The 110,698-nt window shown below is 63.9% G+C and carries 113 protein-coding genes and 2 pseudogenes (1 of these 115 only partly in view); 45 read left to right on the forward strand and 70 right to left on the reverse strand.

The features are described 5' to 3' along the window. The 5 genes from waaA to N7E70_RS20715 all read right to left on the reverse strand — a co-directional run. On the reverse strand, positions 1 to 475 hold the beginning of the coding sequence (gene waaA, locus N7E70_RS20695; protein WP_263007476.1) for a lipid IV(A) 3-deoxy-D-manno-octulosonic acid transferase. The gene continues 842 nt to the left of window position 1, outside the view; only the first 475 of its 1,317 coding nucleotides appear in the window; the start codon lies at positions 473 to 475; its stop codon lies beyond the left edge, outside the window. Further along, the gene (locus tag N7E70_RS20700; protein WP_067963341.1) at positions 472 to 1,281 is read right to left on the reverse strand and encodes a lysophospholipid acyltransferase family protein; all 810 of its coding nucleotides are present in this window, start codon (positions 1,279 to 1,281) and stop codon (positions 472 to 474) included. The genes waaA and N7E70_RS20700 overlap by 4 nt, the downstream gene beginning before the upstream one ends. After that, positions 1,281 to 1,532 carry a DUF4170 domain-containing protein gene (locus N7E70_RS20705; RefSeq protein WP_067963345.1) on the reverse strand — a complete coding sequence of 84 codons (252 nt, stop codon included), beginning with the start codon at positions 1,530 to 1,532 and terminating at the stop codon, positions 1,281 to 1,283. Before N7E70_RS20705 ends, N7E70_RS20700 begins: the two co-directional genes overlap by 1 nt. A gap of 78 nt (positions 1,533 to 1,610) precedes the next feature. Continuing rightward, a complete protein-coding gene (locus N7E70_RS20710; protein ID WP_263007477.1) occupies positions 1,611 to 2,417 on the reverse strand; it encodes a 3'(2'),5'-bisphosphate nucleotidase CysQ in 807 nt (268 codons plus the stop codon). Continuing rightward, positions 2,404 to 3,747: a TldD/PmbA family protein gene (locus N7E70_RS20715; RefSeq protein WP_263007478.1), complete on the reverse strand. Its 1,344-nt coding sequence runs from the start codon at positions 3,745 to 3,747 to the stop codon at positions 2,404 to 2,406. Before N7E70_RS20715 ends, N7E70_RS20710 begins: the two co-directional genes overlap by 14 nt. Positions 3,748 to 3,892: 145 nt before the next feature. Between N7E70_RS20715 and N7E70_RS20720 the strand changes: the two genes are divergently transcribed. Then, on the forward strand, positions 3,893 to 5,323 hold the full coding sequence (locus N7E70_RS20720; protein WP_067963352.1) for an MATE family efflux transporter: 1,431 nt from the start codon (positions 3,893 to 3,895) through the stop codon (positions 5,321 to 5,323). Positions 5,324 to 5,346: 23 nt separating this feature from the next. On the opposite strand, the gene N7E70_RS20725 is transcribed toward N7E70_RS20720, so the two are convergent. The 5 genes from N7E70_RS20725 to N7E70_RS20745 form a co-directional block, all read right to left on the reverse strand. Further along, entirely contained in the window at positions 5,347 to 6,168 is an 822-nt protein-coding gene (locus N7E70_RS20725) for a patatin-like phospholipase family protein (RefSeq protein ID WP_154385454.1), read from the reverse strand. Then, positions 6,165 to 7,535 (reverse strand): M16 family metallopeptidase, encoded by a 1,371-nt coding sequence (locus N7E70_RS20730; protein WP_263007479.1) that lies wholly within the window; start codon positions 7,533 to 7,535, stop codon positions 6,165 to 6,167. Before N7E70_RS20730 ends, N7E70_RS20725 begins: the two co-directional genes overlap by 4 nt. Positions 7,536 to 7,539: 4 nt before the next feature. Continuing rightward, on the reverse strand, positions 7,540 to 8,913 hold the full coding sequence (locus N7E70_RS20735; protein WP_154385456.1) for a M16 family metallopeptidase: 1,374 nt from the start codon (positions 8,911 to 8,913) through the stop codon (positions 7,540 to 7,542). 112 nt (positions 8,914 to 9,025) lie between these two features. Beyond that, positions 9,026 to 9,580, reverse strand: coding sequence for a 16S rRNA (guanine(966)-N(2))-methyltransferase RsmD (rsmD, locus tag N7E70_RS20740; protein WP_263007480.1), 555 nt, complete (start codon positions 9,578 to 9,580; stop codon positions 9,026 to 9,028). Further along, positions 9,580 to 11,766: a pseudouridine synthase gene (locus tag N7E70_RS20745; RefSeq protein ID WP_263007481.1), complete on the reverse strand. Its 2,187-nt coding sequence runs from the start codon at positions 11,764 to 11,766 to the stop codon at positions 9,580 to 9,582. The genes rsmD and N7E70_RS20745 overlap by 1 nt, the downstream gene beginning before the upstream one ends. Before the next feature lie 76 nt (positions 11,767 to 11,842). On the opposite strand from N7E70_RS20745, the gene N7E70_RS20750 reads away from it, so the two are divergent. Then, the gene (locus N7E70_RS20750) at positions 11,843 to 12,295 is read left to right on the forward strand and encodes a nucleoside deaminase (protein ID WP_182573670.1); all 453 of its coding nucleotides are present in this window, start codon (positions 11,843 to 11,845) and stop codon (positions 12,293 to 12,295) included. A 232-nt stretch (positions 12,296 to 12,527) separates the two neighbouring features. Here N7E70_RS20750 and N7E70_RS20755 read toward each other — a convergent pair whose 3' ends face one another. From N7E70_RS20755 to N7E70_RS20765, 3 genes are all read right to left on the reverse strand, one after another. Then, the gene (locus tag N7E70_RS20755; RefSeq protein ID WP_263007482.1) at positions 12,528 to 13,145 is read right to left on the reverse strand and encodes a hypothetical protein; all 618 of its coding nucleotides are present in this window, start codon (positions 13,143 to 13,145) and stop codon (positions 12,528 to 12,530) included. A gap of 249 nt (positions 13,146 to 13,394) precedes the next feature. Beyond that, a complete protein-coding gene (ileS, locus tag N7E70_RS20760) occupies positions 13,395 to 16,316 on the reverse strand; it encodes an isoleucine--tRNA ligase (RefSeq protein WP_263007483.1) in 2,922 nt (973 codons plus the stop codon). Positions 16,317 to 16,547: 231 nt separating this feature from the next. Next, complete coding sequence (locus N7E70_RS20765) at positions 16,548 to 17,351, reverse strand: MipA/OmpV family protein (RefSeq protein ID WP_263007484.1); 804 nt, start codon at positions 17,349 to 17,351, stop codon at positions 16,548 to 16,550. A gap of 228 nt (positions 17,352 to 17,579) precedes the next feature. On the opposite strand from N7E70_RS20765, the gene N7E70_RS20770 reads away from it, so the two are divergent. Continuing rightward, a complete protein-coding gene (locus N7E70_RS20770) occupies positions 17,580 to 18,146 on the forward strand; it encodes an HdeD family acid-resistance protein (protein ID WP_246340597.1) in 567 nt (188 codons plus the stop codon). A 13-nt stretch (positions 18,147 to 18,159) separates the two neighbouring features. On the opposite strand, the gene N7E70_RS20775 is transcribed toward N7E70_RS20770, so the two are convergent. Then, on the reverse strand, positions 18,160 to 19,143 hold the full coding sequence (locus tag N7E70_RS20775) for a bifunctional riboflavin kinase/FAD synthetase (RefSeq protein ID WP_263007485.1): 984 nt from the start codon (positions 19,141 to 19,143) through the stop codon (positions 18,160 to 18,162). A gap of 8 nt (positions 19,144 to 19,151) precedes the next feature. Then, a complete protein-coding gene (locus N7E70_RS20780) occupies positions 19,152 to 20,012 on the reverse strand; it encodes a TIGR01459 family HAD-type hydrolase (RefSeq protein ID WP_263007486.1) in 861 nt (286 codons plus the stop codon). Between the two features lie 266 nt (positions 20,013 to 20,278). Here N7E70_RS20780 and N7E70_RS20785 point away from each other — a divergent pair, with 266 nt between their 5' ends. After that, a complete protein-coding gene (locus tag N7E70_RS20785) occupies positions 20,279 to 22,258 on the forward strand; it encodes a pilus assembly protein (protein ID WP_263007487.1) in 1,980 nt (659 codons plus the stop codon). 107 nt (positions 22,259 to 22,365) lie between these two features. Here the strand turns inward: N7E70_RS20785 and N7E70_RS20790 are convergent, their stop codons facing one another. The 3 genes from N7E70_RS20790 to N7E70_RS20800 all read right to left on the reverse strand — a co-directional run bounded on the left by N7E70_RS20790 (position 22,366) and on the right by N7E70_RS20800 (position 25,640). Further along, positions 22,366 to 23,907, reverse strand: a complete 1,542-nt coding sequence (locus N7E70_RS20790) for a DHA2 family efflux MFS transporter permease subunit (RefSeq protein ID WP_263007488.1) — start codon at positions 23,905 to 23,907, stop codon at positions 22,366 to 22,368. A 117-nt stretch (positions 23,908 to 24,024) separates the two neighbouring features. After that, positions 24,025 to 25,173: an HlyD family secretion protein gene (locus N7E70_RS20795; protein ID WP_154385516.1), complete on the reverse strand. Its 1,149-nt coding sequence runs from the start codon at positions 25,171 to 25,173 to the stop codon at positions 24,025 to 24,027. After that, positions 25,170 to 25,640, reverse strand: coding sequence for a MarR family winged helix-turn-helix transcriptional regulator (locus N7E70_RS20800; protein WP_154385466.1), 471 nt, complete (start codon positions 25,638 to 25,640; stop codon positions 25,170 to 25,172). The genes N7E70_RS20795 and N7E70_RS20800 overlap by 4 nt, the downstream gene beginning before the upstream one ends. 286 nt (positions 25,641 to 25,926) lie before the next feature. Between N7E70_RS20800 and N7E70_RS20805 the strand changes: the two genes are divergently transcribed. The 3 genes from N7E70_RS20805 (at position 25,927) to groL (ending at position 28,713) form a co-directional block, all read left to right on the forward strand. Beyond that, a complete protein-coding gene (locus N7E70_RS20805; protein WP_154385467.1) occupies positions 25,927 to 26,541 on the forward strand; it encodes a DsbA family protein in 615 nt (204 codons plus the stop codon). A 158-nt stretch (positions 26,542 to 26,699) separates the two neighbouring features. Beyond that, positions 26,700 to 26,996, forward strand: a complete 297-nt coding sequence (groES, locus tag N7E70_RS20810; protein ID WP_018427182.1) for a co-chaperone GroES — start codon at positions 26,700 to 26,702, stop codon at positions 26,994 to 26,996. A gap of 64 nt (positions 26,997 to 27,060) precedes the next feature. Beyond that, entirely contained in the window at positions 27,061 to 28,713 is a 1,653-nt protein-coding gene (groL, locus tag N7E70_RS20815) for a chaperonin GroEL (RefSeq protein ID WP_154385468.1), read from the forward strand. Between the two features lie 98 nt (positions 28,714 to 28,811). On the opposite strand, the gene N7E70_RS20820 is transcribed toward groL, so the two are convergent. After that, complete coding sequence (locus tag N7E70_RS20820; protein ID WP_263007489.1) at positions 28,812 to 29,570, reverse strand: DeoR/GlpR family DNA-binding transcription regulator; 759 nt, start codon at positions 29,568 to 29,570, stop codon at positions 28,812 to 28,814. A gap of 122 nt (positions 29,571 to 29,692) precedes the next feature. Here N7E70_RS20820 and N7E70_RS20825 point away from each other — a divergent pair, with 122 nt between their 5' ends. Next, entirely contained in the window at positions 29,693 to 30,049 is a 357-nt protein-coding gene (locus N7E70_RS20825; RefSeq protein WP_263007500.1) for a DUF4406 domain-containing protein, read from the forward strand. A gap of 224 nt (positions 30,050 to 30,273) precedes the next feature. Continuing rightward, complete coding sequence (locus N7E70_RS20830; RefSeq protein ID WP_263007490.1) at positions 30,274 to 31,671, forward strand: MATE family efflux transporter; 1,398 nt, start codon at positions 30,274 to 30,276, stop codon at positions 31,669 to 31,671. 200 nt (positions 31,672 to 31,871) lie between these two features. Here N7E70_RS20830 and N7E70_RS20835 read toward each other — a convergent pair whose 3' ends face one another. Continuing rightward, positions 31,872 to 33,323 carry a patatin-like phospholipase family protein gene (locus N7E70_RS20835; protein WP_442866469.1) on the reverse strand — a complete coding sequence of 484 codons (1,452 nt, stop codon included), beginning with the start codon at positions 33,321 to 33,323 and terminating at the stop codon, positions 31,872 to 31,874. Between the two features lie 72 nt (positions 33,324 to 33,395). Further along, positions 33,396 to 33,710 carry an EthD family reductase gene (locus tag N7E70_RS20840; protein WP_067966780.1) on the reverse strand — a complete coding sequence of 105 codons (315 nt, stop codon included), beginning with the start codon at positions 33,708 to 33,710 and terminating at the stop codon, positions 33,396 to 33,398. Between the two features lie 333 nt (positions 33,711 to 34,043). Here N7E70_RS20840 and N7E70_RS20845 point away from each other — a divergent pair, with 333 nt between their 5' ends. Continuing rightward, the gene (locus tag N7E70_RS20845) at positions 34,044 to 34,223 is read left to right on the forward strand and encodes a CsbD family protein (protein WP_067963408.1); all 180 of its coding nucleotides are present in this window, start codon (positions 34,044 to 34,046) and stop codon (positions 34,221 to 34,223) included. A 191-nt stretch (positions 34,224 to 34,414) separates the two neighbouring features. On the opposite strand, the gene N7E70_RS20850 is transcribed toward N7E70_RS20845, so the two are convergent. Beyond that, positions 34,415 to 35,032 (reverse strand): TetR/AcrR family transcriptional regulator, encoded by a 618-nt coding sequence (locus tag N7E70_RS20850; RefSeq protein ID WP_067963411.1) that lies wholly within the window; start codon positions 35,030 to 35,032, stop codon positions 34,415 to 34,417. Between the two features lie 101 nt (positions 35,033 to 35,133). Here N7E70_RS20850 and N7E70_RS20855 point away from each other — a divergent pair, with 101 nt between their 5' ends. The 4 genes from N7E70_RS20855 (at position 35,134) to N7E70_RS20870 (ending at position 38,562) form a co-directional block, all read left to right on the forward strand. Then, positions 35,134 to 35,892, forward strand: coding sequence for an NIPSNAP family protein (locus N7E70_RS20855; RefSeq protein ID WP_331461842.1), 759 nt, complete (start codon positions 35,134 to 35,136; stop codon positions 35,890 to 35,892). Between the two features lie 97 nt (positions 35,893 to 35,989). Next, a complete protein-coding gene (gene fumC, locus N7E70_RS20860; RefSeq protein WP_067966785.1) occupies positions 35,990 to 37,387 on the forward strand; it encodes a class II fumarate hydratase in 1,398 nt (465 codons plus the stop codon). 202 nt (positions 37,388 to 37,589) lie between these two features. After that, the gene (locus N7E70_RS20865) at positions 37,590 to 38,015 is read left to right on the forward strand and encodes a DoxX family protein (RefSeq protein ID WP_067963414.1); all 426 of its coding nucleotides are present in this window, start codon (positions 37,590 to 37,592) and stop codon (positions 38,013 to 38,015) included. 133 nt (positions 38,016 to 38,148) lie between these two features. Beyond that, complete coding sequence (locus N7E70_RS20870) at positions 38,149 to 38,562, forward strand: DoxX family protein (protein WP_067966788.1); 414 nt, start codon at positions 38,149 to 38,151, stop codon at positions 38,560 to 38,562. Between the two features lie 8 nt (positions 38,563 to 38,570). Here the strand turns inward: N7E70_RS20870 and ppx are convergent, their stop codons facing one another. Next, a complete protein-coding gene (ppx, locus tag N7E70_RS20875; protein WP_192317249.1) occupies positions 38,571 to 40,106 on the reverse strand; it encodes an exopolyphosphatase in 1,536 nt (511 codons plus the stop codon). Beyond that, positions 40,106 to 42,313: an RNA degradosome polyphosphate kinase gene (locus tag N7E70_RS20880; protein WP_067963419.1), complete on the reverse strand. Its 2,208-nt coding sequence runs from the start codon at positions 42,311 to 42,313 to the stop codon at positions 40,106 to 40,108. The genes ppx and N7E70_RS20880 overlap by 1 nt, the downstream gene beginning before the upstream one ends. A 154-nt stretch (positions 42,314 to 42,467) precedes the next feature. Between N7E70_RS20880 and N7E70_RS20885 the strand changes: the two genes are divergently transcribed. Then, the gene (locus N7E70_RS20885; RefSeq protein WP_154385476.1) at positions 42,468 to 42,716 is read left to right on the forward strand and encodes a zinc-finger domain-containing protein; all 249 of its coding nucleotides are present in this window, start codon (positions 42,468 to 42,470) and stop codon (positions 42,714 to 42,716) included. A 15-nt stretch (positions 42,717 to 42,731) separates the two neighbouring features. Continuing rightward, positions 42,732 to 43,967, forward strand: coding sequence for an FAD-dependent monooxygenase (locus N7E70_RS20890; RefSeq protein ID WP_263007491.1), 1,236 nt, complete (start codon positions 42,732 to 42,734; stop codon positions 43,965 to 43,967). Here the strand turns inward: N7E70_RS20890 and N7E70_RS20895 are convergent. The 6 genes from N7E70_RS20895 to N7E70_RS20920 all read right to left on the reverse strand — a co-directional run bounded on the left by N7E70_RS20895 (position 43,910) and on the right by N7E70_RS20920 (position 50,078). Continuing rightward, a complete protein-coding gene (locus tag N7E70_RS20895; RefSeq protein ID WP_263007492.1) occupies positions 43,910 to 44,623 on the reverse strand; it encodes a TIGR02117 family protein in 714 nt (237 codons plus the stop codon). The two genes, N7E70_RS20890 and N7E70_RS20895, sit on opposite strands and share 58 nt — an antisense overlap. A gap of 89 nt (positions 44,624 to 44,712) precedes the next feature. Next, positions 44,713 to 45,516 (reverse strand): amino acid ABC transporter ATP-binding protein, encoded by an 804-nt coding sequence (locus tag N7E70_RS20900; RefSeq protein ID WP_067963432.1) that lies wholly within the window; start codon positions 45,514 to 45,516, stop codon positions 44,713 to 44,715. Between the two features lie 23 nt (positions 45,517 to 45,539). Then, positions 45,540 to 46,697: an amino acid ABC transporter permease gene (locus N7E70_RS20905; RefSeq protein WP_067963434.1), complete on the reverse strand. Its 1,158-nt coding sequence runs from the start codon at positions 46,695 to 46,697 to the stop codon at positions 45,540 to 45,542. Between the two features lie 10 nt (positions 46,698 to 46,707). Further along, the gene (locus N7E70_RS20910; protein WP_067963437.1) at positions 46,708 to 47,898 is read right to left on the reverse strand and encodes an amino acid ABC transporter permease; all 1,191 of its coding nucleotides are present in this window, start codon (positions 47,896 to 47,898) and stop codon (positions 46,708 to 46,710) included. Between the two features lie 63 nt (positions 47,899 to 47,961). Further along, complete coding sequence (locus tag N7E70_RS20915; protein ID WP_067963441.1) at positions 47,962 to 48,990, reverse strand: amino acid ABC transporter substrate-binding protein; 1,029 nt, start codon at positions 48,988 to 48,990, stop codon at positions 47,962 to 47,964. Positions 48,991 to 49,250: 260 nt separating this feature from the next. Continuing rightward, complete coding sequence (locus N7E70_RS20920; RefSeq protein ID WP_263007493.1) at positions 49,251 to 50,078, reverse strand: phosphatase PAP2 family protein; 828 nt, start codon at positions 50,076 to 50,078, stop codon at positions 49,251 to 49,253. A 52-nt stretch (positions 50,079 to 50,130) separates the two neighbouring features. Between N7E70_RS20920 and N7E70_RS20925 the strand changes: the two genes are divergently transcribed. The 3 genes from N7E70_RS20925 to N7E70_RS20935 all read left to right on the forward strand — a co-directional run bounded on the left by N7E70_RS20925 (position 50,131) and on the right by N7E70_RS20935 (position 52,981). After that, the gene (locus tag N7E70_RS20925) at positions 50,131 to 51,306 is read left to right on the forward strand and encodes a cystathionine beta-lyase (RefSeq protein WP_263007494.1); all 1,176 of its coding nucleotides are present in this window, start codon (positions 50,131 to 50,133) and stop codon (positions 51,304 to 51,306) included. 135 nt (positions 51,307 to 51,441) lie between these two features. Continuing rightward, positions 51,442 to 51,972 (forward strand): cupin domain-containing protein, encoded by a 531-nt coding sequence (locus tag N7E70_RS20930; protein ID WP_154385481.1) that lies wholly within the window; start codon positions 51,442 to 51,444, stop codon positions 51,970 to 51,972. A 313-nt stretch (positions 51,973 to 52,285) separates the two neighbouring features. Next, a complete protein-coding gene (locus tag N7E70_RS20935) occupies positions 52,286 to 52,981 on the forward strand; it encodes an outer membrane protein (protein ID WP_263007495.1) in 696 nt (231 codons plus the stop codon). A gap of 386 nt (positions 52,982 to 53,367) precedes the next feature. On the opposite strand, the gene N7E70_RS20940 is transcribed toward N7E70_RS20935, so the two are convergent. From N7E70_RS20940 to N7E70_RS20950, 3 genes are read right to left on the reverse strand one after another with little or no spacing between them, the layout of a single operon-like run. Then, positions 53,368 to 54,702 carry a sigma-54-dependent transcriptional regulator gene (locus tag N7E70_RS20940; RefSeq protein ID WP_442866470.1) on the reverse strand — a complete coding sequence of 445 codons (1,335 nt, stop codon included), beginning with the start codon at positions 54,700 to 54,702 and terminating at the stop codon, positions 53,368 to 53,370. Beyond that, complete coding sequence (locus N7E70_RS20945) at positions 54,680 to 56,143, reverse strand: sensor histidine kinase (RefSeq protein WP_263007496.1); 1,464 nt, start codon at positions 56,141 to 56,143, stop codon at positions 54,680 to 54,682. Before N7E70_RS20945 ends, N7E70_RS20940 begins: the two co-directional genes overlap by 23 nt. Further along, entirely contained in the window at positions 56,140 to 57,030 is an 891-nt protein-coding gene (locus tag N7E70_RS20950) for a substrate-binding domain-containing protein (RefSeq protein ID WP_442866471.1), read from the reverse strand. The genes N7E70_RS20945 and N7E70_RS20950 overlap by 4 nt, the downstream gene beginning before the upstream one ends. Before the next feature lie 244 nt (positions 57,031 to 57,274). On the opposite strand from N7E70_RS20950, the gene N7E70_RS20955 reads away from it, so the two are divergent. The 3 genes and pseudogenes from N7E70_RS20955 to N7E70_RS30935 form a co-directional block, all read left to right on the forward strand. Then, positions 57,275 to 57,796: an arsenate reductase (azurin) small subunit gene (locus N7E70_RS20955; protein ID WP_067963465.1), complete on the forward strand. Its 522-nt coding sequence runs from the start codon at positions 57,275 to 57,277 to the stop codon at positions 57,794 to 57,796. Positions 57,797 to 57,807: 11 nt separating this feature from the next. Further along, entirely contained in the window at positions 57,808 to 60,276 is a 2,469-nt protein-coding gene (locus N7E70_RS20960) for an arsenate reductase (azurin) large subunit (RefSeq protein ID WP_067963469.1), read from the forward strand. Between the two features lie 78 nt (positions 60,277 to 60,354). Beyond that, a pseudogene (locus N7E70_RS30935) lies at positions 60,355 to 60,549 on the forward strand (hypothetical protein); the annotation flags it as partial. Positions 60,550 to 60,630: 81 nt separating this feature from the next. Here the strand turns inward: N7E70_RS30935 and N7E70_RS20965 are convergent. Continuing rightward, positions 60,631 to 61,035, reverse strand: a complete 405-nt coding sequence (locus N7E70_RS20965; protein WP_067963472.1) for an OsmC family protein — start codon at positions 61,033 to 61,035, stop codon at positions 60,631 to 60,633. Between the two features lie 98 nt (positions 61,036 to 61,133). On the opposite strand from N7E70_RS20965, the gene N7E70_RS20970 reads away from it, so the two are divergent. Then, positions 61,134 to 61,262, forward strand: a complete 129-nt coding sequence (locus tag N7E70_RS20970) for an outer membrane protein (RefSeq protein WP_157097224.1) — start codon at positions 61,134 to 61,136, stop codon at positions 61,260 to 61,262. Between the two features lie 122 nt (positions 61,263 to 61,384). Here N7E70_RS20970 and N7E70_RS20975 read toward each other — a convergent pair whose 3' ends face one another. Continuing rightward, positions 61,385 to 61,801 carry a hypothetical protein gene (locus N7E70_RS20975; RefSeq protein WP_067963475.1) on the reverse strand — a complete coding sequence of 139 codons (417 nt, stop codon included), beginning with the start codon at positions 61,799 to 61,801 and terminating at the stop codon, positions 61,385 to 61,387. A gap of 150 nt (positions 61,802 to 61,951) precedes the next feature. Beyond that, positions 61,952 to 62,089: a hypothetical protein gene (locus tag N7E70_RS20980; protein ID WP_157097105.1), complete on the reverse strand. Its 138-nt coding sequence runs from the start codon at positions 62,087 to 62,089 to the stop codon at positions 61,952 to 61,954. Positions 62,090 to 62,183: 94 nt separating this feature from the next. Here N7E70_RS20980 and N7E70_RS20985 point away from each other — a divergent pair, with 94 nt between their 5' ends. Next, positions 62,184 to 62,615 carry an outer membrane protein gene (locus tag N7E70_RS20985; protein WP_263007506.1) on the forward strand — a complete coding sequence of 144 codons (432 nt, stop codon included), beginning with the start codon at positions 62,184 to 62,186 and terminating at the stop codon, positions 62,613 to 62,615. A 29-nt stretch (positions 62,616 to 62,644) separates the two neighbouring features. Further along, positions 62,645 to 62,923 carry an outer membrane protein gene (locus tag N7E70_RS20990; protein ID WP_263007507.1) on the forward strand — a complete coding sequence of 93 codons (279 nt, stop codon included), beginning with the start codon at positions 62,645 to 62,647 and terminating at the stop codon, positions 62,921 to 62,923. 172 nt (positions 62,924 to 63,095) lie between these two features. On the opposite strand, the gene N7E70_RS20995 is transcribed toward N7E70_RS20990, so the two are convergent. Then, positions 63,096 to 63,794, reverse strand: a complete 699-nt coding sequence (locus N7E70_RS20995) for an SOS response-associated peptidase (RefSeq protein WP_067963481.1) — start codon at positions 63,792 to 63,794, stop codon at positions 63,096 to 63,098. Between the two features lie 167 nt (positions 63,795 to 63,961). Here N7E70_RS20995 and N7E70_RS21000 point away from each other — a divergent pair, with 167 nt between their 5' ends. The 3 genes from N7E70_RS21000 to N7E70_RS21010 all read left to right on the forward strand — a co-directional run bounded on the left by N7E70_RS21000 (position 63,962) and on the right by N7E70_RS21010 (position 67,629). Continuing rightward, positions 63,962 to 64,687 (forward strand): outer membrane protein, encoded by a 726-nt coding sequence (locus N7E70_RS21000; protein WP_263007508.1) that lies wholly within the window; start codon positions 63,962 to 63,964, stop codon positions 64,685 to 64,687. A gap of 347 nt (positions 64,688 to 65,034) precedes the next feature. Then, positions 65,035 to 65,721 (forward strand): hypothetical protein, encoded by a 687-nt coding sequence (locus N7E70_RS21005; RefSeq protein WP_263007509.1) that lies wholly within the window; start codon positions 65,035 to 65,037, stop codon positions 65,719 to 65,721. Positions 65,722 to 66,063: 342 nt separating this feature from the next. Continuing rightward, positions 66,064 to 67,629 carry an inverse autotransporter beta domain-containing protein gene (locus N7E70_RS21010; RefSeq protein ID WP_269441412.1) on the forward strand — a complete coding sequence of 522 codons (1,566 nt, stop codon included), beginning with the start codon at positions 66,064 to 66,066 and terminating at the stop codon, positions 67,627 to 67,629. 80 nt (positions 67,630 to 67,709) lie between these two features. Here the strand turns inward: N7E70_RS21010 and N7E70_RS21015 are convergent, their stop codons facing one another. From N7E70_RS21015 to N7E70_RS21040, 6 genes are all read right to left on the reverse strand, one after another. Next, positions 67,710 to 68,009, reverse strand: a complete 300-nt coding sequence (locus N7E70_RS21015; RefSeq protein WP_154385492.1) for a hypothetical protein — start codon at positions 68,007 to 68,009, stop codon at positions 67,710 to 67,712. 103 nt (positions 68,010 to 68,112) lie between these two features. Continuing rightward, positions 68,113 to 68,328 carry a hypothetical protein gene (locus N7E70_RS21020; protein ID WP_154385493.1) on the reverse strand — a complete coding sequence of 72 codons (216 nt, stop codon included), beginning with the start codon at positions 68,326 to 68,328 and terminating at the stop codon, positions 68,113 to 68,115. Positions 68,329 to 68,380: 52 nt separating this feature from the next. Further along, the gene (locus N7E70_RS21025) at positions 68,381 to 68,611 is read right to left on the reverse strand and encodes a hypothetical protein (RefSeq protein ID WP_263007511.1); all 231 of its coding nucleotides are present in this window, start codon (positions 68,609 to 68,611) and stop codon (positions 68,381 to 68,383) included. Next, positions 68,608 to 68,739 (reverse strand): hypothetical protein, encoded by a 132-nt coding sequence (locus tag N7E70_RS21030; RefSeq protein WP_263007512.1) that lies wholly within the window; start codon positions 68,737 to 68,739, stop codon positions 68,608 to 68,610. Before N7E70_RS21030 ends, N7E70_RS21025 begins: the two co-directional genes overlap by 4 nt. Continuing rightward, positions 68,736 to 68,936, reverse strand: a complete 201-nt coding sequence (locus N7E70_RS21035) for a hypothetical protein (RefSeq protein WP_154385495.1) — start codon at positions 68,934 to 68,936, stop codon at positions 68,736 to 68,738. The genes N7E70_RS21030 and N7E70_RS21035 overlap by 4 nt, the downstream gene beginning before the upstream one ends. Then, complete coding sequence (locus N7E70_RS21040) at positions 68,924 to 69,628, reverse strand: glycoside hydrolase family 108 protein (protein WP_182573655.1); 705 nt, start codon at positions 69,626 to 69,628, stop codon at positions 68,924 to 68,926. The genes N7E70_RS21035 and N7E70_RS21040 overlap by 13 nt, the downstream gene beginning before the upstream one ends. Positions 69,629 to 69,877: 249 nt before the next feature. On the opposite strand from N7E70_RS21040, the gene N7E70_RS21045 reads away from it, so the two are divergent. The 5 genes from N7E70_RS21045 (at position 69,878) to N7E70_RS21060 (ending at position 72,395) form a co-directional block, all read left to right on the forward strand. Next, positions 69,878 to 70,141 carry an XRE family transcriptional regulator gene (locus N7E70_RS21045; protein WP_067963511.1) on the forward strand — a complete coding sequence of 88 codons (264 nt, stop codon included), beginning with the start codon at positions 69,878 to 69,880 and terminating at the stop codon, positions 70,139 to 70,141. 135 nt (positions 70,142 to 70,276) lie between these two features. Further along, positions 70,277 to 70,483, forward strand: coding sequence for a hypothetical protein (locus N7E70_RS21050; RefSeq protein WP_182573654.1), 207 nt, complete (start codon positions 70,277 to 70,279; stop codon positions 70,481 to 70,483). Between the two features lie 143 nt (positions 70,484 to 70,626). Beyond that, positions 70,627 to 70,863, forward strand: a complete 237-nt coding sequence (locus N7E70_RS21055; RefSeq protein WP_067963513.1) for a hypothetical protein — start codon at positions 70,627 to 70,629, stop codon at positions 70,861 to 70,863. A 442-nt stretch (positions 70,864 to 71,305) separates the two neighbouring features. After that, positions 71,306 to 71,899 (forward strand): methyltransferase domain-containing protein, encoded by a 594-nt coding sequence (locus tag N7E70_RS30940; protein WP_376775601.1) that lies wholly within the window; start codon positions 71,306 to 71,308, stop codon positions 71,897 to 71,899. Positions 71,900 to 71,990: 91 nt separating this feature from the next. Beyond that, the gene (locus tag N7E70_RS21060; protein ID WP_182573653.1) at positions 71,991 to 72,395 is read left to right on the forward strand and encodes a hypothetical protein; all 405 of its coding nucleotides are present in this window, start codon (positions 71,991 to 71,993) and stop codon (positions 72,393 to 72,395) included. A gap of 9 nt (positions 72,396 to 72,404) precedes the next feature. Here N7E70_RS21060 and N7E70_RS21065 read toward each other — a convergent pair whose 3' ends face one another. The 4 genes from N7E70_RS21065 to N7E70_RS21080 are packed head-to-tail and all read right to left on the reverse strand — an operon-like array spanning position 72,405 to position 75,562. Further along, positions 72,405 to 73,328, reverse strand: a complete 924-nt coding sequence (locus N7E70_RS21065) for a hypothetical protein (RefSeq protein WP_182573652.1) — start codon at positions 73,326 to 73,328, stop codon at positions 72,405 to 72,407. Between the two features lie 32 nt (positions 73,329 to 73,360). Beyond that, positions 73,361 to 73,627, reverse strand: coding sequence for a hypothetical protein (locus N7E70_RS21070; RefSeq protein ID WP_182573651.1), 267 nt, complete (start codon positions 73,625 to 73,627; stop codon positions 73,361 to 73,363). Next, positions 73,624 to 73,914 (reverse strand): hypothetical protein, encoded by a 291-nt coding sequence (locus N7E70_RS21075; RefSeq protein WP_182573650.1) that lies wholly within the window; start codon positions 73,912 to 73,914, stop codon positions 73,624 to 73,626. The genes N7E70_RS21070 and N7E70_RS21075 overlap by 4 nt, the downstream gene beginning before the upstream one ends. 1 nt (position 73,915) lies before the next feature. After that, complete coding sequence (locus tag N7E70_RS21080) at positions 73,916 to 75,562, reverse strand: hypothetical protein (protein ID WP_263007513.1); 1,647 nt, start codon at positions 75,560 to 75,562, stop codon at positions 73,916 to 73,918. Between the two features lie 269 nt (positions 75,563 to 75,831). Here N7E70_RS21080 and N7E70_RS21085 point away from each other — a divergent pair, with 269 nt between their 5' ends. After that, the gene (locus N7E70_RS21085) at positions 75,832 to 75,972 is read left to right on the forward strand and encodes a hypothetical protein (protein ID WP_263007514.1); all 141 of its coding nucleotides are present in this window, start codon (positions 75,832 to 75,834) and stop codon (positions 75,970 to 75,972) included. A 60-nt stretch (positions 75,973 to 76,032) separates the two neighbouring features. Beyond that, positions 76,033 to 77,574 carry a hypothetical protein gene (locus tag N7E70_RS21090; protein WP_154385500.1) on the forward strand — a complete coding sequence of 514 codons (1,542 nt, stop codon included), beginning with the start codon at positions 76,033 to 76,035 and terminating at the stop codon, positions 77,572 to 77,574. Positions 77,575 to 77,764: 190 nt separating this feature from the next. Here the strand turns inward: N7E70_RS21090 and N7E70_RS21095 are convergent, their stop codons facing one another. The 15 genes from N7E70_RS21095 to N7E70_RS21165 all read right to left on the reverse strand — a co-directional run bounded on the left by N7E70_RS21095 (position 77,765) and on the right by N7E70_RS21165 (position 96,276). Beyond that, positions 77,765 to 82,357 carry a hypothetical protein gene (locus tag N7E70_RS21095; RefSeq protein WP_182573647.1) on the reverse strand — a complete coding sequence of 1,531 codons (4,593 nt, stop codon included), beginning with the start codon at positions 82,355 to 82,357 and terminating at the stop codon, positions 77,765 to 77,767. Beyond that, entirely contained in the window at positions 82,344 to 85,004 is a 2,661-nt protein-coding gene (locus N7E70_RS21100; RefSeq protein ID WP_263007515.1) for a phage tail tip lysozyme, read from the reverse strand. The genes N7E70_RS21095 and N7E70_RS21100 overlap by 14 nt, the downstream gene beginning before the upstream one ends. Positions 85,005 to 85,011: 7 nt before the next feature. Beyond that, the gene (locus tag N7E70_RS21105) at positions 85,012 to 85,545 is read right to left on the reverse strand and encodes a hypothetical protein (protein ID WP_263007516.1); all 534 of its coding nucleotides are present in this window, start codon (positions 85,543 to 85,545) and stop codon (positions 85,012 to 85,014) included. Beyond that, entirely contained in the window at positions 85,533 to 85,898 is a 366-nt protein-coding gene (locus N7E70_RS21110; protein WP_263007517.1) for a hypothetical protein, read from the reverse strand. Before N7E70_RS21110 ends, N7E70_RS21105 begins: the two co-directional genes overlap by 13 nt. Continuing rightward, positions 85,891 to 88,563, reverse strand: coding sequence for a hypothetical protein (locus N7E70_RS21115; RefSeq protein WP_263007518.1), 2,673 nt, complete (start codon positions 88,561 to 88,563; stop codon positions 85,891 to 85,893). Before N7E70_RS21115 ends, N7E70_RS21110 begins: the two co-directional genes overlap by 8 nt. Then, complete coding sequence (locus tag N7E70_RS21120) at positions 88,563 to 89,228, reverse strand: hypothetical protein (protein WP_263007519.1); 666 nt, start codon at positions 89,226 to 89,228, stop codon at positions 88,563 to 88,565. The genes N7E70_RS21115 and N7E70_RS21120 overlap by 1 nt, the downstream gene beginning before the upstream one ends. 7 nt (positions 89,229 to 89,235) lie before the next feature. Next, positions 89,236 to 89,670 carry a hypothetical protein gene (locus N7E70_RS21125; RefSeq protein ID WP_067963532.1) on the reverse strand — a complete coding sequence of 145 codons (435 nt, stop codon included), beginning with the start codon at positions 89,668 to 89,670 and terminating at the stop codon, positions 89,236 to 89,238. A gap of 72 nt (positions 89,671 to 89,742) precedes the next feature. Next, entirely contained in the window at positions 89,743 to 90,051 is a 309-nt protein-coding gene (locus N7E70_RS21130; protein ID WP_182573642.1) for a hypothetical protein, read from the reverse strand. Between the two features lie 12 nt (positions 90,052 to 90,063). Further along, on the reverse strand, positions 90,064 to 90,897 hold the full coding sequence (locus tag N7E70_RS21135; RefSeq protein WP_067963537.1) for a phage capsid protein: 834 nt from the start codon (positions 90,895 to 90,897) through the stop codon (positions 90,064 to 90,066). 196 nt (positions 90,898 to 91,093) lie between these two features. Next, a complete protein-coding gene (locus tag N7E70_RS21140; RefSeq protein WP_263007520.1) occupies positions 91,094 to 92,023 on the reverse strand; it encodes a hypothetical protein in 930 nt (309 codons plus the stop codon). Beyond that, positions 91,950 to 92,282 carry a hypothetical protein gene (locus N7E70_RS21145; RefSeq protein ID WP_067966794.1) on the reverse strand — a complete coding sequence of 111 codons (333 nt, stop codon included), beginning with the start codon at positions 92,280 to 92,282 and terminating at the stop codon, positions 91,950 to 91,952. Before N7E70_RS21145 ends, N7E70_RS21140 begins: the two co-directional genes overlap by 74 nt. Positions 92,283 to 92,335: 53 nt before the next feature. Further along, on the reverse strand, positions 92,336 to 94,006 hold the full coding sequence (locus tag N7E70_RS21150; protein WP_263007521.1) for a portal protein: 1,671 nt from the start codon (positions 94,004 to 94,006) through the stop codon (positions 92,336 to 92,338). Further along, entirely contained in the window at positions 94,006 to 94,218 is a 213-nt protein-coding gene (locus tag N7E70_RS21155) for a hypothetical protein (RefSeq protein ID WP_067963548.1), read from the reverse strand. Before N7E70_RS21155 ends, N7E70_RS21150 begins: the two co-directional genes overlap by 1 nt. Continuing rightward, positions 94,215 to 95,789 (reverse strand): terminase large subunit domain-containing protein, encoded by a 1,575-nt coding sequence (locus N7E70_RS21160; RefSeq protein WP_263007522.1) that lies wholly within the window; start codon positions 95,787 to 95,789, stop codon positions 94,215 to 94,217. The genes N7E70_RS21155 and N7E70_RS21160 overlap by 4 nt, the downstream gene beginning before the upstream one ends. Further along, on the reverse strand, positions 95,776 to 96,276 hold the full coding sequence (locus tag N7E70_RS21165) for a DNA-packaging protein (RefSeq protein WP_263007523.1): 501 nt from the start codon (positions 96,274 to 96,276) through the stop codon (positions 95,776 to 95,778). The genes N7E70_RS21160 and N7E70_RS21165 overlap by 14 nt, the downstream gene beginning before the upstream one ends. Before the next feature lie 159 nt (positions 96,277 to 96,435). Here N7E70_RS21165 and N7E70_RS21170 point away from each other — a divergent pair, with 159 nt between their 5' ends. Continuing rightward, positions 96,436 to 96,726: a type II toxin-antitoxin system RelE/ParE family toxin gene (locus N7E70_RS21170; RefSeq protein ID WP_182573711.1), complete on the forward strand. Its 291-nt coding sequence runs from the start codon at positions 96,436 to 96,438 to the stop codon at positions 96,724 to 96,726. Next, positions 96,723 to 97,016, forward strand: coding sequence for an addiction module antidote protein (locus tag N7E70_RS21175; RefSeq protein ID WP_182573637.1), 294 nt, complete (start codon positions 96,723 to 96,725; stop codon positions 97,014 to 97,016). Before N7E70_RS21170 ends, N7E70_RS21175 begins: the two co-directional genes overlap by 4 nt. 140 nt (positions 97,017 to 97,156) lie before the next feature. On the opposite strand, the gene N7E70_RS21180 is transcribed toward N7E70_RS21175, so the two are convergent. Continuing rightward, entirely contained in the window at positions 97,157 to 97,381 is a 225-nt protein-coding gene (locus tag N7E70_RS21180; RefSeq protein ID WP_182573636.1) for a hypothetical protein, read from the reverse strand. A gap of 839 nt (positions 97,382 to 98,220) precedes the next feature. Between N7E70_RS21180 and N7E70_RS21185 the strand changes: the two genes are divergently transcribed. After that, positions 98,221 to 98,562, forward strand: coding sequence for a hypothetical protein (locus N7E70_RS21185; protein WP_263007524.1), 342 nt, complete (start codon positions 98,221 to 98,223; stop codon positions 98,560 to 98,562). A gap of 252 nt (positions 98,563 to 98,814) precedes the next feature. On the opposite strand, the gene N7E70_RS21190 is transcribed toward N7E70_RS21185, so the two are convergent. Continuing rightward, positions 98,815 to 98,961: a hypothetical protein gene (locus N7E70_RS21190; RefSeq protein WP_263007525.1), complete on the reverse strand. Its 147-nt coding sequence runs from the start codon at positions 98,959 to 98,961 to the stop codon at positions 98,815 to 98,817. Positions 98,962 to 99,136: 175 nt separating this feature from the next. Here N7E70_RS21190 and N7E70_RS21195 point away from each other — a divergent pair. Next, a pseudogene (locus tag N7E70_RS21195) lies at positions 99,137 to 99,247 on the forward strand (MarR family transcriptional regulator); the annotation flags it as partial. 51 nt (positions 99,248 to 99,298) lie between these two features. On the opposite strand, the gene N7E70_RS21200 reads toward N7E70_RS21195, so the two are convergent. Next, positions 99,299 to 100,078 (reverse strand): SDR family oxidoreductase, encoded by a 780-nt coding sequence (locus tag N7E70_RS21200; RefSeq protein ID WP_263007526.1) that lies wholly within the window; start codon positions 100,076 to 100,078, stop codon positions 99,299 to 99,301. Then, a complete protein-coding gene (locus N7E70_RS21205) occupies positions 100,075 to 100,398 on the reverse strand; it encodes a nuclear transport factor 2 family protein (RefSeq protein ID WP_263007527.1) in 324 nt (107 codons plus the stop codon). Before N7E70_RS21205 ends, N7E70_RS21200 begins: the two co-directional genes overlap by 4 nt. A 101-nt stretch (positions 100,399 to 100,499) precedes the next feature. Between N7E70_RS21205 and N7E70_RS21210 the strand changes: the two genes are divergently transcribed. Further along, the gene (locus N7E70_RS21210) at positions 100,500 to 101,414 is read left to right on the forward strand and encodes a LysR family transcriptional regulator (RefSeq protein ID WP_263007528.1); all 915 of its coding nucleotides are present in this window, start codon (positions 100,500 to 100,502) and stop codon (positions 101,412 to 101,414) included. A gap of 185 nt (positions 101,415 to 101,599) precedes the next feature. Here the strand turns inward: N7E70_RS21210 and N7E70_RS21215 are convergent, their stop codons facing one another. From N7E70_RS21215 to N7E70_RS21230, 4 genes are all read right to left on the reverse strand, one after another. After that, a complete protein-coding gene (locus N7E70_RS21215) occupies positions 101,600 to 101,995 on the reverse strand; it encodes a helix-turn-helix transcriptional regulator (protein WP_263007529.1) in 396 nt (131 codons plus the stop codon). A 165-nt stretch (positions 101,996 to 102,160) separates the two neighbouring features. Beyond that, a complete protein-coding gene (locus N7E70_RS21220; RefSeq protein WP_263007530.1) occupies positions 102,161 to 102,766 on the reverse strand; it encodes a hypothetical protein in 606 nt (201 codons plus the stop codon). A gap of 251 nt (positions 102,767 to 103,017) precedes the next feature. Then, a complete protein-coding gene (locus N7E70_RS21225) occupies positions 103,018 to 103,668 on the reverse strand; it encodes a flavin reductase family protein (protein ID WP_263007531.1) in 651 nt (216 codons plus the stop codon). Positions 103,669 to 103,670: 2 nt separating this feature from the next. Next, positions 103,671 to 104,456: an aspartate/glutamate racemase family protein gene (locus N7E70_RS21230; protein WP_192317331.1), complete on the reverse strand. Its 786-nt coding sequence runs from the start codon at positions 104,454 to 104,456 to the stop codon at positions 103,671 to 103,673. A gap of 384 nt (positions 104,457 to 104,840) precedes the next feature. Between N7E70_RS21230 and N7E70_RS21235 the strand changes: the two genes are divergently transcribed. From N7E70_RS21235 to N7E70_RS21255, 5 genes are read left to right on the forward strand one after another with little or no spacing between them, the layout of a single operon-like run. Continuing rightward, positions 104,841 to 106,418, forward strand: a complete 1,578-nt coding sequence (locus N7E70_RS21235) for a nickel ABC transporter substrate-binding protein (protein WP_263007532.1) — start codon at positions 104,841 to 104,843, stop codon at positions 106,416 to 106,418. An 11-nt stretch (positions 106,419 to 106,429) separates the two neighbouring features. Next, positions 106,430 to 107,365: an ABC transporter permease gene (locus tag N7E70_RS21240; RefSeq protein WP_067963553.1), complete on the forward strand. Its 936-nt coding sequence runs from the start codon at positions 106,430 to 106,432 to the stop codon at positions 107,363 to 107,365. Continuing rightward, a complete protein-coding gene (locus N7E70_RS21245) occupies positions 107,356 to 108,264 on the forward strand; it encodes an ABC transporter permease (protein ID WP_263007533.1) in 909 nt (302 codons plus the stop codon). Before N7E70_RS21240 ends, N7E70_RS21245 begins: the two co-directional genes overlap by 10 nt. After that, entirely contained in the window at positions 108,257 to 109,252 is a 996-nt protein-coding gene (locus tag N7E70_RS21250; protein ID WP_263007534.1) for an ABC transporter ATP-binding protein, read from the forward strand. The genes N7E70_RS21245 and N7E70_RS21250 overlap by 8 nt, the downstream gene beginning before the upstream one ends. Then, the gene (locus N7E70_RS21255) at positions 109,249 to 110,286 is read left to right on the forward strand and encodes an ABC transporter ATP-binding protein (RefSeq protein WP_067963562.1); all 1,038 of its coding nucleotides are present in this window, start codon (positions 109,249 to 109,251) and stop codon (positions 110,284 to 110,286) included. Before N7E70_RS21250 ends, N7E70_RS21255 begins: the two co-directional genes overlap by 4 nt. Positions 110,287 to 110,698: the final 412 nt, after the last annotated feature.

Here is a 110,698-nt window from a genome sequence, read left to right on the forward strand (position 1 = left end):
CATTGACCAGGATCTGCGGCACGCGGCGGACGCCGAGTTCGAGGATGGTCATCGGCCAGATTTCGGATTCGGCAATGATTGCCAGATCCGGGTGCCAGTGGTCGAGGAAGCGGCTGACCGCCGGCTTGAGGTCGAGCGGCACATATTGATGGATGATGCGGCCGCCCAGCCGTTCCTCGGCGACCTGCGCCGAGGTGACCGTGCCGGTGGTCAGCACGATGTTGATGCCATAACCCAGGATGGATTCGATCAGCGGCACGACCGCGATCGTCTCGCCGACGCTTGCGGCATGGAACCAGACCAGCGGCCCGTCAGGCCGCTCCCGGCTCGGCACGCCGTAGCGCTCGCGCCGGCGGTTGCGGTCTTCCTTGCCCTTGGAGGCGCGCCAGGCGACATAGCCGCCGACCATCGGATAGGCAGCGGCACCTGCGTAACGATAGGCTCTGAGGAAGGCGCGAGCCCAGCGTTCGCTCATTTGCCACCGCTCCCTTTGCCACCATCGACCAGGCGGTAGGCCTGCTCGGTGGCATGGTCGATCGCGGCGGTCAGTTCCTGGCGCTTGCGCTCCATCTCGGCATCGTCGGCGTCGGCCGGAACCTCGATCAGCGGCGCGACGAAGATGGCGCAGCGGCCGAACGGCAGATTGATCGTGGTCTTGTCCCAGCTGCCTTCCAGCACCTTGCGGCGGCTGGTGGCAATCGCTGCGGGTGCGATCGGGCGCCCGGACAGCCGGGCCAGGAGGATGATGCCCATGCCGGCGTCGCGCGGCGTGCCATGCGGAATGTCAGCGATCATGCAGACGTTCTTGCCGGCATCGAGCGCCTTTTTCAGGGCGATCAGCGCCACGGCGCCACCTTTTTCGTGCTTGCGCCTGGTTTCGCGGCCGCCCGAGCCGCGCACGGCCTCGATGCCGAACTTGTTGATGACAAGCGCATTGAGCTCGGCATCGGCGCTGCGCGACACCATCGCCACCAGGCCGCGTTGGCTCGGATAGAGCGCCGGCGCCAATAGATGCTGGCCGTGCCACAGGCCGACGATCAGCGGCTCGCTGTCGGCATGGCTGCCGCCGGCCAGCGCATAGGAGCCCTTGACCATCGGGTTGGTCAGCTTGATGAAGCGCATCGCCCCGGCAAACAGGCTCGCCACCGCACCCTTGGCGAAGCGCGACTTGGCAAGCGGCTCGCGGATGCGGCGCCAGAACGTCTTCGACGCCGGCTGCTTGACGCGCTTCTTCTTCGCCGCGGGCCTCACGGCCGGCGACGCCATGCGGGGTTGCTCCATCAGTTCTGACCGGCAGCCTTCGTGTCGGGCTCCAGCAGCCGATGCAGGTGGACGACGAAGTAGCGCATGTGGGCGTTGTCGACGCTTGCCTGCGCCTTTGCCTTCCAGGCCAGCTCGGCCGACTTGTAGTCGGGATAGATGCCAACCATGTCGAGCGCATCGAGGTCGCGGAACTCGGTTCCGCCGAGCTTGGTCAACTCGCCGCCGAACACCAGATGCAGGAGCTGCTTTTTTCCGTTTTCTTCGGACATCTGTTTCCTTGATTCATCATCTCAGGGCTCGCCTGATCTAGACCAAAGCGCGCCGTTTTGGAACAGTCGGTAAAATCATCAACCGTCGTGGCTGGCAAGCACCCCGGCCATGACATCGAGCAGCGAGCCGCTGCCGGCCATCAGCGCGCCGTGAACGATGTCACTGCCGGCAAAGGCGAGCCGGCTGCCATGCCGGTCGAGCAGCTTGCCGCCCGCCTCGGTCAGGATCAGCTCGGCAGCGGCGATGTCCCAATCATGGGCATTGGGCTTGACGAAAGTCGCATCGAGCACCCCGTTGGCGATCATCGCCACGCGATAGGCCAGCGAGGGAATGTAGGTCTCGCGATCGAGCCTGCCCTGCCAGTGCACAGGCATCTTGTCGATCATCGGCTTGGGACCGGCAATACGCATGCGTTCTCCCGGTTCGCGCACCTTCAGGGGCTGGCCGTTGAGAAAGGCGCCACCGCCCTTGACCGCCCAAAAGGTCTCTTGCCGCGCCGGGCATTCGAGCACGCCGGCGAGCGAGCGGCCGGCCTCGACGACGGCAACGCTGACGCACCATGCCGTGCGCCCCTCGACGAAGCCGCGCGTGCCGTCGATCGGGTCGACGACGAAGGTGCGGCGCGCGCCGAGCCGGTCGGGATTGTCGGCGGTTTCCTCCGACAGCCAGCCATAGCCGGGCCGTGCCGCGGTCAGGGTTTCGCGCAGATAGTGGTCGGCGGCGTAATCGGCCTCGCTGACCGGCGAATTGCCGCCCTTGAACCAGACTTCCGGGCTCTGCCGGAAAAAGCCCATGGCGATCCGCCCGGCCTCGGTGGCAGCAGCACGCAGCAGGTCGAGCTCGGCCTTCAGGTCGGAATTGTCGATGTTGTCAGTCGCCTGCAAGGGTCATGCCTTCGATCAGAAGCGTCGGCGCGGCAGTGCCGAAATTGCGGTCGAGGTCGCTTGCCGGCACCATGCGCAGGAACATGTCCTTGAGGTTGGAGGCGATCGTCACCTCCGACACCGCCCAGGTGATCTCGCCATTCTCGATCCAGAAGCCGGAAGCGCCGCGGCTGTATTCGCCCGTCACCATGTCGACGCCCTGGCCGAACACCTCGGTGACATAGAAGCCGCGCTTGAGCGAGCGGATGATGTCCTCGGGCGAGCGCTCGCCCGGCTCGATGCTGAAATTGGTCGAGGACGGCGTGACCGACGAGCCGCCGCGCGCGCCACGGCCATTGGTGACGAGGCCGAGTTCGCGCGCCGCCGATGTCGACAGGAACCAGTGGTTGAGCACGCCCTTGTCGACCATCTTGAGCGTCGCACCTTCGATGCCCTCGCCGTCGAACGGACGCGACGCCTGGCCGCGCCGCTTCAACGGCTCGTCGATGGCGGTGATGGCGGCGGAAGCCACCGGCTTGCCCATCATGTCGCGCAGGAAGCTGGTCTTGCGGGCCACCGAGGCGCCGTTGATGGCGCCGGCGAGGTGGCCGGCAATGCCGCGCGCGACGCGCGGATCGAAGACGACGTCGACGGGTCCGGTTGCCGCCTTGCGGGCGTTGAGCCGCTTGACCGCGCGTTCGCCGGCGCTGCGGCCGATATCGGCCGATGCATCGAGATCGGCAAAGTGGATGCGTGACGAGAAATCATAGTCGCGCTCCATCGCCGTGCCCTCGCCGGCGATGACGCTGGCCGAGCGCGAGAAGCGTGAGCCGACATAATGGCCGACGAAGCCGTGCGAGGTGGCGAGCACCAGCCCGCCAAGACCGGCGGCAGCACCGGCGCCGGACGAATTGGTCACGCCCTTGACGGCGAGCGCTGCCTCTTCGGCGGCGAGCGCGTCTTCCTTCAGGCGTTCGGCCGAGACGATGGTGTCGTCGAACAGGTCGAGGTCGCGCGGCGTTTGCGCCAGCAAGGCGGCATCGGCCAGGCCCTGATAGGGATCCTCCGGCGATACCCTGGCCATCGCCACGGCGCGCTCGGCCAGAACCCTGGGGTCGGAGGCGGCGGTCGCCGAAACGCTGGCGACACGCTGGCCGACGAACACTCTGAGCGACATGTCCTCGCTCTCCGAGGCCTCTGTCGCCTCGACCTTGCCGAGGCGCACCGAAACGCTTGTCGAGCGGCCGCGTACCGCAACCGCGTCGGCGGCGTCAGCGCCGGCCTTCTTTGCCGCCTCGACGAGGCTCGCCACCCGGTCGGCCAGTTTCGCGGCGTCGTTGGTATCGTTCATTTGGCATGTTCCGATTGCTTGCCGCCCGTTGGACGCGGCCCGTACCACCCCATCTATTGTCCCCAACCCGCTTGTGCAATGGGCGGGTGCATGGTCAAACCACCGTGATGCGGTGCTTCGCCGCCGAAATTTCCAGGGAAATCGCATGTCCACACAGGCTCCGGCGGCGGCACCGGCAAAATTCACCACCGGTTCGACCATGCGCCATGTCGTGGTCATGACCGGCACCGGCTCGGTCGGGCTGATCGCCATCTTCATCGTCGACGCGCTCAACCTGTTCTACATTTCCCTGCTCGGCATCGAGGAGCTGGCGGCGGCCATCGGCTTTGCCTCGACGCTTTTGTTCTTCACGCTGTCGATCTCGATCGGCTTCACCATCGCCTGCGGCGCGCTGGTGGCGCGCTGCCTCGGCCGCGGCCAGCGCGAGGAGGCCCGCTCCATGGGCGGCGCCTCGATGGTGTTCATGGGCGTCGCCACGCTTGTGATGACGCTCGCTGCCTTGCCGTTCCTGCGGCCCCTGCTCGCTTTGCTCGGCGCCACCGGTGCGACGCTCGACCTGTCGACCCGGTTCCTGCAGATCGTGCTGCCGTCCTTCCCTGTCATGGCGCTCGGCATGTGCACGACAGGCATATTGCGCGGCGTCGGCGATGCGCGACGGGCAATGTATGTGACGCTCGGCAGCGGCATCGCCGCGGCCATTCTCGACCCGATCCTGATCTTCGGCTTCGACCTCGGCCTCGACGGCGCCGCCATCTCGACGGTGCTGACACGTTTCGTCATGCTGGCCATCGGCCTGCACGGCGCCCATGTTGTGCATCGGCTGATCAAGCTCCCGGATCTGAGCGGTTTGCGCGAGGCCGTCAGGCCCTTCTTCGCCATCGGCGTGCCGGCCATGCTGACCCAGGTCGCGACCCCTGTCGGCAACGCCTATGTCACCATCGAAATGGCTGCCTTCGGCGACCAGGCAGTGGCCGGCTGGGCGATCATCGGCCGTCTGGTGCCGGTCGCCTTCGGCGTCATCTTCGCGCTGTCGGGTGCCGTCGGGCCGATCCTCGGGCAGAACTACGGCGCCCGCAAGTTCGAGCGCCTGACCACGACGATGCGCGACAGCCTGCTGTTCACCATCGTCTATGTGCTGGCTGTGTGGGGGCTGCTGGCGATCTTCGCCAACCCGATCGCCAGCGCCTTCGGCGCTGACGGCATCGCCCGCGAACTGATCGTGTTCTTCTGCCATTTCGCCGCCGGCAGCTTCCTGTTCAACGGCGCGATCTTCGTGTCGAGCGCTGCCTTCAACAATCTGGGCTATCCGACCTATTCGACCGTGTTCAACTGGGGCCGCTCGACGCTCGGCGTCATCCCCTTCGTCTGGATCGGCGCGCATTACTGGGGCGCCATCGGCGTCATCGCCGGCTGGGGCCTGGGCGCTGTGGTGTTCGGTGTCGTCTCGATGTTCGTCTGCTTCCGCGTCGTCAACGCGATCGCGCGCGAACCGCAGCATCAGGACGAGCCGGTGCCGGCGCTGCCGCCGGCGGCACAGTCGCCCTTCTCCACCGGCAAGGCTTCGACGCTGCAATAGCTGGAGAAAGCCGCCCGCCGGGCCTAGCGCAGGATCTCGTCGAGGGCGTGCTTGAGCTCGTCCTTGATCGCCGCCGTCTCGGCCATGACCTGGTCGATCTTGAGGAAGTCGAGCGCCTTGAAGCGCGACACCGGCGGCCTCAGGAAAATGTCTGGCGGGTTCTGGCCGAGCTTGTTGGCGATGATCGACTGCATCATCAGCTGGCTGGCGCCGAACATCAGGTCGATCGAATTGGGCGGCTTGCGGCCGTTCTCGAATGGCGCGCCGACGACGTCGATGGCGATGACGTGGTCGGCCAGGCCCTCGAGCAGGTCGAACGGCACCGGATTGTAGATGCCGCCGTCGATATAGAGCGTGTTGCCGCGCGTCACCGGCTTGAACACCGCCGGGATCGCCGCCGATGCGGCGAGCGCCGAAAACAGCTCGCCCTCCTCGAACACCTTCAGGCAATGGCCGTAATAGTCGGTTGCCGTCACCTTCAAGGGCAGCTTCAGCTCCTCGAAGGTATCAGGCACGCCCTCGGGCAGAAACGACTTGAGGATGCGCTCGACATTGAACTGGGTGACCCTGATGCCGGTCTCGACCATCTCCGACAGCGTGCCCGGCCGGGCCCGCCACATGCGGCTGGCCACCTCGGCCGGCCGGCCGAGCACGGCGCGGGAGTGCTCGTGGATTTCCCTGCCGGTCAGGCCGGCGGCCATGCCGGCGCCCATCACAGCACCTATGGAGGACCCTGCGATCGCCACCGGCCTGATGCCGAGCTCGTCGAGCGCCTCGATGACATGGATATGAGCGAGGCCGCGCGCGCCGCCGCCGCCAAGTGCCAGTGCGAAGGTGGCGCTCATCCCTTGCTCTCTCCGAATTTCGGACCGAGGATCATGATCGCGGGGTCGACCGACAACAGCTTGCGCGCCGCCGCCCTGACGTCGTCGAGCGTGACGGCGTTGATCAGCTCGACGCGCCTCTGCATATAGTCGATGCCGAGCTTGTCGGTCTGCAGGTCGACAAGCGTGCCGGCAATCGCGCCCGAGGAATCGAGATTGTTGATGGCATAGGCGCCGAGCATGTACTTCTTGGCCGCGTCGAGTTCAGCTGCGGTAGGCCCCTCCTCCGCCATCTTGCGGATCACCTCGCGAATGACGCCAAGCGTCTCGGCCGCCCGGTCCGACCGTGTCGCGGTGCCGATGATCAGCGACGACGAATGCTCCTGGTTGATCAGCGCGGAGCTGACACTGTAGGCCAGCCCGCGCTTTTCACGCACCTCGTCGAACAGCCGCGACGAGAATGTGCCGCCGCCCAGGATGTGCTCCATCAGTGCCGCGGCAAGGAAATCGGGCGCTTCGCGCGGCACGCCGGGATAGACCAGCTGCAGCGAGGTCTGCGGCAGGGGATATTCGATATGCATGGCCTGGCCGAGCCTGGGCTCGACGCGTTCGACCGGCCGCAATTCGGCTTTGTCAGGCAATTCGCCGAACACCTGGTCGAGCCGCTTCTTCAGCGTCTCGGCGTCGATGGCGCCGACGACGGCGACATGGATGTTTTCCCTGGCGAAATTGGCCTTGTGGAAGGCGCGCAGGTCATCGGCGGTGATGGTCGCCAGCGACGCCTCGGTGCCCATGTCGGGCCTGGCGTAAGGATGCGTGCCGTAGATCGCCTCGGCCCATTTGCGCGCCGCCTGGGTCTCGGGGTCGCGCGCATTGGCAACGATGCCGTTGACGATCTGCGCGCGGATGCGGTCGAGCGGCGCCTGGTCGAAGCGCGGCGTCTCGACCGCAAGCTTGAGCAGTTCGAAGGCATCGTCCTGTCGCTCGGCGAGCATGCGCATGCCGCCGCCGACGGCGTCATTGCCTTCGTTGAAGCCCATTTCGGCGCCAGCCTTGTCGAGCTTGATCTGGAAGGCGTCGCTGTCGAGATCGCCGGCGCCTTCGTCGAAAAGCCCGGTCATCAGGTTGGCGAGGCCTTCCTTGCCCTGGGGATCCTGGGTGCTGCCGCCATCGAACAGGAATTTTATCGCGATGATCGGCACCGAATAGTCCTCGACCAGCCAGGCGGTGATGCCCTTGTCGGACTTGACCTCCTGGATACGGACCTCGGCGCGCGCGACCATGGCGGGCAGGACCAGGAAAACCAGTGCCAGCATCAGCGTCGCCGCTGATGCACGCGTCGTCGAGAAAGTGGGGGCCTTGAAACGCATTGCCATGAGCCTGGTCATCACATCACTTCTCGACTGATTTCGCCGGCAGCAGATAGCCGGCAACCGAATGGTCGGGATTGAGATATTTGGCGGCAACCGCCTTGATCTGGTCGGTGGTGACAGTGCGGATCCTGTCCGGCCACTGTTCGATGTCGGCAACCGTGCCGCCGGTCGCCAGCGTGCTGCCATAGATGTTGGCCATGCTGGCCTGGTTGTCGCGGGCAAAGATCATCGAGCGGACGAAACGGTCCTTGGCCTTTTCGAGCTCGTCCGATGTCACGCCGTCCTTGATGATGCGGCGGATCTCGACGTCGACGGCGGCTTCCACCTGCTGCAGCCCGGCTTCGCCACGCGGCGCGCCATAGACGGTGAAGCTGGTGTCGTCGACCATCGTGCCCTGGAAGAAGGCGCCGGCGGAGGAGGCAATGCCGTCCTTGACCACCAGGCCCTGGTAGAGCCGGCTGCGGCTGCCGCCGCCAAGGATCTCCGACAGAAGATCGAGCGCTTCGGCTTCGCCCGGCTCGGCCGTCTGGTAGGACGGCACCACCCAGGCCTTGGAGAAGCTCGGCACGCTGACACGCTCGTCGGTCAGTTCGACGGTGCGCTTGGTGTTCTGCTCCGGCTCGACCGGGCGGATGCGCGGCGGCAGTTCCGGCCCGCGCGCCACCTTGCCATAGGTCTTTTCGGCCAGCGCCTTGACCGTATCAGGCTCGACGTCGCCGGCAACGATCAGGATCGCGTTGTTGGGGGCGTAATACTTGACGTAGAAGTCGGTGGCGTCGACGCGGTTGAGCTTTTCGATCTCATGCATCCAGCCGATGACCGGAATGCGGTAGGGCTGGTTCTGATACAGCGTCGCGTCGACTTCCTCGTTGAGCAGCGCGCCAGGATTGTTTTCGACGCGCGAGCGGCGCTCTTCGAGGATGACGTCGCGTTCGGGCTCGATCACCGCATCGGTCAGCACCAGGTTGCGCATCCGGTCGGCCTCGAAGCTCATCATCGTTTCGAGGGCAGCGGGGGTCACCGTCTGGTGGTAGGCGGTGTAGTCATAGGTGGTGAAGGCGTTCTCGCTGCCGCCGATCTCGGCGATCTTCTGGCCGAACTCGCCGGCCTTGTGGTTGCTGGTGCCCTTGAACATCAGATGTTCGAAGAAATGGGCGATGCCCGACTTGCCGGGCATCTCGTCGGCGCTGCCGACCTTGTACCAGACCATGTGGGTGGCGATCGGGGCGCGATGGTCGGGGATGACCACGACCTGCATACCATTGTCGAGCGTGAAGCTGGTGACCTTCCAGTCGCTGCGCGGCGCTTCGGCGAGAGCCGGCGCCGACGAGGCCAGCCCCAGGGCCAACAGGGCTGGCAGCGAGGCTTTCGCCCGCAAGAATCTCAAGATCATCAACTGCCTCTGAATGTGGACGTGCCCGCCTTATAGGCTTCGGCACAAAGCGGCGGGAAGTGAATTGTTCGTAATCTTCCGGTCCGAAAGAGGCCGAAGTCGGGCGCCGCAGCTATTGCGCCTCGATGAAGCGGATCACCGTCTCGCCATAAGAACGTTCGTCGACGACGGCAAAGCCGGGTCCCGGCTCGAACGCAACGGATGCCGCTTCCTCGACGACGCAGAGCGCGCCCGGCGCCAGCCAGGCGCCGGCGCGAGCCGAACGCAAGGCTTTCTCGCCCAGGCCCTTGCCATAGGGCGGATCGGCGAAGACCAGGCCGAACGGCCCGAGCGTGCCGGCGTCTCCGAGAGCGGTTGCGTCGCGGCGGAAGATCTTGGTCCGGCCGGTCAGGCCGAAACTCTCGACATTGGTGCGGACAAGTCCGCGGCCTTCGGCCGATTCCTCGATGAACACGCAATAGGCAGCGCCGCGTGACAGCGCCTCGATGCCGAGCGCGCCGGTGCCGGCGAAGAGGTCGAGCACACGCACGCCGTCGAGCCTGCCGCCGAAGCGATGGGCAAGCATGTTGAACACCGCCTCGCGTGTGCGATCCGTTGTCGGACGAATGGCGTTGTCGCGCGGCGTGGCCAACGGCCTGCCGCGCAAATCACCACCGACTACCCGCATCAGCCGCGATCCCGGCGCGGACCGCCGGGCCGTCCACCGCGCGGGCCGTCGCCGCCCGGTCTGTCAGAATGGGGTCTGTCAGAATGGGGCCTGTCGGAACGAGGCCTGTCGGAACGAGGCTTGTCGGAACGCGACTTGTCGAAGCGCGGCTTCGACGCGGCATCGGCCTTGGCCTTTTCGCTCTGCGGACGCGCGCCCGGAGCCATCCAGACATTTGTCTTGCGCGCACCAGGCGTCTCGAACGGCTTCTTTTCGCGCTCGTCACCCTTCTTGCCGCCGAATTTCGGCTTGTCGCCAAACCTGGGCTTGTCGCCGAACTTGGGCTTGTCCCCGAATTTCGGCCGGTCCCCGGATCTCGGCTTGTCGCCGAACCTTGGCTTGTCACCGAAACTCGGCTTGTCGCCGAAGCCGGCAGGGCGTTCGGTCGACAGGCGGCCCAGCACGTCCTCGCGATGACGCTCGCGATCGCGCTTGCGGTTCTTGATCAGGCCGCCTTCGCCGATGTCGAGGCGGGGCGCACGCGGGGCGCGCGGCGCCTCTTCCTCGCGACGTTCCTCGCGGCGGAAGGTCGGCTTGTTGGAGAACGGCTTGACGATGTCGGCGTCAAAATTGGCCCCCGACTCCTCGATCAGCCGCTCGCCGAGCTGGTCGCGCAGCATCTTGCCCTTGATCTCCTGGACATGGCCCTCCGGCAGCTCGCCGAGCTGGAACGGGCCATAGGAGATGCGGATCAGGCGGTTCACCTCGAGGCCGAGCGCGCCGAGGATGTTCTTGACCTCGCGGTTCTTGCCTTCGCGCAGGCCGATGGTGATCCAGGCATTGCTGCCCTGCTCGCGGTCGAGCGTCGCCTCGATCGAGCCGTAGAACACGCCCTCGACGGCGATGCCGTCCCTGAGACCGTCCAGCGTCTTCTGCTCGACCTTGCCGTGGACGCGCACGCGGTAGCGGCGCAGCCAGCCGGTCGCCGGCAGTTCGAGCACGCGCGACAGGCCGCCATCATTGGTCAGCAACAACAGGCCTTCGGTGTTGATGTCGAGGCGGCCGATCGTCATCAGGCGCGGCAGCTCTTGCGGCAGCACGTCGAAGACGGTCTTGCGGCCCTCGGGATCGCGGTTGGTGGTGACCACGCCGGCCGGCTTGTGGAACAGGAACAGGCGGGTGCGCTCGATCGGCGGGATTTCCATGCCGTCGAGATGGATGATGTCGTCAGGCATGACGTTGACCGCCGGAGACGCCAGCACCTTGTTGTTGACCTTGACGCGGCCGGCAGCAATCAGCTCCTCGGCATCGCGGCGCGAGGCGAGGCCGGCGCGCGCCAGGCGCTTGGCGATGCGCTCGCCCGGCTCCGGTGCATCCTCGGAAGCACGCGGGCGCGGCTTGAAGCCTTCGCCGCGCTTTTCGAAGGGCTTGCCGCCCTCGGGGCGCGCGCGGTACGGGCGATCGCCGCCTGCCGGGCGCGCATCACCGTCGCGCGGGCGGAACTCGCGCTGCGGACGATCGCCGCCTTCGGCAGGACGGGCACGATAAGGCTTGTCACCGCCAAACGAGCGGCCGCCTTCACGCTTTTCATATGGCTTGCCCTCGGGGCGCGGGCCCTTGCGGAACGGACGCTCGCCGCCTTCAGCGCGCGCCTCGCCGTCGCGCGGACGGAATTCACGCTGCGGACGCTCCCCTCCCTCGGCCGGGCGCGCACGGTACGGCTTGTCGCCGCCAAAGGAACGACCGCCTTCGCGCTTTTCATATGGCTTGCCTTCAGGGCGCGGGCCCTTGTGGAACGGACGCTCGGCGCGGGCTTCGCCATCACGCGGCGCGAAATCGCGCCTGGGGCGTTCGCGGCCTTCGGCACCTTCGACGGCGCGCGCACGATAGGGCTTCTTGGCAAAGGGCTTGTCGCCGCCAAACGAGCGGCCGCCTTCGCGCTTTTCATACGGCTTGCCTTCGGGGCGCGGCCCCTTGTTGAACGGCCGCTCGGCGCGCGCCTCGCCGTCGCGCGGGCGGAAATCGCGCTTCGGGCGTTCGCCGCCCTCGGCACCTTCGGCGCGCTTCACGAACGGCTTCTTGGCAAAGGGTTTTGCGCCACCTTCGCTGCGCGGCTTGCCGAATTTCTTGGCACCGCCGTCACGGCCGCCCGCTCCAGCCGGTTTTGACCCGCCCTTGCGGGGGAATTTCTTACGATCGTCGTCCATGGTGGCCTTTGCCCTTTTCGGCGGCTAGATAACAGGAAGCTCGGGGGTTAGCGAGGGGTAACAGGATGGTTGAGGCGTGAAACGGCCCGATTACATGGCATTGGCCTTCGACGAGGCCGAAGCGGCAGCGGCGCGCGGCGAAGTGCCGATCGGCGCGGTCATCGTCCAGGGCAACGAAATCGTCGCCCGGGCCGGCAACCGCACCCGTGAACTCAACGATGCCACGGCACATGCCGAGATACTGGCGATCCGCCAGGCCTGCGTGCGGCTCGGCCAGGAGCGCCTGACCGGGCTCGACCTCTATGTGACGCTCGAACCCTGCACCATGTGCGCCGCGGCCATATCGTTTGCCCGCCTGCGCCGGCTCTATTTCGGCGCCGCCGACGACAAAGGTGGCGCTGTGGTCAGCGGCGTGAGGTTCTACGCCTCCCCCACCTGCCATCACGCACCCGACGTCTATGCCGGCATCGGCGAAACCCGCGCCGCCGAGATGCTCAAGAGCTTCTTCAAGGACAGGCGCGAGGACTAGAGCGTTTCCGCTTTTCTTTGAATCGCGGAATCTCTCCAGCATTTTTGTTGTTGCGCAATTCCCAGGGAAAACCGCTGCACACTTTTCCTGGAATTGCTCCTCTTTTTGTTTTGCGCAATTCCCAGGGAAAACCGCTGCACACTTTTCCTAGAATTGCTGCAGGCAGCCCCGCAAAAACGAAAACGCCCTGAACCAGTCAGGGCGCCCGGTCAGTCTGCAATTGTGGCCAGGATCAGAACGGCCACCAGCTCGTGCTCTTCTTGGCGAGCTTCTTCTTGCGGCGTTCCTTCTTGATCTCGTCTTCGCCGAGCTCATCCTGGGCGGCGGTGGCGGCTGCCTGGCGGTAAGCCAGCGGCGGCTCGCTCAGATATTTGCGGGAAGTGGTGCTGCCCTGCTTGTTCTCGCGCAGGCGGCGTTCGATCTCGGCCTTGCGCTGCGCCGGCGTCCACTTGCTCATGTCGGGGCCGTTCAGCGCAGACATGTCGTTGACGACTTCCGGCTCGAAATTCGGGTTGTCGCGATTCTTGGTGGCGTTGTCGCGGATGCGGGCGCGGCGCGCCTCGGGCGATTCGGGCCAGTCGGCGCTTGCCGTGGTGACGATGTTGTCCTGCGGCGCCGGCAGGGCGGCGACCTGGCCGGTCTTCGGCTTCACCAGCTCCGGACGCGGCTTGTAGTCGATGGTGTTGGTCTTCGGCTTCAACGACATGATGTTGGTCAGGTCGGTCGCGAGCTGGGTCGTCGCCGACTTGTCGGTGCCGTAGGTGGGCGCGCTCATGCAGCCCGTAAGCGCCAGGCCGGAAACGGCGAGCGACGCAAGCAAAGCTCCGCGCGCGCTGATGCGGTCCGTCATGCCAGTAATTTTCACTCGAACGCCTCTCGCTAGATGCCGGCCTTGAGCCGGGTCCCGGTCCGTATGCTCATCCGACGGAATTCCGGCGACAATTTGTCTGCCGGAGTTTCGCGCTTTTACCTTAATGGGCCGTCAAGGGCAACGACCGGCCGGAGATGTCTACCGGTCGTTGCATTTCAGCATCTGTTAGAACCGGCCCATCTCAGAGCCGGCCCATGCCAGAGCCGGCCCATGCCAGCCGGTCGGGTGTCAGAGCCGGCCGAGCGCCTTGAGTTCGTGCAGGGCCGCGGCGTCGCGCGCGGAGACGTCGGCAAAGGCGGCGTCGGAACCGACGTCGCCGGTGTAGCGCCAGGAACGCGCGCATTTGACCAGCCCACGGTCCTCCGCCTTCTCGACGACGACGGCAACGCCGGGAACTTCGCGCAGGACAAAGGCATCGGCCGGCGCCGCATCATGGGAGATGACGAGATCGCTGGTGATGCTGATCTCGGCCAGGTCGATGCCCGACAGCGCGTCTTCCAGCACCGCGTCGCTCATATGGACGACAGGAACCGCCTCCAGCGACGAGCCGATGGTCTTCTTGGCCCGCTCGAGCTCGAGCGCGCCCGTAACCACGCTGCGCACCTGGCGAACCTTGCGCCACTTCTCGGCCAGCGCCTCGTCGCGCCAGGCAGCCGGCACGTCGGGGAACTGTTCGAGATGCACCGACTCGGCGCCCGGGTTGCGTTCGAGCCAGGCCTCTTCGGTGGTGAAGGGCAGCATCGGCGCGAGCCACTTGACGACGCAGTTGAACAGCACGCGCACGACATGGACGGCCGCCTTGCGGCGGATGCTCGACGGCGCATCGCAGTAGAGCACGTCCTTGCGGATGTCGAAGTAGAAGGCCGACAGCTCGACGACCATGAAGTCGATCAACGCACGGGTGATACGCTTGAACTCGAAATCGTCATACCCCTTGCGCACCAGCGCATCGAGCTCCGACAGCCGGTGCAGCATCAGCCGCTCCAGCTCCGGCATCTCGGCCAGCGCCACCTCCTCGCCGTCGTCATGAGCGAGCGTGCCAAGCATCCAGCGGATGGTGTTGCGCAGCTTGCGATAGGCGTCGATGTTGGTCTGCAGCACGTTCTTGCCGAGGCGCTGGTCTTCCCAATAGTCCGTCGTCATCACCCACAGGCGCAAAATGTCGGCGCCCGACTGCTTCATGACGTCCTGAGGCACGACGGTGTTGCCGAGCGACTTCGACATCTTGCGGCCTTCCTCGTCCATGGTGAAACCATGGGTGACGACCGTATTGTAAGGCGCGCGGCCGCGCGTGCCGCAGCTTTCGAGCAGCGACGAGTGGAACCAGCCGCGATGCTGGTCCGAGCCTTCGAGATAGACGTCGGCCGGCCATTTCAGGTCGGGGCGATCCTCCAGCGTGAAGACATGGGTCGAGCCCGAGTCGAACCAGACGTCGAGGATGTCCATCACCTGGGTCCACGCCTCGTTGGCGCGGGAGCCCAGGAAGCGCTCGCGCGCGCCCTCGGCGAACCAGGCGTCGGCGCCCTCGTCCTCGAAGGCCGCGACGATGCGGGCATTGACCGCCTCGTCCTTCAGCACATTGCCGTCGGCGTCGGCAAAGATGGCGATCGGCACGCCCCAGGCGCGCTGGCGCGACAGCACCCAGTCGGGGCGGTCCTCGATCATGGCGCGCAGGCGGTTCTGGCCGGCGGCGGGCACGAAACGCGTGTCGTCGATCGCCTGAAGCGCGCGGCTGCGCAAGGTCGTGCCGTCGCCGAGCTCCTTGTCCATATAGACGAACCACTGCGGCGTGTTGCGGAAGATGATCGGCTTCTTCGAACGCCAGCTGTGCGGATAGCTGTGCTTGAGCCGGCCGCGCGCAAACAGCGCCGCGTGCCTGATCAGCTCGTCGATGACCGCCTTGTTGGCGTCGCCCTTCTTGCCGTTGTCGTCGATGACGCGCGCCGCACCACCTTCGCGGCCAGGACCGAAGCCCGGCGCGTCCTTGGTGAAGAAGCCGCCATCGTCGACGGTAAACGGGATCGCCGGGTCGATGCCGCGCGCGTGCAGATCCTTCGCCGCATCCATCCAGGCGTCAAAGTCCTCGCGGCCATGGCCGGGTGCCGTGTGGACGAAGCCGGTGCCGGCATCGTCGGTGACATGGTCGCCGGCAATCATCGGCACGCCGAACAGATAGCCGCCGCCGAAGCCCTTGAGCGGATGCGAAAGCACAGCCTTTCCAAGCTCTTCGCCGGAAACGCTGGCGATCTGATTCAACGTCACCTTGGCCTTGGCCGCGGCCTCGTCGGCAAGGGCTGCGGCAAAGATCAGCTTTTCGCCCGGCTGCGGGCCGAAATCGTTTTCGGCAGCGGTGACCTCATAGAGGCCGTAGGCGATGCGCGGCGAATAGCTGACGGCGCGGTTGCCGGGGATGGTCCAGGGCGTCGTCGTCCAGATGACGACATGGGCGCCGGCCAGGGCTTCGGAGCCGGAAGCGACCGGGAACTTCACCCAGATCGTGTCGCTCTCGTAATCCTGGTATTCGACCTCGGCCTCGGCGAGCGCGGTGCGCTCGACGACCGACCACATCACCGGCTTCGAGCCGCGATAGAGCTGGCCCGACATGGCGAACTTCAACAGCTCGCCGGCGATGCGCGCCTCGGCGTGGAAATTCATCGTCGTGTACGGGTTCTTGAAGTCGCCGATGACGCCGAGACGCTGGAACTCCTCGGCCTGGATGCCGATCCAGCCGGCGGCGAATTCACGGCATTCCTTGCGGAATTCGTTGATCTCGACCTCGTCCTTGTTCTTGCCGGCGGCGCGGTATTTTTCCTCGATCTTCCACTCGATCGGCAGGCCGTGGCAGTCCCAGCCCGGCACGTAGTTGGAATCGTAGCCGCGCATCTGGAACGAGCGGGTGATGACGTCCTTGAGGATCTTGTTCAGCGCATGGCCGATATGGATGTTGCCGTTGGCATAGGGCGGGCCGTCATGCAGGACGTATTTCTCGCGGCCGGCGGCACTTTCGCGCAGGCGCTTGTAGAGGTCCATCTTCTGCCAGCGCGCAACCGTCACCGGCTCCTTCTCGGGCAGGCCGGCGCGCATCGGGAACTCCGTCTGCGGCAGGTAAAGCGTCTTGGAATAGTCGAGCTTTTCGAACGTGTCGGTCATTTGTCTTGCCATCTTGCCCGGCAAAGCTGCCACGGGCGTTCAACTGTCATGATCTGGAAAAGGCGCCGGTAGCGCGCAGGCAAAAAGTCCCGGACTTGCGGACAGCCTCAGGCCACCCGGAAGGCCGGGCCTGTAATTCGTATCGACGTCGCAAAGACGGGCGCGAAAAATCTCATGGCCGCGCTTTTAGCGGAGCCGGAGCGCGGAATAAAGCGCCTAATTCGCCTGATATCAAAGGTTGAAGTCGAAGCGGTAGCTGGTCGACACGCCGATCGTCAGCTGGTCGCGCGAGCCGCGCTCCCTGACGATGGTCGAATCGGCCGCCGGCCCCATCAGGCGCGAATACTCGGTAAACAGGCTGGCGGTGACATTGTCGGTCGCCTTCCAGGTGACCGCGCCGCCGAGACCCGCCGAGCGCATGCCGCTGCCGGGATTGTACTGGCTGATGCCGGAAGCGGCGGCTTCCTGGGCGCTGACGCCGTAATAGGTGTCGAAATAATCGTTGGAGGCAAAGGACACACGCGGGCCACCCGAGACCCGGATTTCGGGGGTGACGTCGTGGAACGCATCGACGGCGATGTCGGCGACGATGCCGCTATGGGCGCGAATGCCATGCCGGACCTCGGCGCGGGCGCGCATCCAGTCGGTCGGGTAGAATTCGAAGAAGCCGCCGACCTCACCGCCCCAGCGCACGTCGTGCAGGCCCTGCAGCTCGTGCTCGGCGTCGCGGCCGAAGATGATCTTGCCGTTCAGGCCGGCGCGGACGCCGCCATCGTCGATCAGCGCCAGGGAGATGTTGTCGTTGCGCGAGGAAAAGCGCACCTCACTGCCGGCCTTCCCCAGCGAAATGATCGGCTGGGCGCTGAACAGATATTTCTTGGAGCCCTCGAAACGGGGCGCGACTATGCCGGTGGCGCCGAGCGTCAGGTACCAGTCGCCGGAGAGAAAGCCGAATGCGCCCTCGCCGGCGGTTGCCGGAACCGTCACCAAGGCAAGCGCGGAGGCTGCCGCCAAAATACGAGCGAAACTAGGCATCACAACCCCGCGTACACGAAACACACCCAACAGGACACCCCCCGGGTTTGGCCCAACTCGGTAAAATTTGATTTAATTTCTAGCCCTGGCACAACATTGGCCCACGCCCCGACGAAACCGGAATGCCGAAACCGGAATGCTGGACGGATACAACCGCCGGTACTAGCGTTGGCGGTGTGGCCGGAGGTCACGCAACTGAAGCAGGCAACTTTTCAGGAGAAGGGACCGATGGCAATTTCCGATCAAATGCCGCAAGGCGACATCGCCGCGTTGCGCTCCAAATGGGGCTGGTTCGTGCTTTTGGGCGCAGCACTCACCGTTCTCGGGATCATCGCGGCCGGCAACCTGTATATCGCGACGGTGACCTCGGTCTACCTCGTGGGCTGGCTGATGATCCTCGCCGGCGTCTTCGAGATCGTCCATGCCTTTGGCGTCAAGAGCTGGGGCGGCCTGCTGCTGTGGCTGCTCGGCGGCGTGCTCTACATCGTCGCCGGCTTCCTCACCTTCAACAATCCGCTGTTGGCATCCTCGATCCTGACGCTGTTCCTGGCGGCCAGCCTCGTCGCCTCGGGCCTGATGCGCATCTGGATGGGCATCAAGGGCAGAGGCCTGCTCGCCAGCTGGGGCTGGATCGTCGCCGCAGGTGTCGTGACATTGCTCGCAGGCATCGTCATCGCCATCGGCTGGCCGGTGAACAGCCTGATCGTGCTGGGCGCCTTCCTGGCGATCGACCTGATCTTCCAGGGCATCGGCTACATCGCCTTCGGCTTCGGCCTGAAAAGCGCCAACGCCTAGCGCTTTCGCATTTCTAGAACGCGATGGCCTGGTCCAGTTCGGAGAGGGGGCGCACGCCCTGGAGCAGCGCCCTCGCCTCGGCCTCGTCCTGTTTCATCTGGACGACGAGGGCGTCGAGGCCTTCGAACTTGACCTCGCCCCTGAGGTAGCCGAACAGCGACACCGAGGCGATCTCGCCATAGAGGTCACCGGCAAAGTCGAAGACGAAGGTTTCGAGCAGCGGCGCCAGATTGTCGCCCACCGTCGGACGGCGGCCGAAGCTGGCGACGCCGTCAAACAGCGTTCCGTCGGCGCGACGGAAACGCACGGCATAGATGCCTTCCTTGAGACCGCTCTCCGAAGACAGCCGCATATTGGCGGTCGGAAAGCCCAGGGTGCGGCCCAGTTGCGCCCCACCGACGACCTCTGCTTCGACCGTGTAGCGATAGCCGAGCAATCCGGCCGCTTCCGCCGCCTCGCCCCTGGACAGGAGTTCGCGGATCCGGCTCGACGAGATGATCTCGGTGCCTTCGTCGCGGAAGGCGTCGACAAGGGTCACGCCGAAGCCGTGCCGCTCGCCCGCCGCCATCAGGAAAGCCGGTCCGCCCTGCCGGTTCTTGCCGAAATGGAAATCGAAGCCGGTGACGACGTGGCTGATGCCGAGGCGCTGCTCCAGGATGGAGGTGACGAAATCCTCGGCCGACAGGCCGGCAAATTCGCGCGTGAACGGCGTTTCGACGACACCGGCAAAGCCGAGCGCCTCGATCAGCCGCGCCTTGACCGGCGGCGGCGTCAGCACGAACAGCGGCACGTCGGGCCGGAACACTTTGCGCGGATGCGGTTCGAAGGTCAGCACCAGTGCCGCCACGCCGCGCCGCTGCGCCTCTTCGAGGGCGCGCTCGAGCACCGCCTGGTGGCCGCGATGGATGCCGTCGAAATTGCCGATGGCAACGACGCTACCGCGCAACCGCTCCGGCACCGGCTCTTCCCCCGAAATGCGAAGAAAGCTCTGTGTCATCTTGGCGCTTACCGCAGCTTCGGAATGGTCGCCACCGGCGAATAGCCATGCTTGTCGAGGAACGCCGCGAGCATGTCAGGATCGGGCGCATGCGCCTCGCCATAGTCGCGGGCATGGATGCCGCCCGAGACGTAGAGCACGTCGATGCCGTTGTCGGCGGCACCCTTGACGTCGGTGAACATGCCGTCGCCGATCGCCAGCGCATCAGCCAGCTTGACCTCGCGGCCGAGCACTTCGCCCGCCGCCGCCAGTGCCGCCTCATAGATCGGCCGGTGCGGCTTGCCCGACACCAGCGTGCGGCCGCCGAGCTGGCCGTAGTCACGCGCCAGCGCGCCGGCGCACCAGATCAGCTCGTGGCCGCGCTCGACGACAATGTCGGGATTGGCGCAGATGAACGGCAGGTTGCGCGCGCGCAGGCGGCGCAGCATCTCGGCATAGTCGTCGGGCGTTTCGGTCTCGTCGTCGAAAAGCCCGGTGCAGACCACGACGGAGGCCTCGAACTCCTCGACAAGATCGACATCGATACCGTCATAGATCGGAAAATCGCGGTCGGGGCCGATGTGGAAGACCCGGCGCGGCCCCGAGCGGATCAATTCGCGGGTGACGTCGCCGGAGGTTACGACACGGTCCCAGGCGCTTTCGGGCACGCCAAGATTGGCGAGCTGGGCGATGACACCGGCGCGCGGACGCGGCGCATTGGTGATCAGCACGACAGCCACGCCCTTGTCGCGTGCCGCCTTGAGTGCTGCCGCAGCTTCGGGGAAGGCGTCGACACCGTTGTGGATGACGCCCCAGACGTCGCAGAGCAGAGCCTGATAGCGGCCGGTGAGCGCTTCGAGCGACGCGATTGATTGCGGCAAGCCTGCCATTTCCTGTCCTTCGATCGATCCCAACGGGAGACTTTGGCTGAACGGCCAAGTAGCCCGGAATTATCCGAACCGGTCCGTCCTGTCACCAGCTTTTGCCCCTGATGCAGCTATGCCAGCGGCGTCGACGACGTCCCGGCCACGACGGACCGGCGTCCGCTTGGTAAACGGGACGCTAATCCGGAGCTGCGACTTCTCGATAGATTAGGAACCTCAAATTTAACGATTGTGTGCGATTTTGTCGGGGTTGAGCTCGGGGACCCCCATCCATGATCCGCAAATTCTTGCGCGACCGGCGCGGTAGCTATGCAATCCTCACAGTCGCAGCAATGGTACCGATCATGGGGGCTCTGGCTCTCGCGATCGACTATTCGGAAATGTCGCGTCAGCGCGAGATCACACGCAACGCCCTTGACGCCGCCGGCATCGCCACGGCCAGGCGCCTCATCGAAGGCGCCACCGACGACCAGCTCAAGACCTATGCGAGCGACTTCTTCAAGGCCAATCTCGGTCCGGTGAACCCGGCGAACACCACACTCGTGGTCACGCTGCCGAGCAACAATTCGGGCGGCGGCACGCTGAAGCTCGAAGCCAATCTCAAATACGATCCCTATTTCGTGCCTGCCGCGGCAGCCCTGCTCGGCAAGGGCAGCGGGTCGAACCGGATGGATTTTGCCGTCAAGTCGGAGATACGCCTCAAGAACACGCTCGAGGTCGCGCTCGTCCTCGATAATTCGGGGTCGATGAGCTATCTCGGCTCCGGTACCGGCCAGAAGCGCATCGACCTGCTCAAGGCAGCCTCCAAGCAGCTGGTCGACAAGATGGCCGAACAGGCCGCCGCGATGAAGCAGATCGACAAGCCGGTGCAGTTCGCACTGGTGCCCTTCGCCGCCTCGGTCAACATCGCGCCCGACAATGACGACCAGTCGTGGATGGACACGAACGGGCTTTCGCCTGTCCATCACGAGAACTTCGACTGGTCGAAGATGACGCAAGCCAACATGACGAGCGCCGACATCGCCCAGATCGGCGAGAAGTTCGCCGAATATTCGGGCGGCATGTGGCGCAAGAAGGGGGCCGGCTGGGGAGCAGAGGCAGGCGAACCGCTCACCCGCTTCAGCCTGTATCAAGACATCATCGCGCAGACGGACCGGGAGGCTCTACCAAACACCGTCAGGCGGGTTTGCAAGCGCTACAGCAGCGGCAGGTGTCGCGAGTATACCAACGAACCAGAATACGAATACACGGTTACCCAATATACGAGCTGGCAAGGCTGCGTCGAAGCACGGCCGGCGCCCTACAACACCAATGACGCGGCAGCAACATCGACACATCCGGAAACGCTGTTCGTCCCGATGTTTGCGCCCGATGAGCCGAGGCATCTGTGGACCGACCTGAATGATGACGGCATTCCCGATCTGAACACCGACAACTGGAGCTACGACAACGACTGGTGGGCGGACTGGGAAAACACCACCACCAAGCCGAGACAGGCGGACATGCGCAAGTATTTCCGCGTCAAGCCTTATGACGCGGCAGCCGCCCCTGACGGCAATGGTCCGAACTATTCCTGCACCACCAATCCGATCACCCCGCTGACCGACATCAGCGTGACCGGCGGAAAAGACGATATCAAGAAGGCCATCGACGACATGGAGCCGTCGGGCAACACCAACGTGCCGGAAGGCACCGCCTGGGGCTGGCGGGTCGTCTCGAGCCCTGCGCCGTTCACCGGCGGCAGGTCTGAATCGGAAAAGGGCAACGACAAGGTCATCATCGTCTTGACCGACGGCGCCAACACCTACAGCTCGTTCGGCGATTCGAGCTATGCCAACAACCGCTCGACCTATGCCGCCTATGGTTATGCCGGCAAGGGCTACAACGGCACCAGCACCTCGCGCATCTTCATGGGCACCAGTTCGTCGGTGAGCAAGTCGACCTACACCAGCGACAACTTCCAGGCGGCGATGGACGAGACGATGCAGACGGTCTGCTCCAACGCCAAGGGTCCCAATGCCCGCAAGATCGACGGCCAGGGCAATGACGCCGTCGTCGTCATGACCGTGTCGCTCGACCTCAGCGAAAGCAAGACCGCCGAGAAGAAGGCCATCGACGCGATGAAGTCCTGCGCCTCCTATTCGCGCACGACCATCGGCAAGAAGCTCTACTGGAATGCCACCGGCGCCAATCTGATGCAGGTGTTCAAGGAGATCGCCGACGAACTGTCGAACCTGCGCATCGTCGGCTAGCCGCCGATACGGACATGAAAAGGCGCCGTCCTCGCGGGCGGCGCCTTTTCTTGTCGGTCCATATGCGCTGCCGGCGCAGCTCAGTCCATATGCGCTGCCGGCGCAGCTCAGTCCATATGCGCTGCCGGCGCAGCGCTGGCCGCCGCCTGCACCTTCGGCTTGCGCAGCAGAAGCGCCAGCGGAATGGCGCAGAGCGAGACGATCATCATCAGCTTGAAGTCGTCGATGTAGGAGATCATCAGCGCCTGGATGTTGACCAGGCCGTCGACCTGCGACAGCGCCGTCGGGTTGCCTGATACCGCCCCCGGCGACAGTGCCATCAGGTTCGGGTTGAACGGCGTGATGTTGGCCGACAGCTCGGCGTGGTTGATCTGGACATTGCGCGTCAGAAGCACCGAGACGATCGAAATGCCGATCGACGAGCCGATGTTGCGGACCAGGCTGAACAGGCTCGCGGCATCGGTACGGTATTGCGGCGAAAGCGTCGCGAAGGCCACCGTCGACAGCGGCACGAAGACGAGGCCGAGGCCCAGGCCCTGCACGACGCCGGTCGAAACGATCAGGAACGCATCCATCTGCGGTGTGAAGCCGGTCATGTAATAGAGCGACAGTGCGGTCAGAAGCAGGCCTGCGACGACCAGGTAGCGGTTGTCGACCATGCGCACCAGGCGTCCGACCAAAAGCATCGAGATCATCGTGCCGACGCCGCGCGGCGCCATGACCAGGCCGGTGGTGATGGTCGGGTAGCCATAGATGCGGGCCAGCATCGGCGGCAGCAATGCCAGGCTCGCCAGCAGGATCACGCCGATGACGAAGATGAACACCAGGCCGGTGACGAAGTTGCGGTCGGTGAAGATCCTGGGGTCGAGGAACGTATTCTTCGACATCGCCATATGAACGGCAAAGACCCAGAAACCTGTGATCGCCAGGCCGAGCTCGATCCAGATCTCGACGGCCGAGAACCAGTCGACCTCACCGCCGCGGTCGAGCATCAGCTGCAGCGCGCCGACGCCGAGCGACAGCATGGCAAAGCCGAAGAAGTCGAAGCCGCGCAGGCGCTTGCCGATGGCCGGCAGATAGGCGGCCGAGCCGAGGAAGGCGACGATGCCGACCGGCAGGTTGATGAAGAACACCCAGCGCCAGTTGAAGCTCTCGGTCAGCCAGCCGCCGAGCGTCGGGCCGATGATCGGGCCGACCATGATGCCGGCGCCCCACAGCGCCATGGCCTGGCCGTGGCGCTCCTTGGGATTGATGTCGAGCAGGAAGGTCTGGCTCAACGGCACGATGGCCGCGCCGAACACGCCCTGGAGGACGCGGAACAGCACCATCGTCTCCAGGCTCCAGGCGACGCCGCAGAGCATCGACATGATGGTGAAGCCGACGACCGAGACGAGGAACAGCTCCTTGCGGCCGAAACGGTCCGACATCCAGCCGGTCAGCGGCGTCATGATGGCGGCGGCGACGATGTAGGAGGTCAGCACCCAGTTGATGGTGTCCTGGGACGCGCCGAGATCGCCGACCATCGAGGGCAGCGCGACATTGGCAATGGTGGTGTCGAGCACCTGCATTACCGTCGCCAGCATGATGGCAACGGTGATCAGGCCGCGATGCGGCACGTCGGTGAGGGATTTTGCTGCTGACTGGCTCATTCGACCAACCCTTGGGACCTGATGGTCGTCAAGCGGCGACCAGAAGCCGGAGTTCCGGCCGCATCAACGCGACCGGATCCACTTCGAAAATTCACTTAGACATTGAGGTGACGGCGCCTATTCAGCCGCCACCGCGTGACCGAAAATGCTGCCGAAGCCGCGCGACACGCCGGTGTCGATCGACACGGTGGCGCTCATGCCGGTGCGCATGGCGAGACCGGCGTCAGTGGCGTCGACCTTGATCCTGACCGGAATGCGCTGCGTGACCTTGACCCAGTTGCCGGTGGCGTTCTGGGCCGGCAGCAGCGAGAACTCGGCGCCGGTGCCGGCGCCGATCGCCTCGACGGTGCCGCGGAAGGTGCGGTCCGGATAGGTGTCGAGCACGATCTCGGCTTCCTGGCCCGCCTTCATGTGGGTCAGCTGCGTTTCCTTGAAATTCGCCTCGATCCAGGTGTCGCCCGTCTCGACGAGGCTGAACAAGGCGGTGCCGGTGCCGACGAACTGGCCGACCTTGAAGGACGCGGCCTGCGAGACCACGCCGTCGGCGGGGGCGCGGACCGTCGTCTGGGCCAGGTTGAAGGCGGCCTTGTCGCGTGCGGCAAGCGCCGACAGAACCGTCGGGTGCTTGTCGGTCTCGATGTCGGGATTGCCGCCAAGCGCCGCCTTGGCGCTGGCGATGCCCTGCACCGCCGCACTGTGCTGCTCCTCAGCCTTGTCGAGGTCCATGCGGGCCTCGTCGAGCGACGACTTGGTGTTGACGCCCTTGGTGACCAGGCCGTTGCTGCGGTCGAACTGCGCCCGGGCATAGTCGAGGCCGCTGGCCGCGACCCGCTCCTGGGCCACCGCCTGGCTGTAGGCGGCGCGCAACTGCTCGACATTGAGCCGGGCTGCGGCAAGGGATGCGTCCGACTGCGCCAGCGCGATCTTGTAGGGCTCGGGATCGACTTCGAACAGGACGTCGCCTGCCTTGACCGTGGTGTTGTCCGACACGTCGACCTTGACGATGCGGCCGGCCGCTTCCGAGGCGATGTTGACCTTGGCCTGGCGCAGATTGGCGTTTTCGGTTTCCTGGTAGCGGCCGCCGGTGACCCAGAAATAGCCGCCGCCGACCACCAGGGCGAGCGGCAAGGCCGCCATCAACAGAACGCGGCCGCGCTTCTTCGGCGCAGGCTGAGGTGCCGCGATCACGGGCTGGAGCTGGGTTGCGGCCGCACCATCCAGTTCGACCTTTGTGCTGTTCTCGTTCACTTTCGCCACCGCGTTCATGTCTTCGTCTCTCTCAAACAATTCGCATCCGTGGGCTCGCCAGCGGAAAGGTTGTCGATAATGGTGCGCAGGCCATGGACCGTGGCGAGGCGCTGTTCGTCGGAAAGGCCCGCCAGCGCCTTCTCGTAGACTTCGCCGGCCACCGCCTTGACCTTGGAAAAGGCCTCCAGCGCCTTGTCGGTCGGAAAGATCATCCGCACCCGTCTGTCGCTGGCGCCCTGGCGGCGCTCGATCCAGCCGCCCTCCTCCATCCGGTCCAGCAGTCGCGAGACGCTGATCGGCTCGATTTCAAGGAGCTCGGCAAGCCGCGCCTGGGCCACGCCCTCTTCCTTGACCAGCCGGACCAGCAGGCGCCATTGCGCCGCCGACAGCCCGAATTCGCTGCCGCGCTGCTCGAAACTGCGCCGCACCAGCCTTGCCGCGTCGTGGATCAGGAAACCCAGCCTGTCGATGCCTTCGTTTTTCATGAGCCGCATATATTATAAGCATGCTTATCATTCAAGCGGCGTTTTTGCATTGCACACTTGCATTCACGTCCGGGCATCCACGTCCCGGCCTTCACATCATCGTGTGCCGGCGCGGCGATTAGGCGGCTGTTAATCATGCGGGCTCATCGTCTAGGACAATTCCAGGAAAAGTGTGCAGCGGTTTTCCGTCCGGAATTGCGCAAAAACAAATAGCTAGAGAGATTCCGCGATTCGAAGAAAAGCGGAAACTCTCTAGGACAACGCCACGACAAACAGGATCGATCGCATGCCCGACCGGTCGCCCAACCGGCGTCATATCCTCAAGGCCGTTGTTGCCCTTGGCGCGCTGACCCCGCTGCCGCTCTGGGCCAATCCGATGCCGAGCGTCGAAGACGTCGCCTTCGACCCCGATATCCCGGTGCTCGGCAATCCCGACGGCGACGTCACGGTGGTCGAGTTCACCGACTATCAGTGTCCCTATTGCAAGCTGAGCTTCCTGCAATTGTCCGAGGTGATGAAGGAAGACACGGGCATTCGCCTGGTGCTGCGCGACTGGCCGATCTTCGGCGAGGTCTCGCGCAATGCCGCCCTGCTCACCCTGGCCGCAAACAGCCAGGGCCGTTATGCCGATGCCGTGCAGACATTGATGACCGCCCGCGAACGACTGACATTCCGCAGCACCGCCAATCTGCTTGGCGAGGCCGGCGTCGATGTCGAGCGCGCCCGCGGCGATCTCCAGGCCAGGCAGGACGTGCTTGTCGGCGTGCTCGCCCGCAACGAGGCCCAGGCCACCGCTTTCCAGCTCCAGGGCACACCCGGCTTCCTGATCGGCAAGGCGCTCTACAAGCGCGGCATGACCTCGGACGACTTCCGCAAGGCCATCGCCCAGGCGCGCGGCTGACACCCCTAAAAACTCGCTGTCGCGAAGCTGTCATTCCCTTGACAGCCGAGGGGTGGCGGACTATCTCAGCGGCACGTTAGCACTCGCCTGAAGTGAGTGCTAACCAAGTCCGGTTCAGCCGGACCGAGGGTTCTCAACAGTTCACCGAGGAAGTTCAAATGGCAAAGTCGAAGTTCCGCCCGCTTCATGACCGCGTGGTCGTTCGCCGGGTCGAATCCGAATCCAAGACCGCCGGCGGGATCATCATCCCCGATACGGCCAAGGAAAAGCCGCAGGAAGGCGAAATCGTCGCCGTCGGCTCTGGCGCTCGCGATGAAGCCGGCAAGCTCGTCCCGCTGGACGTCAAGGCTGGTGACCGCGTGCTGTTCGGCAAGTGGTCGGGCACCGAAGTGAAGCTCAATGGCGAAGACCTTCTGATCATGAAGGAATCCGACATCATGGGCATCATCGGCTGATCGCCTGATATCCGCACCATCCAATCTGAAATTCGGGCCGTAAAGGCCCATCGAGGAGCTTAAAATGGCTGCTAAAGACGTAAAGTTCTCCCGTGACGCCCGCGAGCGCATGCTGCGCGGTGTCAACATCCTCGCCGACGCAGTGAAGGTGACGCTCGGTCCGAAGGGCCGCAACGTCGTCATCGACAAGTCGTTCGGCGCCCCGCGCATCACCAAGGACGGCGTCACCGTCGCCAAGGAAATCGAGCTTGAAGACAAGTTCGAGAACATGGGCGCCCAGATGGTCCGCGAAGTTGCTTCGAAGACCAACGACATCGCCGGCGACGGCACCACGACCGCGACCGTTCTGGCCCAGGCCATCGTTCAGGAAGGCCACAAGGCCGTTGCCGCCGGCATGAACCCGATGGACCTGAAGCGCGGCATCGACCTCGCTGTCGGCGAAGTCGTCACCCACCTCGTCAAGTCGTCGAAGAAGATCAAGACTTCGGAAGAAGTCGCACAGGTCGGCACCATCTCGGCAAACGGCGAGAAGGAAATCGGCTCGATGATCGCGGAAGCGATGCAGAAGGTCGGCAACGAAGGCGTCATCACGGTTGAAGAAGCCAAGACCGCCGAGACCGAGCTGGAAGTCGTCGAAGGCATGCAGTTCGACCGCGGCTACCTCAGCCCCTATTTCGTCACCAACCCCGACAAGATGGTTGCTGATCTCGAAGACGCTTACATCCTCCTCCACGAGAAGAAGCTGTCGAACCTCCAGGCCATGCTGCCGGTCCTCGAAGCCGTCGTGCAGACCTCGAAGCCGCTGCTCATCATCTCGGAAGACGTCGAAGGCGAGGCTCTGGCCACGCTCGTCGTCAACAAGCTGCGTGGCGGCCTGAAGATCGCTGCCGTCAAGGCTCCGGGCTTCGGCGATCGCCGCAAGGCCATGCTGGAAGACATCGCCATCCTGACCGGTGGCCAGGTCATCTCGGAAGACCTCGGCATCAAGCTCGAGAACGTCGGCCTCAACATGCTCGGCCGCGCCAAGAAGGTGTCGATCTCCAAGGAGAACACCACCATCGTCGACGGCGCCGGCAAGAAGGCCGAGATCCAGGGCCGTGTCGCCCAGATCAAGCAGCAGATCGAAGAGACCACGTCGGACTACGACAAGGAGAAGCTGCAGGAACGTCTCGCCAAGCTGGCAGGCGGCGTTGCCGTCATCCGCGTCGGCGGTGCGACCGAGATCGAGGTCAAGGAGCGCAAGGACCGCGTCGACGACGCGCTGAACGCAACCCGCGCCGCTGTCGAAGAAGGCATCGTTCCCGGCGGTGGCGTTGCCCTGCTGCGTTCGTCGCTCGCCATCAAGGCTGTCGGCGAGAACTCCGACCAGGCTGCCGGCATCAACATCGTCCGTCGCGCTCTGCAGGCTCCGGCCCGCCAGATCGCCTCGAACGCAGGTGCCGAAGCTTCGATCGTTGCCGGCAAGATCCTCGAGAACAAGACGGCTACCTTCGGCTACAACGCCCAGACCGGCGAATATGGCGACATGATCGCTTTCGGCATCGTCGACCCGGTCAAGGTCGTTCGTACGGCCCTGCAGGACGCAGCTTCGGTTGCTGGCCTGCTCGTCACCACCGAAGCCATGATCGCTGAAGCCCCGAAGAAGGACTCGGCCGGCGGCATGCCGGGCGGTATGCCCGGCGGCGGCATGGGCGGCATGGGTGGCATGGACTTCTAATCCAGCTACCAGCCTTAGTTACGGAAAGGGCGCCCTCGGGCGCCCTTTTTGTTTTTGAACATTCGTCCGCCAAGGTATTGGCCTGAGTGACGCGATCCCTAACCCGCGCGCAGGATCGAAACCCCGCTGCCGGCAAAAGCGGCGACGCGCTCATCGGCCACGCCGCCCTCGACAACGAGGGTCGAAATCTCGCCGATGCCGCCGATGCGGAACGGCGAGACGGCACCGAGCTTGTCGCTTGTCGCCAGCACTGCCGTCTCGGCCGACGCTGTCATCAGCTGCCTTTTGATCGCCGCCTCTTCCATGTCGCCCGTCGTCAGCCCCTCGCCGGCATGAACGCCGGTGACGCCAAGGAAGAAAAGATCGGCGCGGATGCGCGCGATCGCTTCGGCCGCCAGCGCGCCTGTCGCCACCATCGAGTGACGGAAAAGTTTGCCGCCGATGATGACGACGTCGACATCAGGCCTGTCCTCCAGCGCCACGGCAATCGTCGGGCTGTGGGTGATGGCGGTGAATCGGGCCTGCGCCGGAAGGTGGCGGATGATCTCCAGATTGGAGGTGCCGCCGTCGAAGACGACCGTCATGCCGTCCCGGATCATCGCGGCACCGGCCTTGCCGAGCGCCGACTTGGCGTCCCGGGAGAGGCTGCGCCGCTCGGCGATCGGCACCACCGTCGGCGACACCGGCATCGCCCCGCCATGAACGCGCAATAGCAGGCCTTCCGCCGCAAGCTCCCTGAGGTCGCGCCGGATGGTGTCTTCCGACAAAGCGAGTTCGTGGCTGAGCTGCTTGGCGACGACCTGCCCGTCCTGGGCGAGGCGATCGAGGATCAGACGTTTGCGTTGGCTGGTGAGCACTTCGAACGGCTCCGTCAATTCAATGATGCCACACGATATTGCACGATGATGCATGAAGCGATATTTATTTCGTGCAGATTCGTGCAATATCTGGAGATATCATGAACACCCCTGGAAAACCGCTGCTCATCCTGATCGCCGGCCCCTATCGCTCCGGCACGGGCGACGACCCGGTCAAGATGGCGGAGAATCTGAGCCGCCTCGAACGCGTCGCTGTTCCGCTGTTTCGCGCCGGCCACATCCCTGTCATCGGCGAATGGGTGGCGCTGCCGCTCGGGCGGCAGGTCGGCTCGAAAGGCGCCGGCGACCCGCTCTATGACGAGTTCGCCTATCCGGTCGCCGACCGGCTGCTGCATCATTGCGACGCCGTGCTGCGGCTGCCCGGCACTTCCAAGGGCGCCGACGAGGACGTGCGGCTCGCCCGCGAGCGCGGACTTCCGGTCTATTTCGAGCTGTCCGACGTGCCCGGCATGGCCTGAGGCAACCGCGCCGCGCCAGGCGCCCGTCCTGTCGGGGCGCGCCCGCCGCCGAGATTGACAGCCGCTGTCTGCGGGCCTAGTCAGCGCCCAGGGCACGAAGCGCCCGCCGCCCGCAGCGCAAGCACGGTAAAGCCTTCACTGTGTCAGTCGAAACCGACGCATCAGACCAATGGCAATGCGGGCCCCATTTGATCTCCGTTTGATGCGCTATCGGAGACGACGAGATGACTTCCCCCGACGCTCGAGGCGCGAATGCCTTTCTGCATGCCCCCTTGCCCGGCCTGTTCCTCAGGACGGCGGCACCGATCATCCTGATCATGGCCACCAACGGCCTGCTCGCCATCGTTGATGCCTTTTTCCTCGGCGAATATGTCGGGCCGGACGCGCTCGCCGCCGTGACCCTGATGTTCCCGGCCTTCATGCTGCTTGTGGCGCTTTCGACGCTGGTGGCGAGCGGCATGGCGAGCCAGCTCGCCCGCCTGCTCGGCGCCGGCGAGCGCGACAAGGCGCGCGCGACCTTCCTCGATGCGCACGGCCTTGCCCTGCTCGTCTGCGCACTGGCGATCGCTGCCTTCCTGCTCGGCGGCAAGGAGCTGGCCTTGCGGCTTGCCAACGGGTCGCGCCCGCTCGCCGAGATGGGCTACGGCTACATGTCCATCCTGATCTGGGGTGCGCCTGTGATGTTTGCGCTGTCGCTCAATGGCGACGGGCTGCGCTGCGAAGGCCGCCTCGGCATCGTCGCCGCCGTGAGCCTTCTGACCTCGGTCGCCAATGCCGCGCTGAACTATGTGCTCATCGTCGGCTTCGACTATGGCGTATCAGGCTCGGCGCTGGGCATCGTGCTGGCCCAGGCGTTTGCCCTCGGCTTCATCGTCGTCTACCGGCGGCGCGCCGGCACGGTGCTGCAATACGCAGCCGTGCCCGCGATGCGCTGGACCGGCGCCTGGCGGCAATTGCTGTCGCTCGGGGCACCGCAGAGCCTGAGCTTCATCGGCATCTCGCTGGTTGCTGCGACGGTCATCACCGCGACCCAGCTGTGGGAAGGCGAGGCCTATGCGGCAACCGTTGCCGCCTACGGCATCATCACCCGCATCATGACCTTTGCCTTCCTGCCGATGCTCGGGCTGAACATGGCGATGCAGACAATCGTCGGCAACAATTTCGGCGCTCGCCTGTGGCAACGCTCCGATGCCGGCCTGAAGCTCGGCCTTGGGCTGGCGCTGGCCTATTGCGGATTGTTCGAGGCGGCGATGCTGATGAGCCATGGCAGCCTCGGCGCGATCTTCGTCAACGATGCGGCGACACAAAGCGAGGTCGCCCGCATCCTACCGATGACGGTGTCGCTCTATGTGCTGGCCGGACCCGTGATGATGCTGTCGGGCTATTTCCAGGCCATCGGCGATGCCCGCCGCGCTTTGCTGCTCAGCGTCGTGCGCACCTACCTCTTGGCCATCCCGCTGACCATCGGCCTGCCTTATCTCCTGGGCGAACGCGGCATCTGGCTGGCCTCGCCCATGGCCGAACTGCTTATGGTGCTGGTGGTCTCGGTCCTGCTGGTTCACTCACGGGCACGGACCGGCTTCGCCTGGGGCCTGTTCCGGGCGAGAGTTGCCGCTGCCTGAAACGCCCCCCCCCCGCGAAAAAGTCGGATTTTTTTTCGAAACCGCCGGAACCTTTTTGCAGCTGATGCATTTTGGCTCTGTCGTCGGTCCCTGAAGAAGCAATTCGGATGGATAAAATCGAACGACGAACAGGACGCCTCCAGCACTCTCAAAGGTGCGGGAGGCGTTCTTTTTTGTGCGCCGGACCTCGGGTGCAGGCCTCAGTTCGCGCCGCCGGAGGCGACCTGCTGCTGGTCGAGCACGCCGGCATGGCGCCTGATGTCGGCAACTGCGCGCTGGAAGCTATCATTGACACGAAGCGCCTCACGCCCCGCCGCTATCGTCAGGTCGACCTGTTCGACCGGCAGTTTCAGCCGTGTCGGCACGCGGTTCAGCTTGGCCTGGGCCGCGGCATCGAGGTCCTGGAACGACAGATGCTCGACAACCAGCCGGATGTCGCGGCAGTTCCAGCCGGCAAGCGTTCCGCGATAACGCCTGACGGTTTCATCAGGCAGGCTGCAGCGATAACGGATGAGTTCGCCGCGCCACTCGCTCACCGCAAAGGTCAGCGCGTCGAGCTGATCGCGGACGGCAGCCGAGAAGGTGGTGTTGGTCACCGCCTCGAGCAGGTCGCCGAGGCCCGGACCGTGGATGGTTTCGCCCCAGTCGACATCATCTTCGCGACCGGCGTCCGCAACGATGAACAACAAGGTCCGCAGCTTGACGGCCGCCGCCGGCGACAGCGGACCATAGGGTGTGCCGGCCGACGAACGCTCGATGGTGAAGCCGGTGATGCCGAGATTGTCGGTCAGCCCGCCATCGAGCAGCTTCACATAGTCGAGCCGGTCGGCATGCTGGTAAGCCTTCAAGGCGCCGGCATAGGCCTTGAGCCGCACCGAGGCATCGGGATCGGCAAGCGCGCGGCTCAGCCACGCAGGCTGGCTGTACCCGCATTTCGGCATGATTGCCGACAGGACGACGGGTGCAAAGACCACGGGAACCGCAGCAGATGCTGCAACCGCATCGGACAGCCTGACCTTGTCGAGATCGCTGCACAGGGCAGCGAAGGTGTCATAGGTGAACAGGAACGGCGTGCGGTTGTAGATGTCGGAGGCGTTTATCCAGACGATCGGCGCATCCGGTCGTCTGAAATTGGCATAGGTCGCGCCATTGAAAAGATTGTCCTCGAGCCATCTGGCCAGGCCGTTGCGGTCGTTGACGCCGCCATTGAGCGCCCGCGCCAGGTTGAGCGGCGAGAGCGTCGAGGTCCTGAGATAGGCTTCGGCGTCCTTGATCAGGAAGCGCTCGCGGAAATCGCGATAGTCGTCCCGTCCCCTGTAGCCGAAATAGGACGCCGCGACCGCCCCGCCCGACGCGCCTGAAATCATGCGGATGTCGTCGACGAGGCTGCGCGTCGCCGGATGCTCGTCGATGATGGTGTCGTCGAGTTCGCGCAACACGCCATAAGCGAAGGCCGCAGCCCGCGTGCCGCCGCCGGAAAAACTCAGGCCCACCACCGTCGAGCCGTCATCGCCCATGTCGGGAATGAATTCGGGCGAGGCCTGGCCGACATGCGCGGTCAGCGTGTTGATCGGACCGACGTCGCTGGCGACGCAGCCGGCTGCCGACACTCCCGCCACCACGGCCCAGGCCGCGCGCATTGCCAACCGCATCCCCACCTCCGATGCCCGACAAGATCCGGCCGAGCCTAGCTCACCGTTTCACAAAGCGCATCCAGATTTGCCCTAGCCTTCAACGACTTCGCTGATCTGCACGATGGGGGCGATGTCGGTATAGTTGGCGACATCAGCGGCGATCTCGGCGCGGTGGGGAGCCAATGCTTCCTGGAAGGTCGCCAGGTCAGGCGAGTAGACGTGGCATGCTGCGACGAACTCCGGCGCGCTTCCGGCTTCGCGACCCGCAAGGCCCTTGTCGATCTCGTAGCGCAGGCAGGCATCGCCGAGCCGTTCCTGGAGCAGTGGCATATGACGGGTGCGGTAGTAGTCGTGATCGAAGGTCGAACCGCCATCGGCGCTATAGTAGACACTCATCTTGATCATGGTCATGCTCCTGCCTGAACGCCTCTCCGAGCGTTCGCCGGGCCTTTCTAGCTCGCCGGCTGGTGACGCGCATCCCGATTTGGTTGAGCCAGTTTGGCGAGAGCATGGTGGCTGTGCTCTTCGAAGCGGTGGCCACGGCACGGAAGTTCCTGAGTTTGCCGAGCACGCAGTCGACGATGTTGCGGCACCGACAGAAGCAGGCGCTGAACGGCGGGCGGCGATTGCGGCTGGCCCATCAGCACCTCCCGTCACGACCAGAACCCTGCAACCGGGCGCCGGAACCGTAACGCATGCCGAACGTTGTGCTGCGCCACCCACCACAGGAGATGCGACATGGTGAACAAGGATCAGGTCAAGGGCGTTGCCAAGCAGGTCGCCGGTTCGGTCAAGGAAGCCGCCGGCAAGGCCACCGGCAACAAGACGACCCAGGCCAAGGGCACGGCCGAAAAGATCGCCGGCAAGGTGCAGAAGGCCTATGGCGACACCAAGGAAAAGATCAAAAAGGCGCTCTGACCGTCAGCGAACGCCAATCGCGCAATCCCAGCCATGGGCCCAGCCACGGGCCCAGCCACGGGCCAAGGCACGGCCCCAGCCACGGGCATCCGGCAACTGTTGTCCCAACCACGGCTATTCCAATGGAGGCGGCGCCATGCGCCGCCTTTTTGCTGCGACTACGGCGCCGGCTGACATGAGGTGCCGCCTGGTCAGCCGTCTCGTCCCGTCGGTTCGAAACCGGCCGCACAGGACCGCAGCACAGCTGCATGTTGTGCGGTCTTGGCCATCGACATGGCGCCGGAATATGTCGCGACTGCCAGGGCAGCGAAGCGATCCGGATCCGTCTGCCGATCTTCGACCCCGCTGTGCTGGTCAGCCCTGATCTTGTCGGCAATGGCCGCCTGCCAATCGGCAAAAATCCGCGCCAGTGCGGCGCGAAACTCCGGATCGGCGAGCGACAATTCATGCGCAAGGTTGTTGAGCGGGCAGCCGCGCACGAAACCCTGGCGCTCCAGTTGATCGGCGACCCCGGCAAAAACCTGTCGCACGCCCTGCCGCGCCGAAAGCGCGCCCTCGACCGGCCGGATCCAGGTTTCCGCCACCGCCGCCGCCACCCTTTCGTTGATCACAGCCAGGCCAAGCGCCTTCTTGGTTGGAAAATGATGATGCAGCGCCCCGCCGGTCACACTGGCCGCCTGCATCAGGTCGCCGAGGCTCGTGGCGTGATAGCCCTGTGCCTGAAACTTCTCCTCGGCAACGTCCAGAAGCTTCTGGCGCATGCCTTCTGGGTCGTTGGTGCGGGTCCTTCGATCTGTCGGTTTTGCCATGCGCTGCTCCAGGATTGAGGATGCCGCAAAATACCAGTTTGACAAAACCGGGCAACCGGTCTTTTATTAAAACAGGTCAACCGGTTTGTTATTGAGAGGGAATGATGTCCGAACACCTGACCGTGCCGCCCCGGGCGGCCGCCGAACTCTGCTCGCCTGTTGTCGAACTCAGGCAATACACATTGCATCAGGGCCAACGCGACGTGCTGATCGACATTTTCGATAGCCATCTTGTCGAGAGCCAGGAAGCGTGCGGCATGAAAATCATCGGCCAGTTCCGCGACCTCGACCGATCAGATCATTTCGTCTGGTTGCGTGGCTTCGACGACATGGCTGCCCGAAAGGCCGCACTCGAAGCCTTTTACGGCGGACCGGTCTGGGCTGCCCACAAGGATGCGGCCAACAGGACCATGATCGATTCCGACGACGTCCTGCTGCTGCGCCCGGCCGGCAGTGGTTTCGATCTTTCGCGCAAGGCGCGCGGCATGGCTGGCCAGGTGCAGCCGGGCGCGATGATCGTTGCAACGATGTTCCACCTCCGCCCCGCAGCCGAAGCCGAATTCCTCGCGCTGTTCGAAAGCGACGTCGTTCCGCTGCTTGCCCGCCTCGGCGCGCCGCTGCTTGCGACATTCATCACCGAACATGCCGAAAACACCTTTCCGCGCCTGCCCGTGCGCGACGACGTCAACGTCTTCATCGCCTTTTCCGCGTTCGAAAACGCCGAAGCGCATGGCCGTCACCAGGCCGCTCTTGCCGCCGAGCCGTCATGGGTCGAGGGCGTCCTGCCCCGTCTTCACGGCCACCTCGCGCAACCGATCGAGCGGCTTCGCCTGATGCCGACCTCGCGCTCACTGCTTTGAACCGATTAGGATTTCGGCACGCCCCAATCTCCGCTTGAAGCGATGTTTGCAACGCGATAGGCCGATGCCCGCAACGAGATTTTTCGGAGACCTGATCGTGACAGCCCAGAAGACCAGAACCGAGACAGACACCTTCGGACCGATCGAGGTCGCCTCCGACCGCTATTGGGGTGCGCAGGCGCAGCGCTCGCTGGGCAATTTCAAGATCGGCTGGGAAAAGCAGCCGCTGTCGGTGGTGCGCGCGCTCGGCATCGTCAAGCGCGCCGCCGCCGAAGCCAACATGGCGCTCGGCCGCCTCGACCCCAAGATCGGCAACACCGTCGTCGCCGCCGCCCAGGAAGTCATCGACGGCAAGCTCAACGACCACTTTCCGCTGGTGGTCTGGCAGACCGGCTCAGGCACGCAGTCGAACATGAACGCCAATGAGGTGATCTCCAACCGCGCCATCGAGATGCTGGGCGGCGAGATGGGCTCGAAGAAGCCCGTTCATCCCAACGACCACGTCAATATGAGCCAGTCGTCGAACGACACCTATCCGACGGCCATGCACATCGCCTGCGCCGAGCGCATCGTCCACGACCTGCTGCCGGCGCTGAAGCACCTGCATGCCGCCCTCGACAAGAAGGCGCGCGAATTCGACCACATCATCAAGATCGGCCGCACCCACACCCAGGACGCCACGCCGCTGACCTTGGGCCAGGAATTCGGCGGTTATGCCGCCCAGGTCGCCTCGTCGATCAAGCGCATCGAGCTGACCCTGCCCGGCCTGCAGGAACTGGCCCAGGGCGGCACCGCCGTCGGCACCGGCCTCAACGCGCCGGTCGGCTTCGCCGAAAAGGTTGCCGAAAGCATTGCCGCCATCACCGGCATCGCCTTCGTCACCGCGCCGAACAAGTTCGAGGCGCTTGCCGCCCACGATTCGATGGTCTTCTCGCACGGCGCCATCAATGCGGCGGCCGCTGCCCTGTTCAAGATCGCCAACGACATCCGTTTCCTCGGCTCGGGCCCGCGCTCGGGCCTCGGCGAGCTGGCGCTGCCCGAAAACGAGCCGGGCTCGTCGATCATGCCCGGCAAGGTCAACCCGACCCAGTGCGAGGCGCTGACCCAGGTCTGCGTCCAGGTGTTCGGCAACAATGCCGCGCTGACCTTCGCCGGCAGCCAGGGCCATTTCGAGCTCAACGTCTACAATCCCGTCATGGCCTACAACTTCCTGCAGTCGGTGCAGTTGATGGCCGACGCGGCAATCTCGTTTACCGACAATTGCGTCGTCGGCATCGAGGCGCGCGAGGACAACATCAAGGCGGCGCTCGACCGCTCGCTGATGCTGGTCACCGCGCTGGCGCCGACCATCGGCTACGACAACGCCGCCAAGATCGCCAAGACCGCGCACAAGAACGGCACCACGCTGCGCGACGAAGCGCTGGCGACCGGGCTGGTCAGCGCCGAGGACTATGACCGCATCGTCCGCCCCGAGGACATGACCCGTCCGGGCTGATTTCGGCCCGGGGTCGATCCCCTTGAAACGGCGCGGCAGTCACCTGCCGCGCCGTTTCTTTATGTGCAGCCCAGATCGTTCGGCCGACGGCTTCGAGCAATTCATTCTAACTGTGAACGATCTGTCGACACATCCACACCTTTAGTGAACAGTCGAGATCGACTAGGTGTTGGCCATCGAATTTCAACGGAGCCCCAAGCCCATGTCCAACGCTTCCATCGCCACCGCAAAGTCCGGCCTCAGCACCAACGCCTCGGCCCTCACCCTTGCCGGCCGCGTGCTTTTGTCGATCATCTTCATCCTCGCCGGCTTTGCCAAGCTGACCGCCATTTCAGGCACCGCTGGCTGGTTCGCCAGCATCGGCCTGCCGCTGCCGACCGTCACCACCGTCGTCGTCGGCCTGGTCGAAGTGGTTGGCGGCATCGCCATCCTGGTCGGCTTCCAGACCCGCATCGCCGCGATCGTGCTCGGCCTGTTCACGTTGGCTGCCACCGCGGTTGCCCATCTCGACTTCGCCGACCAGGTCCAGGTGATGTTCCTGCAGAAGAACCTGGCCATTGCAGGCGGCCTGTTCGTGCTCGCCGCCTTCGGCGCCGGCGCCCTGTCGATCGACGGCCGCCGCCGCTAAGCTGCAGAAATTCCTCCCAAGAAATGGCCCGGGCTCGTCCCGGGCTTTTTTGTACCCTGGCCCTGACGCCGGTTCGAGACGGTGATGACATCGAAAGTGAGCCGGTGCATCCTGCGGCGACGAGGACATGCCGATGCTCAACAGCCTGCTTCTTCTTGTCGCCAGAATTCTGATCGCCGCGCTGTTCGTGCCGGCGGGCATCGGCACGCTGTCCAACATCTCGGGCACCGCAGGCTATTTCGCCGGGCTCGGCTTTCCCTTGCCGACGCTCGTCGCATTGGGCGTCGGGCTGTTCGAGCTGGTCGGCGGCCTGCTGGTGCTTACAGGTTTCCAGTCCCGCGTGGTGCCCGTCCTGCTCGCCGCCTTCGCGCTCGCTGCCGGCTTCATCGGCCATTACGGTCAGGGCGGCGACAATGCTGCCATGGCCTTCATGCACCAGCAGGCGCTGATGAAGGACATCGCCACCGCGGGCGGCTTGCTGGCGCTGTCAGTGGCGGGTGCCGGCGCGCTGTCGCTCGACCGGCTGCTCGCCCGCCAGCCTGTTTGACGGCGATGCTATTTGACTGAGATGCTGGGGCCGTCCTCGACCGCCAGCACCAGCTTGCGGCCGGTGACCTTGGCAAGTTGGGCCAAACGTCCCGCCGGCCGCTCGCCATAGAGCTGGCCGAACTCCGACGGGATCACCAGCGCCAACACGCCATTGCCCCTGTCTTCCCAGCGCAGCTTCGGCATCACCCCCGGCATCGAGGCCGAGAGCAGATAAACCACGCGCATCATCGCGCCGAGGATGCGGGCGCGCTCGAGATAACGCGGCGTCGCCAGTTCCTTGAGCTCAGGCGCAAAGCTGTCGTTGAAGACACCGTCATGGCGGAACAGATTGGCGAGCGCCAGGAAGGCACGGCCGGGATGATCGACGCCGATGAACGAGGCATGCGCGATGATGTTGAGCGACTGGCGGCCGCGATATTCCGGGTGCGCCCGCCAGCCGATGTCGGCGAGAAGGCAGGCGGCGTGACGGTAACGCGCCTCCTCTTCGGTTTCCTCGATGCCGAAGGCGGCGAAGGACTGCTTGGTCCACTCGGTCAGTTCATGGGCATGGCGCACCGAACGCGCCCGCAGCACGGCCAGCTCCTCGGCCGCCGAGATCAGCGGATCGGCGCGCTGTTCCTGCTCTTCGAGCAGCGAGAACAGAAAACCCTCGCGCACGCCGAGCGCCGAGACCACGATCTTCTCCGGCTTCATCGCCGTGATGATCTCCTGCAGCACCAGCGCGCCATAAGGCAGAAGCGACCGGCGGTTCTTGGAGACGCCTTCGATGCCCTTGATCTTCTCGACCTCGCCGCGCGCCACCTGGCGCAGGAACGGCACCAGGGTCACCGGGTCCATCTGGTAGTGATGCATCACCTCCAGCGGATAATTCGAGGTGTTCATGTGCAGCCGGGCGAGGTTTCGCCAGGTGCCGCCGACGGCATAGAATGTCCTGCCCTGCCCGCCCTTGAGCAATTTGGCGCGGGCGAGTTCGGCATGCGCGATCTTGGCGGCCGTTACAGGCGAGCCCTTGGCCATGTCCTGCAGCCTGAGGCCACCCAATGGCAAGGTGATGCCGTCGCCGATGGCTTCGCCCCTGACGTCGACAAGCTCGAGGCTGCCGCCGCCAAGGTCGCCGGCGATGCCGTCGGCGGGATGGAAACCCGAGATGACGCCGAGCGCCGAATAATAGGCTTCCTCGCGGCCTGTCAGCACCTGGATCTTGGTGCCCAGCACGTCCTCGGCACGCTGGATGAAGTCGGGGCCGTTGATCGCCTCGCGTGCGGCGGCGGTGGCCAGCACATACATCTTTTCCGCGCCGGCCTGCTCCGACAGCGCACGAAAGCGCCGGAACTCCTCCATCGAGCGGGTCACGCCCTCGGGGTCGAGCTTGCCGGTGGAGACGATGCCGCGGCCGAGGCCGGCGAGCATCTTTTCGTTGAACAGAAGGGTCGGCGAGCGTGCCAACCCTTCATAGACGACGAGACGTATGGAGTTCGAGCCGATATCGATGATCGACAGCGGTCGGCGGTCCTTGAGCCGGCCCTGCGAAAGCTGCGCCATCAGCCGGCCGCCGCCTCCGCCTTCTTGCGACGCTTGAACTGGGCAATGCGTTTGGGCGCGTGAGACTTCAGCGCGTCACCCCGTCCGGAGAGGCTCGGATTGGTCATGAAATATTCCTGCGCATTGAACGGCTCTTCGCCCTCGTCGAGCGTTATCCGCCGCGAGGTTCCATCCGCCAATACTTCGAAACTTTGCTGGTTGTCCATGATATTTCCCAGCATGACCTGGCCCAGCACCTGCTCGTGCACGGTCGAATGTTTGGCGATCGGCACCATGGTTTCGACGCGCCGGTCGAGGTTGCGCGGCATCAGGTCGGCCGAGCTGATATAGACGATCGCCTCGTCCGACGGCAGGCCGTGGCCATTGCCGAAACAATAGATGCGGCTGTGCTCGAGGAAACGGCCGACGATCGACTTGACGCGGATATTCTCCGACAGGCCGGGAACCTGCGGCCTGAGGCAGCAGATGCCGCGCACCACCAGGTCGATCTCGACGCCGCTGCGGCTGGCGTCATAAAGCGCGTCGATGACGTCGGGATCGACGAGCGAATTCATCTTCATCCAGATCTGCGCCGGCCGGCCGGCGCGGGCATGTTCGACCTCGTCGGCGATGTGCTTGAGGATGCGGCTGCGCAGCGTGTAGGGCGACAGTGCGATGCACATCTCGTCGGCCGGCTCGGCATAACCGGTGATGAAGTTGAAGATATGCGCCACATCACGCGCGATCGCCGAATCGGTGGTGAAGAAGGACAGGTCGGTGTAGATGCGCGCGGTGATCGGGTGGTAGTTGCCGGTGCCGAGATGGACGTAGTTGCGCAGGCGGCCGTCCTCGCGGCGCACCACCAGCGACATCTTGGAGTGGGTCTTGAGTTCGAGGAAACCGAACACCACCTGCACGCCGGCACGCTCGAGATCGCGGGCCCAGCGGATATTGGCCTCCTCGTCGAAACGCGCCTTGAGCTCGACGAGTGCGGTCACCGACTTGCCGGCCTCGGCGGCGTCGACAAGGGCGCGCACGATCGGGCTGTCGTTGGAGGTGCGGTAAAGCGTCTGCTTGATCGCCACCACCTCCGGATCGATCGCCGCCTGGCGCAGGAACTGCACCACCACGTCGAACGATTCATAAGGATGGTGGACGACAAAATCCTTCTCGCGGATCGCCGCGAAACAGTCGCCGCGATGGTCGCGGATGCGCTCGGGGAAACGCGGATTGAAGGGCGGGAACTTCAGGTCGTCGCGGGCGATCGAGACGATCTCCGAGATCTGGTTGATCGCCAGCGGCCCGCTCAGCACGCTGACGCGGTTCGAGGCGACACCCAGTTCGCTGGCAACGAACTCGCGCAGCTCGGCCGGCATCAGGCTGTCGAATTCGACGCGGATCACCGAGCCGCGGCGGCGGCGCTTGAGTGCCGTCTCGAACAGCCGGACAAGATCCTCGGACTCTTCCTCGACCTCGATATCGCTGTCGCGGATGATCTGGAAGGTGCCCGAGCCCTTGACCTCATAGCCGGGGAACAGCTTGCCGATGAACAGGTTGACCGTTTCCTCGATCGGGATGAAACGCACCGAGCGCTTGCGGTCGGGCAAGCGGATGTAGCGCTTGAGGGCGACAGGGAGACGCAGCAGCGCCGTCATCTCCTCGCCGCTCTTGCGGTGGCGCAGTTGCAGGGCGATCGAGAAGCCGAGATTGGGGATGAAGGGGAACGGGTGCGCCGGGTCGATCGACAAAGGCGTCAGCACCGGGAAGACCTGCTCCATGAAATGATCTTCGAGCCACTTACGCTCTTCCTTGGTAAGATCCGCCGAGGCGATGGTCTCGATGCCTTCGAGCTTGAGCAGCTCGAGCAGGCTGGCGAGGCTTTTCTGCTGGTCTTCCTGCAGCCGCTCGACCTCATGCAGCAGCTGGTCGAGCTGCTGTTCCGGCGTGCGGCCGTCGGCGCTGCGGATGGTGATGCCTTCGCGCACCTGCCCGGCGAGACCGGCGACGCGGACCATGAAGAACTCGTCGAGATTGCCGGCCGAGATCGACAGGAAGCGGACGCGTTCGAGCAGCGGATGGTTGGGGTTCTGCGACTGCTCGAGCACCCGCCTGTTGAACTGCAGCCAGGAAAACTCGCGGTTGACGAAGCGGTCCGGATTGCCGTCGATCGCGCCGGTCGGCGACTTGTCGTTGACGAAATCGGTATGGACCGGTTTCAGCTGATTCATTTGGACAACCCTTCCCCACTGCCGCGTTCCGCCGCTTATCCGGCTCAACTTATCCTCTGACAGGCAATTGCGACAGTTTCATTTCAGCATCTTGCAAAGCCGCCGCTTATGATACAAACGCTCTGCAATAAGGGTCCTCAGAAGGGAAAATACCATGGCCGGTGGCTCCATCCCCCACTTCCAGAACGACGCTGGACATGCCGTGATCGAGATCGGCGTCAAGGAGTTCATGTGCGTGGGCGCCAAGGCTCCGTTCGACCATCCGCATGTGTTCCTCGACATGGGCGCCGATTCCGAGAAGGTCTGCCCCTACTGCTCGACGCTGTACCGCTACTCCGCCAAGCTGAAGGCCACCGAGACCCTGCCGGCGGGCAGCCTCTACGCCATCGATCGCGCCGCCTGAGGCCCAGGCACGATCATGCGGTCGCCGCCGGTCGTCATTGCAGGCGCCGGCATCGCGGGGCTGACCGCCGCCCTTGCCTTTGCCCGGCACGGCGTCAGTGTCCACGTCCATGAACGTTCACCGGTGCTCGAAGAAGTCGGCGCCGGTCTCCAGCTTTCTCCCAACGCCACCCGCATTCTCGACCGCCTCGGCGTGCTCCATCTGGTCAGCAGGTCTGCCGTGCGGCCCGAGGCGGTGGTGCTGCGCTGCGCGGCAAGCCTTGTCGAGCGCGGCCGCGTGCCGCTGGGTGCTGCGGCCGAACGCCGCTGGAAGGCGCCTTACCTCGTTGCCCACCGCGCCGATCTGCAGTCGGCGCTGCTCAGCCGCGTCAGCGAAAGCCTGCTGATCTCGGTCGCCACCGGATCGACAGTCGACACGGTCGAGCCCAGGGCGGACGGTCTCGGCATATCGATCACCCAGGACGGCATCACGTCACAGCAAGAGGCCGGCCTGTTCGTTGCCGCCGACGGCGTCTGGTCGGCCAGCCGCCGCCTTGTCGGCCCGCATGAAAAGAGCCGGTTCTCGGGCGAGCTGGCCTGGCGCACGACGATCCCGGTCGACAGCGAGCCGGGCCGGCAGTTCGCCGGAGTGACATCGCTGACGACCGTCACGACCTTCCTGCATCCCGGCTTCCATATGGTCGCCTATCCGATCCGCGCCGGCCATGCGGTCAATCTCGTCGCCTTCACCCCCGGCACGGCAATTTCCGAGCAATGGTCCGGTGAAACCGATGCCGGCGCCTTGGCCCGCGCCATGCAGGGCACGGCCCCGGCACTCTCCCGGCTTGTCGAGGAGGCCGGGCCGTGGACGGTGTGGCCGCTGCACACTGTCGATGCCTCCCGTCCCTGGACCTCGGCATCCGGCATCGTGCTGATCGGCGATGCGGCGCACGCCATGACGCCCTTTGCCGCCCAGGGTGCCGCCATGGCGATCGAGGATGCCTGGACGCTGGCCGACGCCGTGCTCGCCGCCCAGAACAAGGCGGATGCGCTGCAACAGTGGGAAGCGGTGCGCAAGGCGCGTGTCGCCAGGGTGGCGCGGCGCGGCGCGCTCAACCATTTCGCCTGGCATGCGAGCGGGCCGGTGGCGCTCGCCCGCAACCTGTTCCTCAGGTTCAAGTCGCCGGCGAGCCTCGCCGCCGACATGGACTGGCTTTATGGCTGGACGCCGCCGGGCTGGTCGCCGCCTGGATCATCCGACGGCCGGTTGTAGAGGCCGAGCGAAAAATTCAAGGTCGCCGGCAGCGGGTTCCACCAGCCTGTCGTCAAGCCGGCTTCCCGGAGTGCCGCCGCCGTCCAGGTGTTGCAGCCGGCGAGTGCGTTGAACTTGCCATGGGCATCGAAGAAGCCGTCATATTCGCCATAGGCTACCCCGAAAATGCGCTGAACGGCCCCTTCGTCGCGCACGAAACTGCGCTCGATGAAGTCGAGCATGGCGGCAAAACCCGCCTCGCCGAGCTCGAAACGCTGGACGGCGGGCTGAGGCAGGTCGACGTCGCCGGCGAGATCGACATGCATGACCGAATTGTCGAGGGTCAGCGCCGCAAACACCGGGCCGGGCTTCAGCTCCGACCAGGTCGGCGTGCCGATATAGAAGGCCTTGCTGCCCCAGCCGAACACCAGGTAACGCGCCGCCGGCAGGTCGGCCTGGATGCCGGCGTCGAGCAGGAAGCCGAATTTCTGCAGCACGGCATCGTCGATCGGCACGGCTATGTCGGTGTGGATCGGGTTGGTGAAGACGAGGATATGGCGGGGACTTGCCCCGTCCGGAGCACCGCCGAACAGCGGCCGTGGTACGAGCGTACCCAACGCGAACGCCGCCACGGCGACAAGCACGATAGCGCCCAGCAGACGTAGAATTCTTCTCACCGCCGCCGTCCCCGCTTCCGCAGCACTTGTTGCAACAAAAAAGCCCGGCCGAAATACGACCGGGCTTTCTGATTTCCGGAATCCGATTCCTAGTGCAGGATCTGGCTCAGGAACAGCTTGGTGCGCTCATGGCGCGGATGGTCGAAGAACTCAGCTGGCGTGTTCTCTTCGACGATCTGGCCCTGATCCATGAAGATGACGCGGTTGGCGACCTTGCGGGCGAAGCCCATTTCGTGGGTCACGCACAGCATGGTCATGCCCTCTTCGGCGAGGCCGACCATGGTCTCCAGCACCTCCTTGATCATTTCCGGATCGAGCGCCGAGGTCGGCTCGTCGAACAGCATGATGCGCGGGTTCATGCACAGCGAGCGGGCGATCGCCACGCGCTGCTGCTGGCCGCCCGACAGCTGGCCCGGATATTTGTTGGCCTGCTCCGGGATCTTGACGCGACGCAGGAAGTGCATCGCCTGCTCCTCGGCCTGCTTCTTCGGCGTCTTGCGCACCCAGATCGGCGCCAGCGTGCAGTTCTCCAGGATGGTCAGATGCGGGAACAGGTTGAAGTGCTGGAACACCATGCCGACTTCGCGGCGGACCTCGTCGATCTTCTTGAGATCGTTGGTCAGCTCCTTGCCGTCGACGATGATCTTGCCCTTCTGGTGCTCTTCCAGCCGGTTGATGCAGCGGATCATTGTCGACTTGCCCGAGCCGGACGGACCGCAGATGACGATGCGCTCGCCGCGCATCACCTTGAGGTTGATGTCCTTGAGCACGTTGAACTCGCCATACCACTTGTGCATGCCGACGATGTCGATGGCGACGTCGGTATCGGAGATGTGCATCTTTGCCCCATCGACCTTGATGTCGTCGGCGCTGACTGCGTTTTCTATGGCCATGGGCCGTTCCCTTTTGTTGTTCGTTATCGCTTGTGCCCGGTGTCGAGGCGATGCTCCATATAAATGGAATATCGCGACATTCCAAAGCAGAACATCCAGAACACCAGCGCCGCAAAGACGAGCCCTGACGCCGGGGTCTGGGGCGACGCCCAGGCCGGATCCGAAAAATTCTGCCTGACGACGCCGAGCAGGTCGAACATCGAGATGATGTAGACCAGGCTGGTGTCCTTGAACAGGCCGATGAAGGTGTTGACGATGCCCGGGATGACCAGCTTCAGCGCCTGCGGCAGGATGATCAGTCCGGTCTTCTGCCAATAGCTGAGGCCGAGCGAATCGGCCCCTTCATACTGGCCCTTGGGGATCGCCTGCAGGCCGCCGCGCACCACCTCCGCCATATAGGCCGAGGCGAACAGCGACACACCGATCAGCGCCCGCAGGAACTTGTCGAAGCTGACGCCGGCCGGCAGGAACAGGGGCAGCATGACGCTGGCCATGAACAGCACCGTGATCAGCGGCACGCCGCGCACAGTCTCGATAAAGATGACGCTGAGCATCTTGACGACAGGCATCTTCGAGCGCCGTCCGAGCGCCAGGAGGATGCCGAGCGGCAGCGACACGACGATGCCGACATAAGACAGGGTCAGCGTCACCAGCAGGCCGCCCCAGAGCGGGGTCTCGACATGCGGCAGGCCGAAGAAGCCACCGATCAGCAGGAAGGCCGCGACGATCGGAAACACCACCAGGAACAGGAATGCGTTCAGCCCCTTGCGCGGCACCCGGGGGATCAGCAGCGGCACCAGCAGCGCCACGAACATGATCGCCACCAGAATGACGCGCCAGCGCTCCTCGATCGGATAGCGGCCGAACATGAACTGGCCGAACTTGGCGTTGACGAAGGCCCAGCAGGCGCCGGACCAGCCTTCCGGCTGGATGCCGCCCTGGGCGACGGTCGAGCAGAAGGTCCGGTCGGTGCCGGTCCATTGCGCCTGGACCAGCGCCCAGTCGACCAATGGCGGCAGGATCATGATCACGATGATCATGCCGATGATGGTCAGCACCGAATCGAACGGGTTGGCGAACAGGTTCTTGCGAATCCAGGCCACCGGCCCGCGCTCGCGAAGCGGCGCTGGTTGCGGCAGCGCCATTTCGGTGCGGACGTAATGAAGGTCGTTTTGCGACATGTCCGCCTCCTTACCTTTCCACCAATGCCATCTTGGCATTGAACCAGTTCATGAAGGCCGAGGTGATCAGGCTGAGGCCGAGATAGACGACCATCCAGATGACCACGATCTCGATCGCCTGTCCGGTCTGGTTGAGCACCGTTCCACCGACGGCGACCAGATCCGGATAGCCGATGGCGATCGCCAGCGACGAGTTCTTGGTCAGGTTGAGAAACTGGCTGGTCAGAGGCGGGATGACGATGCGCATCGCCTGCGGCACCACCACCAGCCTGAGTGCCTGTCCGGAGCGCAGGCCGAGCGCCGACGAGGCCTCGGTCTGACCCTTGTTGACGCCGCGGATGCCCGCCCGCACGATCTCGGCGATGAAGGCTGCGGTGTAGAACGACAGCGCCAGATAGAGCGACAGGAACTCGGGCTTGATCTGCAGGCCGCCGGTCAGGTTGAAGGTCGACTTCTGCGGCAGGTCGAAGCTGACGGGAAAGCCGGTGGCGACAAGCGCCAGAAGCGGCAGGCCGACGATCAGGGCCAGCGAGGTCCAGAACACCGGGAATGTCGCGCCCGTTGCCATCTGCCGCTGCCTTGCCTGCCGGGCGACGAACCACGACATGGCGATGCCGAGCAACAGGGCCACGCCGATCAGCCACGCGCCTTCGCCCCAGACCGCCTTGGGGAAATAGAAGCCACGGCTGTTGAGATAGGAGCCGAAGGGCAGCTCGATGCTCTCCTTCGGCAAGGGCAGCACGGAAAGCACGCCGAAATACCAGAAGAAGATGACCAGGAGCGGCGGGATGTTGCGGAACAGCTCGACATAGACCGTGCAGATCTTGCGGATCAGCCAGTTGTTGGACAGCCGTCCGATGCCGATCAGGAAGCCGAGAATCGACGCCGTGACGATGCCGGCGCCGGCCACGACCACGGTGTTGATCAGGCCGACGAGCAAGGCGCGCTTGTAGGTCGAATCGGAATCGAACTGGATCAGCGTGTCGCTGACGTCGAAACCGGCGCGGCCGTTGAGAAAGGCGAAACCCGAGGCGATGTTGGCGCGCTTGAGGTTTTCGATCGTGTTGCCGATGATCCAGTAGACGAAGGCGGTGAGCGCAACGACCACCAGGATCTGGAAGAAGATGCCGCGCACCTTCGGGTCGTAGAGCAGCGACGCGCGGCCGCCCCCTACGTCTTGGGGAATGTCCTGCGTAGCCATCGGAAGTCCCTTCAAAAGAGGAGCCGGAAGGCGGCAGCGCCGCCCTCCGGGTGAGACTTCGGATCAGCGGATCGGCGGTGCGTACTGCAGGCCGCCCTTGGTCCAGAGCGCATTGATGCCGCGGGCGATCTTCAGCGGGCTGCCCTGGCCGACATTGCGTTCGAAGACTTCGCCGTAGTTGCCCACTGATTTGACGATGTTGACGACCCAGTCGTTGCCGAGGCCGAGATCGGTGCCGATCTTGGTGTCGGCTTCGGTGCCGAGCACGCGCTTGACCTCGGGGTTACCCGACGCCTTCATCTCTTCGACATTGGCCTGGGTGATGCCGAGTTCCTCGGCGGTCAGCAGCGCGAAATAGGTCCACTTGACGATGTGATACCACTTGTCGTCGCCCTGGCGCACGGCAGGTCCGAGCGGCTCCTTGGAGATGATCTCCGGCAGCACGACGTGATCGTCCGGCGCGCCCAGCGTCAGGCGGATGCCGTAGAGGCCCGACTGGTCGGTGGTGTAGACGTCGCAACGGCCGGCGTCATAAGCGGCGTTGACCTCTTCGAGCTTCTCGAAGACGACCGGGTTGTACTCCATCTTGTTCGCCTTGAAGTAGTCGGCGAGATTGAGTTCGGTCGTCGTACCGGTCTGCACGCAGACGGCGGCGCCCGAAAGCTGCAGCGCGGAATTGACGCCCGGCAGCTTCTTGGCGTTGATCATGAAGCCCTGGCCGTCGAAATAGGTGACGCCGACGAAGTTGAGACCAAGTGCGGTGTCGCGATTGATGGTCCAGGTGGTGTTGCGCGACAGCAGGTCGATTTCACCCGACTGCAACGCGGTGAAACGCTCCTTGGCGGAGAGCGGCGTGAACTTGACCTTGGTGCCGTCACCGAACACTGCAGCGGCCACTGCGCGGCAGAAATCGGCGTCCAGACCCTGCCAGTCGCCCTTGTCGTTCGGCGCCGAGAAACCGGCCAGGCCGGTGCTGACGCCGCATTGCAGGAAGCCCTTTGCCTTGACGTCCTCAAGGGTGCCGGCAGATGCGGCCGTCGCCACCATGCCGAGCGTGGCTGCCCCGAGAATGCCTGAAATGATGTACTTCATGACCCACGAACCCTTCTGTTTTTTACAGGCTTTTTTTGCCTGCCTTTTTGAATTGTGAACTCAGCATCCCCTACCCGGCCCAAATCCGGATTGCGCGTCCTGTCCGGCGCACATTGCTGCAGTCCGGTTCACGGATGCATCGAAGGCGATAATTCTTGTGAGGTCAAGCAATAAAGGCCCGCTGCCGCCGGCTGCGCCTTTAGTATTAGAAATCAGCGGCAATGATTGCTGCGGCCGGTGTCCGCTTCACTTCGAAGACGTCAGCGGGCGGCGCGTTTTCGTCTGCCAAAACCGACAGCCGCCGGCAGCAGCTTTCCCGCCACCAGCCTGAAGCCGACCCGCCGCACGGCGAAGAATCGGGCGGCGACGATGGTCACGATCAGGCCGAACAGGAAGCCGGCGGTGATGTCGGAGGGATAATGCGCCGCTGCCGGAATCCTGAGCGCCGACAGCGCCAGACCGACGATGCCGATCGGCAGCCAGTGACGCGGAAACCAGATCATCAGGATCGCCGCCACGGTGCCGATTGTCGTGGCGTGGCCGGAGGGAAAGCTCGAGGAATAACGCGTCACCACGAAGGGGTCGAAATGATAGGCGCCATATTCGCCATAGAAGGCCGGCCGGGCGCGGCCGAAGAACAGCTTGACGATGTTGACGGCAATGCCTGTGAAGGCAACCATGCCGAAGACGAAGGCGGCCTGGCCGAACAGCGTCACCAGCCGCGCCTTCACGCCGTGACCGACGCCGCGCCAGTCGGCGGCGGCGGTGGCGAGATAGACCAGCAAGGCGGGCACGAGATACCATTCCGACTTGCCGATATCGCTCAGCCAGGCGAGCCAGGCGGTGAAGCCGTTTCGGTTGCTGAGCATGAAGTTCATCACCGCCGAATCGATGGTGAACAGAAGCGCGACGCAAACGGCGCCGCAGAACAGCAGCAAGGTCAGCCCGCGCGACCACACCGGCTGCGGCGCGCCAACGGGGCGGCGGCGGATGCGGCGCGAGGAAAACGCCACCGTCTCCCAAAGACGCCCGGCAAAACCCTTGGGCCAGATCTGGCCCAGCCGAACGGGCGCCTGCGGCGGTTGCACGGCTCGGGGCGTCGCTTTATGGCTGGCGTCTTCACTGAAAGGGTGCGGATTCATGACTCGTGACAATGGCAGGATCAAAGGCGTCAACACGCGGCTGACACATTCCGGGCACGATCCACACGGCTTTCATGGCTTTGTCAATCCGCCGGTCGTGCACGCCTCGACGGTTCTGTTCCCCAACGCTGCGACGATGGCCGGGCGTGCTCAAAAATACACATATGGCACGCGCGGAACGCCGACCAGCGACGCGCTGTGCCACGCCATCGACGAGCTCGAAGGCTCGGCCGGCACCATCGCCGTGCCCTCTGGGCTGGCCGCGGTGACGATCCCCCTGCTCGGCTTCCTGTCGTCGGGCGACCACATACTGATCACCGATTCCGTCTACTTTCCGACCCGCCATTTCGCCGACACCATGCTCAGGCGCCTCGGCGTCGAGGTCGATTACTACGATCCGCATGTCGGCGCAGGCATCGCCGCTCTGATCAAGCCCAACACCAAGGTGGTGTTCACCGAATCGCCTGCGTCCAACACCTTCGAGATCCAGGATATTCCGGCGATCTCCAAGGCAGCGCATGAAGCGGGTGCCATCGTCATGATGGACAACACCTGGGCGACGCCGCTCTATTTCAAGGCGCTCGACTTCGGCGTCGACGTCACCATCCATGCGGCGACCAAATATCCGGCCGGCCATTCGGACGTCTTGAGCGGCACGGTGTCGGCCAATGCCGCCTGCTGGCCGAAGCTGCACGACGCCTATGTCACGCTCGGCTGCTGTGCCGGCCCCGACGATGTCTACCAGGTGCTGCGCGGCCTGCGCACCATGGGCGTGCGGCTCGCCCATCACCAGAATAGCACGCTCGAGATCGCGCGCTGGCTCGAAGGCAAGCAAGGTGTCGCCCGCGTGCTGCATCCGGGCCTCGAAAGCCACCCCGACCACAAGCTGTTCAAGCGCGACTTCTCCGGCTCGAGCGGCATCTTCTCGGTGGTGCTCGCGGGCGGCGGCACTGACAAAGCGCATGCCTTCCTCGACGCGCTCGAGATCTTCGGCCTCGGCTATTCCTGGGGCGGCTATGAAAGCCTCGCCGTACAGGTCAGCCTCGCCGACCGCAAAATCGCCAACGGTCCTTATGAAGGCCCGATCATCCGGCTGCAGATCGGCCTCGAAGACGTCGCCGACCTGAAAGAAGACATCGCTGCCGGCCTGGCAGCGGCAAACGCCGTGGGGTGAGACCGGCGGCGGCCGGGCGCAGCTGCACCCGAAAGCTGACCGTGATACCTCTTCCTGCGCACGCGAACCAACAGGCAGCGTCGCCATCACGACGTTCGCCCTTCTGAATGTGGCACGTTCATCGGGAGTATCGAGATGACAACCTCAGGCCGCCCTGCCGAAATCGCCCACTGGAGCGAGGTCGAAAAGCCCGACGGCGAGACCTTCATCGGCACCTCGGAGCTGCGCGGGCTCGGCGCGCCGCTCGCCCAGCATTTCGGCCTCGAACGCCTCGGCATCCACCATGTCCGCCTGCCGCCGGGCCGGCGCACCTCGTTTCCGCATGCCGAAAGCCTGGAGGAAGAATTCGTCCATGTCATCGAGGGCGAGCCCGACGTCTGGCTCGACGGGGTGCTGCACCGCCTCAAGCCGGGGGATTCCGTCGGCTTCCCCGCCGGCACCGGGCTGGCGCACAGCTTCCTCAACAACACCGACGCCGAAGTGCGCCTGCTGGTGGTCGGCGAAACCAACAAGGACGAGAACCGGATCATCTATCCGGTCAATCTCGAGCGCAAGGCGATCCGCGAGGACTGGTGGCACGACGCACCGAAGCGGCCGCTCGGCGACCATGACGGCCTGCCGGACCGGGTGCGTGCTGAGCGGGACACCGGCGAAAGCCGCGACTAGCCCAGGACCAGCTGTCGTCGGATGCCAGCAACGGGCTGGCCGGCGCAGGCGCGTCCACGGCTCAGCGGGCGCGCAAGACCAATGTCGGGCCGCCGATGCTGCCCGATGCTGGCCGGCCTTTCGCCGCCATTCCTCCCAAACGCAGGAAAAGCCACCTGCCTCCAGGCAGCGGGGGCGTTTTGAACGTTCCGATGGGACGCCACGGCGGAAGATCAGCCGTCTTGTCTTGCGTTGCCGCCCGTGATAGTCGCAAAAATGCATCGCGAACGCTGCCCCGTTCGCTCAACTTGAGCTTTAGTCGGGGCTATCAGAGATGGACCACAGTTCCACCTTTCGCCAAAACATCAGAATACGACTGGTCGTACTGCTCTTGGGCGCGGCTTTGCTTGTCACCAACGAAACAGCCGATGCTGGCCAGAACGGCTCCGCGGTTGACTGGTCGGGCGTCTATATGGGCGGCATGGTCGGATACGGAACCGGTGATACGAGCGCATTCGATGGCGTACACTCCGATGACATCGGCTACTCGGGAGCCATCGGCGGCCTAACAGTTGGCTACAACAAGCAATTCGGCAACTTGGTCGTTGGCGTCGAGGGTGACGTTTCGGGGGCGGGCATGTCGGGTAAAGGCGACGGCGGCGACGACTGGGGCTGCGGTGTTGAGGATATCTGCACGTTCCGGGTCGATTGGGCAGCGACACTGCGCGCTCGTCTGGGGTATGCGGTCGGTCCAGTCCTGCCATTTGTTTCAGCCGGTGTCGCCATCGGTCGCGTCAGTGGTGAACTTGATGGCGGGTGTCCTGGCGACGTTTGGTGCGGCAGCGATACCAAGACCGGCTGGACCGCAGGCGGCGGCCTTGAGTGGGCTTTCAACGACAAATGGTCAACCAAGGCCGAGTACTTGTTCGTCGATCTTGGAAGAGCCCGTTTTGGCGAAGGCAACGGCGATGGTTTCCTGGCCGACTTCAAGTTCCATACCGCGCGGCTGGGCGTCAATTATCACTTCTGATCGCCGTTCGACGACAACAAGTTGACGGCACCGGAAGGCTGCTCCCGTAAAGGCTGGAGCTAGCCCACAATGCTGCGCCGGCAAGTTTGCCATGAGGGAGGGTGATGGCCCTGCCATGCTGGATGGCGGCAAGAGCCACTTTCACTATGGCAAGGATGAGGCTTGCTACTATCCGTGAACAACGATCGACCGCGTCCTGCGTGAAGGAGACGTAATTCGCCTGGGCGAAATTGCAGTCACAGCCTTGAATATGGGCGGACACACGCGGGGCAACACGACATTTGTGTTGGATGTCGTCGAAGACGCCAAGTCCCCGTGAAAAGCGATCTCCGTTCAACGCTCGGTTTCGATCTTGCCGACCACGCCACGTGGCGCGATCACGCTGATCAAATACGCACCCCCAGCCGCGTCATCTTCTCCCAAAGCGTCGAACGACCGATGCCGAGCAATTCGGCAGCTTTGATGACCTGTCCGTCGGTCTGTTCCAGCGCGCGTTCGATCTGCCGCCGTTCGGCTGCGTCGCGGACGTCGGCGAGAGGAAGGAAACCAGGTATGGGCCGCCTTCCCGGACTGTCGGGGAATAGATCGCCCGGCATGATCCATTCCGAAGCCGAGAGTGCGACCGCACGGTCGACGCGGTTGCGCAATTCGCGCACGTTGCCCGGCCACAAATAGACGAGTGCTGCCTCCTCCGTTAGTGCGCTGAAGCCGCGGATGCGGGCGTGGGAGCGCGCGACCGCATTCTCGAGAAAGCGGTCAAGCAGCCAGACGATGTCTTCGGGCCGTTGTCTCAATGGCGGAATCTCGACAGGGAGCACGGCGAGCCGGAAATAGAGGTCCTCGCGGAATCCCGACGCCTGACCCGGCGCCAGGTCTCTGTGCGTTGCGGCGACGATGCGGGCGCGGAAGGGAACCGGCGTCTCGCCGCCGAGGCGCGTGAAAGACTCGCTTTCGATCAGCCGGAGCAGCTTGGCTTGCAGCGCGGCCGGCATGTCGCCGATCTCGTCGAGGAAGAGCGTGCCGCCCTTCGCGCGTTCGGCGTATCCGAGGTGGCGCTGGTGGGCGCCGGTGAATGCTCCCTTCTCGTGGCCGAAGATTTCGCTCTCCAGGAGGTCGGCTGGGATTGCGGCGCAGTTCACCGCGACGAAGGGCTGCTCTGCCCGCGCGGAGATCTGGTGCAGGAGCCGCGCCGCGACCTCCTTGCCGGACCCGGTTTCGCCGGTGATCAGCACCGGCAGATCGTGCACGGCATAGCGATGGATGAGATCCTCGGCGTGCTGGATCGTCGGCGACTGGCCAAGCACATATTCCTTCAGCCGCATGCCGGAGCAGGCGCTCCGCCGGCCTGTGGCGATGCGTTTCAGAAAATCGTCCATTGCGAAGGGCTTGGTCATGAAGTCGGCCGCGCCTGAGCGCATGAGGCGAACGGCCTGGTCAATCTCGGCGAAGCCGGTAACGAACAGGAAGGGCGGCGCGTTGGGCTGCCGCGCTGCCTCTTCGAAGACAGCTTCGCCGGACATATCCGGCAGCCTTATGTCGCAGATCACGAGATCGAGCGCGCTGGCAACACGCCCCAGACCTGCGACAGCCTCGCGCCCGGTCTGCCACCAGGTCACCTCCCAGCCCTCAAGTTCCAGCCGCTGGACAATGGAACCGCCCATGACGGGATCGTCCTCGACGAGCCCGACACGCGCGCGGTCAGGCGGCATGACTGTCTTCATGCTTTGCTTCCTCCCCGATCGGCAAGATAAGCGTAACGATCGATCCCGACGACTGAGCTGGCTCTACGGTGGCCTTGCCTCCACAGGCGTCGACCATCCGGCGGGCCATCCACAAGCCGAGCCCTCTTCCGGCGCGGACGGCAGGACCGGGATCGTCGTCGCTCAGCATGGAGATCGATTCCCTTGGCATGCCGGGGCCTTCGTCGGAGACCGATATCTTCAACCGGTCCGCAGTCCGCTTGACCTTAAGACCGATCCTGCCGCCCTCGGGCGTCGCCGCGCTGGCATTGAGCAGAAGGTTGAGCACGGCTTGCCGTACCGGGCCGCCGGGGATCGTTGCCGCGGCGTCCGCAGGCCATTCGACCTGCCAGTCCAGCCGCTGCCTGCGCCTGCGCAGTTCCGGCTTCATGAGCACTTTGACGTCCTCGAGGTCGTCGGCGCTGAGCGGCCGGGCCGATCGCTCCGGCCGATAGGTAGCAAGCGCCGCTTCGACGACTTCCCTTATGCCGTGCAATCCCCGCTCGATCAGGCTGATGGAGGTGTCGCGCACACCGGGCGTCCTGCCGTGGGTCTTCAGCGTGTCGATGGCGTTGAACAGGCCGCCCAGCGGATTGTTGATCTCGTGCGCCATGCCCGAGGCCAGCCGCCCGAGACTGGCCAGCTTCTCCTCTTCTGCCAGCTGCATGGCGAAATTGGCGCGCTCGCGCTCGGCATGGACGAGGGCGTTGTAGCCGTTGAAGAGGCTCGCCACCTCGCCGCCGCGCGCCGGAAACTCGGCTGACGGAATGGGCTCGGCGACACCGTTCGCAGCGGCACGCATGTGATCCTCCAGCACGCGCATCGGTTCGATCATGCGGCGGACCAGCAGGAAGCCGCCGAAGGCGAACACCGCCGCCAGGATTCCGTTGGTGACGAGCAGCGTCACCAGGATCTCACGGCGCTCGGCGAAAATGTGGGAGGCGTCGAAGGCGGTGTGGATCGCACCGACCGGCTGCCCCTGATAGACGAGATCACGGTGAGCGAAGCCGGTGGCGGAGTCCCGGTCGAAAGTCACCGTGCTCGCACCGTAGCGTGAGGCATAGGCTTCCGGCAGATCCGAGAAGGAGGCAATGCGGGTCGGGTCCGTGGCCGCCAGAACCTTGCCGTCGGCACCGGTGACCACCGCCTCGATTGGCGAAAGTGCTTGGTAGGATTTTCGCGAGCGATCGAGCGCGTCGAAGACCTCCCACACGTCGCCACGCAGCACCGCTGGCAGTACCGCCGCGGTCAGCCCGTCGAGATAGCTGCCGGCGAGGCCGTCGAGGAAGGATTCCTGGGTGCGCGACAGCCGGTCGAGAACGCGCTCGGAAATCACCACGCTGATCGCCACCATCAGGAGCGCCACCAGGACGGGCACCCGATAGGAGACTGGAATGGTGCGCAGGCGGCCGAAGAACCTCATCCGAACCGCCTCACCGCATCGACCTTCGCCGCGATTGTGTCGAACAGCGCTGGCTCGGTGGCGAGGAAGCCGTCGAGTTTCAGCAAGGCCAGCACCTTGCGGCCCTCCTCGTGCCGATCCATCGTCGTCAGCGCCTGCTTGAGCCGCGCGATGCGGGGATCGCCTGCCAGGGCCTTCGGCGACGCAACCGGCGGAAAGCCGAGCCATTCGGAACGGCGCACGATTCGTGTGCGGCCGACGAGGCCTGGCTCCATCTCGCGCATGACGTCCCAGACATAGCCGTCGACGCTGCCGGACTGGGCGAGCCCGGAGGCGACGGCGCGGATCACATTGCGATGACCGTAGGTATAGAAGGTGCGGGCGAAAAAACCTTCGGGCTTCAGCCCGTTCTCCGCCAGAAGCGCTCGGGTGACGAGGAAGCCGGAATTGGAGTCCGGATCCGAGAAGGCGTGGATGTCTCCTTTCAGGTCTTGCCAGTGGTTTGCGGGCCTGTCAGGGGCGGCGATCAGGTAGGACTGGTAGAGCGGCTTGCCATGCCAGGACGGGGTGACGACGAGATCGAGCTCCGACTTGAACTGGACGTACGGATAGCCGCAGATCCATGCCGCGTGGAGCTGGCCCGCGACGAGCAGTGCGGTGATCTCCTGGTAAGTCCGGCGGCTGACCAGTTCCACGGGATGTCCGGTCGCCTCGGACAGATACGCGCGAAGGGCAGCGAGCAGTTCGAGATCGTTCGAGAGGAAGACGGGCGTCAGGCCGAACCTGAACCCCTCGTCCTTCGCGGAGGCGAGGCCCGGCGCGAACGCGACCGACGCCGCCGCGCCGCACAGCGCGATCGCCGAACGGCGCGTGAGTACCTGGCTCGCGGCTGGGTACCGTGCGGTCAAGACGCGAAATCCTCCCTGCCGGACAGACTAGCGCCGCACGCCGTCAAAATCGACCGGAAATCCCGCACTTTCGGCCGTCCGGGTTTCCGGACCTTCGGCGGCGCAGCATGTCCGGAATTCCGGACATCGTGATCGACGGCATTTGCAAAGTCCCTGCAACTGCGGCGTCGGGGTGGCGAACGGCAGCTGGCATGCTCCTTGCTGCACGCAATGCGTACCCAGTCGCGAACCAGGGAGGAAAACAATGGATCGTTGCGACAAGTTGGTCGATGTCGGTCGCCGTCAGTTTCTGCGGGGTGGCGCGATTGCCGCTGCCGCTACCGCCACCGCCGTCGCGCTTCCAGCGGCGCCTGCAAAGGCCGCAGCGCTTGCGCGGGTCGACTATCCCTTGAACCGCCTCGGCAATGTCGCCGACCTCAAGCCGAACGAACCCCTGGACGTCGCCTATCCGGACGAGAACGCCCCTGGCGTGCTGCTCAAGCTCGGCACGCGCGTCGAAGGCGGCGCGGGACCGGATGGCGACATTGTCGGCTTCTCGACGATCTGCCCGCATAAGGGCTTTCCACTGAATTACGTTGCTGCCGACCGCACGCTGAACTGCCCCGGCCATTACTCCCGCTTCGACTGCGAGGCCGGCGGCCAGCAGATCTGGGGCCAGGCAACGCAGAACCTTCCGCAATATGCGCTGAGGGTGGACGAGAAGGGCGACATCTACGCCGAAGGCGTGGACGAACTTCTCTACGGCCGCCTGTCGAACGTGCTCTGAGGGAGGGAACCATGGCTTACAAGCGAAACATCGACCGCCTGCCGATCATCCCGGCGGACGCGAAGAAGCATAACGTCACTTGCCACTATTGCATCGTCGGCTGCGGCTACCACGCCTACACCTGGCCGGTGAACAAGCAGGGCGGCACCGACGCCGCCGCCAACGCCTTCGGCGTGAACCTCGCCGAGCAGCAGCCGGCGGAGACCGAGGCCTGGTACGCGCCGTCGATGTACAACATCGTCAAGCAGGACGGGAAGGACGTCCATCTCGTCATCAAGCCGGACAGGGGCTGCGTCGTGAATTCCGGCCTGGGCTCCGTGCGCGGCGCCCGCATGGCCGAGAACCGCCGCTCCGACAAGACGGGTACGCAGCAGCAGCGTCTGTCGGAGCCGATGGTCTGGCGCTACGGCACCTGGCAGCCGACGAGCTGGGCCGACGCGCTCGATCTGGTCGCCCGCGTCACCACGCGCGTCATCGACAAGGACGATGAGGACGACCTGTTCGTCTCGATGTTCGACCATGGCGGTTCGGCCGGCGGTTACGAGAACACCTGGGGCACGGGAAAGCTCTATTTCGGCTCGATGAAGGTCAAGAACTGCCGCATCCACAACCGGCCGGCCTACAATTCCGAGGTTCACTCGACCCGCGACATGGGTGTCGACGAGCTGAACTACGCGTACGAGGACTACACGCTGACCGACACGATCATGCTGGTCGGCACCAACCCGCTCGAATGCCAGACCAACCTGTTCCTGAATCACATGGTGCCGGGCATGCGCAACGGGGCGAAGGTGATCATCGTCGATCCGCGCCGCACAGTGACCGCCAATGCCTGCGAAGTGGAGGCCGGCGCCGACAATGTGCTGCACCTGGCGATCAAGACCGGCACCGACCTGGCGCTGTTCAATACGCTCTTCACCTACATCGCTGACCAGGGATGGGTGGACAGTGACTTCATCGCGGCATCGACCCTCCAGGGCGACGTCGCGGTGCCGCTGGACGAGGCGCACCCTGCCGCTCTGGGCTCGTTCGAGATGGCGCGCGCCAAGTGCAAGATGTCGCTCGCCGAAGGCGCGTCGATCACCGGCCTGTCCGAAGCCGACATCGTCAAGGCTGCCGAGTGGATCGCCAAGCCAAAGGACGACGGCTCGCGCCGCAAATGCACCACCGGTTACGAAAAGGGTATCATCTGGGGCAACGACAACTACCGCGTCATCGGCGCGCTGGTGAACATCGGGCTCGCAACCGGCAACATCGGCCGAGAGGGCGGTGGCGTGTGCCGTCTCGGCGGTCATCAGGAAGGCTACTTCCGGCCCTCCGACGCACATGTCGGCCGGCCAGCGCCTTATGTCGATCAGCTCATCATCGGCGGCCAGGGCAAGGTGCATCACATCTGGGCCAACGACCACTACAAGACCACGCTCAACGCGACCGAGTTCAAGCGCGAATACAACCGCCGTACCAACATGGTGAAGGACGCCATGGACGCCCATGCGGGGTCCAGCCGCGAGGAACTGGTAGACGCCATCGTTGGCGCGATCAACGCGGGAGGCTTGTTCTCGGTCAACGTGGACATCATCCACAGCCAGATCGGCCAGGCCGCGCACGTCATCCTGCCGGCGGTGGAGTCGGGCGAGATGAACCTGACCTCCATGAACGGCGAGCGCAGGCTGCGTCTGGTCGAGAAATACATGGACGGTCCGGGCAATGCCAAGCCGGACTGCCTGATCGCAGCCGCAATCGCCCAGAACCTGGAGCGGGTCTTGCGCGAGGAGGGTCGCGACGCCTATGCCGACCAGTTCAAGGGCTACGACTGGAAGACCGAGGAAGATGCCTTCATGGACGGCTACAACTCCGGCAATCCGGAGGTGACGTATGACCGCCTGCGGGCCATGGGCAACAACGGCGTGCAGGAGCCTGTGGTCGGCTTCGAGAACGGCCAGTTGGTCGGGACCAAGCGGCTCTACACCGACGGCAAGTTCACGCGTCACGGCCGCGAGGACGGCAAGGCGCTGTTCTGCGGCGGCGAATGGCGCGGGCTGCAGGCGCCGGGCAAGGCCTACCAGAGGGACAACTTCGCGTTTCTCATCAACAATGGCCGCGCCAACGTGATCTGGCAGAACTGGTTCCTGGACAAGGCGAACGACTTCGTTTCCGACCGCTTCCCGATCCCGTTCATCGAGATCAATCCGGACGACATGGCCGAACTGGGGGTCAAGGCCGGCGACCTGGTCGAGGTGTTCAACGACGTCGGTGCGACGCAGGCGCTGGTCTATCCGACGCCGACTGCACGGCGAAAGGAGACCTTCATGGTGTTCGGGGCGCCGAATGGCGCGCAGGGCAACATCGTCAATGCCGGCACGAACGAGCTGATCCTGCCGAACTACAAGCACACCTGGGCCAATATCCGCAAGATATCGGATGCGCCCGCCTCGGCTGCGGATCTTTCGTTCAAGTCGATGGAATACAGCGCGGGCTGACCCGTGCATCGCGCTGCCGGACGGAAACGCCCGGCGACGCTCCCCCTCTCCCGTCGCGAGGCCCCTTCCGGAGCAGCCATGACCTCGCCTGCGCTCGCCTTTCAAAGACACTGCCAAGCCGACGCCGCCGCGGCAGTGATCCCGGTGGACATCGCTGCTGCGAAAGCGCTCGCGGTGGCGACGCCGGTCGCCAAGACGGAAACGGTCGACCTCCTCGCGGCCAGCGGGCGCGTGCTCGCCGCTGACATGACGGCGCGGCTCGATCTGCCGCCCTCCGATACCGCCGCAATGGACCGCCATGCGGTCAGGCTGGCCGAGCTGTTTGTACCGAGTCCCTGGCGGCTTCCGCGCCTGTCAAAGCTTCCGGACCATCTGGCCAGACAACACGGTGGCCGAAGACAGGGTGTTGAAGATCGTGCCATATTTGCGGACGTTCTTATGCAGAAGTTCGATCCGACGGTCGTGTTCGTCGGTATCGACGATGATCTCGTACTCCACCAAAACCATCCGCGGCGGACTGTCCTCGCGCACGCCGCGCAGGTGGACCTCAACCCCCCGGAATGCGAACTTCAGGAGCGGGGCCGCCCGTTCGATGCCCTTGATCATGCAGGCGGCAAGCGACGCCAGCAGCATCTCCGCCGGGTTGAATGCGTCGGCGCGTCCATCCATGTCAGTATCGAGACGGATCGCCGCGTCCTTGCATCGCGCGACGCTGCCGTGCTCGTCGATGCGCGTCGCCTGAATCGTATGTTCGAGCATCACTTGACCCTCTGGTGAACGGCGCAATATCTCGCGTTCGTTCCCAGAAAGCCCTGATCCAGATCAAACAGATCGTTTTCTGAGTCGCCGGCTGGACCATACGCGCCGGCGCGCAATATGCCCCCACCGACAACTGGTCGCTTCGCGCCGAGTATCTCTATGTCGACCTCCAGGACAGCCGGGGATCGTTCACGACAACGGCGAATAGTCTCGAGCGATGCTGCTGAACGCAAAGGCCCGCCGGCCGAAGCCGGCGGGATCGACGCGCCTGCCCAAAGATGGCCAGCCAAGAATGTTCAGATAGCGAATCCCGATCCAGCAGGTCACCGACGACGGAAATCGGCCACGCCTAACGGGTTGCCTGCCTCTGCTGCACTGTTGCCCGGCATCTGGGGCTCAGTTCATTGATCATCTTGCCAAGCCTGCAATCGGCGCCACCCTTGGATGATCCGCATAAACGGGCCCTATCGGCCGCGCACGCACCGTCACCCTTCGCCTCGCGCTGTTTCGGCGCCTTTCCTTTTGCCTCCCGCTGCTTCGGCACCTTTCCCTTTGCCTTCATTTCAGGCTCGATAACGGCCCTGCACATCGTAGAGAGTTGATCGACGTACCGCCCGAGTTTGCATTCATGCCTTGCCAAACCGGGGCATAACCGTGCCCGGTCGCTCTTGCAGCTGTCGAGTTTCTTCTCCGCTGTTGCAAGGCCCGGCGTCAGGGTGATCAATGCGAAGACGATGGAAGCTGTCAGCAGGACGAATGATCGCATTGCGCACGCTCCTTGCAGGATCGCCAAAATAGCACGGGCCGCACAAAGCCGCATCCGCAAGATCGGCCGAAACGACGAAAGCCCCGCGACCTTGCCGCGGCGGGGCGCCGTCTAGCTGTCAAATATCGCTGAACAAGAGCGATACCGCTGTCACGGCAGCTTGAAGCCCCCGCCCATCATGAAGGCGATGGCCAGGATGATGCCGCTGATGACCAGCTTGGCGATCCAGTTGAGCGTGCCGCTGACGCCGTCGATCCTGGCTGCCGCGACCGCTGGCTGAATAGTCAACCACCTTGCCCCTGATCATGACTCATGATAACCGCACGCTGTATCGTGAACGCTGCCCTTTTCGCTCGACTTGAGTCGTGAATGAGGGCAAGCCATGAACCCCACCATAATCAAGTCTATTCGCAAGGCGTCCTTTGTGACACTTTTTGCGAGTTCTTTGGCGCTCGCGGCCAGCTTGCCGGCAGCCGCTTCTGACGCCCTCTCCGCCCCTCCCGCAGGGTTTGTCTGGACTGGCGGCTATGCCGGCGTCCACCTCGGCTATGGCGGCGACCGAACCACGGTCACAGAGCTGGATGACTATTCCTTCTCGGCGTTCGGCGACACGCAGTTCAAATTCAACTCTAACGGCTTCCTTGGCGGCGTGCACGCTGGATACAACCGGCAGTCGGGTCAATTGGTATATGGCGTGGAGTTTGACTTCACCGGCGCAAATATAGACAAAACCGTCGCCAATCCCATGATGCCGATGTCCAACGAAAGCTTCTCGACCAGATCGACTGGTTCAGCACCGCTCGTGTCCGTCTAGGATACTCGATCGACCGTTTCCTGCCGTTCGTGACCGGTGGTGCCGCCTTGGGCCACATCAGAAGCAGTTACGACGACAACGACCCTAGCCAGAACAATCATGCCGTTGCGGACGAAGTTGTGGGTGGCTGGACCATAGGTGCAGGCGCGCAATACGCCCTGACAGACAATTGGTCCGTCCGTGCCGAGTATCTGTTTGTCGACCTCAACGACAGCCAGGGATCATTGCTGGATGGAAATGACCGCTACAGATACGATTTCGACAACAACATCCATGCCGTGCGGCTCGGCGCGAGCTACAGGTTCTAGCGCGCGAGAGCGATCGCAAACCCCGGCCTCGGGGCTCCTGTTTGCGCGCACAAAAAAGGCCTCGCCAGCCCTGGGAGGTCAGTGGCGCCAGCATGTTGCCGGCGCCTGCGGGATGACCTGGTCAGCGTGAAGGCGCCGCCCGCCATCAAGATGATGCGCGCGTTCCGGGCGGCTACGGCTCTGCGGGATCGAGAATGTCAGGCGTGTCGTTCCTCGGCGAGCCGACCTTGCGGCCGATCTTCCACATCGTCATCAGCCCGGCGGGGAACGGCTTCATCAGCTCGGCCGGATCGGCATCCGGGCCGATCCATCTCTGGTAATCCACTGGTGCCAGGATGACCGGCATGCGGTCGTGGATGGTGGCCATCAGTTCGTTGGGGGCACAGGTGACGATGGCGAAGCTGCGCAGAAGCTCGCCGGTCTCTGGGTTGCGCCAGAGATCGACGATGCCGGCGAGCGCGAAGGGTGAACCGTCCTTCATCGCAATGGCGTAAGGCTGCTTGTCCTTGCCGGTGCCGTGAATGTCGTGCCACTCGAAATAGCCGTCGATCGGCACCAGGCAGCGCCGGGAGGCATAGGCACGCTTGAACAGGCCGTTTGTGGCGATGGTTTCCGAGCGGGCGTTGACCGGCGGCGGACGGCCTGATGCCGCCTCCTTCTGCCAGGACGGCACCAGCCCCCATTTCGCCTGGACGAACATCGCGCTGCCCTTCTGGGCTTCGTCCTGCACGATGACCGGATAGATCAGGCTCGGGGCGCCGTTGTAGCGGGGAAAGCTGTTGTCGAGCGCGCCGACGTCACCGGGGTCGGCAAAGCTGAAGCCGCGCACCATCTCGGCAAGGGTCGATCTGACAAAGACACGGCCGCACATGCTCCAACTCTGCCGCAACGCGCCTGATAACGCCAGCCAGACAGGAGAACACGCCACGCCAAAGTTGCCTGGGGCGCTTGCACACCACCATAAGCTGCAGTAGACAGCCCTTTGTCACCACGAACGCTGCCCTGTTCGTTCTGCAGTCGCCAAAAACAGGGAAAGCCATGACCACGACAAGATTCATCCGCCAGGCATCAGTTCTGATGCTGCTGACGGGCTCGCTGCCTTTTGCCGCCTGCCTGCCGGCCAGGGCCGCCGACGCGGCCTCCGCGCCAGGGTTTGTCTGGGCCGGCGGCTATGCCGGCGTCCATCTCGGTTATGGCGGGGCCCGAACCACCGTCACCGAACTGGACGACTATTCCTTCTCGAATTTCGGCGACACCGAATTCAGATTCGATTCGGACGGTTTCCTCGGCGGCGTCCACGCCGGCTACAACTGGCAATCCGGCCGATGGGTCTATGGCGTCGAGCTTGATATCACCGGGACCGACATCGACGCCACCGTCGCCAACTCGATGATCCCGGGCTCCAATGAGAGCTTCTCGACCCGCATCGACTGGTTCGGCACGGCCCGCGCCCGCCTGGGCTATTCGGTCGACCGCTTCCTGCCCTTCGTCACCGGCGGCCTCGCCTTCGGCCACGTCAGGAGCAGCTATGACGACAACGATTTCAGCCCAGGCAACCACGCCGTCGCCGACGATGTCGTCGCCGGCTGGACCATAGGCGCCGGCGCACAATATGCGCTTTCCGACAACTGGTCGCTGCGCGCCGAATATCTTTATGTCGACCTCCAGGACAACAGGGGATCGTTCGGATCTGGCGACGCCTACCGCTACGATTTCGACACCAACCTCCATGTCGTGCGGCTCGGCGCGAGCTACGGCTTCTAGGTCGTGACAGCCGTGCCGTTGCCCGCCTCGCGCAGATGCATCGAGGCGGGGCCACCCAAAAACCCGCTCCATCGAGCTACGCCATCCAGCTGACTGTCGGCCGGCCGCTGCCTCAAGTAATATCAAGCATTGGCAAGGTGGGGTTGATCGCCGGCGCAACGCCTTACATCGACGAATGAGTGTTGCGTCGGCTGCCCCGCCAACCCATGCTACGCAACGAACGGCCCGACCTGGCGACGTCCAGGCGGGCCGTACTTGTTTGCGCTGGCGACTTTGCGCTCTCGACAAAAGCCCCGCGCCTTTCGGCAGCGGGGCAGGATGGGAGAGGTTCACGCACAGAGCATAACATGAGTCGCGCCGGCCTCGATGCGCTGCTCTCCCGCCACAAGCCCCTTGCCTGCCTGCCGCCAGCAGCTATGCTTTTTATCATTCGGGATGGCCATTCCGGAGGGCGGCAGGGGGCTCCGAATGTTCGCATGTGCAACGATCCGCGCGGCGGCGGAGAAGCCATGACGGCTCCGGCCGACATCAGCGATCCGGGACGGCGGCGACCGCATCTGCACAGCGCGATTGCGGGGGCAGTCCTGCTCGTCCTGCCTTATCAGGCCGCGCAGGCATTTGAATTCCCGATCGATTCTGACGGATACGGCCAGCACCTGCGCGAGCTCTGCCTGATCAAGGCAAGGGTCGCAATGCCGGGCACAAGCTTTTCGGCTTCGCACCGCTTCTGCAGCCTGTACTTCGCAATACCCATGCCGTTGGCCGCATCCTGCGCCGAGGCGCTGGAACCATGCACAAGGCGCTTCCTGAGTGACTACTTCAATGTGCGCCTGTCGAGGCCGATCGACAATCTGACGCGCTGCGACGACAGGGGATGCGCGGTCTACTACAATTTTCGCGACGCGGAGAACCTGTACGAATCCGCGACGGAATGCGGTTTCGACATCGGCGGCATCGCCCGGGCCGACAAACAGGGGAGGTTTTTCTCCCTGGTGTCGGTTTCCATCAACAGGAACTGCCTGAGAGACGGATAGTCTCGCGGCCTGCATGAACGAAAACGAAAAAAGGCCCCGCTGCTTTGCGGCAGCGGGGCTCCTGGGAGGTCAGTGGCGCCAGCATAACATGTTTCCGGTGTCGGGAGCAGATCTGTGGTGCCGTTCGCCAGCTTCGCCGAACCGCACCCGATTTAAGGCGACCAAAGACCCGCTCTACGGCGAGCACTGCCGAAATACGGCATGTGACGTATTTTTTCCGAAGCGTCCTCTGGGTAGACGGCCGACTTGGGAAACGTCTGCCGGGAGCTACCAGTGGGGGACTTGCATCGAACGAATGGGGGCATCTGGCTGGTACTGGCGACAGGTGCATGGCTTTTTGCAATGCCCTTTGCCCTCGCCTCGGACTTCGCAACGAAATGGGGCGCGCATCTGGAGATTGAAGGTCGAGTGAGCTCGGCCCGTACGCTGGGCGACGCCGCATTGTTCGCGCCGCTGTGGCAGAATGACGCCTCGCTTTTGTTCGCCGACGTCCGAGCGCGTTTCGACGACAACTCCAATCGCGAAGGTAATTTTGGCGTCGGTCTTCGCCACATGCTCGACAAGGGCTGGAACATTGGTGGGTACGGCTACTTCGACGTTCGCCGGTCGGTTCACGACAACACGTTTCGACAGCTGACCCTCGGCATCGAGGCACTCAATGCCGACTTCGAGCTGCGCCTCAATGGTTACCTGCCGATCGGGCAGCGCACCCGCGACACAGGCCAAGCCGCCACCGCATCGATTTTCGGTACCAACATCTGGATTCAGGGCACGGAAGAGCATGCCCTCGCCGGCTTCGATGGCGAGATAGGCTGGCGTCTGCCCATTCTTGACCCGAGCGACGCCACCCAAATCCGCGCCTATGCCGGTGGCTTCTATTTCGACAGCGACAAGGTCGACGAGGCTATAGCAGGCCCGCGCGGCCGCCTCGAGGTCAGCTTCGACGGCCTGTCGGATCTCATCGGTATGGCCGAAGGTAGCAGATTGACGGTCGGCGCCGAGCTGCAGCACGACAATGTCAGAGGCACCGAAGCGTCGGCCATTGCCCGCCTTCGCATCCCCCTTGGTCCAGCCGGCAGAAGCGGTCACCTGACCGCCCAGGAATCGCGGATAACCGAACGAGTGGTTCGGGACCTCGATGTCGTCACCCAGGTGACAGGTGGACCAGCAGAGCTGGCTACGCAAACGGCGGACGGTCGCTCGCTTTCGGTGATCAGCAGCAGCACGACGACTGGCGCAGATCTTGCCGGCGCAGTGGCCGGCGCAGGCGCCAACAGCCATGTCATATTGTCCGGCACATTCGACACCAATGCCCCGGTTCGACTTCAGACCGGCCAGACGTTGATGGGCGCCGGCGCCACGATCGTCAGCAGCGCTTCGGGCCGAAGCGCCACGTTGTACACCCAAGCAGCTACCATCAACTCGGCAATTTCAGGCAATCAGGCTGCGGTGGAGATGGCGGACTACAGCACATTTTCAGGAATGGTTGTTCATCGCCAAAATCCGGGAAGCTTTGGCAATCCTATCGCAATAGTCGCCAGAAACGTAAATCATGCAACAATTACCAACAACGCGGTGAGCACGACATCGGCGGGCCACACTGCTTTTGGTATCAGCGCTCGATGGTCTAACAATGTGACCATAGCCGACAACATCGTCGCCGTTGAGCACTACACCGATGGCAACGTTACTGGTGTTCAAATGTTCATGTCGAGCGGAACTGTCCGTGGCAACTCCATCGACGCTCGCGCATCTGACGTCGTCAACACGCGCGCCGTGCACATCTATGAGGCAAACATCTTCACCGGCTCGACAGGCAATACGATCGTCAACGGCAGATGCGACGCTGCGGCTCCAGGCTTCGGTGTCGCCGTTGAATTCACCAATGCCCCGGCCTGCGGGCCATGAGCACCCGCGCCAGCTTGCACAGAAAAAACTCGCCGCCTCCAGGCAGCGGGGCTCAAGGAACGTCGGCTTTCGGTCCATGATCAGGGCAGCTTGAAGCCACCGCCCATCATGAAGGCGACGATGGCGAGGATGATGCCGCTGATGACCAGCTTGGCGATCCAGTTGAGCGTGCCGCTGACACCGTCGATCTTGGCGTCGAGCGTCGAAAACCGCATGTCCATGTGCTTGAACTGTTCGTCCTTGCGTGCCTCGGCGATATCGCTCTGGCGCTGCCGGGCTTCGAGTGCCGCCAGGCGCTGGTCGCGGCTGGCGCCCTGATGCTCGAGCGCCACCAGCCGGGACCGCAGGTCGCCGTCGATTTCCGTGTTCCGTTCGTTCATGTCGGTGCCCCCCGCCGCCAGCCGGCCACCGCCAGCCAGCCGATCGACAGACCGAAGCCGATCAGCAGCACGTCGTTGATGGTGAGAAGCGTGGCCTGGATGATCATCTCGACCTCGGGCAGAGCTGTTCGCGCAGCTTGAGGGCGGCCAGGTGGCGCGCTGCCTCGGCTTCGTTCATGGCGTCATAGACCTGTTGCCGATAGCGGAGGTCTGGACCCAGGCAGATGCTGCCGCGCGCGGCGGTGCAGGCGGCAGCGCCCGTCAGCACGACGATCAGAAGCAGGATGCGGGTGATCAGGTCGAGCAGCCGGCGCTTCATTGTCGTGTCCTCATTGCCGTTTCCTCATGGTCGTGTGGTTCTGGCCGCGCCCTCATTGTCGTGTCCTTCTGGCGAGCTCGGCGCGCAGCTGGTCGGGAGACATGGCGCCAATGTCCGACTGCACCTCGTCGGCGATGTCCCTCGCCTTCTGCTCGGCCCTGGCCTGCCGGTCGCGCTCACGGCGGGCGCCGCGGCTGTTGCCTTTGAGGAAAGCGACCAGTGCGGCCAAAAGGCCGCCCATGACCGCCAGAAGCGTCGGGTTGGAGAGCAGGAAGCCGGTCATGAGCCGCCCCTTCCCCAGCGCTGCCGCGTGGCGTGCAAAACCAGCAGGATGACGACGGCAACGACCAGCCCCAGCATGGAGCCCATGACAGTCAGCGCCTCGCCTGATGTGACGGCGCGATCGGTCATTTCGTCCATCCGAAGCGGCGCGCGCCCCAGTACCAGCCCTCGGCGACCATCGAGGCGACGAGGCCAAGGCCGGTGCCCAGCCATTCGACAAGCTGCGGATCGGCGACGAGCGCCTGCTGTTCCTCGGGCAGGATCAGGCCGAGCGCCAGCAGGGGAAGCGAGACATAACGCAGCAGGATGCGGATTATCGGTGCCATGGTCGGTGTCCTCTGATGAACCAGGCGGCGATCGCCCTGGTGATGAGTTGCAGGAATGAAGCCAAGCCGCTCCCGCGCCCGGCGGGATGAGGCGCGGGTCTGGTGGGGGCTGTCGGTTGCTTGTCGTCCACTGGGTGCCCCACCGGCGCGGGTGACGGCGGCGCGTGTTCAGGCGCGTTGGGCGCGGCCAGCTTCAGCGCCGCCGACCGAACGGCGGAGACACGGGCCGTCCAGCCCTTGCCGAATGTCGGCCAGGTGGCGAGGCCGCGCAGGAAGGCCATGCGCCTGTCGCACAGGTCGTTGATGATGGTGGCGCGCATCATGGCGCTGACAGCGTTCAGCGTCGCCGGGCCGATCCGGCCGTCCTGGACGGCACCGACGACGCCTTGCAGATATCTGGCCGCCCTGCCCGGCCCGCTGTTCACGGCGAAGTCGAAGACGGCATGATCGACGCCGTCGGGCAGCTCGGCGCCATGCACGGCGTCCCAGTAGAAACGCCGGTAGACGGTGGCCAGCTGCGCGTCGGTGATCCCGCGCAGATCGTCCTTGGTTGCATCCGCCTTCACGTAGCGGCGGAAATTCGCCAGCGTCACCCCCTTCATGGTGGCGCCGCCAGGATCGGCCGGATGATCCGACCAGCCGCCTTCATGCTTCAGGACGAGCGTTAGCGCCCGCGCGAAATTGCGGTCCATGAAAAATTCCTTCGGTTGGGGTTGGTTTGAGCAGCCAGCAGGCGCGGTGACGCGACGTCGCGTTCGTCCGACGATCTGACATCGGCGGAATGGCTTGATCACTTCGGGGTCAGGCACCATATTGCGATTGCGCCTCTCACCGTTTCGGGAGTGACGCTTTCGGTTGCCGGCTTTTCCGGCATGCCATCTCAATCAGCGCTGACGCATTTCAAACAACCGCCAGCGCTGTACTCAAAATTTGGAGGCTAAATGTCTATTGCAACGCCCTTCGCGCTGCCGGCGCAAGTTCTGTCAGCAATTGCAAATGGAACGCCCGCCATCCAGGCTTACCGCCAATATTTGGGCTATTCGATCGGCGCCGTCGCTGTAACAAGCGGGCTTACGGTTGATGAAGTCGAAAGCATCGAGGCCGGACATCGCTTCGAAAAGGGATACCGGGACCGCATTGCGCGAGCCCTCGGCCTTCCGGATGGCATTTTCGACCAAATGTCGGACGTCTCGGACGCCGCGTAGTCCTGATGGGCCCCGCAGCAGTGAGCGGGGCCATCCCTCTTCCTCCACCGGGGGTGGCCCGGCGCCAGACTGCCCCGCACTGGCATGGAACGGTCAGCCGTCCAAGGAGTTAAGCAATCTTCTTGGGAGGCGAATATGACGGCCGATCTGAAGTCGTCCCGCAGCGACAATGACCTTGAAAGACGCGCTCTATATCTCCGTGGCTCAGGGGGCTCACGCGTCGAGCACATGGCACCTGTCGACCATCTGAGCGACGTTCCAGGACCGCAATGGACTGACCTGTTCTACATCGCCGTGGCGTTCGGTGCGGCTAGCGGCATCTTCTGGCTGGCCGGCTACTAGCTAGCGGCCATGGCATCCGGATCACGGTGCGATCAGCCCCCCTCACGTTTCAGGACGAGCGCCGGTGTAGATTGCGGCCACTGGTGATTTCCTTTGATGATGAAGTCGTTCAATCTGCCAGCATCAACGGGAGGGAGGGCTGAATGAAGTGGGTGATCCTCATCGCCGGCGTGTTCCTGTTCTTCAACGGAATGTTCACGCGAACCTACAGCTTTGACAACGAAAGCCCGGCCAGACATTGCTACCAGATGGATTACATCGGCCTCTATGGATGTTTCGGCAGTCCGATGATGCCGGCGCTGATCGCCTGGGGTGCAAGCCTGATCGGGGCCGGCCTGATTGCCTGGTCCGTATTTCGCGGCAGGCACAAGTCGGCCTGACTGCTCCGGCCACAGTTGAATGCGCACGCCAGGCCAGGTGCCGGAGCATGTGGCAGGCAATGCGAATGCATGGCGCCGAGGTGATCTTGCCGGCCGCAACGCAAATCGCGCCGACCGCTTGTGCGGATAGATCGAGCTCGATCTCTAACGCCACCAGATATGGGTGATCGCCCGGGCTCACGTCGCGGCGGACGTTCGCCAGCGTCACCCCTTCATGGTGGCGCTGCCAGGATCGGCCGGATGATCCGACCAGCCCCCTCATGTTTCAGGACGAGCGTTAGCGCCCGCTGGAAATGCGGTCCATGGTGATGCTCCATTGTGGGTGTCAGCCGGCGGTATTCCGGGTTGTGGGGAACGACGAGCCCCGCTAGGAAGTCCCGTGAATAATCAAGGGGCTTCGGACTGATGAATTTCCAGAGAATCGCAGAGCTTTACTCGGCCTATGACCTGGCGGCAGGACGTATCAAAGGTTCTTGACCTTCCCTGTGGTCACGGGCGGGTCTCCAGACACCTGAAGCTGCTTTTCCCGACCGCGGAAATGTTCTACTGCGACATCGACGCCGAAGGGGCAGATTTTTGCGCTCGGACTTTTGGCGGAACGGCCATCCACTCCCAACCGGATCTTCTGCAGGTCGGGCTCCCGCGCTCACTCGACGTCATCTGGATAGGGTCGTTGTTCACCCATGTGGACCGGAAGCGCACGGCAGATTGGCTGGGCTACCTGGCAGATCACCTGAGTGAACAATGGCGTGTCGCTGTCAAAACCGTCGACAATCCTCGACATCGCCGACAGTCTGCCTGGCCTGCGAGCCGGCTACATCGAGCGCGGTTGGGCCAACAACCACGATGTCCTCGTCCTTTGCAGGAACGACAGACTGGCGAGCTTCTAGGCCGTTCTCGCCTGAGCGCGGACTGGATCACGATTGCCTCGGTCGACGAGCCTGCGGCCTTGTTGCGTATGTCGAGGGTTGCCTATCCTGCCGCGCAGCGATCCCGCAGCGATTGGCCGCGACTTTTTGAGGCCACAACAGACTGACCCGTTCTCCCTCGCTTTGGCGTACGGGGACGCGCGGACGCTTCTGACTGGCCGCAGGGGCACGCACTGGCTAAAGTCGTCCGGGGTACAGATGGACGCTTTTGAGGAACTTGCCATTCTTGTGTCGACGGGCCGGACCCCGCTGCCAGTCGCGCGCATCGAGCGCCTGGTAGTGGAGGCGACCGCGCCCGTTGCAGCGGAACCCGACATCGCCAGCGCTACCGAGGAGTTTCTGGCGGCGGTAGGGTTCCTCGATCTCACGATGGAGATGAACCAGACAGACGATCCGCACCTTCGAAGAGAGGTGCTTGATATTCTGGCGGCGCTGAAGTCGGCATCCGCCGCCGCGGCGCGGCAACAACGCAGCTTACCCTGCCCGCCACCAAGGACGACGCTCCGGCCACTCGGCGCCATGGACGCGTCCCATGGTGCGTGTCGGCTGCCGTCATTCCTGCAGAGATGCGGCAGGTCACCGCGAAATTCGAAGCCGGTCTAAAGCGACCGGCTAGGCCGGGAGGGCTATGCGCACCAAGGCTTCCGCAGCGTGGCGGTCCGTATTGTTCGCCAGCACCCATTCACGCGGGGCGTAGCCGTCCATGCCGGATGCCAACAATTGCCGAAGCTCATCGCTGGTCGACCAGAAAGCGCCGGTCGCGTCAGTCAGATAAGGGGCTGCACTGCAAGGAGTGCCCTCGTCGGGGATGACATCAAAGCGCCGGACGAATGTCGGCACGTCCATTGACCACGCCTCGGCTAGTGCCAGGCCTTGGCTTTCGCTCTGTCCGACCACGACACATGCAACAGCTTCGTCCAGCGCTCGCTTGAATTCCTCGGGCTGGTAGTTGCCGTAGCGGATCGTCACAGGCTCGTAGCCTGCCGCTCGGATCACCTCTGCCGCATTGGCTGCCGCTTCGGGCTGGCGCTTCTCATAGAGTAGAACAGTACGGCGCTCCCCTCCCGAGGGCGCCCACTCATCGGCGTCCACACCTGCCGGCCAAACCGCAATCTTGCCGATCAGACGCGGCTCATCAGCCTCATATGCGGCTTTAACCCACCGACTTGGCACCAGCACCATATCGATTTCGGGAGACGCCAAGACCGCGTCGTCTTCAAAGGCACGAACAACAATGTTTGGCCCAACGATCAGCCTGTCACATAGACCGTTCCGCTTTGCTGCTATGCCGGTGCGCACAGACCGGACGTCCGCGACAGCATGTACGGTCTTGGCCCGAAGACTGCCGTAACGCCGCGCATAGAGCCAGTCGACGCCGGGAAGCTGCTGCAAGCCTTCGACCAGGCTGCGTGTGACGGCCGGGTGGCCACCATATTGCCGACCTTGGCCGCGCAGGCGCTCCTTAAGCTGAAGCACCAGATCGTTCAAAAGCGGGCGTTGCTTCCCCGTGAGAATGACTAAGTCGTGGCGCTTCATTTGCTACGCCATAGCTGGTCCCATTTTCGGCGTCAAAGCTTAGATGCGGCAGTGAAGAATGCATCCACGCGTTGCGAAGAGTAGCCGAGCGCAGCAAAGCCCGATTGCAACATGGTATCGTCTCGATTGAATGCCTTGCTCTCTACATAAGCGATCTGAACAAGCTTGGGCTGCGTGGCGATCCATGCTTCGACAGATGTGGTTAGACCGTCGATCTCAAGCTGCATCTTGAACCGCCGAGAAGAGACAGCGTCGGGGACAGGCGGCGGCGGTGCTGCCCGAATGGTGATGACGGTCATTTGCTTTCCTCGAGACCCAGTTCCTCAGCGTGCGCGGCGGCAAGAATTGCCTCCTGCTCGGCTAACCATGCGGCCGCCCCGATGCCGTGGCCGTCAGGGCTGCTAAAATCGGCGGTCCAAAGTTCACGTTGCGATCGATCAGTAGGAACATCGGCGGTCGCGACTATTCGATATGGCACGCCTTCAGGCACGTCTTTGCGAGCGATTTCCTCTATGGGAAGGCCGCTCTTTTCAGCCGGGATAATCACGGCCACGCCGTCGCCATTTGGATAAATAATGCGTTGCATGTTAGTCTCCGAAGATAGCCAAGCCCACAGTATCACTGTCGATGGCGGTGTTGTTGACAGCACGAGTACGTATCTGGCAAGACGTGGTTAGCTGAGTGATGGACGTGATACACACAACGTTATAGCTTCCTGCACCAGCATCGTCACGACCGCAGCCAACAACAGCATAGTTGGCGTTAGCCAATGCTATTGTGAAGTTCAGAGTGTAGTCACCAGTTCCGTTGTCTGTGATCGACGTAACATTGTAGCTGTCACGAATTGCGACAGTGCCGTCACCATTGAAATTGATCCATGCTTTGGCAACACCCTGATGGCTACCCATGGTCAAAACAGATGGCACCCTTGCAGCATCAGTTCCTGTGGCGACCTCCGGCCCAGTGGCGAGTTCTACAACGCCGGTTGCAGTGTCGCTTGCCGCCTGCTTCAGAGCATTGAACGCATTCGCCGCAGTGCCCTGTCCCGTGCCGCCGTCGGCAATAGCGATCACGGCCGCGCTGTCCTTGATCACCTTGCCGGTCGTGCCATTGAAGCGGGCGAAGCCGTTGTTGGTCGAGGATCCCGGCCCGGTGACATCACCGGACGCATTGTCCCCAGTCCTATTGAAGATCAGCCAGTGCCCCGCGCCATTGGTCAGCGCGCCCGAGCCTCCGATATAGGCAAGGGTGAGCTTGCGATACCCCGTCCCGTCGACCACGGAGCCCGTCACGTTGTAGGTGTGGCGGATCGTGGCGTTCGCCTTCGAGCGGATGGTGAGGACACCGCGCACCGTGCTCGTACTGTCGTCCCAGTTGTCGAGCACGCCCGTTGCCGAGACACCATCCGCATCGACGTTGTCGATGTAGGCAGCGGTTGCCGAGCCGGGAGCCACATTATTGAGCCGGAAGATGCCGGCTCCGGGGTCTGCATCGGTCGTCGTGGTCGAGAAATTGTAGGGCAGCGCTGCCACCGCGTTGGCCGCAGCGGTCGCGCTGTTTGCCGAGGCAGTCGCGCTGTTCGCCGCATTGGTAGCAGAGGTCGCTGCATTCGACGCCGAAGTCGACGATGAGCTTGCCGAAGCTGCCGCAGCGTCAGCCGACGCCTGTGCGGCCAGCACGGCAGACGACAGACCGCTGAGCGGAAACACCACCTCGAAGCGGACACCGGTGAAGAACAGCACCGCCTGCCGTCCGGCGCTGAACTCGGTCGCGCCGATGTCGGCGCCGTTGCCATATTTCACGCCATAGCTGCCGACACCGGCGACCGTGATGGTGGCAGCGGCACTGTTGTTCTGCGTCGGCGTCATCAGGTATAGCCGGTTCGCTTGGAACCCCACCGGCTGGCTGACCACGACGGCATTGCCTGTGCCGCCCGTCACCGTAAGCTTGTCCACGGCGGCGCGGCCGAACAGCCTGCCATAGCTCATCGGCACCCATGACGCCCCGGTCGCGTCCCACTCCTTGAGCACGGCCGGATCGACATTCTTGTCGAGCCAGAGCTTGTCGGTTGCGGGTGCGACGATGCCGTCGACCATGTTGCTGAACACGCCGGCCGCGCGAAGCGCCGACAGAACCAGCTCGGACACCCTGACATATTTTCCGGTCTCGCTGGTCAGCGTGGTTCCGGTGAGGAACAGGCCCCAATGCAGCGAATTGTCGAATTCCGTCGCCATATCTTGTCCTCAAAGCAATGGGGCTCGCCGCGGCGAGCGGTTCAGGGTGGTGATGCGGAGAGACAGGCCGATGCTTTTGCGCCTGGCGCGAACCACGCGCCGTCAGATCGATCGACGTCTGGGACGATTGTTGCCATCAGAAGTCAGGGCACCGGCGCAGAAGCAGCGCAGGTCGAGACGATCTGCGCTAATCTTGTTCGTCGCGGGCAGAACCGGCATGAAACCGCTGGCGCGAGCGAGCTCGGACCGCAGCGACCCTAGGGGCACCAATGCTTGTTCGTTTGTTTGACCGATGGTCGGAATGGCCGGCCTGGGCGCGATGGACATCCGGCATCGGCGCCATGGTGCCGCTCGGTTCTGTCCGTGCGGCATGGGGCGAGCGCGATTTCGTGGCCGAGAGCCGGCCTTGAAAGAGGTGGCAATTTCAGGTTGAATACACGTTATACGCGAAAACAAGCAAAGCTTGGACGATGGGCCTGTTTATCGATCTGTTGATTGACCCTGCACGGATTGCCTTCATGGCATTTCTGTTGGCGACCGCTCTCGAACTCAAGAGCAGGATTGCGGTCGGATTGACGATCACTCTCGGGGCGATCGTGTTTGCAGTCCTGATGCCCTTGGTCAGGCCGACCGAGGCTCCCGGCATAGCGTTGGGCCTGATCGCCAACCTTTTCCTGCTGGCGATCTTCTACCGTTTTCATACCCTGGTGTTGCGCCGCCTCAACCCAGGGTCAAACCGACCTTCGACTGGGCTTCTCATGGGACTGTTCGATCTGCTTCGCAGCAGAAAAGCCCGCAGGGAGCAAGCACTCCTCGCGGAGGCGCGCGCCAGAGGCCAAAACCTCGCCATGCTGCGCTCGGCCATCTCCACGATCGGCGGCGAGATGATAGCCGCCGGGTCCGATACCCAGCTTGCGCCGCGCTCGGCAGCGCTTCTCGTAAGCCACATCATTACACCCCGCTCGGTCGTCGACAGCGACGTGCGCTTGCTCGCGGGTCTGTTCGCCATGGTGGCCGCGAGACATTTCTCGTCCAAGATCGGCACGAATTTCGAGTATGCCAGCACGCACGCGGTGCTCGAAGTGATCGGCCTCCGCAATCGGGATGAGCTCGCCACCATCATCGAAAATTACAACAAGCCGTGTGTGACCAATGCCGATCCGGTCGCGATGGTCGGGTATTCCGTTGGCGTCTGGATGGCCTGTCCAACGCAGGAAAATCTGGGTTTCCTCAGGGGCCTGTTTTCCCTGCTCTTCGGGTGGATGGCCAAAGAACGAGGTTCGGCGCCGCAGCAGCCATCGCCTGCGTTGCAGGCCGGCGCAATCCCGGAAGCCGGAAGTGCACCTCCTCCAGACACGAAACCCTATAGGCGCGGCGCCCGATTGGTGGATTGGGACGGCTGTCCGGCGATCTTCGGTGAAGCTGGAGCATTCGCCATGCTCAAGCCAAACTCCCTCTGGGTGCCGGTGGACTTCGTAGATGTCCAGTGGTCCGGTGACATACTCCCCGAAGAGATCTGGCGCAAACGCTTCAAGCGCTTCGGCGAACTCGACCCGCCGATGTTCGACCAGGTTTTGCCCCGAGCGCAGGAACCGACCGGCCGGCCGGCTGCGGAGCCTTCTGCCTCGGCGCCGCCATCGCCTGCGCTCCCGGCCGGCGCAGCCGGGGAATCCGCAAGTGCTGCATCACCGGACACGGAACCCTACAAGCGCCGCACCCTTTTGGTAGATTGGGACCGCCGTCCTGCGATCATCGGTGAACGCGGAGCATTCGCCATGCTCAGCCCCAACTCCTATTGGGTAGAAGTGGACTTCGTCGATGTCTGGTGGAACGCTGACGTGCTCCCCGAAGAGATCTGGCGCGCACGCTTCAAGAGCTTCGGCGAACTGGACCCGCCGATGATCGACCAGCTGTCGCCACCCGGACCGCTGGATCCGATCGTCGGGCCGCCTGATCCAGACCGGCGCAGCCCCGGAATTCAGATATGGTACCCCAAACCCGAAACGCCATAGCGGCCCTCCAATTCGTGAGCATCGCCTGTTGTAAGGCCGCCGGACGTGTCCCCGTCCGGTAGAGAGCTGGCGGGCGGGAATCGGGCACAGCGGCACCCTCTTTTTCCCTCGACAGTGTCCGTCCACAGTCCAGCCCCGACATATGTCGAGATGAGTTGCAGCCAGTTGCCGTCCCCTGAAAAGCGCCGCCCTATGCGGCCAGGGAGGTGAGCTCAGGTTCGACACCTCTGAAATCGTCCGGCAACCCGAAGCCACCCTCTATGATCCAGCGCCAATAGGGCAGCGTCAGGAACGGCGCCATCCTGGAGCGGCGGTCAACATCACCAGACAACATAGCGAGATCACCTGATGAGGCGTGAGCGGGAATGCCGAGCAACCGCGCCGCATCTGTCCCAAGCCGGAATGACGGGCCGAGCCGAGAGCCGTAGGCGTCCCGATCGGCGACGCGCGCGGCGGGCCGGCGCGCCTCGGCTGTCGGATCGGGCAATTGCCCGCCTGCCGAGGCCAATGCATGGAAGCCGGGGCCGCCCAGCTTTTCCCAGGCGTTGTTGATCTCCATGCCGACCGACATGATGCCGGAGCGGTCCAGCCCTGCGGCAATCCATGTTTCGGAATCCTCCGCAAGCTCGCTGCCCGATTCCATGGCCTCGAGCCAGTAGACCAGCATGCCCAGAGCAGACATGCCCAGCGTGCCCGAGACGAACGAGCCCGGACCGTCTTGCAGGCCGTGCATCGATGCACGCTGATTGGCGGCCAGCGCGAAGCTCGTGAATTGTTGCAAGGCCCTGCCCTCCGGCGTGTGAGCAAACAGCGGCACATCCGCCAAGCTCTCGGTGACCACCGTGGTGTCGACGTCCTTGTTGACGGCGGCAGTGAAGGCGCGGCGCGCTTCGTCATCGGTCCAGCGCCCGATCAGCGGAATGTGGACAGTCTCTTCGATCTGTCCGAACAGTGAGTACTGGGCCGCAATTCTTAAGGCCATATCCTCGTCGATACCGACGAATTCCATGTATTTGCGGTCGGCCGCAGAAAGGCCCGCATAGCCCCGGATTCCCGGCTGTGTTACACTTTTTCCAAACAAGGAATCCGATATGCGCCCCACCAATTTAGTGAATTGGGATAACCGCCCAGCAGTCATCGGTGAAGCCGGAGCATTCGCCATGCTCAAGCCCAACTCCCCTTGGGTTCCGGTGGACTTCATGGATGTCTGGGAAACCGCCGACGTGCTCTCCGAAGAGGCCTGGCGCGAACGCTTCAAGAGCTTCGGCGAACTGAACCCGCCGATGTTCTCGCTCGACCAGGTCTCGCCTGCAGCAGCCCGCGCCGCCGAATAGAGCTTCTCGGCCTCCTTCTCCAGCTTGAGGAATTCCTCGGACGTGGGATCAAGATCTCGCGCGAGATTGTACAGCTCTTCCCCGCGTCCGAACTTCGCGTCACGCAGGTTCGATTCCCATAGCTGGACCTCACCCACCGTTCCATCGTCAAAGCGCAGGATGACCTTGCGGTCGAAGTAGCCGTTGGTCTTTTTCTTCCAGCCTTCGTCCAGAACGTCGTATCGCTCCGCCAGCTTCGCAACCACTTCGTCGGCCCGGGCAGGTGTCTCGACCACGAAACCGGCCCGGACCACATCCGTCAGGTGGGACGCGTCGTCATATCCCTTGCGCGCAATCTTGACTGCCGCTTTCTCCTTGTCCTTGAATCCAGAATTTACGAAGGTCGAGCCGGTTGCCTCGGCGACTTCGCTTCCCGCGGCGACGAGTTCGGCCTGCCGTTTGCCGACCACCGCATAGAGCTCATCAAGCGATACAGTCGGCTGCTCAAAGAAATCGCCAATGACCAGCTCTCGGGCCGGCAGGGAAGCGCCATCGCTCGCCGCCAGCACATTCTTCAAGATGCGGTTCTGGACCAGCGCTGAAGAAACGTGCGTGTTCACGTCGGTCAGGAACGGCAGCAGCGTCATTCTGGAGAAGGTGGTGCCCATGTTGTCGATCAGTTGCTCGAAGGGCGGAATCATCGCATGAGGATCGGTCAGCCCGGCCATGGCGGCGATACGCGAGCGCAACAGGTGTTTCACCACCGTGTAAAGGCGCCTGGCATCGGCGGCCGCGAACTTGATCGCGCCGAGATTGGTGACCAGCGGTGCGATACCTTCGTTCATATACCGGCCCAGCCCGTGGACCATCGCCGGCCGCACGGCATCTCCCAGCGACGAAACCAGCATGCCGCCGAGCCGGCCCATGACCTCGAACAGCCCCGCCGTCCGCAAGACGCGGGCGAAGTCGGTGTGCCGGCTGTCGAGCCCGGACTGCCCGCGCAGAAGATCGCGCATGGCGGTGACGTCCGCGATGTCGCTGCTTTCCCGGCGGGTCAGGTCCTGGAGTGCCTTGGCCTTGGCTGCTTCGTCCATGTCGGATGCCTGCACCTGTTCACGCAGTTGCCGGTAATCGTCTTCCAGCCGGCTCAGCTGGCTCTGAAGCGTCGGCTTGCCCGGCCCGCCAAGGCGCCTGTCCAGGCGTGCCAGTTGGACGTCGGCCGCAACGACGCGGGCAAAGCGCCGGCCGATCAATTCGACATCGTGTTCAAGAAACTCCTCGATGAGATCCAAATCGATGTCGAAGGGGCGTCCCGCCAGCAGCCCGTGTCTCGACATCACGATGTCATAGAACGGCATGTCCTGGTTTGCCCGACTGGTGACCTGGGAAAAGATGTCGTCGACAACGCCGTTCACATAGTCCGCCCGCTCCCCCGGCGACCGAAACCGGTGGCTATTCGGCTCGGCCTCCGGCGCCAACTGGTCGAGCGCGTCGGGTTTCACGCCCTTGATGCGGGCGGGCTTGCCCATCTTGTCAGCCTCGCGCTCGAGGCGCGCAAGCTGTTGGTCAACCCACTGCCTCACAATGGTCTTGAAGCGGACTTCGCCGGCTTTCAGCCGCGGGGCGTTGCCGAAGCGGGCCAGAAACAAAATAGCGCCCTGGTCGCTCACGCCAGCCGGCAGCAGCCCTGCCTTGATTGCCAGCTGCTTCAGCGGATAAAACACCGCCTTGCGCCAGGCAACGCCGGCTTTGTGCACCGCCTTGTTGTCGCTTTTATCTCCCTGACGCATGGCCTTGCCGACGGCGATTTTGAACTCTTCCCAGCCCATGTTGAAGCCGCGGGCCTTGCGCGCTTCGTCATAGATGGAGCGCATTCTGGTCAGGGCCTTGGCGACCCCGGCGCGCCCCCAGAATTTCACTTCACTTTCCAAGGCAATCTCACCCTCGCCGCGCGCAGTGTTGTCGAAATGGGAGCCGGTATCGACCAGGTCGGCCATGAGTGAGCGATGAACGGCAGACGGACTGTCCAGGGCGCGCCGCAGCGGCCCGAGATGATCGCTGGCCGGGCCAGCCGTCCCGGCCTCTGCGGCGTTGTCGGCATCTTTGATGTTGCCGTCCGCAGCGACGCCCGCGCTCTGTGCTTCGGCAATGCCCGCCCTGAAGTCAGCCGGCGCCGCGCCGTTGGTGTCGGCCTCGGCCAAGACACTGTCGACCGTGGCCAGCGGCTTTTCGCCCACAGCGTTGTCGACGTCTTTGATGTTTCCGTCTTCAGCAATGCCCGTGACCTGTTCTTCGGCAAGGCCCGCCCTGACTTCAGCCGGAGCCGCGCCGCTGTCGTCGGCCCCGGCCAATACACGGTCGACCGTGGCCAGCGGCTTGGCGCGCGCAGCATTGTCGACGTCTTTGATGTTGCCGTCCGCTGCAGCTTCCGCGAGCTGTTTTTCGGCGACGCCCGCCCTGAAGTCGGCCGGCACAGCCCCGCTGCCGTCGGCCTCCGCCAAAACACGGTCGACAGTGGCGAGCAGCTTTTCGCCCGCAGCGTCGTCGCCGCCTTTAATGTTGCCGTTCGCAGCAGTGCCCGCGACCTGTTTTTCGGCGACGCCGGGCCTGAATTCAGCCGGCACAGCCCCACTGTCGTCGGCCGCGGCCAAAACACTGTCGACAGTGACCAGCGGCTCGGCGCGCGCGGCGTTGTCGGAGTCTTTGATACCGCCGTTCGCAGCAGTGCCCGCGACCTGTTCTTCAGCAATGCCAGCCCTGAGTTCAGCCGGCACAGCCCCGCTGTCGTCGGCCTCGAACAAAACACGGTCGACAGTGGCCAGGGCCGCCTTGCGTTGAGATGCCGAAAACAATGCGCCGACACCCCCACCAAGGAGCGCGCCGAGAACCGCACCGCCACCGATGGCAAGCACGCTCTCTTCGAGAGGCCGCGTCTGCTGTGTTGCCTGCAGCGCCGTTTCGGACACGGTGGCCCCGAGCGCACCGGCAAAGCCGGTCGAGAGCGCCGTACGGGCGATGGTTGCACCGGTCGTTGCGCCACGCACCAGAGCCCCGCCCGGGAGGAGCGATGGCCAGTCGAACGCTTGAGCGCCGAATTGTGCAATTGTCGCAGTCCACCCGCCAGCTTCGAGAATGCGGTCGTCTTCCCGCTCCATGTCGATCTGGCTTTTCATGGCTGCGTGCGCGCGCCAGTTGCGCAGCGTGGTGAAGCGCTCCCAATGCGGTTCGTAAGCCGTGCCGCGAATGTCATTCCAGGCAGCTTCGCCTGTATAGCTCGCTTCGGGCGTCGTCCGATCGATGCCGGCCAGCTTGTTGTTGGCTGCCGAGCCGAACGTATTGCCATCTCGCCACGCTGCCCCGATCACCGTCGCCGTGTCGGGATCAAACTCCGGCTCGTCCATCTGCGTGTAGTCGAGCGCGCGGAAGGCGCCCAGCACAGGACGCTCATCGGGATACTCAATCTGCGGCATCGTCGCTCCACATGGCGTCGTTCATCGCATGACCGAAGGTGATTGGCAGTTTCTCGGGATCGAAGGTTGGCTTTGCCGGAGTCTCAAGCGGTCGCTTTCGGATTGTTTCGGACTGGGATCGGCCAAGCTCGCGGGCAGCTTCGGCCGCGCGTGCCTTCATCCAGTCGGGGCCGACGGTTGCCTCGAGCGCACGCATCGCTGCAGCATCGCCGGCGCGTGTCGCATCACTCGCAGCATCCTGGCGCGCGCGCTCGGCCATGGAGAGCTTGCCGAGCTTGTCGCTGTATCGCTTGAAGGTCGCAGCATCGACACCCCATGGCGGGCCGAAGACCTCACTGAACTGCGTCTGGCCGCCTGACGTGTATTGATAGAACAGGCGATAGCGTGGGGGGCGTTTTGCCTCGATGTCAGCACGCGTCTTGTCGGACGCCAGGATCGCGACGTTCTCGACCTTCCGGCCGAGCTTGGCGGCGTAGTCGCTGGCGGTCTTCATGGCATCTTCGCGCAGATAGTCGAGGCTGCCGCCGATCGCCGGATAGTGCAACTCGGGCGGCATCCGCATCAGATTCGGAGAGCCCGAAACGTTGCTGACGTTCCAACGGCGCTTGAGGTCGGTGAGCGCCGCGGCCTTCGCCGCAGCGGCATCGCCGCCATATTCGTAGAACTTTTCTTCGGCGATCTCGCGATATTCGGCCAGCAGACCGTTGGGCTGTTGCGGGACGATGCCGGCGCCGGGCGCCGAAGACAACCAGCCCGGGTCAAAGGAGCTCGTCACATCAGAGACGCTCAGATACTTGATGAACCTGGCCGCCTTGGTCTTCAGCACTTCGCGATTGGCCATCATCAACGGATCGGACGCGGCGAGAATGCGGGTTGCTGCTTCTTCGCCGCTGAGGCCGAGATCAACGACCATGTGGCGGAAGACGCCGAGCTTTTCGCGCGCCTGTGCACCACCTTCGAAGGCGCCGAACGAAACGGGCGCAAGAGGTTCGAGCGTGTCGGCCTTCGACATGGCCGCCGCGAAAGTCGCCGGATCGGTCGACGCCACACCCTTGCGAATATCAGCCTGCACGCTCTTCGGGATGTAGCCGGTGCGCGCGACAAACTCTGATGTGATTGCATTCTGCTGGACGGCATCTTCGGCTGCGGCAAAGAGCTTGTCATAGGTCTTGTCGGCAATGCTGGTCTGGTCGCTGTCGAAGCTGTCGACGTCGACCTTGCCGCCGGCCAGGGCGCCGATCATCGCATTGACGCCGCCGCTTTCCTGCTGCGCGACGCGGAGGGTCGTCACGAGGTCGGCCTTGTCGCTGCTTTCGAGCGTCGCGTCGGCCAGGATCACGCTTTCCCGAACCGTGTCCGGCTCGGTGGCAATCAGGTCATTATAGCGCTGCTTCGTCGTTGCGCGCTGCCGCGTGACCTGCTGGCTGTGTTCCGTCTCGCCCCATGACGCCAATTGGTCCCGGCGGTCATACGGAATCTTGTCGAGGTCGGCGTCTTCAGCCTGCGGGTTCTCGCCTGCGATACGAAGCGCGTTGTCACGCCGCCCCGTCCAATTGTGCGCGCCCCGCGCATTGCTGGCAGACCAGCCCGCCGGTCGCTCGTAACCGGTGAAGGCTGCAGCGGCGTCTTCTGCGTTCGTCGACCGCGCGAGATTTTCGCCTGCCGCGCGCTCGCTCGTGCGCAACTCGTGATCAATGAAATCGATCTGGGTATCGAAGTCGTGCCAGTCAGTGCCTTGCGATGCAGCGAACGCCTTGAGCGCCTGCGCGCGCTTTCCGTTCCATTGGGCAATGCCAATGCTGTCCGAGCCGTCGCTTCCGTCGCCAGCGTTGCGGGCCTGTGTATTGAGGCTGACGCCGGACTCCGCTTGCAGGTTGCCGACGATGCCTGCCGCCTGGTGCGGCGCCCAACCCTTCGCAATCAGGCGCTGATAGGCTCGCCCGACACGCCCGCCAACCGGAGCGCGCATCTGAGATACTGCAGCGGCCGGATCCTGCTGGAACGTCCAGCGCCACTTGCTTTCGGCAGCGTCGGCTTCCCACTGCTGCCGGCGCGCCGCCTTCCACGGCTCGGGCATGTCAGTCGAATTGATCGCTTCCAGACCCGCGCGCTTGAGCTGCACAAAATCGGCGGCATTGTTCTTTATCTGCGTGCGGTAGCTGTCGAGATTCCTGTTGGTGGTGCGGTCGTAATAGGCGCCCTTGGCGTTGCGCTCGTATTCGTCAGCCTTCTCATAAAGCGAATTGCCGCGGGACAGAATGTTGTTCAGGTATCCCGTCTGCGCATCCTTGGTCAGGCCTTCGAAATTGGCCTTGGCGAAGTCGTTAGCGCGCTGCTGGTGGCCTTCCATGAACTGGCGGGTGAAGCCGATGCCGCTTTCCGAACTGTCCTCACGCGCCTTGAGGAAACGCTGTTCCTCATCGGCGAGAAACCGGGTCAGGCTGGTCGAGACAGCGTTGGAACGGTCGTTGGCGACGTCGATCTTTTCGCGCTCGGCGAGCTCGAGCAGGCTGTAGCTCGCCCGGACGACGGCCTGGCCGGCGTCAGCAAGGGCAGCCCCCACCATCGGCGTCGGCCCGGCATTGGCGATGCGGCCCGAACGCGGATCGGCGTAAGCGACGTCGCGTGCTGTGGGAATGGTCACCATGCGCTGTTCACCTGGGGGCGTTGTAGGGGAGAGAGACCGAGCTCCGGTCCTGCGTCTTCTTGTTGCTTTCGCCGAAGCGGCTGAACAAAGACGACATGCCTGAGAACAGCGAGCCGGCCGCCCGGATGCGCGCCGCCCGCATGGCGCTTTCGGCGTTGTAGCCGGCGACCTTGGCGGCGTCGTTGTAGCCGCGCGCCTGCTGGTCGCCCTTGTAGATGTCGGTTTCGGCGGCGAGCCGCACCCGCTCCGACGTGTCGTCCATGATGTCGATGACAGAGGGATCGGTCATGCTGCCGCCCGAGCCGGCAATGGCCGCCTGCTGCTGCGACAGAAGCTGCCGGCCTTCGCGATAGCGGGCCATCGCGTCGCGCTGGCTTGCCGCCGCAGCCTCGTCGGCCTGCTGGGCGGCAACCTTCTGTTCGTACTGGAAGCGGGCCTTCTGTTCGCGACCCTCCTGCATGGCGCCGGCAACCGACATGATGGTGCCCCCGATGCTGGCGATCGTGCCGATCGCCCCAAGAACAGGTGTCAGGAAACCCATTGCCACACCACCTTTCCGTCCAAGATTTCGTCTGTCGGCCTGAAGCCGAGCTTCAGCATCAGCGCTTCGGCGCGGGGGATCGCGGTATCGCAGGTCGCCCTGATCACGCGGGCGCCGCTTGCCTTCACCTCCGCCAGCACCTGAAGGATGTGGCGGAAGATGAAGGGCCGGCGCGCTTCCGCCGGCACCTCGAGGAAGGCCATCCACTCGCCCTCACCCGTCTCGATGACGCAGCCGAAACCGGCGAGCAGGCGACGGCGCCACAGCGCGCGGCCGATCCACCGGCTTGTTACCTGCACGCCGCCATAGAAGCGGGCGAAGTCGATGTCGTCGGCGGGCCTGATGTCAGCCATTTGTCTTGACATCCATCACCAGCGAGCCGGCGGTGAACGGATAGGGCGAGCGATGTTCGAGGCAGAGCCGGCTGTCGGTGTCCCAGTCGCTCGACACCGACATCATGTCGGCGTCGAAGCTGGTGAACAGACTGTTTGCCGCGATCGGCTTGTCGCCCTTGGTCACCGTCAGCCGGTGCAGGCTGTCGAAGGTGTTGCCGACGCGCAGGCCGTCCAGCATGGTGTAGACCAGATACATGCCGAGCTGCGACACGCGTTTCTTGCGGAACAGTGCGGTGCCGTTGGCAGCGCCATAAGCCAGCTTGGTCGACTGCCAGCGCCCGACATAAGGCAGGCCGATCACCACTGCCCGGCCGGCCGGCTGCGGCGGCAGCACCACCTGCCCCGAGACAACGGGATAGAGGTTGTCCTGGTCATGCAGGGCCGCACCGTCGAGCCAGACGGTGACGCCCTTGCCGTTGAGATGCGGCACGGCAAATGTCGTCTGCCCCGCCGTGGTTGTGAAGCGCCTGAAACCGTCGGCCAGGCAGTTCACCTTGCCGCCGCGGCAGTCCTTCAGGTCGGCCAGCCTTTCCAGGCGTTGCGTGCCGTTGCGGAGCACGGCGAAATAGACATTGTCTTGGCCCTTGCCGCGACAGGCGATGACCTGCTTGAACGCACCGTCGGTGACGACGCGCGACCAGGCGACCACCTTCTCCGAAGGGCGATAGGTCAAGGCGCGGGCCTCGCCGTTTTCGAGGATGAACCACACCACCGTGTCGGGCTGGCGCTGCACGGCCATGCTGACGATGGGCGAGCCGCCGCAGACCTCCTCATGCATCGCCATCAGGTCCATGGCGCTGTAATCGAGCGTGCCCTGCTCGGCGATCAGCGCAAAGACCCTGAGGCCGGTGCTCTGCACGAAGATGCCGTCCTTGTCGCATTTGACCGCGCGCAGGTCGTAGCTGCCTTGCGTCGAGCCATCGACGGGAAACCAGCTCGACGCCGTCAGCGGCTCGTCGAAGCTCGACGACTTGATCGAGATCTCGGAATTGTCGGTGCCGGCGATGAGCCGCTGCAGGCCGAGCAGCCACAGGATGCCCCTGTCGGTGCTGGCGCCGATCGAGCGGTAGATGGGCGCGCTGTCGCCCTCGACATTGTCGTTGAAGCTGTGGAAGGCATCGGGCACCGAGCCATGCACGAAGTCGCCCTTGCCCCAGTAGAGCCGGCCGCCGAAGGCCTCGATGCCCCACGGCCAGCCGTCGAAATCCGACCAGGTCGAAAAGTCCCATTCGAAGGTCGGGCTCAGCGAATAGAAGCGGCTCAACACTTCGACGTTGGCAACGGTGGCGCTGCCATAGGCAGTCATGCGGGCGATGCCGACCTGGCTGCCGCCGGTGTAGACCAGCGAGGTGTCGATGGTGCCGCTGGTAAAGGTGACGGCGACGAAACGGAAGAACTTGACGACGTTGTTGTCGGGGTCGCGGTAGTTGGTCGGGCCGGTGTTGGCCGCATAGGTGCTCACCGTGCTCCAGGCGCCGGGATTGCCGCTGCCGTCATCGGTCGCGACCTCGAGGCGGACCGAACCGACCCAGGTGCCGGAGACCTGGAAGCTGAAATCGCGTGCCGCATTGACGCCGGACACGCGGATCGAGGCGCCATTTGCCGGGGCGGCGGTGAAACTCTCCTGCACGGTCTGGCCGGACTGGAACAGGCGGAACAGGCGGCCGACCATGCTCGCTTCGAACAGCGGCCGGCTGGCCGTCAGCGTGCCGTTGCCGGTGTAGACGGACGGGGTCAGCGCCACCGTGCCGTCGGCTGACACAAAGGGGCCGTCGTCGACCTTGTAGCGCTGGATGCCCCAGCTGGTGTCGCCGCGGCGCTGGATCTCACGCTGCTGGAACTGGCGCGAAGCGAGATAAAGCACGTCGATATTCTGCTTGTGCCGGGGGGCGGCGAGATCGGCCGTCGTCCATGGCGTCGAAATGACAAGCGTTCCCGGCGCATCGATCTGGCAGCGGGCAACCAGCGCCTGGCGCGCCTTGTCGGTGTAGATCTCGAGATGGATGCTTGTGCTGTTGGGCGTGAAGGCGATCGAATGGTCGCCGTCGTCGAGGATCGACAGCGGCAGGATGTCGCTGGCGCCTGCAGACGAGCCGATATGCACCCAGACCGGGCCGCGGACGATTTCGACACGCAGGCCGTGTTCCTTGCCCTGGTCGCCGGCTGCCACCGATATCGTCTGGCGCGCCGCCGCCCTGCCCTGGGTGGTGCCGGTCAGCACCAGATTGCCGCCCGCGACATTTGCCGAAGCGCCGACGGCGCTGGCATTGGTCCAGCCGGTGAAGGAATTGAAGTCGCCATTGGTAATCGTGGTCGAGACGGCGACACGCGAGACGAAGGCATTGTCCTTCAAAATACGCATCTCGTTGTTCGACAGGATCGGCACCAGCATCGAGGCGTTCGAGCCGGCGAAAGAATATTCGAGCAGCCGGACATCACCGAGATCGATGTCGGCAATGTGCTCGAGGCCGGGCCGCAGCGTCATCGAGCCGACGACGCGCGGCAAGATGTTCGAGCTCAGCGCCGAGGCGAACTGCATGCGCTCGAGGTCGAGGCGCGACAGCGCTTCCTCGCCGATCTCGCCGCCATTGACCGAATAGACCGGAGCCGAAACGCGTGGCATCAGACCTCCCCCTCGCCAAAGCTGATCTGGCCGCCGACAAGGGTTGCGCCGCCGTCATGACGGCCGCCGACACCACTGCTGCGCCGGGCGCGCAGCCAGCTGCCCGGCTCTATCAGCTTGTTGTTTTCGTTGCGGGCATCGATGTTCTTGGCCTGCACCAGGGCACGCTCCATGCGCTGGCGCAGCTTTTCTTCCAGCGTATCGCCCGAGGTCAGCTTGCCGCAGGTGTCGAAGGCGAGCTTGAGGGCGACGTAACGCCAGAACATCGTCGGCCAGGTCACGACCTTGTCGTCGGCGGCGTTCACATCGCTGATGAAGCGCAGATAAAGCGCCGGCGTCTGGGCATGCAGCCGGCCGCCCTCATCGGCATAGTCGTGGAAGGTCGCAAAGTCTGATGTGTCCGAGACAACAAGCGTGCGCAGCCAGCCCTGGGGGTAGTCGAAGGCATGGGCCCAGCCCAGGGCTGGTGTTGCGGCCGCGTTGGGCGACAAGGCAATGGAGGCCTTGGCAAAGTTCCAGTCGCCCGAATTGAAGGCTTCCTCGACAGCACCGCCCCAGGCGTTGGCGAAGACATAGGTGGCTTCGACATCGTCGGTGAGGGTTGTGATGGCGGCCTTTTCCAGGTGAGCCAGCGCCTGCTTCCAGATCTCGAGCTTTGTCGCCATGGCATTGTCAGCCCTTCATCTGCTGGACATACCGGTCGGCTGCTTTTTCAGCCGCGTCCCTGGTGTCGAAACCGGTCTGGATGACGTTGCCGCCATGCAGGAAACGCCATTTGTGGTGCGGGCCGCCGAAGCTGACCTCGGCCGGGCTGACCTCGGTGGCGGTCGCCCTGGGGGCGCTGTCCTCGTCGAACAGCCTGATGACGCGCACAACCGCCGTGGTCTTGGTGACGGCGAGCACACGCAGCGTGCAGTCGAGGCCGAAATCATCCGAAACGATGTCGATGGTCATGCCGCGCCGGAACACCGTGAGGTGGTTGGCAAAGAATTCGGGGTGGGTGACGTCGGCGAGCGTGGTGTCCGACGGCACTGTCGCTGCATAACGGCCGATGGCGTAGTCGGCCTGGGCGAAGCGATGCCCGGCAAGCTTGGTGACTTCAGTCATTTTTTTCACCTGGGATCAAAGGGAAATGAAAGGGGAAAGGGAGGCCCGCAGGCCTCCCCCAGTCGCTTCGAGTTAGTCGGTGTCGGTCGCGGTGATGGCGAGGCCGTCGGTCAGGTCGATGCCGCGACCGTCGCTGCCGGTCTTCTCGTCGATCACCCAGCAATGGTGGATCGCCGTCACCGGGCCGGCCAGCGTGGTCGTGCGCGTGCGCACGATGACGATGTCACCCTGGCGGGCGCCCTTGGCGTGGCCGTCGCTGACATAGTTGGAGGTATTGACCGTCGCGATGGCGTCGACCGAATCCAGCAGCCACGTCTTCATGGTGCTGGCGCCGGAAAGACCATCGGTCAGGAGCTTGAAGCCGTTCGTTTCATAAGCCATTTCCAAGCCTCCTCAGGAGAACGCAGCGGTGTCGTCGGTGACGACCTTGATCACGCCGGCCTGCTGCAGGATGGTGCTGCCGTCGTAGATCGTGGCACGGTCGTAGGAGTAGTCGTCCTCGCCGTTGAAGCCGGCATCGACCTTCACGTCGCCGGCGATGGCGTGACCCACGGCCGGCTTGGCGAAGATGAAGTTGGACGCGCTCGCCGTGCCCATGCCCGGCAGGCCGGTGTGCATGATGTGCTTGGCGCCGAGCCAGAGCTTCGGCCGGTCGAGCGTCAGGCCGACGAGCGGCTTGGCGTCGATATAGTCGGCCGACTTGAACTCCTGGAAGGTGAGCAGGCGGGCCCAGGCTTTCGGCGTCCACAGGCAGGTGATCTCGTTGCCGGCCATGACGTCGAGCTCGAACAGGTCGGACAAGGCGTCGACCGTCTTGCCGTAGGTCAGGGTCTGGGCCGCACCGCCGGCATAGGCGTTGGTGGCGGTCGACAGCGCCTCGATGATGGTCATGTCGATTTCGCGCGAGGCGGTCAGCGCACTGGCGTTCTGCATCGCTTCACGCAGGTTGGCAGCCGCGGTGAACACGTCGAAGCCGGGACGGGTTTCCTTGGTGTGCTTTTCTTCCAGCGTGATCGTCGGCTGGCTGTCGGTGCGGTTGCGCGACGGGATGAGACCGTTCGTGCCGCGCCTGGTCATGCGCCCGGCAGCGCCCTGGAGCGCGAACGAGGCGGTCAGGCCGCTGATCATGAGTTCCTTGGTGACGCAGTCCTTGAGGTAGGTTTCGCCGCGCTGAAAGGCGACGACCCACTCATCCCGGTACTGGGTTTTGGTGATGGCATAAGGCATCTCGATATCCTTCGATGATGATTGGAGGGTCTTTCAGCCGTGATCGGGGTGCAGCAGGCAGGGCTTTCGCGGGATGCCGTGCCGGGGGCACGGGGCCGCTACTCACCCCGTCGCGGGGCGTCACATCAGCTTTTCTTGTTGGAGCGTTTTGCGGGGCCGTTGCCGGGGTGCCGCGATAAGTCTTGATCCGCCCGGATCACTTCCGGGCGTTTATCTTGTCGAGCTGGGCATAGATCCTGGTCAGTTTGCCCTGGACGGCGTCGCTCTTGTATTTTTCCGGGTCGGAGACGCGCAGCGCCAGGAGCTCCTGCTGCTGGGCCTCAAGCGTCTTGCCGGTCGCCTCGATGTCGCCGGTGAGGATCGCCGTCGAGCCGTAATAGTCGGCGCCGATGGTCGCCATCATCTTGACGAAGCCGAGATTGTCCTGCAGGCGCGAGCCATCCATCAGGCGCAGGCCCATCATCTGGCCGAAACCGTCGTCGCCGAGATGCGCCCGCATCAGCTCCTGGGCGGCGCCAATCTGGCCGTCATAGTCGCCGCCCCATTCGCTGCGCAGGGTCTTCTGCGTGTCGCCGGCGACCTTGGCCAGCTGGGCATTCAGCTCCTGGGCCTGGGTGGCGGCGAAATCCTGGTACCAGTCAAGCGCTGCGGCTGCCACCTTCGGCGGCACGTGGCGCTCATGCATCGCCGCCTTGAAGTCGGAGAGGATCGCCCTGTCGGCGTCGGTGACCTCGAAACCCTCGCGGAACGCGCCGGGATATTGGGCGGCGTCATCAGGGATGCCGTTGGCCAGGCGATAGGCCTTGACGTCTTCCGGCGTCGACTTCTCGGTCAGTTCGACCTGCCGGCCGCCATTCTTGGCATTCCTGTAGCCTTCGCGGAAGGCCTTCGAAATCTCGTCGGTCGACCTGTAGCGCTCGAGCTGCTTCATCATCGCGGCATCGCCGCCGGCCAGCTGTTCGCGGAACGACTGCAGTGCCGCGTCGGCGCCAGGTAGCGGCGAATTTGGCGCCGGCGACGTCGAACCCGGCGAATGCGACACCGGCGCCGGGCTATTGTCTGGCGCGGTCGGCGTTGCGGTCGTCGGCTGGTTTGCCTGTGCGTCTGTCATGGGCTGGTCGGTCATTGCTCTCACCTGTCAAAATGGAAAGGGAATGGGAAATCAGCTTCCGGATCTGGAAGCCGACATGCTGCTTGCCGGCGGCAAAAGAACTGTCGCGCTCGCCGCCATGCTCCGACGGCATCCAGGAGGGTTGATGCAGGCCGCAAATATGCAGCACCGCGCCCAGCGCCCGCTTCTGCTGCTCCTCATTGGCAATGCCGGCGGCCAGCGCCTGGAGCGCTGCGCAATCGGCCTTGCGGATTTCCAGATCGCTGCGCGGCATCTCGTTGTCAGGGCGCACCGTGACCGGGTGCCAGGGGCGATAGGGCTTCTGGCTCATTGTCCGAGTGCCGCCCGGATCGACTGCGCGGCATCACCGACCTGGGTGGCGACAGCGGCGCCAGTGCCGACCTGCTGCATCTGCTGCTGTTCGGCCATGGCCTGCTGGCTCTGCTTGAGATTGGCCGCCGCATGCTCGGCATCGAGCAGCCAGTCGGCGCGGCTGTTCGGGATCGCGGCAAAGGCGTCGCGAAACATGGTGCGGGCATCGACCTCGCCGGCCAGCGACGGATCGAGCGACACGCCTACCTGCAGGATGGCGGCACTTTCCTGGAAGGCGTTGAGCACCTGCCGGTCGCGCGCTTCCTTCAGCGCATTGTTGAACTCGTACTGGATGTTCTGGCCGAGCAGGATGTCGGGCATGTCCAAGGGCACGCCGTTGCGGTCCACCGGGCCATAACCGCCGGCCCGCATCACCTTTTCCGTGGTCAGGTCGAGCACCGCACCGGTCCATTCATGTTCGATCGGGCCGAACAGCGGCATGGCGTTGCGGATCCATTCCTGGACGCGCTGCGCTGCCTCGTAAGCCGTCATCGTCTTGTCGGCCTGGGCGATCGGCTGCAGCTTGCTCAGGAAGAAGGCGTCGCCGAGCTGGTTGCGCTGGTCGTTGATCAGGTCGATGCCGAGGCCGACATTCTTGCCCAAGTCGAGCACGCGCAGTGCCGCCCCCAGGCGTTCGTCATACTGGCTGTCGATGAAGGTGATGCCGTTGGCGCCGAGATCGACCGGCGACAAAAGCGCATCCTGGGTGGCGACCAGCGGCGGGTCGACCTGCTTTTCGCCGGCCTCGATGATCGTCATCTTCATGCGTTGCAGCATGCGGCTTTCGGTCAGGCCGATCGACGCCGCCGTCGACACGGCGTAGAACTTGCCCGACAACAGCCACCAGCGCGGCACGACATAATCGAAGGTGAAAGCAGGCAGTTCCTGCAGGATGGTGCCGTCTTCGCTGACATAGACATCCGCCCACTTCGCCCCCTTGGGGAATTTGCGGCGCGGCTCGTAGAGCTCCAGCGGGATGAAGATGTGGCGGACCTTGAAGGTCGTCTTCGTATCCTTGTTGCGCAGCGCGTTCTTCACCTGCTGCGGCAGCCTCGCCTCACCGAACAGATGGGCCATGGCGGCAGCGGTCATGTCGCATTTGCGGTGGACATGGTTGACCTGGCCGTCGGGCCCCTCCTGCCCCGCCATGTTTTTGGGATGGTGGCAGCGGTAGATGAGGTTGTCGCGGTTCCTGTTGTAGCTGACCTGCAGCCAGCCCATGCCGAAGGCGGCGAAGTCATGCTCGACCTGCTGTGCGGCGCGGCGAAAGCCGCTGTCGCGCGAATTCAGGATGGCGCTGTTGACGTCTGTCATGAATTCGAGGAAAGACGCAGCATCGCGGTCACGGCCGATGCGCTTGTTGGAGGCCGCCGCCTTGAACCATTGGCGCCCATCGGGCCGCACCATCGAGCCGATCTGGTCGCCAAGCTCGCGCCGCATCAGCACGGGCGTGGCATCGGTCAGATGCGCGGCGAACTCCTGGCCGAGCACGATTTCCGTCGTGAAGTCGGCGCGCTCGGGGAACAGGAATTCGGCGATTTCCTGATACAGGCTGTCGAGCGCACCCTTGGCGGAAAAGAGGCGCGCATCGATCGCCATCAGGTCGCGGCCTGCCTGGTCGCTCATCAGCTCGCTCCGAGCGTTCCGCGCGAGAACTCACGCCCGATCGTACCCGGAACCTGGGCCAGGCGGTCGGTGGCGGCGCTGCTTTTGGCCGCCGGGGCCAGCGAGCGCGTCCGGCTGCGCTGGCGCTTGGCCAAGGGATCTTCCGGGTCGGGCATCGTTGCCGGCGGCTCCGGCTCGGGCATCGGCTGTTTCTTTCCGAAAAGTCCACTCATCGGCGTTTTCCTCGCAGTTTGGCCTTCAAGGCACTGTTTGACGTCACGGATTGAAGCCTGAGCCTCGATTGTTCGCGCCGTTCCTGCGCTGCCTTCGGGCGCTTCAGCCCGCTGATGGCAGACGCCGACAGCATGATGGTGGTGTCGCCCTTGTCGGGGGAGCGGCCGAGCTGTTCGCGCATGACATCCTTGGGCAGGACGAGGATGTCCTCGCCGCCGCCGCCGGCGCGGATTTCATAGCGGTAGGCGGCGAGGTCGGCCTCCAGCTCGGCATCGGGCGGCAGGGCGATACGCGCGCCATAAGCCGGGTCGAGCAGTTCGCGGAACTGCCAGACGGCCTGGGCCCGGAGATTGGCAAAACCATAGAGGCCGTCGCGTGTCGAAGCGGTCGAGCCGCTGCCGCCCTTGAAGCCGAAACAGTCGACATCGGCATGGGCAAGCTGGGTCAGCGTGTCGCCGCCATAACCGCCGCCGGCATCGACCACCACACGACAACGGTCGCGCATCTGCCTGACGATCAGCCCCGCTGCCGTCGGCCCGTCGGGCGTTTCGCTGCCCTTGTAGCTGGCAAACGGCGAATACCACCACTCGCGCCGGCTCTGGATCTGTGTCTTGTCGGACCCGCCCTGGGCGATGTCGGCGGCCACCGCCGTCATCGGCAGGTCAGGCGGGGTGGCGAGCCAGCGGGCCTGCGCCTGCCTGATCCAGCCGGTCGGGATCACCTGCCAGGGATCGTCCTTGCCGCCTGCCTCGAACGAGCCGTAGCGCAGCCGCTCGCGGATCTCGTCGGGCAGGCTTTCGAGCTGTGCGGCATAGCCCGTCGCCATCAGCTCTGGATTGTCTTCCAGCATCGAGCGAATGAAGGTCCTCGACCTCGGACGTTCGCCCTTCGGCCCCTCATAGTCAGCATCGACCTCGCGGTCCTCGCCGCCGACGGTGGTGAACCATCGGAGTTCGCCAGATGCCGCAGGCTTTGGATGGCTTTTGTCGAGCCATGGCGCCCAGTACCTGACCACCCACATGCCCTCGGCCGAGGTCGGCGGGTTGCCTGTTGCAACGACCCGGCAGCGCCGGCCCCTGGCATCGCGCAACCAGCCGATGATGTAGCGGTACTGGCTCTCGGTGAACTGGGTGATCTCGTCGAAGGCCTTCAGCCTATGCGCCCGGCCCTGGTATTTTTCCTTGTCGGCCTCATGCGGCACGCCGCCGAGCTCGATCTTGCCGCCATTGGCCAGGCGCCAGACATGCGACTGGCTGTTGTAGCCGCCGCGGCCGCCGAGCATCCGGGCGAGCTCGTCCTCGATGCCCTTGAGCTGGGTCGCCTGTCTGCGCAGGATCAGTGCCGGCTGGTAGTCTTCGAGCGCGAGGCCGCAGATCAACGTCGTCTTGCCGCCGCCGGCCGCACCGCCATAAAAGGTCTCGTCCGCCTCGGACAGCCACGCCTCGGTCTGCGGCCCGGGATTGGGGATCATGTAGCGGCCGACCGACGCCTTGACCGCCTCGTCGATCACCTCCTGGCGCGCCTGCGCCGGCAGGGCGTCGAGGGCCGCCAGCACCTCACTGAGCTGCACTGTTCAGTCCCTGCGCCAGCAGAAAGGCGACGCGGCGGGCAATGTCGTTCTTGGACAGCTCGTCCACCGCAGAGGTCAGCGGCGCCCCGGCCTTGCCGGTCACCTCCGCCTTGTCGGCCAGGCCGAGCTCGCGGGCGACAATCGTCGGGTTCAACAGATCGGCCGCCGCAGCCTCGAATTTCTGCGTCCGGATGACCGCCTCGGCCCGCGCGGTGACCTCGCCGAAGCCGTCACGCTCGCCAAAGCCGTCCCATGTCCCGCGGCCGATGCCGAGAAAGATGCACAGGCCCGAAATGGTCATCGCCCGCATCCGTTCGATCTGTTCGACCTTGACCTCGCCCTGATAGGCAAAGGGCCTGGCTTCAAAGAGCGGGTTGGCCTCGACCCAGTCGAAATATTCGACACAGGCCGCCCACAGCGCGTCGGGCGTGGCAAAGACCGCGCCATAAGAGCTGCGCGCCTTCCAGAACGGGGTGGGTGCGGGCATGGAGGTCCTTTCGCCGGGCGATCGGTTGAGGGCGAGCGCGGCGCGCTGGCTGCGAGGGGCGGCGCCGGTCAGGCTGACAGGTCACAACGCGCCGGCCCGCAAACATCCACCTGTGAACCAGAGTTGACAATCATCTGCCAACTGCAGTACACAAATCTCGTGATCGAAATTCGCAGGACCGCTGAGTTCACAGGCTGGCTCACCGACCTCAAGGACCTCAAGGCCAGGTCCCGCATCCTGACCCGTATCGACCGGCTGGAGTTGGGCAACTCAGGTGATGCCAAATATTTCGACGGCATCGGCGAGCTTCGCGTCGACACTGGTCCTGGCTACCGCGTCTACTTCGTCAAGCGCGGCACAACTGTCGTCATCCTGCTTTGCGGTGGCGATAAGTCGACGCAGGCTTCCGATATCAAGAAGGCCATTGCGATGGCAAAGGAGGTCAAATGACCATCAAGACCACAAAATGGGACGCCGCCGAGTTTCTGAACTCCAAGGAGGAAATCCTTGCCTATCTCGAGGCGGCATTCGAGGACGGCGACCCGTCCGGGATCAAGCTTGCCCTCAACAATGTTGCCCGGGCCCGAGGCATATCCGACCTGGCGAGAGAAACCAAAATCTCCAGAGAGGGCATCTACAAGGCGCTGAGTGAGGATGGCGACCCAAAGCTGTCCACACTGCTCAGTATCGTAAAGGCGTTCGGGCTCAATCTATCGGTCAGAGACCTGGAACACGCTTGAATGCTGGCGTCGCATCGTCCGGCTCGCAGTCCCTCGGCGCATGAAAAACCGCCCCGGCTACGAAGTGGGAAGGTGCCTTCGCCTCTATCGGCCCGGCATGTGCTGCCCTGGCTTTTGGCCTGCCCGCCTGGCGAAAGCCGTCACTTCCGCATCAGGTCGGGGTGACGGTCGCCAAGCCACTGCTTGCCATCCTTGTCGGAAGCCCAGGGATTGCCAAACAGCCGAACCGTGGGGCTGTCGTCGCCGGCCTTGATTGCCGACCTGACGATACGCCGCTCGCGGCGATGTTCAGCCACCTTGAAAGGCTTGTCGCTCTCAGCGGTCGTCATGCCGACGATGGGCGTCCTGCGCCGGGACCGTGACATCCGCTGCTCCTGATCTGGCCTGCCTGCCCTGCCGGGCAATCTGAAAAGCAAAAGGCCGCCGAAGCAGCCCCCAATCGACGCACTGCGCCATGTTGAGAACAGCATGCCGTATCGGGTAACCCGACGCAATCCCGTTTTGATCGACGGCGAGATCAGGTGGCCCCTCACCCCAGTTGCAACGTCGCGTCGCCGGAGGGCAAAACGGCGCTGCACCAGCTGCCCCTATTGCCGCGGCGGACCGGCTTTGCTTTGCTGCGCCGGGGTCTTTTCAAGGGGGCTGATGTGGCGGAGGCAAAGGGGCCACTTGGCAAGGCGGCCGCGATCCTGATGGCCATCTGGGTGCTGCTCGGCGTCCTGCCCGTTCTAGCCCAGATGCCATGATTGAACGAATGCGCGCTTCGCGCGTTGCGGAAGGCAACCATCAAGCTAACGAGCCCAGCCATAGAGCAAAGGGGCAGCCCGTGACCGCAGTTGTTCCACGTTTCAGATGTATCCAGGAGCCGAATGGATCATGGCAGGTCTGGGATGATGCCGAAGACCGGCCCGCAGCACTTGGCAATACCGTCCTTGTAGAGCGTTCGTTTGAAAGCGCCACATCTGCGTGCTCGATCCTGAACCGGATCTATGACGGCGACTTTCAGCTCAAGGTCAGGTCTACCCGTGGCGGCCCAACGCGCAGCCTGTGACCAGCCGGTGAATAAGTCCCTCATGAGCTGATGGCCCGGGGGCGGCTTCCTTGGGGCCGGTGCGCCTGGGCAGGCCGCGCCAGGACCCTGCCCCGCGGAAACGGAACCTTACGCCGCACCGCATGTTGTCTCAGGGACAGCAGGAGACCAATCATGCCTCACGAAAAAGCAATAGCGGCCCGCAAGCCGGCACCAAACTATCGCGACCCCAATGACAGTTCAAAGCCCAATGACAGGCAAAATGATGACGGTGTCAGCCAAAAAGCCGCCGAAAACAGGAAACCCGCCGACACATACGGCAACACCGAGCCTGTCGACGAGACCAACGAAAAGACCCGTCACGCCGACGGCCAGAACCCGCCAGGCACTGAGCGGCCAAACCCCGACCAGCCAAACCGGAACAAGCCAAACCCCGATCAGCCCGACATCGAAAAGCCAGGTGGCAGCGAGCAGGCCGGATACCGCATGAAGCGCGCCCGCTTCTGGCAGTCGTGACGACGCCTGAAAAGCGCTTATGACCTGAACGAACCGGTGAAGCGAAAAGGGCTGCCGAACCAGCCCCCAGCCGAGCGGCACAATGTCGACGCACCGCGCCATCTAGACCATAACATGACGTTTCGGGTTACCTCAGGCAATCCGTTCGCCGGCCCGTTCGTTCCCGGTCGGTTGCCTGCGAACGGCCTCTGAATCGACAGCTGGAGACTTCGGCGCGATGCGCGCCGGCCCCGCTTCTTTCCCAGCGATCAGCTATTCACACTCGTCGCTGTCGGCGACGCCGCGCGCCATCGGGCTCACTCCGGCAACCCCGTCCCTGGCCAGGAAACGCTTGACGAAATTGATGGTCGCCGGCGACACCTTCACCGCCTCGCCCGCGCCTGATGTCGCGGCCATCATGCTGGAAGGTCAGGGAGTACTAACAGGCGCGAAAAACTCAATTGGCCAGCGTGACGTCCCGTCGCGCTAGTCGGCAAAGGCAAAGCCCCCACCGCGTATGGCTGCGTGCCGATGTTCACCACCGTTCGTGACGCCTATCCTGATGGCCGCAGTGGTTCGTTGCCGCCGCCTCGGAATCGGCGCCATCGCCGAGAGGCTCGCGCTGGAGGCGAGCACTCTGAGGCCCTTGCTCAAACGGCTCCAAGCGGCAGGACTTCTCAGGCAACTGCGTGACGCGATCCATGAAGATACGGGCTTGGAACGAGCACGACCCAAGCGGGCAGGCATGGGAGGCTTCTTACACTGTGGGCACGGTTCCGCCGTCGATTACGTACTCCGCACCCGTGATCGAAGAGGCGCGATCGGAGGCCAGAAAGGCAACCAGATTGGCGATCTCGGCCGGGCTTGAGGGGCGACCGAGGGGGATTCCGCCGAGGGCGTCCATTATGATCTTCTTGCCGCCTTCAACGTCGGTGCCTGCCTCATCCGCGAGACGTCGGGCGAGCTTGACGGAAGCCTCGGTCTCTATCCAGCCCGGAGACACGCGAACGACACGCACGCCTTTCGGCGACACCTCCTTGGAGAGGCTTTTGCTGTAGGTCGACAACGCCGCCTTCGCAGCAGCGTATGCGGTCGTGGCGTCCGGCAGGGGGAGCAGCCTCTGGATGGAAGAGACGTGGATCACCACGCCGCTTCCCTGCGCGATCATTCCCGGTATCAGTTCTCGGTCGAGCCGCACGGCGGGAAACAGGTTGAGATCGAGTTCCTTGTGCCAATCACTGTCGCCCAGGGCCGAGAAGCCGCCTGCCGGCGAGGAAGAACCGCCGAGCATGTGAACGATGATATCGACGCCGTCCAACTGCCCCCTGACGGCTTCGGCCACCGTGAAGCAGCCTTCGCTCGTGGAAAGGTCGGCAGCCACGAAAAGGTCCGCAGACGCGTTCGCGGGGACCGAGCGGGCCGTCGTCAGCACACGTGCGCCGAATTTGCGGAAAAGGTCGACGGTTGCGGCACCGGCTCCCTTTGTGCCGGAAGTGATCAGGGCGCGCTTGCCCGATAGATTCAGGAAGTCGTTCATGCGCCGATCTCCAAGGCTGCGATCTTGTCGCCCACCAGACGGAAGACGTAGGTGAGATTTGCCGGGCTGCCGGGAAACTCGCCGGTGACCCTGGCGATCACCTTCGTCCCATGCTGGTCGGTGAGGGCCTCGAGCGGATCGGCGACATGCCGGTACATGGCTTTCGAGTACTCCCACCAATTGCCGATGGCATCATGTCCGGAGTGGGAGCGTCCCTCGTCATGGACAGCGGCGCTCGACGTGAAGCAGGCCAGCAGAGCCTCGCGGTCGTTCATCCGATCCGCTTCGAAATAAGCCTGGATTGCCTGAGGAAGTTTCATCTCTCGTCTCCTGTTGGGGATTGTTCGCTCCACAACTAGGCGTATTCCGATGTTCGGATAATTGGGATAAACATGGATGTCGAATTGCGGTAAGTGGGATAATGACGAGGCCTGGCCTTCACGATCTGGAAGCTGTCGTAGCCGTTGCTCGCAGATCCTCTTTCCGCGGCGCGGCGCTTGAACTGGGGATGTCGACGACTGCCCTTAGCAATGCCGTCGGCAAGCTGGAGACCCATCTCGGCGTTCGCTTGTTCAATAGAACCACCCGCAGCGTATCTCTGTCGGATGCCGGTCGCCTGTTTGTCGAGAGCGTCCGTCCGGCGTTGCAGGACATCCACGATGCCATGGATGCAGCACGCTCAAAGCAGGCAAACCCCACGGGAACGCTCCGCATCAATTCCTATGCCACGGCCGCGCGAGAAATCCTTTCACCCCTGCTCCTGGAGTTCGTCAGGCGTTACCCGCAGGTCCATATCGATCTGGTCACAGAGGGACAGCTCCTGGACATCGTCGCGGAAGGCTTCGACCTGGGCGTGCGTCGCGCCACCCTCGTGCCGAGTGACATGATTGCGATCTCGCTGGGTCGGCCGCAGCGAAATGTGGTCATAGGCTCGCCCGACTATTTCAAAAGCCATGGCACGCCTTCCACACCGACTGACCTCCTTCAACATCGGTGCATCCGTATCCGGCTGCCGAATGGCGCGCTCTTTCGCTGGCGCTTCGAGAAGGATGGGGAACCGCTATTGATCGATGTGGACGGACCGATGACTTTGGATGAGGCAAGCCTGTCCCGCGGCACAGTGCTTGCAGGCGTGGCGCTGGGCTACGTAATGGAGCGTGACGTGCGCGAGGATATTGCGGCAGGGCGCTTGATCAGCGTTCTGAAGGAATGGATGCCGCCTTCCGACGAGCTCTGCATCTATTACCCGGGACGACGCAATCCATCCGCGGCGCACAGAGCATTCGTTGAGCTAGCACGGGAACTCGGCTCAAAAGGCCGAAGCACGGCTGTATAAGCGCCGTTCCGCTCCGCGCCTGATTGCGGACGCTTGCGGTCGCGGGACGTAGTCCAGACAGCGGCCGTTCGTGATCCAGACTGCTCAAGCGGAAGTGACGGCCTGTGGGCGGTGTCTTCCGCCGGCTCCAACCCGATTGCTTTGATTTTGACGGCCTGCCCAGCCCTGCCCGATCCCGCCTCCCCCTACCCCCGCCCTGCCCCCATCCCCAGCAACTGCCGCCGCATGCTCGTAAACGCGTTGTCGTCGGCGTGGTTGGTGTTGTCGGCGTCGGGGTGGTGATGGGTGGCGCGCAGGTCGGTCGGGGACAGGCCGAAAGCCTGGCGGAAGGCGCGGCTGAAGACCGAGGCGCTGCCGAAGCCGCATCTTGTCGCGATGATGCCGACATTAAGATGCGCCTGGGCCGGGTCGGTCAGCGCGTGGTAGGCGCGCGTCAGACGCCGTTGCTGGATATATGCGCCGACGCCGCCGATCGGCTCGAACAGCCGGTAGAGCTTGGCCCGCGACATGCCGAGCCGCTGGCACAGAAATTCCGGCCCGAGATCGGGCTCGGGCACATTCGCCTCGATGAGCCGGCGCATTTCCGGCACAACAGGTTTACGACAATATCGGCCCGCGGGTGTTGAGGCCGAAGAAGAAGTAGCGGCAAGGTACTGACCGCCACGCCCCGAAAACCGAGTGGAATGCCGGCCCTGCTCCGGTGGGCCGGTTCGGCGCACCATTAGCTTGGCGCCGGGCGACCTTGATCAGTCGCGCGCCTTCGGCACGAAGCTGAATTGAACCTTGTCGTCCAGGTCTATGGCGACGTGGAGATTGGCCGTGTCCGACACGGCACCAAAAATCATCTGCCTGTGCCAGGTGGTTCGGCGCGGGCCGGGACCGGCCGCTTCGGTGTGGCTGTATCCGCCCGGCTGGTCGACATCAGGCGGCCCGAACGCCTTTATGACATCGTCCAGCGTCTTCAGACCCTGCGTCACCTGCCTCAGCCTTTCCATCTCTTCCAGGCTCACATGCATGAACAGCTCTGGCCTGCGCGAGGCCGGCGCCCGGCCGCCGCAGGAGATGCAGTGATGGATCATGACCTTCTCTCCGGCGGCTCCAACGATGTGATACTCGTTGAGCTCGGCATCGAAGACGATGGGGATCGACGGCTCCCGCGAAAACGCCTCGAGTGTTCCGCACGCACATTCGGCGACATCAGGGGCAAAGACCAACTGAACCTCCGTGGGATCGAACATATGGCAGGACGCCCGGATGCCTCCCTCTAGCACAACCGGTGCTTGCGGCGGAAGTTCGTGGATTTGACGCCCCCCGAGCAGAGACGGGGTCTTCGCAACCATCATGACGGTCATGAAGGCGCTCGGTCTGCTGTTGAGCCAGACGCAGAGTCCGGTCGCTTCCTGAGCACATGCCGTCTTGAATGAAGACCACCGCCATCGCTGGCAGCTTCGCGCACCATGGCAATCATTGAAGTCAGATCTGCCCGTGCCTGAGTGCGGACACTACCGGCAACCGCCTTGGAGATCGCGGTTTCGCCAATTTCGGACATCGTTTTATACCAGCATTGGGCCTTGGTTCTGTGACCCTCAGGTGTCTATTTTGCCTACCTCATTGTAGCTGCGAAATAGCCGGCGGCCCCCTCATGATGGAGAAGCTCGGTCGGACGCTTCAATACGAACTGGTTTTCGGCGACGATGTAGTTGTCGGCATGCAGGCGCGCGATTGGCTGGTAGACCTCCGGCCGGACATAGCGGCCGCGCTCGTCCATGCATTCGTCGCGGACATACATCTGCACGACCTCGCCGATGACGATGGTGCGACGGCCATAGTCGAGGATCTGCAACACCTTACATTCCATGGCGCAAGGCGATTCCTGGATGCGGGGTGCTGCGACCTTGACCGACGGCGTGCTGGTCAGACCGGCGAACTCGATCTCGTCGACGTCGCTAGGGAAGTTGATGCCGGTGACGATCATCTCGTTGGCGATCGCCATGTCGACCATGTGAACGACGAACTCGCCCGAGCGCCTGATGTTGGCGACAGTGTCCTTGGCGGTGCCGTCGGGACGGGTCTGCATGCCGAGGATGAGCAGCGGAGGCTCGTGCGAGAAGACGTTGAAGAAGCTCATCGGCGCGGCATTGTTGCAGCCGTGCTCGTCGACGGTGGTGACCAGCGCGATGGGGCGCGGACCGACGAAGTTGGAGAGCAGACGGTAGCGGTCGTTCTCGGGCAGTTCTGCGAAATCGAAATCCATGATCAGCTCCGCTGGATCGCTAAATAGGCGGTGCGCTCACGCTCATTGGCTGGAAACAGTTTTGCTGGCGCATAGCCAGAGAGCTTGCCTAGGTAGGGTTTTGGCAGCGGATATGCCAAATCGCCAACCTTGGACGTGCGCAGCCGCATCCCCACAATTGCTTCGGCAAACTTGATTGCAGCAGCCACGCCGTCGATCACCGGAATGCCGAGCCGTTCTTCCAGGTATTTCGCCAGGTCCGCCATGCCGGCGCAGCCGAGAACGATTGCTTCCGAGCGATCATCACGCAGCGCTTCCTCGCACTCGCCCAGGATGATTGCGCGAGCGCTGGACCCGGGCTTTTCAAGCTCCAGCACGGGGACATCGGTGGCCCGGACGCGCCGACAATAGCCCTGCATGCCGTAGTTGCGCACCAGCTGTTCGGAGATGACGCGGGTGCGTTCGAGTGTCGTGACGATGGAGAAGCTGGTGGCGACAAATGCTGCCGCATGCATAGCCGCTTCCGCAATGCCAATGACCGGAGCTGCGGTGATCTCCCTGGCTGCGAGCAGCCCCGGATCGCCGAAGCAGCCGATCACATACGCGTCGGCGGCATCCCCTTCGAGTATCTCATCGATGGTGCCCAGGACGCTTAAGGCTTCGTCATAGTGCCCTTCGATCGATGCTGCGCCGGACCGAGATGTCGCGAGAACAACTTCGGTGCCTGGTGCTGCGACTGCACGCGCAGCTTCGCCCATAAGCTCGGTCATCGAAGCTGTGGTATTGGGATTTATCAGCTTAATTCGCATTCGCTTCTCCAATATTGTATACAATATTTTGACATCAATGGATTCTCAACGGAGCGCGATAGTTCGCCTCCGAAATGCTTGCATGGCTGACGGCCAATTCTGTCCGCGGGGTTGCCGGCGAGCCAAAGCTTGCCTTTTCGGCAAAGCTTCACCGTTGCCTGGAGGGTTCCAGGCCTCTCGGAGCACCATCTACCGCGTCTCAGTGACCAGCTCAGCTCTCCTCCGTCGATCATGCCGTTCGCGAAACTTCCTTTCGAAAAATACGATGTTGACGAAAGATTGTATACATGCCTAGAATGATATGTCTATACAAGTGAGCGCTAAATTTCCGTAGCGGAAGTTTCAAGGCGCCAGGGAACGACCATCAAAGAGAGGAGCTACCCAATGTCATTGAATAGACGTTCATTTTTGCAGGTATCGACTGCGGCCGTAGGGCTGGTCATGGCCGAGGCCGCATTCGCCAGGATCGCGTATGCCGAGGGAGCCGCCGGCACGCTCCGTGTCGCCATTGCCAAGCCCGCCGGCAATCTCGATCCGCAGAGCCACTACGCCATCTGGGCGATCCAGGACCTGATGTTCGAGCCCTTGGTGAAGTACGGCAAGGGCGGCCAGATCGAGCCGTGCCTTGCGACCGACTGGAAGATCGAAGATGGCGGCAAGACGCTTCATCTCACGCTTCGGCAGGGCGTAACCTTCCAGGACGGTACGGTGTTCGACGCCGCATCGTGCAAGTGGAACCTCGATCGCTGGCTGGGCAAGGAACAGTTCAGCTGGATGAACTGCTCCAAGTATTTCGAGTCCCTCGAAGTGGTCGACGACTATCACGTCACCCTCCATTTCAAGGAGCCGGTCCTCGCGCTCATGCAGGAGCTCTCCTACACGCGTCCCGTTCGCTTCCTGAGCCCGAAGTCCGTCGGCGCCGACGGCAAGTTCGGCGAGCCGGTTGGCACCGGACCATGGCGCCAGGTCAGTGCCGACGACACCCAGAGCGTCTTCGAGCACCACGAAGGCTATTGGGGCGAAATGCCGTCCTACGAGCGGCTCGAAGCCAAGGTCATCCCGGATCCACGGTCACGGGTCGCGGCACTGCGCGCCGGCGAGATCGACCTGATCGGCGGTTTCTGGATCGCGCCATTGACGCCGGAGGAAGGCAAGCAGCTCGACGCGGCAGGCTTCAACGTCGTCATCGACCCGGGCAACGTCTCGCTGGTGATGGCCTTCAATCCCGATCGTGCCGAGGCGCTGAAGGACCAGCAGGTCCGCAAGGCGATCAGCATCGGCATCGACCGCGCGGCTATTTCCCAAGCTCTCTACCATGGCTATGCGAAGCCGGCGGGCAACCTGTTTTCGTCGGCCCTGCCCTATGCCGGCAAGCAGCACGACGCTCCCGTCCGCGACGTGGCTGCCGCCTCGGCCCTGCTTGACAAGGCCGGCTGGACGGGCAGTCCCGTCCGCTCCAAGGATGGCAAGCCGCTGACGCTCGAAATGGTCGTCAGCCCCGATGCCATTCCCGGCTCTCGCCTGATCGCCGAGGTGATCCAGTCGGAGATGAAGGAGATCGGCGTCGACCTCGTCGTCCGATCGGTCGACCATGCGTCAAAGCACACCGACATGCTGGAGAAGAAGTATGATCTCGGCTTCTTCCTGACCTATGGCGCTCCCTATGATCCGTTCGGATCGGTGGTGGCGCTCTGCCTGTCGACCTTCAAGAACGACGTCGAAGGCAAGCTGGTCACCGACGCCGTCAATCTGGACCCGCTGATCAATGCAGCGACGGCGGCGAGCGGGGATCAGATCGAGCCGACGATCCAGAAGGTCTACGACTGGCTCTATGACAACGACGCGATCGCGCCGCTGGTCTACGTTCCCAGCATCTGGGCGCACTCCAAGCGTGTCCAGGGCTTCACCAGCCCGGTCACCGAATACGACATGCCGTACGAAAAAATCGTGCTGGCCGACTAAGGGAGGGTGCCTTGATCCACTTCATCAGCAAGCGGCTGAAGCATTCCCTGGTCCTGTTGTTTCTGGCTTCCGTGGTCTGCTTCACGCTCGTCGTCTCAGCCCCGGGCAACGTTGCCGTCCTGATTGCCGAGCTGCGCGGCGCGGTTGCCGTCCCGGGATACGTCGCTCAGGTCGCCGAAGAGATAGGACTGAACAAGCCACTGCTGATGCGCTACGTGGATTGGCTGGGTGATGCGGTCCGCGGAGATTTCGGCATCTCCTACAGGACGGGCCAGGCGGTCAGTGCGGATCTGCCACAGCGCATGATGGTCACCGGGACACTTATCGCGGGCAGCGCTGTGATTGCGACCCTGCTCAGCCTGCTTCTCGGCTTCCTGGGGGCCTTCTGGCCCTACAAACTGCCAGACCGCGTTTCGCGCGGTCTGGCCCTCATCGGGGCGTCGACACCGACCTTCTTCGTCGGGGCGTTGATGATCTACGGCTTCTCCGTCACCTTCCAATTGTTTCCGTCCTTCGGTTTCAACGGTCCCGCGAGCTGGGTGCTGCCCTGGCTCACGGTTGCGGTCCTGCCGGCGGCAGTGCTCAGCCGTGTCGTGCGTGTCGGACTGGAGGAAGCCATGACCAGCCCCTACGTGCTGACGGCCAAGAGCAAGGGACTGGGGCGCACCGCCATCCTGTTTCGCGAAGCGCTGCCAAACATCACGCCTGTCTTCATCAATGCACTTGGCACCCAGGTGGGGTTGATGACGGCCACCGGGATCATCGTCGAGCCGCTCTTTGCCTGGCAGGGTGTTGGTGACTACTTCCTCGCAGGCGTGCGCTTCCGCGACTTCATGGTCGTGCAGGCATGCCTGCTGATCTTCCTCTCCTTCTTCATCGTGGTGAACCTGATCGTCGATCTTGCGGTCCTGATGACCGATCCCCGCATCCGGCGCCAATGGAGCTGATCATGAACAAACTCAATTCACTTTTCGGCCGGCTGAACAAGTTCCCCCGCGCGGCCCTGGTCGTCATCGGCCTGTTCGTTGCGCTGGGGACCTTTGCCCCCTGGCTCGCCCCTCAGGATCCCAGCGCGCAGAATCTGCTGGAGGGAAGTGCCGGGCCAAGTGCCGCTCACTGGCTCGGCACTGACCATCTCGGCCGAGACACCCTCAGTCGGCTGATCATCGCTGCGAACACTTCGCTGGTCAGCGTTGGTTCGGTCCTCATCATCGCAATGACGATCGGCATCCTTATGGGCACGATCGCCGGCTATCACCGTGGCTGGGTCGATGACCTGCTGATGCGTGTCGTTGACGTGGGCCTGTCGGTCCCCAGCCTGATTGTTGCGCTGGCGGTCATTGGTATTGTCGGCCCCGGCTACTGGACCATGGTGCTTGCACTTGCGCTGGCATGGTGGCCGATGAGCGGTCGCATCAGCCGGGCGGTTGCGGTAAGCATCATGAGCAAGCCACATATCGAGGCCCTGCGTGTGCTTGGCGCCAGCCCCTGGCGAATCTACTTCGGCCACCTGCTGCCCGGCACCATCGGCGCGGTCATGGTCTATGCCACAGCAGATGCCGGCACGGCCGCTTTGGCCGTCGCGACGCTCAGCTTCCTTGGTCTGGGCATCCAGCCGCCGACGCCGGAATGGGGGCAGATGCTTGTCGATGCATTGCCTTATCTCGAATCCGATCCGCGCCAGGTGATCCTGCCTGGCCTGGCTCTGACCGCTGCGGTCATCGGCTTCAACACGCTCGGAGAGTCCATCGCGCTCAATCGCATCCCGAAGCCGCTGACGCGGCGCATGCTCGCCGCGCGGCGGATCGAAGTCGCCGGCTGGGGCAAGGAGAATTCCGATGCATGACGAACCGCTTCTGAGCGTCAGCAATCTGACTGTTGATCTGTTGACCGCAAAATCCGCCGTGCGTCCCGTCGACGGGGTAAGCTACACGGTCCGCCAGGGCGAGTGCCTTGCCATCGTCGGCGAAAGCGGCAGCGGCAAGACGGTGATGAATTTCGCTCCGCTCGGTCTCATGCCCACCGGCGTGACAACGAGCCTGTCCGGTTCGGTACGCTTTGGCGGGCGTGAACTGATCGGATTGCCGGAACCCGATATCCGCAAGTTACGCGGCAAATCCATCGGCTTCATCTTCCAGGACCCGATGAGCGCCCTCAATCCGGTGCGGCGCATCGGTCGCCAGATTGCCGAGATGGCGGAGCTTCACCTCGCTATGACACCGCGCGCGGCGGAGGCGCGCGCGCTGGAACTCGTCAAGCTCGTCGGCATCTCCGATCCGGCTGCCCGGCTCCGCCAGTATCCTCATGAGTTGTCGGGCGGTCTCAGGCAACGCATCGTCATTGCCACGGCGCTGGCGGGCGAACCCAAGCTGCTGATCGCCGACGAGCCGACGACCGCGCTCGACGTGACGGTTCAGGCCCAGATTCTGCGCCTGCTCAAGGACCTGCAGCGTCGGCTCAACATGGCCATGGTGCTGATCACTCACGACATGGGTGTGGTCGCAGGTGCCGCCGACAATATCGTTGTCATGTATGCGGCACGGGCAGCGGAACGCGGTCCGGTGGACAAGGTTCTGGTCACGCCACGCCATCCATACACACGGGGCCTGATCAACGCGATTCCGAAACGGGAAGACCCGATTGGTTCGCTTTTCCGTGGACTACCTGGCATTCCGCCGACGCTCGGCGCTCCGCTCAAGGGTTGTGCATTTGCGCCGCGCTGCGACTTTGCAGTTCCCGCATGCACGGCCAGCCGGCCTCCCTTGGTGCCTTCGGCGGACGGTTCGGTCTTTGTCGCTTGTCCCGTCGTCAATGAAGGAAGGGCAGCAGCATGACACACGGACCTGTTCTCAAAGTCGAAAACCTGCAGACCAGATTCAAGAGCGTCCAGCGCGGCAAGTTTGTGCACGCGGTCGACGATGTTTCCATCGAACTCTATCCGGGTGAAATCGTTGGCCTGGTCGGCGAGTCCGGCTGCGGCAAGTCGACGCTCGGGCGCACCATCGTCGGGCTCGAGAAGGCAACCGCCGGACGTGTGCTGCTCGATGGCGTCGACCTCAGCACGCTTTCGGGCCCAGCTCTCCGCGACAGCCGCAGGGCGCTGCAATACGTATTCCAGGATCCGTATTCGTCCCTCAATGACCGCCAGACGGTCGGGGAAGCCATCGACGAAGCCCTGCAGATCGACGGGCTCAAATCCAGGGCCGATCGCGACCGCCGCACCAAGGAGCTTCTCGACCAGGTCGGCCTCGCGGATGCGGTCAAGGATCGCCACACGCGCGAGCTCTCCGGTGGCCAACGCCAGCGCGTTGCCATTGCTCGTTCCCTTGCCGTCAATCCACGGGTGTTGATCTGCGACGAGCCGGTCAGCGCGCTGGATCTGTCCATCCGCGCCCAGGTGATGAACCTGTTCCTGCGATTGCAGAAGGATTTGGGCGTCGCCTGCCTGTTCATTGCCCACGACCTCGAACTCGTCAGGCAGGCGGCCACGCGCGTCTATGTCATGTATCTCGGCAAGATCGTCGAGCATGGCCCGTCGCAGGAGCTCTACGACCATCCGAGCCATCCCTACTCGCAGATGCTGCTGGCCTCGGTGCCCGAAGCCGATCCCATCGCCGAGAGACAGCGCAAGGTCCCGTTGATGGTGGGGGAGGTGCCGAGCCCGACCAATCCGCCGTCCGGCTGCAGGTTCCGAACCCGCTGCCCCATGGCGGTCGAGGACTGCAAGCAGCAGGTGCCACCCGCGTTGAAGCTGTCCCCAGGGCACGATGCGGCCTGTGTGTTTGCCAAGGATCTCCACCGCGGCAAGCGATCAGCTCTGCTGGAGGCGGAGGCTGCAGCAACACGCATTGATGCCTTGGCCTCCTGACCCGGTCGCAAAGAAACGCCTGGTTTTCCGCGGCGCGCTACCACTCCCGGCGCGCCGCGTTATCCCAACTCCAGGCGTCAGCCGGCAGTGCGTTCGAGGTTCCCTATCTCGGTAAACGCACTGCCGGTTCCCGGGACGAACATCCCCGAGTTGACGCAGCCGTTCTGCACGAGAAGTCGGCTGGGATCGGGCCTGCGAACACCGCTATCCAAGACGATGGCTCTCTACCTCACGCCGTCCAAAACGCCACGGCAAGGGGTTGACAGCACGGTCGCCAAGTCGTTCGAGGTCGACGACCTGAATCATGAAAGAAGCGGCTCCACTCCAGTCCTTGATTACCTGTAGCCCCTAGCGCGAGCTCCGGCGCACTGGCGCTCCCCGATCAGCCTTGCGCCCCAAGATCGCCCCCAGC

The sequence above is a fragment of the Aminobacter sp. NyZ550 genome (genome assembly GCF_025628925.2).
In the GTDB taxonomy this organism is placed as follows: Bacteria; Pseudomonadota; Alphaproteobacteria; order Rhizobiales; family Rhizobiaceae; genus Aminobacter; species Aminobacter ciceronei.

Coding starts and splice junctions, on each gene's coding strand:
- N7E70_RS21085 (WP_263007514.1), top strand. CDS start 75,832: ATGCTTGTTCGTTTGTTTGACCGATGGTCGGAATGGCCGGCCTGGGCG.
- N7E70_RS21060 (WP_182573653.1), top strand. CDS start 71,991: ATGGACGCTTTTGAGGAACTTGCCATTCTTGTGTCGACGGGCCGGACC.
- N7E70_RS20770 (WP_246340597.1), top strand. CDS start 17,580: ATGGCAATTTCCGATCAAATGCCGCAAGGCGACATCGCCGCGTTGCGC.
- N7E70_RS20965 (WP_067963472.1), bottom strand. CDS start 61,035: ATGCTCGAACATACGATTCAGGCGACGCGCATCGACGAGCACGGCAGC.
- N7E70_RS20880 (WP_067963419.1), bottom strand. CDS start 42,313: ATGAATCAGCTGAAACCGGTCCATACCGATTTCGTCAACGACAAGTCG.
- N7E70_RS21135 (WP_067963537.1), bottom strand. CDS start 90,897: ATGCCTTATGCCATCACCAAAACCCAGTACCGGGATGAGTGGGTCGTC.
- N7E70_RS20925 (WP_263007494.1), top strand. CDS start 50,131: ATGACTCGTGACAATGGCAGGATCAAAGGCGTCAACACGCGGCTGACA.
- N7E70_RS20835 (WP_442866469.1), bottom strand. CDS start 33,323: ATGCGGTTGGCAATGCGCGCGGCCTGGGCCGTGGTGGCGGGAGTGTCG.
- N7E70_RS21065 (WP_182573652.1), bottom strand. CDS start 73,328: ATGAAGCGCCACGACTTAGTCATTCTCACGGGGAAGCAACGCCCGCTT.
- N7E70_RS21200 (WP_263007526.1), bottom strand. CDS start 100,078: ATGAACGACTTCCTGAATCTATCGGGCAAGCGCGCCCTGATCACTTCC.
- N7E70_RS21245 (WP_263007533.1), top strand. CDS start 107,356: ATGGAGCTGATCATGAACAAACTCAATTCACTTTTCGGCCGGCTGAAC.
- N7E70_RS21205 (WP_263007527.1), bottom strand. CDS start 100,398: ATGAAACTTCCTCAGGCAATCCAGGCTTATTTCGAAGCGGATCGGATG.
- N7E70_RS21210 (WP_263007528.1), top strand. CDS start 100,500: ATGACGAGGCCTGGCCTTCACGATCTGGAAGCTGTCGTAGCCGTTGCT.
- N7E70_RS21090 (WP_154385500.1), top strand. CDS start 76,033: ATGGGCCTGTTTATCGATCTGTTGATTGACCCTGCACGGATTGCCTTC.
- N7E70_RS21230 (WP_192317331.1), bottom strand. CDS start 104,456: ATGCGAATTAAGCTGATAAATCCCAATACCACAGCTTCGATGACCGAG.
- N7E70_RS21045 (WP_067963511.1), top strand. CDS start 69,878: ATGTCTATTGCAACGCCCTTCGCGCTGCCGGCGCAAGTTCTGTCAGCA.
- N7E70_RS21115 (WP_263007518.1), bottom strand. CDS start 88,563: ATGCCACGCGTTTCGGCTCCGGTCTATTCGGTCAATGGCGGCGAGATC.
- N7E70_RS20930 (WP_154385481.1), top strand. CDS start 51,442: ATGACAACCTCAGGCCGCCCTGCCGAAATCGCCCACTGGAGCGAGGTC.
- groES (WP_018427182.1), top strand. CDS start 26,700: ATGGCAAAGTCGAAGTTCCGCCCGCTTCATGACCGCGTGGTCGTTCGC.
- N7E70_RS21010 (WP_269441412.1), top strand. CDS start 66,064: ATGCCCTTTGCCCTCGCCTCGGACTTCGCAACGAAATGGGGCGCGCAT.
- N7E70_RS21070 (WP_182573651.1), bottom strand. CDS start 73,627: ATGACCGTCATCACCATTCGGGCAGCACCGCCGCCGCCTGTCCCCGAC.
- N7E70_RS21100 (WP_263007515.1), bottom strand. CDS start 85,004: ATGGTGACCATTCCCACAGCACGCGACGTCGCTTACGCCGATCCGCGT.
- N7E70_RS20785 (WP_263007487.1), top strand. CDS start 20,279: ATGATCCGCAAATTCTTGCGCGACCGGCGCGGTAGCTATGCAATCCTC.
- N7E70_RS21130 (WP_182573642.1), bottom strand. CDS start 90,051: ATGGCTTATGAAACGAACGGCTTCAAGCTCCTGACCGATGGTCTTTCC.
- N7E70_RS20775 (WP_263007485.1), bottom strand. CDS start 19,143: ATGACACAGAGCTTTCTTCGCATTTCGGGGGAAGAGCCGGTGCCGGAG.
- N7E70_RS20780 (WP_263007486.1), bottom strand. CDS start 20,012: ATGGCAGGCTTGCCGCAATCAATCGCGTCGCTCGAAGCGCTCACCGGC.
- rsmD (WP_263007480.1), bottom strand. CDS start 9,580: ATGCGGGTAGTCGGTGGTGATTTGCGCGGCAGGCCGTTGGCCACGCCG.
- N7E70_RS20845 (WP_067963408.1), top strand. CDS start 34,044: ATGGTGAACAAGGATCAGGTCAAGGGCGTTGCCAAGCAGGTCGCCGGT.
- N7E70_RS20905 (WP_067963434.1), bottom strand. CDS start 46,697: ATGTCGCAAAACGACCTTCATTACGTCCGCACCGAAATGGCGCTGCCG.
- N7E70_RS20830 (WP_263007490.1), top strand. CDS start 30,274: ATGACTTCCCCCGACGCTCGAGGCGCGAATGCCTTTCTGCATGCCCCC.
- N7E70_RS21215 (WP_263007529.1), bottom strand. CDS start 101,995: ATGCGCCGGCTCATCGAGGCGAATGTGCCCGAGCCCGATCTCGGGCCG.
- N7E70_RS21190 (WP_263007525.1), bottom strand. CDS start 98,961: ATGATGGCCGCGACATCAGGCGCGGGCGAGGCGGTGAAGGTGTCGCCG.
- N7E70_RS20700 (WP_067963341.1), bottom strand. CDS start 1,281: ATGGAGCAACCCCGCATGGCGTCGCCGGCCGTGAGGCCCGCGGCGAAG.
- N7E70_RS21220 (WP_263007530.1), bottom strand. CDS start 102,766: ATGACCGTCATGATGGTTGCGAAGACCCCGTCTCTGCTCGGGGGGCGT.
- N7E70_RS20800 (WP_154385466.1), bottom strand. CDS start 25,640: ATGAAAAACGAAGGCATCGACAGGCTGGGTTTCCTGATCCACGACGCG.
- N7E70_RS21075 (WP_182573650.1), bottom strand. CDS start 73,914: ATGCAACGCATTATTTATCCAAATGGCGACGGCGTGGCCGTGATTATC.
- N7E70_RS21105 (WP_263007516.1), bottom strand. CDS start 85,545: ATGGGTTTCCTGACACCTGTTCTTGGGGCGATCGGCACGATCGCCAGC.
- N7E70_RS21005 (WP_263007509.1), top strand. CDS start 65,035: ATGAGTCGCGCCGGCCTCGATGCGCTGCTCTCCCGCCACAAGCCCCTT.
- N7E70_RS21050 (WP_182573654.1), top strand. CDS start 70,277: ATGACGGCCGATCTGAAGTCGTCCCGCAGCGACAATGACCTTGAAAGA.
- N7E70_RS21225 (WP_263007531.1), bottom strand. CDS start 103,668: ATGGATTTCGATTTCGCAGAACTGCCCGAGAACGACCGCTACCGTCTG.
- N7E70_RS20765 (WP_263007484.1), bottom strand. CDS start 17,351: ATGCCTAGTTTCGCTCGTATTTTGGCGGCAGCCTCCGCGCTTGCCTTG.
- N7E70_RS21155 (WP_067963548.1), bottom strand. CDS start 94,218: ATGAGTGGACTTTTCGGAAAGAAACAGCCGATGCCCGAGCCGGAGCCG.
- N7E70_RS20870 (WP_067966788.1), top strand. CDS start 38,149: ATGCTCAACAGCCTGCTTCTTCTTGTCGCCAGAATTCTGATCGCCGCG.
- N7E70_RS20805 (WP_154385467.1), top strand. CDS start 25,927: ATGCCCGACCGGTCGCCCAACCGGCGTCATATCCTCAAGGCCGTTGTT.
- ppx (WP_192317249.1), bottom strand. CDS start 40,106: ATGGCGCAGCTTTCGCAGGGCCGGCTCAAGGACCGCCGACCGCTGTCG.
- N7E70_RS21175 (WP_182573637.1), top strand. CDS start 96,723: ATGACCATCAAGACCACAAAATGGGACGCCGCCGAGTTTCTGAACTCC.
- N7E70_RS21165 (WP_263007523.1), bottom strand. CDS start 96,276: ATGCCCGCACCCACCCCGTTCTGGAAGGCGCGCAGCTCTTATGGCGCG.
- N7E70_RS20910 (WP_067963437.1), bottom strand. CDS start 47,898: ATGGCTACGCAGGACATTCCCCAAGACGTAGGGGGCGGCCGCGCGTCG.
- N7E70_RS21080 (WP_263007513.1), bottom strand. CDS start 75,562: ATGGCGACGGAATTCGACAATTCGCTGCATTGGGGCCTGTTCCTCACC.
- N7E70_RS21015 (WP_154385492.1), bottom strand. CDS start 68,009: ATGAACGAACGGAACACGGAAATCGACGGCGACCTGCGGTCCCGGCTG.
- N7E70_RS20955 (WP_067963465.1), top strand. CDS start 57,275: ATGGATCGTTGCGACAAGTTGGTCGATGTCGGTCGCCGTCAGTTTCTG.
- N7E70_RS21040 (WP_182573655.1), bottom strand. CDS start 69,628: ATGGACCGCAATTTCGCGCGGGCGCTAACGCTCGTCCTGAAGCATGAA.
- N7E70_RS21185 (WP_263007524.1), top strand. CDS start 98,221: ATGCCTCACGAAAAAGCAATAGCGGCCCGCAAGCCGGCACCAAACTAT.
- N7E70_RS21095 (WP_182573647.1), bottom strand. CDS start 82,357: ATGCCGCAGATTGAGTATCCCGATGAGCGTCCTGTGCTGGGCGCCTTC.
- N7E70_RS20795 (WP_154385516.1), bottom strand. CDS start 25,173: ATGAACGCGGTGGCGAAAGTGAACGAGAACAGCACAAAGGTCGAACTG.
- N7E70_RS20735 (WP_154385456.1), bottom strand. CDS start 8,913: ATGATCTTGAGATTCTTGCGGGCGAAAGCCTCGCTGCCAGCCCTGTTG.
- N7E70_RS20705 (WP_067963345.1), bottom strand. CDS start 1,532: ATGTCCGAAGAAAACGGAAAAAAGCAGCTCCTGCATCTGGTGTTCGGC.
- N7E70_RS21180 (WP_182573636.1), bottom strand. CDS start 97,381: ATGTCACGGTCCCGGCGCAGGACGCCCATCGTCGGCATGACGACCGCT.
- N7E70_RS21250 (WP_263007534.1), top strand. CDS start 108,257: ATGCATGACGAACCGCTTCTGAGCGTCAGCAATCTGACTGTTGATCTG.
- N7E70_RS20915 (WP_067963441.1), bottom strand. CDS start 48,990: ATGAAGTACATCATTTCAGGCATTCTCGGGGCAGCCACGCTCGGCATG.
- N7E70_RS21025 (WP_263007511.1), bottom strand. CDS start 68,611: ATGACCGGCTTCCTGCTCTCCAACCCGACGCTTCTGGCGGTCATGGGC.
- N7E70_RS21235 (WP_263007532.1), top strand. CDS start 104,841: ATGTCATTGAATAGACGTTCATTTTTGCAGGTATCGACTGCGGCCGTA.
- N7E70_RS20720 (WP_067963352.1), top strand. CDS start 3,893: ATGTCCACACAGGCTCCGGCGGCGGCACCGGCAAAATTCACCACCGGT.
- ileS (WP_263007483.1), bottom strand. CDS start 16,316: ATGACCGACACGTTCGAAAAGCTCGACTATTCCAAGACGCTTTACCTG.
- N7E70_RS20995 (WP_067963481.1), bottom strand. CDS start 63,794: ATGTGCGGCCGTGTCTTTGTCAGATCGACCCTTGCCGAGATGGTGCGC.
- N7E70_RS20940 (WP_442866470.1), bottom strand. CDS start 54,702: ATGAAGACAGTCATGCCGCCTGACCGCGCGCGTGTCGGGCTCGTCGAG.
- N7E70_RS21030 (WP_263007512.1), bottom strand. CDS start 68,739: ATGACCGATCGCGCCGTCACATCAGGCGAGGCGCTGACTGTCATGGGC.
- N7E70_RS21145 (WP_067966794.1), bottom strand. CDS start 92,282: ATGCCGCGCAGCGATCTGGAAATCCGCAAGGCCGATTGCGCAGCGCTC.
- N7E70_RS21150 (WP_263007521.1), bottom strand. CDS start 94,006: ATGAGCGACCAGGCAGGCCGCGACCTGATGGCGATCGATGCGCGCCTC.
- N7E70_RS30940 (WP_376775601.1), top strand. CDS start 71,306: ATGACCTGGCGGCAGGACGTATCAAAGGTTCTTGACCTTCCCTGTGGT.
- N7E70_RS20865 (WP_067963414.1), top strand. CDS start 37,590: ATGTCCAACGCTTCCATCGCCACCGCAAAGTCCGGCCTCAGCACCAAC.
- N7E70_RS21055 (WP_067963513.1), top strand. CDS start 70,627: ATGAAGTGGGTGATCCTCATCGCCGGCGTGTTCCTGTTCTTCAACGGA.
- N7E70_RS21255 (WP_067963562.1), top strand. CDS start 109,249: ATGACACACGGACCTGTTCTCAAAGTCGAAAACCTGCAGACCAGATTC.
- N7E70_RS20890 (WP_263007491.1), top strand. CDS start 42,732: ATGCGGTCGCCGCCGGTCGTCATTGCAGGCGCCGGCATCGCGGGGCTG.
- N7E70_RS20745 (WP_263007481.1), bottom strand. CDS start 11,766: ATGGACGACGATCGTAAGAAATTCCCCCGCAAGGGCGGGTCAAAACCG.
- N7E70_RS20855 (WP_331461842.1), top strand. CDS start 35,134: ATGATGTCCGAACACCTGACCGTGCCGCCCCGGGCGGCCGCCGAACTC.
- N7E70_RS21035 (WP_154385495.1), bottom strand. CDS start 68,936: ATGGCACCGATAATCCGCATCCTGCTGCGTTATGTCTCGCTTCCCCTG.
- N7E70_RS21000 (WP_263007508.1), top strand. CDS start 63,962: ATGACCACGACAAGATTCATCCGCCAGGCATCAGTTCTGATGCTGCTG.
- N7E70_RS20755 (WP_263007482.1), bottom strand. CDS start 13,145: ATGACGGACCGCATCAGCGCGCGCGGAGCTTTGCTTGCGTCGCTCGCC.
- N7E70_RS20730 (WP_263007479.1), bottom strand. CDS start 7,535: ATGACCAGGCTCATGGCAATGCGTTTCAAGGCCCCCACTTTCTCGACG.
- N7E70_RS21140 (WP_263007520.1), bottom strand. CDS start 92,023: ATGACCGACCAGCCCATGACAGACGCACAGGCAAACCAGCCGACGACC.
- N7E70_RS20900 (WP_067963432.1), bottom strand. CDS start 45,516: ATGGCCATAGAAAACGCAGTCAGCGCCGACGACATCAAGGTCGATGGG.
- N7E70_RS20975 (WP_067963475.1), bottom strand. CDS start 61,801: ATGCGATCATTCGTCCTGCTGACAGCTTCCATCGTCTTCGCATTGATC.
- N7E70_RS20725 (WP_154385454.1), bottom strand. CDS start 6,168: ATGAGCGCCACCTTCGCACTGGCACTTGGCGGCGGCGGCGCGCGCGGC.
- N7E70_RS21020 (WP_154385493.1), bottom strand. CDS start 68,328: ATGAAGCGCCGGCTGCTCGACCTGATCACCCGCATCCTGCTTCTGATC.
- N7E70_RS20960 (WP_067963469.1), top strand. CDS start 57,808: ATGGCTTACAAGCGAAACATCGACCGCCTGCCGATCATCCCGGCGGAC.
- N7E70_RS21110 (WP_263007517.1), bottom strand. CDS start 85,898: ATGGCTGACATCAGGCCCGCCGACGACATCGACTTCGCCCGCTTCTAT.
- N7E70_RS20885 (WP_154385476.1), top strand. CDS start 42,468: ATGGCCGGTGGCTCCATCCCCCACTTCCAGAACGACGCTGGACATGCC.
- N7E70_RS20715 (WP_263007478.1), bottom strand. CDS start 3,747: ATGAACGATACCAACGACGCCGCGAAACTGGCCGACCGGGTGGCGAGC.
- N7E70_RS20840 (WP_067966780.1), bottom strand. CDS start 33,710: ATGATCAAGATGAGTGTCTACTATAGCGCCGATGGCGGTTCGACCTTC.
- N7E70_RS20790 (WP_263007488.1), bottom strand. CDS start 23,907: ATGAGCCAGTCAGCAGCAAAATCCCTCACCGACGTGCCGCATCGCGGC.
- N7E70_RS21125 (WP_067963532.1), bottom strand. CDS start 89,670: ATGACTGAAGTCACCAAGCTTGCCGGGCATCGCTTCGCCCAGGCCGAC.
- groL (WP_154385468.1), top strand. CDS start 27,061: ATGGCTGCTAAAGACGTAAAGTTCTCCCGTGACGCCCGCGAGCGCATG.
- N7E70_RS20945 (WP_263007496.1), bottom strand. CDS start 56,143: ATGAGGTTCTTCGGCCGCCTGCGCACCATTCCAGTCTCCTATCGGGTG.
- N7E70_RS20935 (WP_263007495.1), top strand. CDS start 52,286: ATGGACCACAGTTCCACCTTTCGCCAAAACATCAGAATACGACTGGTC.
- N7E70_RS21120 (WP_263007519.1), bottom strand. CDS start 89,228: ATGGCGACAAAGCTCGAGATCTGGAAGCAGGCGCTGGCTCACCTGGAA.
- N7E70_RS20985 (WP_263007506.1), top strand. CDS start 62,184: ATGAACCCCACCATAATCAAGTCTATTCGCAAGGCGTCCTTTGTGACA.
- N7E70_RS20850 (WP_067963411.1), bottom strand. CDS start 35,032: ATGGCAAAACCGACAGATCGAAGGACCCGCACCAACGACCCAGAAGGC.